Annotated in this window: 62 protein-coding genes, 2 tRNA genes and 3 pseudogenes; 43 read left to right on the top strand and 24 right to left on the bottom strand. The window is 68.7% G+C overall.

Annotated elements, in window-relative coordinates:
• The 16 genes from QTI33_RS33645 to QTI33_RS33570 all read left to right on the top strand — a co-directional run.
• On the top strand, window positions 1-110 hold a 110-nt coding region (locus QTI33_RS33645; protein WP_495574034.1), incomplete at its 5' end, for an EF-Tu C-terminal domain-related protein.
• A gap of 13 nt (window positions 111-123) precedes the next feature.
• Window positions 124-199: transfer RNA gene (locus QTI33_RS33640), tRNA-Trp, on the top strand.
• Window positions 200-303: 104 nt separating this feature from the next.
• Window positions 304-687, top strand: coding sequence for a preprotein translocase subunit SecE (gene secE, locus QTI33_RS33635; RefSeq protein WP_286510936.1), 384 nt, complete (start codon window positions 304-306; stop codon window positions 685-687).
• Complete coding sequence (gene nusG, locus QTI33_RS33630) at window positions 687-1289, top strand: transcription termination/antitermination protein NusG (RefSeq protein WP_286510935.1); 603 nt, start codon at window positions 687-689, stop codon at window positions 1287-1289. The genes secE and nusG overlap by 1 nt, the downstream gene beginning before the upstream one ends.
• Before the next feature lie 121 nt (window positions 1290-1410).
• Window positions 1411-1842 (top strand): 50S ribosomal protein L11, encoded by a 432-nt coding sequence (gene rplK, locus QTI33_RS33625; RefSeq protein WP_007831051.1) that lies wholly within the window; start codon window positions 1411-1413, stop codon window positions 1840-1842.
• The gene (gene rplA / locus QTI33_RS33620; protein ID WP_286510934.1) at window positions 1843-2541 is read left to right on the top strand and encodes a 50S ribosomal protein L1; all 699 of its coding nucleotides are present in this window, start codon (window positions 1843-1845) and stop codon (window positions 2539-2541) included.
• A 259-nt stretch (window positions 2542-2800) separates the two neighbouring features.
• Window positions 2801-3334, top strand: coding sequence for a 50S ribosomal protein L10 (gene rplJ, locus QTI33_RS33615; protein WP_286510933.1), 534 nt, complete (start codon window positions 2801-2803; stop codon window positions 3332-3334).
• 43 nt (window positions 3335-3377) lie between these two features.
• Window positions 3378-3752 carry a 50S ribosomal protein L7/L12 gene (gene rplL, locus QTI33_RS33610; protein ID WP_286510932.1) on the top strand — a complete coding sequence of 125 codons (375 nt, stop codon included), beginning with the start codon at window positions 3378-3380 and terminating at the stop codon, window positions 3750-3752.
• 251 nt (window positions 3753-4003) lie between these two features.
• The gene (rpoB, locus tag QTI33_RS33605) at window positions 4004-8128 is read left to right on the top strand and encodes a DNA-directed RNA polymerase subunit beta (RefSeq protein WP_286510931.1); all 4125 of its coding nucleotides are present in this window, start codon (window positions 4004-4006) and stop codon (window positions 8126-8128) included.
• 20 nt (window positions 8129-8148) lie between these two features.
• Window positions 8149-12387 carry a DNA-directed RNA polymerase subunit beta' gene (gene rpoC, locus QTI33_RS33600; protein ID WP_286510930.1) on the top strand — a complete coding sequence of 1413 codons (4239 nt, stop codon included), beginning with the start codon at window positions 8149-8151 and terminating at the stop codon, window positions 12385-12387.
• Between the two features lie 90 nt (window positions 12388-12477).
• On the top strand, window positions 12478-13074 hold the full coding sequence (locus tag QTI33_RS33595; RefSeq protein ID WP_286510929.1) for a lema family protein: 597 nt from the start codon (window positions 12478-12480) through the stop codon (window positions 13072-13074).
• Between the two features lie 58 nt (window positions 13075-13132).
• Entirely contained in the window at window positions 13133-14497 is a 1365-nt protein-coding gene (gene rsmB, locus QTI33_RS33590) for a 16S rRNA (cytosine(967)-C(5))-methyltransferase RsmB (RefSeq protein WP_286510928.1), read from the top strand.
• A complete protein-coding gene (locus tag QTI33_RS33585) occupies window positions 14478-15110 on the top strand; it encodes a DUF4390 domain-containing protein (protein WP_444814923.1) in 633 nt (210 codons plus the stop codon). Before rsmB ends, QTI33_RS33585 begins: the two co-directional genes overlap by 20 nt.
• The gene (locus QTI33_RS33580) at window positions 15107-17434 is read left to right on the top strand and encodes a sensor histidine kinase (RefSeq protein ID WP_286510926.1); all 2328 of its coding nucleotides are present in this window, start codon (window positions 15107-15109) and stop codon (window positions 17432-17434) included. The genes QTI33_RS33585 and QTI33_RS33580 overlap by 4 nt, the downstream gene beginning before the upstream one ends.
• 77 nt (window positions 17435-17511) lie before the next feature.
• Window positions 17512-18207, top strand: coding sequence for a response regulator (locus tag QTI33_RS33575; RefSeq protein ID WP_286510924.1), 696 nt, complete (start codon window positions 17512-17514; stop codon window positions 18205-18207).
• An 18-nt stretch (window positions 18208-18225) separates the two neighbouring features.
• Window positions 18226-18301, top strand: a tRNA-Phe gene (locus QTI33_RS33570).
• A 130-nt stretch (window positions 18302-18431) separates the two neighbouring features.
• Here the strand turns inward: QTI33_RS33570 and QTI33_RS35345 are convergent.
• Window positions 18432-18572 (bottom strand): annotated as a pseudogene (locus tag QTI33_RS35345) (hypothetical protein); the annotation flags it as partial.
• Window positions 18573-18664: 92 nt separating this feature from the next.
• On the opposite strand from QTI33_RS35345, the pseudogene QTI33_RS35320 reads away from it, so the two are divergent.
• Window positions 18665-18727, top strand: a pseudogene (locus QTI33_RS35320) (hypothetical protein); the annotation flags it as partial.
• Between the two features lie 139 nt (window positions 18728-18866).
• A pseudogene (locus tag QTI33_RS35315) lies at window positions 18867-18967 on the top strand (hypothetical protein); the annotation flags it as partial.
• A 78-nt stretch (window positions 18968-19045) separates the two neighbouring features.
• Here the strand turns inward: QTI33_RS35315 and QTI33_RS33555 are convergent.
• Complete coding sequence (locus QTI33_RS33555) at window positions 19046-19714, bottom strand: YceH family protein (RefSeq protein WP_286510923.1); 669 nt, start codon at window positions 19712-19714, stop codon at window positions 19046-19048.
• A 63-nt stretch (window positions 19715-19777) separates the two neighbouring features.
• Between QTI33_RS33555 and QTI33_RS33550 the strand changes: the two genes are divergently transcribed.
• Together QTI33_RS33550 and QTI33_RS33545 are read left to right on the top strand one after the other, a co-directional pair.
• Window positions 19778-20239 (top strand): MarR family winged helix-turn-helix transcriptional regulator, encoded by a 462-nt coding sequence (locus tag QTI33_RS33550; RefSeq protein WP_286510941.1) that lies wholly within the window; start codon window positions 19778-19780, stop codon window positions 20237-20239.
• Window positions 20240-20300: 61 nt separating this feature from the next.
• A complete protein-coding gene (locus QTI33_RS33545) occupies window positions 20301-21833 on the top strand; it encodes a DHA2 family efflux MFS transporter permease subunit (protein WP_286510922.1) in 1533 nt (510 codons plus the stop codon).
• A 10-nt stretch (window positions 21834-21843) separates the two neighbouring features.
• Here QTI33_RS33545 and QTI33_RS33540 read toward each other — a convergent pair whose 3' ends face one another.
• Genes QTI33_RS33540 through QTI33_RS33530 form a run of 3 tightly spaced genes read right to left on the bottom strand, consistent with a single transcriptional unit; the run spans window position 21844 to window position 25543 of the window.
• The gene (locus QTI33_RS33540) at window positions 21844-22986 is read right to left on the bottom strand and encodes a phospholipase A (protein WP_286510921.1); all 1143 of its coding nucleotides are present in this window, start codon (window positions 22984-22986) and stop codon (window positions 21844-21846) included.
• Window positions 22983-23447 carry a hypothetical protein gene (locus QTI33_RS33535; RefSeq protein WP_286510920.1) on the bottom strand — a complete coding sequence of 155 codons (465 nt, stop codon included), beginning with the start codon at window positions 23445-23447 and terminating at the stop codon, window positions 22983-22985. Before QTI33_RS33535 ends, QTI33_RS33540 begins: the two co-directional genes overlap by 4 nt.
• Window positions 23444-25543, bottom strand: coding sequence for an ATP-dependent helicase (locus QTI33_RS33530; RefSeq protein ID WP_286510919.1), 2100 nt, complete (start codon window positions 25541-25543; stop codon window positions 23444-23446). The genes QTI33_RS33535 and QTI33_RS33530 overlap by 4 nt, the downstream gene beginning before the upstream one ends.
• Window positions 25544-25637: 94 nt before the next feature.
• On the opposite strand from QTI33_RS33530, the gene QTI33_RS33525 reads away from it, so the two are divergent.
• Window positions 25638-26681, top strand: a complete 1044-nt coding sequence (locus QTI33_RS33525; protein WP_286510940.1) for an AEC family transporter — start codon at window positions 25638-25640, stop codon at window positions 26679-26681.
• Here QTI33_RS33525 and QTI33_RS33520 read toward each other — a convergent pair.
• Window positions 26654-27325, bottom strand: coding sequence for a hypothetical protein (locus tag QTI33_RS33520; RefSeq protein WP_286510918.1), 672 nt, complete (start codon window positions 27323-27325; stop codon window positions 26654-26656). The two genes, QTI33_RS33525 and QTI33_RS33520, sit on opposite strands and share 28 nt — an antisense overlap.
• Before the next feature lie 203 nt (window positions 27326-27528).
• Here QTI33_RS33520 and QTI33_RS33515 point away from each other — a divergent pair, with 203 nt between their 5' ends.
• Window positions 27529-27735 carry a hypothetical protein gene (locus QTI33_RS33515; RefSeq protein WP_286510917.1) on the top strand — a complete coding sequence of 69 codons (207 nt, stop codon included), beginning with the start codon at window positions 27529-27531 and terminating at the stop codon, window positions 27733-27735.
• Between the two features lie 17 nt (window positions 27736-27752).
• Here the strand turns inward: QTI33_RS33515 and priA are convergent, their stop codons facing one another.
• The 5 genes from priA to QTI33_RS33490 all read right to left on the bottom strand — a co-directional run bounded on the left by priA (window position 27753) and on the right by QTI33_RS33490 (window position 35115).
• Window positions 27753-29846, bottom strand: a complete 2094-nt coding sequence (gene priA / locus QTI33_RS33510) for a replication restart helicase PriA (protein ID WP_286510916.1) — start codon at window positions 29844-29846, stop codon at window positions 27753-27755.
• A gap of 371 nt (window positions 29847-30217) precedes the next feature.
• Complete coding sequence (hemE, locus tag QTI33_RS33505; protein WP_286510915.1) at window positions 30218-31321, bottom strand: uroporphyrinogen decarboxylase; 1104 nt, start codon at window positions 31319-31321, stop codon at window positions 30218-30220.
• Between the two features lie 40 nt (window positions 31322-31361).
• The gene (locus QTI33_RS33500) at window positions 31362-32054 is read right to left on the bottom strand and encodes a redoxin domain-containing protein (protein WP_286510914.1); all 693 of its coding nucleotides are present in this window, start codon (window positions 32052-32054) and stop codon (window positions 31362-31364) included.
• A gap of 91 nt (window positions 32055-32145) precedes the next feature.
• Window positions 32146-34329, bottom strand: a complete 2184-nt coding sequence (locus QTI33_RS33495; protein WP_286510913.1) for a protein-disulfide reductase DsbD family protein — start codon at window positions 34327-34329, stop codon at window positions 32146-32148.
• A 39-nt stretch (window positions 34330-34368) separates the two neighbouring features.
• Window positions 34369-35115: an alanyl-tRNA editing protein gene (locus tag QTI33_RS33490; RefSeq protein ID WP_286510912.1), complete on the bottom strand. Its 747-nt coding sequence runs from the start codon at window positions 35113-35115 to the stop codon at window positions 34369-34371.
• A gap of 101 nt (window positions 35116-35216) precedes the next feature.
• On the opposite strand from QTI33_RS33490, the gene QTI33_RS33485 reads away from it, so the two are divergent.
• Window positions 35217-36557, top strand: a complete 1341-nt coding sequence (locus QTI33_RS33485; RefSeq protein WP_286510939.1) for a PQQ-dependent sugar dehydrogenase — start codon at window positions 35217-35219, stop codon at window positions 36555-36557.
• Here QTI33_RS33485 and QTI33_RS33480 read toward each other — a convergent pair whose 3' ends face one another.
• Complete coding sequence (locus tag QTI33_RS33480; protein WP_286510911.1) at window positions 36558-37568, bottom strand: zinc-binding alcohol dehydrogenase family protein; 1011 nt, start codon at window positions 37566-37568, stop codon at window positions 36558-36560.
• Window positions 37569-37653: 85 nt separating this feature from the next.
• On the opposite strand from QTI33_RS33480, the gene QTI33_RS33475 reads away from it, so the two are divergent.
• Both QTI33_RS33475 and QTI33_RS33470 read left to right on the top strand, forming a co-directional pair.
• Complete coding sequence (locus tag QTI33_RS33475) at window positions 37654-38583, top strand: LysR family transcriptional regulator (RefSeq protein WP_286510910.1); 930 nt, start codon at window positions 37654-37656, stop codon at window positions 38581-38583.
• Window positions 38580-39398: a creatininase family protein gene (locus QTI33_RS33470; RefSeq protein ID WP_286510909.1), complete on the top strand. Its 819-nt coding sequence runs from the start codon at window positions 38580-38582 to the stop codon at window positions 39396-39398. Before QTI33_RS33475 ends, QTI33_RS33470 begins: the two co-directional genes overlap by 4 nt.
• Before the next feature lie 10 nt (window positions 39399-39408).
• Here QTI33_RS33470 and QTI33_RS33465 read toward each other — a convergent pair whose 3' ends face one another.
• Complete coding sequence (locus QTI33_RS33465) at window positions 39409-40038, bottom strand: YbhB/YbcL family Raf kinase inhibitor-like protein (protein WP_286510908.1); 630 nt, start codon at window positions 40036-40038, stop codon at window positions 39409-39411.
• A gap of 137 nt (window positions 40039-40175) precedes the next feature.
• Here QTI33_RS33465 and QTI33_RS33460 point away from each other — a divergent pair, with 137 nt between their 5' ends.
• A complete protein-coding gene (locus QTI33_RS33460; protein WP_286510907.1) occupies window positions 40176-40424 on the top strand; it encodes a GlsB/YeaQ/YmgE family stress response membrane protein in 249 nt (82 codons plus the stop codon).
• 64 nt (window positions 40425-40488) lie between these two features.
• The gene (locus tag QTI33_RS33455) at window positions 40489-40785 is read left to right on the top strand and encodes a hypothetical protein (protein WP_286510938.1); all 297 of its coding nucleotides are present in this window, start codon (window positions 40489-40491) and stop codon (window positions 40783-40785) included.
• Window positions 40786-40789: 4 nt separating this feature from the next.
• On the opposite strand, the gene QTI33_RS33450 is transcribed toward QTI33_RS33455, so the two are convergent.
• Entirely contained in the window at window positions 40790-41356 is a 567-nt protein-coding gene (locus QTI33_RS33450; protein ID WP_286510906.1) for a MarR family winged helix-turn-helix transcriptional regulator, read from the bottom strand.
• Between the two features lie 233 nt (window positions 41357-41589).
• Between QTI33_RS33450 and QTI33_RS33445 the strand changes: the two genes are divergently transcribed.
• Genes QTI33_RS33445 through QTI33_RS33425 form a run of 5 tightly spaced genes read left to right on the top strand, consistent with a single transcriptional unit; the run spans window position 41590 to window position 46994 of the window.
• Window positions 41590-42582: a Bug family tripartite tricarboxylate transporter substrate binding protein gene (locus QTI33_RS33445; protein WP_286510905.1), complete on the top strand. Its 993-nt coding sequence runs from the start codon at window positions 41590-41592 to the stop codon at window positions 42580-42582.
• 10 nt (window positions 42583-42592) lie between these two features.
• A complete protein-coding gene (locus QTI33_RS33440; protein WP_286510904.1) occupies window positions 42593-44893 on the top strand; it encodes a xanthine dehydrogenase family protein molybdopterin-binding subunit in 2301 nt (766 codons plus the stop codon).
• Window positions 44886-45764 carry an FAD binding domain-containing protein gene (locus QTI33_RS33435; RefSeq protein ID WP_286510903.1) on the top strand — a complete coding sequence of 293 codons (879 nt, stop codon included), beginning with the start codon at window positions 44886-44888 and terminating at the stop codon, window positions 45762-45764. The genes QTI33_RS33440 and QTI33_RS33435 overlap by 8 nt, the downstream gene beginning before the upstream one ends.
• Window positions 45761-46237: a (2Fe-2S)-binding protein gene (locus tag QTI33_RS33430; RefSeq protein WP_286510902.1), complete on the top strand. Its 477-nt coding sequence runs from the start codon at window positions 45761-45763 to the stop codon at window positions 46235-46237. Before QTI33_RS33435 ends, QTI33_RS33430 begins: the two co-directional genes overlap by 4 nt.
• Complete coding sequence (locus QTI33_RS33425; protein ID WP_286510901.1) at window positions 46227-46994, top strand: SRPBCC family protein; 768 nt, start codon at window positions 46227-46229, stop codon at window positions 46992-46994. The genes QTI33_RS33430 and QTI33_RS33425 overlap by 11 nt, the downstream gene beginning before the upstream one ends.
• 3 nt (window positions 46995-46997) lie before the next feature.
• Here the strand turns inward: QTI33_RS33425 and QTI33_RS33420 are convergent, their stop codons facing one another.
• The gene (locus QTI33_RS33420) at window positions 46998-47672 is read right to left on the bottom strand and encodes a histidine phosphatase family protein (protein ID WP_286510899.1); all 675 of its coding nucleotides are present in this window, start codon (window positions 47670-47672) and stop codon (window positions 46998-47000) included.
• Between the two features lie 299 nt (window positions 47673-47971).
• Between QTI33_RS33420 and QTI33_RS33415 the strand changes: the two genes are divergently transcribed.
• From QTI33_RS33415 to QTI33_RS33370, 10 genes are all read left to right on the top strand, one after another.
• Window positions 47972-50641 (top strand): ESPR-type extended signal peptide-containing protein, encoded by a 2670-nt coding sequence (locus QTI33_RS33415; protein ID WP_286510898.1) that lies wholly within the window; start codon window positions 47972-47974, stop codon window positions 50639-50641.
• A gap of 265 nt (window positions 50642-50906) precedes the next feature.
• Complete coding sequence (locus QTI33_RS33410; protein ID WP_286510897.1) at window positions 50907-51752, top strand: DUF1266 domain-containing protein; 846 nt, start codon at window positions 50907-50909, stop codon at window positions 51750-51752.
• The gene (locus QTI33_RS33405; RefSeq protein WP_286510896.1) at window positions 51749-52549 is read left to right on the top strand and encodes a hypothetical protein; all 801 of its coding nucleotides are present in this window, start codon (window positions 51749-51751) and stop codon (window positions 52547-52549) included. Before QTI33_RS33410 ends, QTI33_RS33405 begins: the two co-directional genes overlap by 4 nt.
• A gap of 119 nt (window positions 52550-52668) precedes the next feature.
• The gene (locus tag QTI33_RS33400; RefSeq protein WP_286510895.1) at window positions 52669-55647 is read left to right on the top strand and encodes an ATP-binding protein; all 2979 of its coding nucleotides are present in this window, start codon (window positions 52669-52671) and stop codon (window positions 55645-55647) included.
• Window positions 55648-56019: 372 nt separating this feature from the next.
• On the top strand, window positions 56020-70338 hold the full coding sequence (locus QTI33_RS33395) for an Ig-like domain-containing protein (RefSeq protein WP_286510894.1): 14319 nt from the start codon (window positions 56020-56022) through the stop codon (window positions 70336-70338).
• Between the two features lie 69 nt (window positions 70339-70407).
• The gene (locus QTI33_RS33390; protein WP_286510893.1) at window positions 70408-71406 is read left to right on the top strand and encodes an OmpA family protein; all 999 of its coding nucleotides are present in this window, start codon (window positions 70408-70410) and stop codon (window positions 71404-71406) included.
• Window positions 71407-71599: 193 nt separating this feature from the next.
• Window positions 71600-73072 carry an ABC transporter transmembrane domain-containing protein gene (locus QTI33_RS33385; RefSeq protein WP_286510892.1) on the top strand — a complete coding sequence of 491 codons (1473 nt, stop codon included), beginning with the start codon at window positions 71600-71602 and terminating at the stop codon, window positions 73070-73072.
• Window positions 73073-73114: 42 nt separating this feature from the next.
• The gene (locus QTI33_RS33380; RefSeq protein ID WP_286510891.1) at window positions 73115-73837 is read left to right on the top strand and encodes an ATP-binding cassette domain-containing protein; all 723 of its coding nucleotides are present in this window, start codon (window positions 73115-73117) and stop codon (window positions 73835-73837) included.
• Window positions 73834-75114 carry an HlyD family type I secretion periplasmic adaptor subunit gene (locus QTI33_RS33375; protein WP_286510888.1) on the top strand — a complete coding sequence of 427 codons (1281 nt, stop codon included), beginning with the start codon at window positions 73834-73836 and terminating at the stop codon, window positions 75112-75114. Before QTI33_RS33380 ends, QTI33_RS33375 begins: the two co-directional genes overlap by 4 nt.
• Window positions 75115-75116: 2 nt before the next feature.
• A complete protein-coding gene (locus tag QTI33_RS33370; protein WP_286510886.1) occupies window positions 75117-76781 on the top strand; it encodes a TolC family protein in 1665 nt (554 codons plus the stop codon).
• On the opposite strand, the gene QTI33_RS33365 is transcribed toward QTI33_RS33370, so the two are convergent.
• Genes QTI33_RS33365 through QTI33_RS33335 form a run of 7 tightly spaced genes read right to left on the bottom strand, consistent with a single transcriptional unit; the run spans window position 76778 to window position 82479 of the window.
• Window positions 76778-77467 carry a VOC family protein gene (locus tag QTI33_RS33365; RefSeq protein ID WP_286510884.1) on the bottom strand — a complete coding sequence of 230 codons (690 nt, stop codon included), beginning with the start codon at window positions 77465-77467 and terminating at the stop codon, window positions 76778-76780. The two genes, QTI33_RS33370 and QTI33_RS33365, sit on opposite strands and share 4 nt — an antisense overlap.
• A 30-nt stretch (window positions 77468-77497) precedes the next feature.
• A complete protein-coding gene (locus QTI33_RS33360; RefSeq protein ID WP_286510883.1) occupies window positions 77498-78403 on the bottom strand; it encodes a PhzF family phenazine biosynthesis protein in 906 nt (301 codons plus the stop codon).
• A gap of 5 nt (window positions 78404-78408) precedes the next feature.
• Window positions 78409-79050 (bottom strand): glutathione S-transferase family protein, encoded by a 642-nt coding sequence (locus QTI33_RS33355; RefSeq protein WP_286510882.1) that lies wholly within the window; start codon window positions 79048-79050, stop codon window positions 78409-78411.
• A 2-nt stretch (window positions 79051-79052) separates the two neighbouring features.
• Entirely contained in the window at window positions 79053-79688 is a 636-nt protein-coding gene (locus tag QTI33_RS33350) for a LysE family translocator (RefSeq protein WP_286510881.1), read from the bottom strand.
• 22 nt (window positions 79689-79710) lie between these two features.
• Window positions 79711-80925 carry an aminotransferase-like domain-containing protein gene (locus QTI33_RS33345; protein WP_286510880.1) on the bottom strand — a complete coding sequence of 405 codons (1215 nt, stop codon included), beginning with the start codon at window positions 80923-80925 and terminating at the stop codon, window positions 79711-79713.
• A 25-nt stretch (window positions 80926-80950) separates the two neighbouring features.
• Entirely contained in the window at window positions 80951-81883 is a 933-nt protein-coding gene (locus QTI33_RS33340; RefSeq protein ID WP_286510879.1) for a DMT family transporter, read from the bottom strand.
• Window positions 81880-82479 (bottom strand): LysE family translocator, encoded by a 600-nt coding sequence (locus QTI33_RS33335; protein WP_286510878.1) that lies wholly within the window; start codon window positions 82477-82479, stop codon window positions 81880-81882. Before QTI33_RS33335 ends, QTI33_RS33340 begins: the two co-directional genes overlap by 4 nt.
• 102 nt (window positions 82480-82581) lie before the next feature.
• On the opposite strand from QTI33_RS33335, the gene QTI33_RS33330 reads away from it, so the two are divergent.
• The gene (locus QTI33_RS33330; RefSeq protein WP_286510877.1) at window positions 82582-84015 is read left to right on the top strand and encodes an aminotransferase-like domain-containing protein; all 1434 of its coding nucleotides are present in this window, start codon (window positions 82582-82584) and stop codon (window positions 84013-84015) included.
• Window positions 84016-84037: 22 nt separating this feature from the next.
• On the opposite strand, the gene QTI33_RS33325 is transcribed toward QTI33_RS33330, so the two are convergent.
• Window positions 84038-85774, bottom strand: a complete 1737-nt coding sequence (locus QTI33_RS33325) for a phospholipase D family protein (protein WP_286510876.1) — start codon at window positions 85772-85774, stop codon at window positions 84038-84040.
• A 74-nt stretch (window positions 85775-85848) separates the two neighbouring features.
• Window positions 85849-87756, bottom strand: a complete 1908-nt coding sequence (locus tag QTI33_RS33320; RefSeq protein ID WP_286510875.1) for an ATP-binding cassette domain-containing protein — start codon at window positions 87754-87756, stop codon at window positions 85849-85851.
• Window positions 87757-88030: the final 274 nt, after the last annotated feature.

Raw genomic sequence — 88030 nt, 5'->3', positions numbered from 1 at the left:
CGGTCAAGCTGATCAACCCGATCGCGATGGAAGAAGGCCTGCGCTTCGCCATCCGTGAAGGCGGCCGCACCGTGGGCTCGGGCGTCGTGGCGAAGATCCTCGACATCTGATCAGGGATTCCACAGGGGTATAGCTCAATTGGCAGAGCGTCGGTCTCCAAAACCGAAGGTTGTAGGTTCGATTCCTACTGCCCCTGCCACCTAGGTGGCCCGCAAAACAAGCCCGTCACGTCCTGACGGGCTTCGGCGTCTGAGACGACGCATTGAATTTGAAGGCCGCAAGGCCGCAGGAACATAGCCCAAGATGGCCACTTCTCAAATCGAAACCGTGAGCACCAATGCGGACAAGGCCAAGCTGGCCGCGGCCGTCGTGCTGGCGGTGGGCGCCATCGTGGCGTTCTATCTGCTCGCGCGCCAGGGCGCCGTGGTGCAGTGGGTCGCTTTGCTGGTGGGCCTGGCTGCTGCCGTGGGCGCTTTCGGAAGCTCCGAGAGCGGCCGCCAGCTGTGGGCCTTCGGCCGCGACTCGTGGCGCGAGGTCAAGAAGGTCGTCTGGCCGACCCGCAAGGAAACGATCCAGATGACGGCTTACGTGTTCGCCTTCGTGGCGATCATGTCCATCTTCCTTTGGCTCACCGACAAGACGCTCGAATGGGTGTTTTTCGACCTCATTCTGGGCTGGAGAAAATAATGACTGACGAAGCCGTCGAAGCAGAAGCCACGCCGGAAATCAATCCGCTGCTGGCGCCCGCCGCCCACCCGGACCTGCGCTGGTACGTGGTGCACGCCTATTCCGGCATGGAAAAGGCGGTCGAACGCAACATCCTCGAGCGCATCAACCGCGCCGGCATGCAGAGCAAGTTCGGCCGCATCCTGGTCCCGACCGAAGAAGTGGTCGAGATCAAGAACGGCCAGAAGCGCACCACCGAGCGCCGCTTCTTCCCGGGCTACGTGCTGGTCGAGATGATCATGGACGACGAGAGCTGGCACCTGGTGAAGCACACCAACAAGGTGACCGGTTTCGTCGGTGGCGCCAAGAACCGCCCGGCACCGATTTCCCAGAAGGAAGTCGAGGACATCGTCGGCCAGATGCAGCAGGGCACCGAAAAGCCCCGCCACAAGGTCGAGTTCATCGTCGGCGAGTTCGTGCGCGTCAAGGAAGGCCCGTTCACGGACTTCAACGGCACGGTCGAGGAAGTCAACTACGAGAAGAGCAAGGTGCGCGTGTCGGTCATGATCTTCGGCCGTGCGACGCCTGTGGAGCTCGAATTCGCCCAGGTCGAGAAGACCTGACGCCCGTTTTTTGGGTCTTGCGCTTTTTCGACTCGGCGCAGGGTCTTGATTCCAGAGTCGTTTAACCCCCGGGGAGCCGCGGCCGACAAGCCCAGGCGTCATCACCCGCAAGGAGAAAAGCATGGCGAAAAAAATCGTCGGCTTCATCAAGCTGCAAGTCCCAGCTGGTAAAGCCAATCCCTCACCGCCGATCGGTCCCGCACTGGGCCAGCGCGGTTTGAACATCATGGAATTCTGCAAGGCGTTCAACGCGCAGACCCAAGGCGTCGAGCCGGGCCTGCCGCTGCCGGTGGTCATCACCGCGTTCGCCGACAAGAGCTTCACCTTCATCATCAAGACGCCGCCGGCGATCACCTTGATCAAGAAGGCCATCAAGCTCGAGAAGGGTTCCGCACGTCCGCACACGGACAAGGTCGGCAAGATCACTCGCGCACAGCTCGAGGAGATCGCCAAGGCCAAGATGAAGGACCTGACGGCCGCCGATCTGGACGCCGCGGTTCGTACCATCGCCGGCTCGGCCCGCTCGATGGGCGTGAATGTGGAGGGCGTGTAAATGGCCAAGATCACCAAGAAGCAAAAGACCCTCGTGGGCAAGGTCGACAGCAACAAGCTGTACCCGCTGGCCGATGCGATCGTGCTCGTGAAGGACGCCGCCACCGCCAAGTTCGATGAGTCCATCGACGTCGCGGTGCAGCTCGGCATCGACGCCAAGAAGTCGGACCAGGTCGTTCGCGGCGCCGTCGTGCTGCCCAACGGCACCGGCAAGACCAAGCGCGTGGCCGTGTTCGCCCAGGGCGCCAAGGCTGAAGAAGCCAAGGCCGCCGGCGCCGACATCGTCGGCATGGACGACCTGGCTGCGATGGTGAAGGCTGGCGACATGCCCTTCGACGTCGTGATCGCCGCGCCGGACGCGATGCGCGTGGTCGGTACGCTGGGCCAGATCCTCGGCCCGCGCGGCCTGATGCCGAACCCGAAGGTCGGCACCGTGACGCCCGACGTCGCGACCGCCGTCAAGAACGCCAAGGCTGGCCAGGTCCAGTTCCGCGTCGACAAGGCCGGCATCGTGCACGGCACGATCGGCCGCCGTTCGTTCGACAACGACAAGCTGCAGGGCAACCTCGCCGCGCTGATCGACGCCCTGGTCAAGGCCAAGCCGGCGACCAGCAAGGGTGTCTACCTGCGCAAGGTGGCCGTGTCGTCGACGATGGGCCTGGGTGTCCGCGTGGACACGCAAACCATCGCCGCGAGCTGAAGGCGTTGATGAGATTTGCCTCGCCCGTCGAAAGGTGAGGCGGATGTGGTGGGTCGGGGCAGCTTTCCAGCTTGCCTCGGGCCATCCAAGACCGCTGGTGTGCAGGTCGCCTGCACTTAATCGCCCGGCCTTTGCCGGGCAGCCAGCGCAGATGGCGACCCCACTGCAAGGAATTTGTGTTTTTGTTCCGAACAGTTGGTCGCTGCATGAAGCGCGATCCGAGGCTCCCGCCGAGGATCGCATTGAAAAGGAGTAGACCTTGAGTCTGAATCGCAGTGAGAAAGAAGCGGTCATCAGTGATGTGACCAGCCTCGCCGCAAAAGCTCAAACGCTCGTGATGGCGGAATACCGTGGCATCACGGTGGCCGATATGACCAAACTGCGTACCGAAGCACGCAGCAAGGGTGTGACCCTCAGCGTGTTGAAGAACACGCTGGCACGCCGTGCTGTGGCTGGTAGCCCGTTTGAGATCATCGGCGACCAGATGACCGGTCCGCTGATCTACGGCTTCTCCGAAGACGCTGTGGCCGCCGCGAAGGTGGTGGCCGATTTCGCGAAGACCAACGACAAGTTGGTGATTCGCGGCGGCGCCTTCGGTGGCAAGGCCCTGGACGTCGACGGCGTGAAGCAACTGGCCAACATCCCTTCCAAGGAAGTGCTGCTGGCGCAATTGCTGGGCTTGATGCAATCCCCGATCTCTCGTACCGCCCGCGTGCTCGCGGCGCTGGCCGAGAAGCGCGGTGGTGGCGAAGCACAGGCGGAAGCTCCCGCCGCAGAAGCGCAGGCCGCCTGAGCCTTGCGTTTGAAACATTCAACCCAATTGTTAGGAAACAAAAATGGCATTCGATAAAGACGCATTTCTGACCGCGCTCGACAGCATGACGGTCCTGGAACTCAACGACCTGGTCAAGGCCATCGAAGAGAAGTTCGGCGTGAGCGCCGCAGCGATGTCGGCTCCGGCCGCCGGTGGTGGCGCAGCCGCCGCTGTCGTCGAAGAGCAAACCGAGTTCAACGTCATGCTGATGGAAGCTGGCGCGAACAAGGTGTCGGCGATCAAGGCCGTGCGCGAAATCACCGGCCTGGGCCTCAAGGAAGCCAAGGACCTGGTGGAAGCCGCTCCCAAGGCCGTCAAGGAAGGCCTGTCGAAGGCTGACGCCGAAGCCGCCAAGAAGAAGCTGGAAGAAGCTGGCGCCAAGGTGGAACTGAAGTAATTCAGTCTCCCTGAAGGGCTGGAGGTGCCGCGAGGTGCCTCCAGCCTTTGCCGCTTTCAGAGCGCACCCAAAAGCCCCCGCGACAGCGCGGTTTTTTGAGTGTCTTCTGACCCCGACTGCAGAAGACCCCCTTGGTTCGGGCGATGTGCAACGCATCGCCGTCCGCCAGGGCTGGTAGTGGCCAGCCGCCAAGGAGAGTGGTGCCCAGGCACCTCACCACGTCGCTGAAGATCTCAAGCTCCGGAGCTCTCATGGCCCAAACGTCCACGTACAGTTACACCGAACGCAAGCGCATCCGAAAGAATTTCGGTAACCGCGACAGCGTCGTCGAAATCCCCTACCTGCTGCAGATGCAGAAAGACGCGTACACCGCGTTCCTGCAAGCCGGCATCGCGCCCCAGAAACGGACCGTGGAAGGTCTGCAGGCTGCCTTCGACGCAGCGTTCCCGATCGTCTCGCACAACGGTTTCGTCGAGATGAAGTTTCTCGAGTACAACCTCGCGAAGCCCGCTTTCGACGTCCGCGAATGCCAGACCCGTGGCCTGACCTTCGCCTCGGCCGTGCGTGCCAAGGTCCAGCTGATCATCTATGACCGCGAGTCGTCGACCTCGCAGTCGAAGGTGGTCAAGGAAGTCAAGGAGCAAGAGGTCTACATGGGCGAAGTGCCGCTCATGACCGACAAGGGCTCGTTCATCATCAACGGCACCGAGCGCGTCATCGTGTCGCAGCTGCACCGTTCGCCCGGCGTGTTCTTCGAGCACGACAAGGGCAAGACCCACAGCTCGGGCAAGCTCTTGTTCTCGGCCCGTGTGATTCCTTACCGCGGCTCGTGGCTCGACTTCGAGTTCGACCCGAAGGACATGCTGTACTTCCGCGTCGACCGTCGCCGCAAGATGCCGGTCACGATCCTGCTGAAGGCCATCGGCCTGAACCCGGAATCGATCCTGGCGAACTTCTTCGTCAACGACAACTTCCGCCTGATGGACAGCGGCGCGCAGATGGAGTTCGTCTCCGAGCGCCTGCGCGGTGAAGTCGCCCGCTTCGACATCACCGACAAGGCCGGCAAGGTCGTGGTCGCCAAGGACAAGCGCGTCACCGCCCGCCACACGCGCGAGCTCGAGCAGTCCGAAACCACGCACATCAGCGTGCCGGAAGACTTCCTGGTCGGCCGCGTCGTGGCCCGCAACATCGTCGACCCGGACACCGGCGAGATCCTGGCCAAGGCCAACGACGAGCTGACCGAAGCGCTGCTGAAGAAGCTGCGCACGGCCGGCGTGCAGGACGTGCAGGCGATTTACACCAACGAACTCGACCAGGGCGCGTACATCTCGCAGACCCTGCGCATCGACGAAACTGTGGACGAGTTCGCGGCCCGCGTCGCCATTTACCGCATGATGCGCCCCGGCGAGCCGCCGACGGAAGACGCGGTGCAGGCCCTGTTCCAGCGCCTGTTCTACAACCCCGATACGTACGACCTGTCGCGCGTCGGCCGCATGAAGTTCAACGCCAAGGTCGGCCGCGACGAGTCGACCGGCCCGATGGTGCTGACCAACGAGGACATCCTGGCCGTGGTCAAGATCCTGGTCGACCTGCGCAACGGCCGCGGCGAAGTCGACGACATCGACCACCTGGGCAACCGCCGCGTGCGTTGCGTCGGCGAACTGGCCGAGAACCAGTACCGCACCGGCCTGGCCCGCATCGAGAAGGCCGTGAAGGAACGTCTGGGTCAAGCGGAACAAGAGCCGCTGATGCCGCACGACCTGATCAACAGCAAGCCGATCTCGGCCGCGCTGAAGGAATTCTTCGGCGCCTCGCAGCTGTCGCAGTTCATGGACCAGACCAACCCGCTGTCCGAGATCACGCACAAGCGTCGCGTCTCGGCCCTGGGCCCGGGCGGTCTGACCCGCGAACGCGCCGGCTTCGAAGTGCGCGACGTGCACGTCACCCACTACGGCCGCGTGTGCCCGATCGAAACGCCTGAAGGCCCGAACATCGGCCTGATCAACTCGCTGGCCCTGTACGCCCGCCTGAACGAATACGGCTTCATCGAGACGCCGTACCGCCGCGTGGTCGACAGCAAGGTCACGATGGACATCGACTACCTGTCGGCCATCGAGGAAGGCAAGTACGTCATCGCCCAGGCCAATGCGGCCCTGGACAAGGACGGCCGCCTGACCGGCGACCTGGTGTCGGCGCGTGAAACCGGCGAATCGATCCTGGTGAGCGCCGAGCGCGTGCAGTACATGGACGTGTCGCCGGCGCAGATCGTGTCGGTGGCCGCCTCGCTCGTGCCTTTCCTGGAGCACGACGATGCGAACCGCGCATTGATGGGCGCCAACATGCAGCGCCAGGCCGTGCCTGTGCTGCGCCCTGAAAAGCCGTTCGTCGGTACCGGCATCGAGCGCGTCTCCGCGGTCGACTCGGGCACCGTGGTCACGGCCACCCGCGGCGGTATCGTCGACTATGTCGATGCGACCCGCATCGTGGTTCGCGTCAACGACGCCGAAGCCACCGCAGGTGAAGTCGGCGTCGACATCTACAACCTGATCAAGTACCAGCGTTCGAACCAGAACACGAACATCCATCAGCGTCCGATCGTCAAGCGCGGCGACAAGATCGCCAAGGGCGACGTCGTGGCCGACGGTGCGTCGACCGACCTGGGCGAGCTCGCGCTCGGCCAGAACATGCTGATCGGCTTCATGCCCTGGAACGGCTACAACTTCGAAGACTCGATCCTGATCTCCGAACGCGTGGTGGCCGAAGACCGCTACACCTCGATCCACATCGAGGAACTGGTGGTGATGGCCCGCGACACCAAGCTGGGCGCCGAGGAAATCACGCGCGACATCCCGAACCTGGCCGAGCAGCAGCTCAACCGCCTGGACGAATCCGGGATCATCTACGTCGGCGCCGAAGTGCAGCCGGGCGACACGCTGGTGGGCAAGGTCACGCCGAAGGGCGAGACCACGCTGACGCCTGAAGAGAAGCTGCTGCGCGCGATCTTCGGCGAGAAGGCTTCCGACGTGAAGGACACATCGCTGCGCGTCGACCAGGGCTCGCAAGGCACGGTCATCGACGTCCAGGTGTTCACCCGCGAAGGCATCACGCGCGACAAGCGCGCCCAGCAGATCATCGACGACGAGCTCAAGCGCTTCCGCCTCGACCTGAACGACCAGCTGCGCATCGTCGAGGCCGACGCCTTCGACCGGATCGAGAAGCTCTTGACCGGCCGTGTCGCCAACGGCGGCCCGAACAAGCTGGCCAAGGGCACCAAGCTCGACAAGGCCTATCTGACGTCGATCGAGAAGTTCCACTGGTTCGACATCCGCCCGGCGGAAGACGAAGTGGCGACCCAGCTCGAATCGATCAAGAACTCGCTCGAGCAGACCCGCCACAGCTTCGACCTCGCGTTCGAAGAAAAGCGCAAGAAGCTCACGCAAGGCGACGAGCTGCCCGCGGGCGTGCTGAAGATGGTCAAGGTCTACCTGGCCGTCAAGCGCCGCCTGCAGCCCGGCGACAAGATGGCCGGCCGCCACGGCAACAAGGGTGTGGTGTCGAAGATCGTTCCGGTCGAAGACATGCCCCACATGGCCGACGGCACGCCGTGCGACATCTGCCTGAACCCGCTGGGCGTGCCCTCGCGGATGAACGTCGGGCAGGTGCTCGAAGTGCATCTGGGCTGGGCCGGCAAGGGCATCGGCCAGCGCATCGGCGACCTGCTGCAGCAAGAGGCCAAGGTGGCCGAGCTGCGCAAGTTCCTGGAAGAGATGTACAACGGCTCGGGCCGCAAGGAAGACCTCGGCAAGCTGAGCGACTCCGACGTGCTCGAGATGGCGGCCAACCTGTCGAGCGGCGCGACCTTCGCGACCCCGGTGTTCGACGGCGCCTCGGAAGAAGAAATCCGCGGCATGCTGAAGCTCGCCTACCCGGACGAGATCGCCAAGCTCAAGGGCCTGACCGACACCCGTACCCAGGCCTACCTGTACGACGGTCGCACCGGCGACCAGTTCGAGCGTCCGGTCACCGTCGGCTACATGCACTTCTTGAAGCTGCACCATCTGGTGGACGACAAGATGCACGCCCGCTCGACCGGCCCGTACTCGCTGGTCACGCAGCAACCGCTGGGCGGCAAGGCCCAGTTCGGTGGCCAGCGCTTCGGTGAAATGGAAGTGTGGGCACTGGAAGCCTACGGCGCCGCCTACGTGCTGCAGGAAATGCTCACGGTGAAGTCCGACGACGTGGTGGGCCGTACCAAGGTCTACGAGAGCATCGTCAAGGGCGAACACTCGATCGAAGCCGGCATGCCGGAATCGTTCAATGTGCTGGTCAAGGAAATTCGTTCCTTGGGCCTGGACATCGAACTCGAACGCTCATAAGCCAACAAGGAAAGAGTCACATGAAGTCATTACTCGACCTGTTCAAGCAATTCACGCCGGACGAGCATTTCGATGCCATCCGCATCGGCATGGCATCGCCCGAGAAGATCCGTTCGTGGTCCTTCGGCGAGGTGAAGAAGCCCGAGACCATCAACTACCGCACGTTCAAGCCCGAGCGCGACGGTCTCTTCTGCGCCAAGATCTTCGGCCCCATCAAGGACTACGAGTGCCTGTGCGGCAAGTACAAGCGCCTGAAGCACCGCGGCGTGATCTGCGAGAAGTGCGGCGTCGAAGTCACGCAGACCAAGGTGCGTCGCGAGCGCATGGGTCACATCGACCTGGCCGCGCCCTGCGCCCACATCTGGTTCCTGAAGTCGCTGCCGTCGCGCCTGGGCCTGGTGCTCGACATGACGCTGCGCGACATCGAACGCGTGCTGTACTTCGAAGCCTACGTGATCACCGACCCCGGCATGACCCCGCTGAAGAAGTTCGGCATCATGTCCGAGGACGACTACGACGCGAAGCGCAAGGAATACGGCGATGAGTTCGTCGCCAAGATGGGCGCCGAAGGCATCAAGGACCTGCTCGAAGGCATCGAGATCGACAGCGAGATCGAGAAGCTGCGCGGCGACCTGACCGGCTCCGAAGTCAAGGTCAAGAAGAACTCCAAGCGCCTCAAGGTGCTGGAAGCCTTCCGCAAGTCGGGCATCAAGCCCAACTGGATGGTGCTCGAAGTGCTGCCCGTGCTGCCGCCGGACCTGCGTCCGCTGGTGCCGCTGGACGGCGGCCGCTTCGCGACCTCCGACCTGAACGACCTGTACCGCCGCGTCATCAACCGCAACTCGCGCCTGCGCCGCCTGCTCGAACTGAAGGCGCCGGAAATCATCGCGCGCAACGAGAAGCGGATGCTGCAAGAGGCGGTCGACTCGCTGCTGGACAACGGCCGTCGCGGCAAGGCCATGACGGGCGCCAACAAGCGCGCGCTGAAGTCGCTGGCCGACATGATCAAGGGCAAGAGCGGCCGCTTCCGCCAGAATCTGCTGGGCAAGCGCGTCGACTACTCGGGCCGTTCGGTCATCGTGGTGGGCCCGACGCTCAAGCTGCACCAGTGCGGCCTGCCGAAGCTGATGGCGCTCGAGCTCTTCAAGCCCTTCATCTTCTCGCGCCTCGAAGCCATGGGCATCGCGACCACCATCAAGGCGGCCAAGAAGGAAGTGGAATCCGGCACGCCGGTGGTCTGGGACATCCTTGAAGAAGTGATCAAGGAACACCCGGTGATGCTGAACCGTGCGCCGACGCTGCACCGTCTGGGCATCCAGGCCTTCGAGCCGATCCTGATCGAAGGCAAGGCGATCCAGCTGCACCCGCTCGTTTGCGCGGCCTTCAACGCCGACTTCGACGGCGACCAGATGGCCGTCCACGTGCCGCTGTCGGTGGAAGCGCAGATGGAAGCCCGCACCCTGATGCTGGCCTCCAACAACGTGCTGTTCCCGGCTTCGGGCGAACCGTCGATCGTTCCTTCGCAGGACGTGGTGCTGGGTCTGTACTACACGACCCGCGACCGCATCAACGCCAAGGGCGAAGGCCTGGTCTTCTCCGACATCGGCGAAGTCCAGCGCGCGCTCGACGCCAACGTGGTCGAGCTCACCGCCAAGGTCGCGGTCCGCATCACCGAGTACACCAAGGACAAGGAAACGGGCGAGTTCGTGCCGTCGACCTCGCTGGTGGACACGACCGTGGGCCGTGCGCTGCTGTCCGAGATCCTGCCCAAGGGCCTGCCGTTCTCGAACATCAACAAGGCGCTGAAGAAGAAGGAGATCTCCAAGCTCATCAACGTCTCGTTCCGCAAGTGCGGCCTGAAGGAAACCGTCGTCTTCGCCGACAAGCTGCTGCAGAACGGCTTCCGGCTGGCGACCAAGGCCGGCATCTCGATCGCGATCGACGACATGCTGGTGCCGGCTGAAAAGCACGGCATCATCGACCGCTCGGCCAAGGAAGTGAAGGAGATCGAGCAGCAGTACGTCTCCGGTCTCGTGACCTCCGGCGAACGCTACAACAAGGTGGTCGACATCTGGGGCAAGGCCGGCGACGAAGTGTCGAAGGTCATGATGGCCAAGCTGTCGAAGCAGACCGTCACCGACCGCCACGGCAAGGAAGTCGAGCAGGAGTCCTTCAACTCGATCTACATGATGGCCGACTCGGGCGCTCGCGGTTCCGCCGCGCAGATCCGCCAGGTGGCCGGCATGCGGGGCCTGATGGCCAAGCCGGACGGCTCGATCATCGAGACGCCCATCACGGCGAACTTCCGCGAAGGCCTGAACGTGCTGGAGTACTTCATCTCCACCCACGGTGCCCGAAAGGGTCTGGCCGACACGGCGCTGAAGACCGCGAACTCGGGTTACCTGACGCGCCGCCTGGTCGACGTGACGCAGGACCTGGTCGTGATCGAGCAGGATTGCGGCACCCACGAAGGTGCCGTGATGCGCGCGATCGTCGAAGGCGGTGAAGTCATCGAATCGCTGCGCGACCGCATCCTGGGCCGCACCGCGGCCGAGGACGTGCTGCATCCGGAAACGCGTGCGGTGCTGGCCAACGCCGGCGACATGCTCGACGAAGACCTGATCGAAGCCCTCGAAGCCGACGGCGTCGACGAAGTCAAGGTGCGGACCGCGCTGACCTGCGCGACGCGCTTCGGCATCTGCGCCAAGTGCTACGGCCGCGACCTCGGCCGCGGCGGCCTGGTGAACAACGGCGAAGCGGTCGGCGTGATTGCCGCCCAGTCGATCGGCGAACCCGGCACGCAGCTGACGATGCGGACCTTCCACATCGGTGGTGCGGCGTCGCGTGCGGCGGTCGCGTCCAGCGTCGAAGCCAAGTCGAACGGCTCGATCGGCTTCAACGCCACGATGCGCTACGTGACCAACAGCAAGGGCGAGCTGGTCGTGATTTCGCGTTCGGGCGAGATCGTCATCCATGACGAGCACGGCCGCGAGCGCGAGCGCCACAAGGTGCCGTACGGTGCGATCCTGGCGGTCAAGGCCGACCAGACCATCAAGGCCGGCCACGTGCTCGCCAACTGGGACCCGCTGACCCGCCCGATCATCACGGAATTCGCCGGCCAGACGAAGTTCGAGAACGTCGAGGAAGGCCTCACGGTCGCCAAGCAGGTGGACGAAGTCACCGGCCTGTCGACCCTGGTCGTGATCGACCCGAAGCGCCGCGGCGCTGCCAAGGTCGTGCGTCCGCAAGTGAAGCTGATCGACGCCTCGGGCGCCGAGGTCAAGATCCCCGGCACCGACCACTCGGTGACGATCGGCTTCCCGATCGGTGCGCTGGTCCAGGTGCGCGACGGCCAGGACGTGGGCCCCGGCGAAGTGCTGGCGCGGATTCCGGTCGAAGGCCAGAAGACCCGCGACATCACCGGCGGTCTGCCGCGCGTGGCCGAGCTGTTCGAAGCCCGTTCGCCGAAGGACAAGGGCATGCTGGCCGAGATGACCGGTACCGTGTCGTTCGGCAAGGAGACCAAGGGCAAGATCCGCCTGCAGATCACCGACCCCGAAGGCACGGTCTGGGAAGACCTCGTGCCGAAGGAAAAGAACATCCTGGTGCACGAAGGCCAGGTGGTGAACAAGGGCGAAAGCGTGGTCGACGGCCCGGCGGACCCGCAGGACATCCTGCGCCTGCTGGGTTCGGAAGAACTGGCGCGCTACATCGTGGACGAAGTGCAGGACGTGTACCGCTTGCAAGGCGTGAAGATCAACGACAAGCACATCGAGGTGATCGTTCGCCAGATGCTGCGCCGGGTCGTGGTCGAGAACGTCGGCGACACCAACTACATCGCCGGTGAACAGGTCGAACGCAGCGAGATGCTCAACACCAACGACGCCCTGCGCGCCGCTGGCAAGATCCCCGCGACGTACACCAACCTGCTGCTGGGTATCACGAAGGCATCGCTGTCGACCGACAGCTTCATCAGCGCCGCATCGTTCCAGGAAACGACGCGCGTGCTGACCGAAGCCGCGATCATGGGCAAGCGCGACGAGCTGCGCGGCCTGAAGGAAAACGTCATCGTCGGCCGCCTGATCCCCGCGGGCACCGGCATGGCGTACCACCAGGCACGCAAGGTCAAGGACGCGATGGACGAGGCCGAGCGCCGCGCGATCGCCGAGTCGGAAGCGGCCGAACTGGCCGGTGTCGGCAGCACGGCCGAAGAGGCGACGACCACGGTCGATGCCAGCGAAGGCACCGCGGCCGAATAACTGGTTAGCATCTCCGGCCATGACCGGAATCCGAAGCCCCCTTTCCGCCCGCGGATCGGGGGCTTTTTCTTTTGCACGGGCGGCGGCGCCATGAACGGCATGCCGGAATCCCTGCCGTTCTGGATCGGCGGCGCGCTGGCGCTGTTCTGGTTCGTCGGCGCCTACAACCGGCTGATGCGGCTGCGCTCGGCCGCCTTGCAGGCCTATGCGACGCTCGACGCCGCGCTGGTGCGCCAGCTCGAGTTCGTGCAGGCGCGGGCGGCCGAAGCCGATGCGGCCGAGGCGGCAGCGGCGGAGCCGCCCTCCGGCGCATCGCTGCAGGCGGCCTCGGGCCAGCTCGCCACCTTGCTGGCCGCCACCCGCCTGCGGGCGCTCGACCCGGCCGGCATCGCCGCGTTGGGCACCGCCCTGCACGTGCTGCTGGCGGCCTGGCAGCGCCTGCATCCGGAGGCGGTCGTCAGCTTCGAGGCCGACGGCACGCTGTCGCGTCCCGCGCCGCTGAACGGCAAGGACGAACTGCTGCCTGACAGCGCACCGATCGCCTGGCCCGAGCCTTCCGCCGCGGCGGAAATCGCCCGCGGCCAGTTCAACCTCGCGGTGGCGCAGTACAACGCGGCGATCGGCCAGTTTCCGGCGCTCATCGTGGCCTGGATCATGCAGCTGCGGCCTGCGGCCCCGCTGCGCTGAGCCGCCCGGCGAGCGACGCCGCCCTCCTTGTCCCCAGCGCCCTTACCATCGACCCAAGTTGCCAGATCATCCAGACCCCCTTTCCGAATCGCCACAGGCTTCACCGCCGCTGTGGCGCCAGTTGCAGTTGACCGCCGCGGCGCTTGCCTCGATCCGCGGCGGCGTGTCGGGCTCGGTCGCCTTCGAGGCCGTCGAGCCGGCCCTGCGGCCGGGCGTCCAGGCGCTGGGCTTCCAGGTGCTGCGCTGGCTCGGCCGGGCCGAGGCGCTGCGGCGCCAGCTGGCCAAGCGGACCCCGCCGCCGGCGGCCGACGCCCTGCTGTGCACGGCGCTGGCCCTGGCCTGGGATGGCGAGCGTTCGCCCTACGAGCCCTTCACCCTGGTCGACCAGGCGGTCGAGGCGGCCAAGCGCAATCCGGGCACCCGGGCGCAGGCCAGCTTCATCAACGCCTGCCTGCGGCGCTTCCTGCGCGAGCGCGACGAGCTGGTGGCGATCACCGAGCGCGAACCGGTCGCGCAGTGGAACCACCCGCGCTGGTGGATCGAGCGCCTCAAGCGCCAGCATCCGCGTGACTGGCAGCGGGTGCTGGCCGCCGACAACACCCAGGCGCCGATGACCTTGCGCGTCAACCTGCGCAAGACCAGCGTCGCCGCCTTCCGCCAGGGCCTGGCCGCCGCGCAGCTGCCGGCGGTGCCGGTCGGCGCCAGCGGGCTGCAGCTCGCGCGGGCCCGGCCGGTGGCCCAGATTCCCGGCTTCGCCGAAGGCGAATGCTCGGTGCAGGATGCGGCGGCCCAGCTCGCCGCCCCCTTGCTGCTGTCCGGCCTCGACCGCCGCCGCGAGGCGCCGCTGCGGGTGCTGGACGCCTGCGCGGCGCCGGGCGGCAAGACCGCCCACCTGCTCGAGGCGGCCGGCCCTGCGGCCATCGAGGTGACGGCGCTGGAGGTCGATCCGACCCGCGCCCGGCGCATCGACGAGACCCTGGCGCGGCTCGGCCTCGGCGCCAAGGTCGTGGTCGCCGACGCTTCGCGGCCGGCCGACTGGTGGGACGGCCAGCCCTTCGACGCGATCCTGCTCGACGCCCCATGCACCGCTTCGGGCATCGTCCGCCGCCACCCTGACGTGCGCTGGCTCAGGCGCGAAAGCGACATCGAGCAGCTGGCGCTCCAGCAGGCGATGCTGCTGGCCGGCCTGTGGCCGCTGGTCCGGCCGGGCGGGCGCCTGCTCTATTGCACCTGCTCGGTGTTTTTCGAGGAAGGTGCGCACCAGATCGAGGCGTTCCTTGCACACAACACCGATGCCCGTTTGCTGCCTTCGCCGGGCCATTTGCTACCCCAAAGCGGCGGGAATGCGCGTGGCGTCCCGGACAATGCCTTGGGTGACCACGACGGTTTCTTCTACGCGCTGCTTGAAAAGCTGCCCCGCTGACAGGCGCTGGCCGGTGCGGCTGGCTGTGCTCCTGATCCTCGTCGTTGCCTGGTGGGCGGGGCTGACGGGCACGGCGCGGGCCGATTCGCGCAACACGGCGATCACGCAGCTGCGGCTGGAGCAGGCCGACGACGGCGTCTACCTCACGGCCCAGGTGCAGTTCGACCTGGCGCCGGTGGTCGAGGAGGTGCTCGAGAAGGGCATCGCGATCTATTTCGTGGCCGAAGCGGAGCTGTACCGGGAACGTTGGTACTGGACCGATCTCAAAGTGGCCCAGGCGGCGCGCTACATGCGGCTGGCCTACCAGCCCCTGACCCGCCGATGGCGCCTCAACGTGTCCCCCGTCCCCATCACCAATTCCGGCTTCGGCGTCTCGCTGAACCAGAACTTCGACACCCTGGCCGATGCGCTCGAGGTCATCAGCCGGGTCGGCCGGCTGCGGCTCGGCGATCTGGCCGAGATCGGTGACGACCCCTCCCATGCCGTGAGCTTCCGCTTCCGGCTCGACACCTCCCAGCTGCCGCGGCCGTTCCAGATCGGCGCGGTCGGCCAGAACGACTGGAACATCTCGGTCGAGAAGAACGCCCGGCTGCCGCTGGAGAAGTCGAAGTGAGCACCGACCCGCGGGTCGCGCCGCGGGCGTCGCCGGCGGCGCGGCGCTCCCGTGCCATCCGCTGGGCCATCGGGGTGGTGGCTGCGCTGGTCACGGCGATCGGCCTGGTGCTGATGTTCCTGCTGGCGCAGGCCACCAACAACCGCGCCCTCTACGAGCGCAACTACACCCGCCTGTTCGGCATCAACGTGGTGGTGGCGGCGGTGCTGGTCATCGTCATCGGCTGGGTCGCGTTCCGGCTGCTGCGGCGGCTGCGGCAGGGCAAGTTCGGCAGCCGGCTGCTGATCAACCTGGCCATGATCTTCGCGCTGGTCGGCGTGGTGCCGGGCCTGCTGGTGTACGTGGTCTCCTACCAGTTCGTGGCCCGCTCGATCGAGAGCTGGTTCGACGTCAAGGTCGAGGGCGCGCTCGATGCCGGCCTGAACCTCGGCCGCGCCACCCTCGATTCGCTGTCCGAAGACCTCGCCAGCAAGGCGCGCACCGCCAGCAGCCAACTGGCCAACGTGCCGGACACCCGCGCCGGGCTGGTGCTCGAGCGCATCCGCGACCAGCTGGGTGCCACCGACGTCATCCTCTGGACCGGCAGCGGCCAACTGGTGGCCAGCGCCGGCGCCTCGCGCTTCCAGCTGAGCCCCGAGCGGCCGACCCCGCAGCAGCTGCGCCAGGTCCGCGGCGATCGTGCCATCGCCCACATCGAGGGTCTGGACGAGACGCCGATGCCCGGTGCGCCGGCACCGGTCGCCAGCGTCAGGGCGCTGGCGCTGGTGCAGAGCCAGGGCTTCGAGTTCAACACCGAGCCACGCTTCCTGCAGGTCACCCAGCCGCTGCCGCCAGCGGTCGTGAGCAATGCCCTGGCGGTGCAGGAGGCCAACCGCGAATACCAGGAGCGGGCGCTGGCACGCGAGGGCCTGCGCCGGATGTACATCGGCACGCTGACCCTGACCTTGTTCCTGGCGGTCTTCGGCGCCGTGCTGCTGGCCGTGCTGTTCGGCACCCAGCTGGCCCGGCCGCTGCTGGTGCTGGCCGATGGCGTGCGCCAGGTGGCCGGCGGCGACCTGCGGCCCACAGCGGTGCTCCAGGGCCGCGACGAGCTCGGCGGCCTCACGCGCTCCTTCGCCGTCATGACGCAGCAGCTGGCCGATGCCCGCAGCGTGGTCGAGAAGACCATGGGCGAGCTCGATGCCGCCCGCTCCAACCTGCAGACCATCCTGGACAACCTGACCTCCGGCGTGATCGTGCTCGACGCCCGCGGCTTCATCCGCTCGACCAACCCGGGCGCGACCCGGGTGCTGCGGGCGCCGCTGGCGGCCTTCGAAGGCCAGCAGCTGGCCGAGGTCCCGGGCCTGGCGGAATTCGCGCAGAACGTGCAGCAGCAGTTCGACGACTTCGAGGTCGAGCGGCTGCAGCACGGCCTCGACCACTGGCAGCACGCCTTCGAACTGCACGCCGGCGGCGATGCCATGGGGCAGGACATGATCAACATCGTGGCCCGCGGCGCCGAGCTGCCGGGCGCCGAGCGGCTGCTGGTGTTCGACGACATCTCCGAGATCGTCTCGGCCCAGCGCGCGCAGGCCTGGGGCGAAGTGGCGCGGCGGCTGGCGCACGAGATCAAGAACCCGCTGACGCCGATCCAGCTGTCGGCCGAGCGGCTCGAGATGAAGCTCTCGGGCAAGGTCGCCCAGCCCGAGCAGGCGATCCTCACCAAGTCGGTCAAGACCATCGTCGACCAGGTCGATGCCATGAAACGGCTGGTCAATGAGTTCCGCGACTATGCGCGCTTGCCTGCGGCCGATCTCCGGCCGGTCGACCTGAATGCGCTGGTTCTGGACGTGCTCCATCTCTATCCACCGGAGAATGCGACGGTGGCGCTGCGCCCCGAGCTCGACGAGCGCTGCCCGCCGATCCGGGCCGACGAACAGCAGATCCGGCAGGTGATTCACAACCTGTTGCAAAACGCCCAGGACGCGGCCGAGGCGAACGCCGGGCGGACCGGGCAGGCCGCCGAGGTCGTGATCCGCACCCGGCTCGGCGAATCCGGCCAGAGGGTGCGCCTCACGGTGCAGGACAGCGGTGCCGGATTTGCCGAGCACATCCTCAAGCGGGCCTTCGAGCCCTACGTCACGACCAAGGCCAAGGGCACGGGGCTGGGCCTGGCGGTGGTCAAGAAGATCGCCGACGAGCACGGCGCCCGGGTCGAACTTTCGAACCGCATGGTCGAGGGGGCTGTGGCGGGTGCGCAAGTCTCGTTATCATTCGCGCTTGCAGCACAGCCGCAGGGAGCGGTCGCTCACACCCAAGATTCGAAGTCATCCACCCTCCTCTGAGCGCCGACGGCGCGGGGCGGCATGGACCGGCAAACGAACCGATTACTCTAATTACAACGCGCACAACTCAAGCACACATGGCAAACATCCTCGTGGTCGACGACGAGCTGGGCATCCGGGACCTGCTCTTCGAAATTCTCAATGACGAAGGCCATAACGTGGAGCTCGCCGAGAACGCGGCCGAAGCGCGCGCCGCGCGACAGCGGGCCCGTCCCGACCTGGTCCTGCTCGACATCTGGATGCCGGACACCGACGGCGTGACCTTGCTCAAGGAGTGGTCGGCGGCCGGCCTGCTGAGCATGCCGGTGGTCATGATGAGCGGCCATGCGACGATCGACACCGCGGTCGATGCGACGCGCATCGGGGCCTTTGCTTTCCTCGAGAAGCCGATCACCCTGCAGAAGCTGCTGAAGGCGGTGGAGCAGGGCCTGGCGCGCGAAAGCGCCCGCCGCGCCGCGGCCAGCGTGGTGCCGCCCGCGAGCAGCTTCGCCGCCGTCGTCACGACGGTGGGCGACAGCGCGCTGGTGCCGGCCGCACCGGCGCTGCCGGTCGCCGACCTGGGCCCGCAGTCGACCCAGAGCTTCGACCTCGACCGCCCGCTGCGCGACGCGCGCGACGGCTTCGAGAAGGCGTACTTCGAATTCCACCTCGCGATGGAGAACGGCTCGATGACCCGGGTGGCCGAGAAGACCGGGCTCGAGCGCACCCATCTGTACAGAAAACTGAAGCAACTTGGCGTCGATCTTTCACGAGGCCGCAGAAGCGCTGTATAATCGCGGGCTGCACACCAAGGCCCGGTAGCTCAGTTGGTAGAGCAGCGGATTGAAAATCCGCGTGTCGGTGGTTCGATTCCGCCCCAGGCCACCAGATTCCACAAGGCGCTACAACTTTCAAGGTTGTAGCGCCTTTGTCGTTTGCAGGTACTCGTCCTTGCGAAATGCGGGCACTGCACGACGCTCACCCAGTCATACCGGGGCGCCGGCTCCAGACCCTCTGGTCGCACGGAGGAGAAGGTCTTTCCGTGCGCGTCGGTGTTGCCGATGCGGAACTGAAAGAAGGCCCACTGCAGCAAGGTGCGGCGCGCGACCGCCTTGGTGACGGTCAGGTCTGTGAGTTCAGAGAGGATTTCGAAGCGCACTCCTTCGCGCACATCGCGAACATCGCCGCCGCGCCGAAGTCGTGCTCGTGCAGGCGGCGCGCCTGCCGATCGTCTTCAGGCACATCGCGGCGATGCCCGACGTGCACGTCGGCACCGGCGCCACTGTGGCCTCGGTGATCACGACCCTGCGCGCCATCATCCCGGCCGCGGTGGACGTGGACATCGGCTGCGGCATGATCGCCTGCAAGACCAAGCAGCACCTGGGCACGCTGGGCACCGGCAACCACTTCATCGAGGTCTGCCGCGACGAAACGGGCTTCGTGTGGCGAGGCGGTGAACTGCCACCACAACTACGTGCAGAAGGAACACCACTTCGGCCAGGACGTCTACGTCACGCGCAAGGTTTCGACAGCTGCTCGCACGGCGCCGGCCGCGTGATGAGCCGTGGCGAGGCCAAGCGCCGCTTCACGCTGGCCGACCACCGCGCCGCGACCGAAGGCGCTCGGCCCTTGTCAGTCGTCGATCCCGAGCTCCGAGCAGATCCGCGCGACCAGCGCCTTCAGGCCCGCGACCTCGCCCTCCAGCCGCGCCACGTTGGCCTTGAGCGCCGCCACCTCGCCGAGCGAGACATCGGTGCTGCCACCCGCGACCGCCGCCGGGCTCGCCGCATCCTCCGCCGGCGCCCCGCTCAGCAGGTGCGCCCAGCGGCTCTCGCGCGCCCCGGGCAGCCGCGCCAGCTTCACGACCAGCGCACCGGCCGGCCGTTCCGCCATCTCGTCGAGGAAGCCTTCCACCGCCGAGATGTCGGCGAAGTTGTGCATCCGGTCGCAGGCAATGCGCAGCTCGCCCGCGGTCTGCGGTCCGCGCAGCATCAGCACGGTCAGCAGGATGATCGACTGCGACGGGATGCGCAGCACGCCGTCGATGTTGTGGGCATAGCGGAAGGTCCGCCCGCCGCTGCTCTCCGACACCAGGCTGTAGCCGCGCAGGCTGTCCAGCGCTGCCGTGGCCTCGGCGTCCGTCACCTCCAGGATCGGATTGCGGCTGGTCTTCTGGTTGCAGCCCGCGACCAGCGCGTTGAGCGTCAGCGGATAGCTGTCGGGCACGGTGCGCTGCTTCTCGGCCAGCACGCCGAGGACGCGGGTTTCGAGCAGCGAGAGGGTGGGCAGGGAGGAGGTCATGGCCGGATTGTCGCCCTGGACAGGCTGCACGAAGTACTAAGCCTATTTATAATAAGCCCGCTTATGAAAAGAGACTTCAGCCAACGCTTCGGCTTCCTGGTGAACGACGTCGCCAAGCTCTACGGCGAGCATTTCGACCGGCTGGCGCGCGAACGCATCGGCCTGTCGCGGGCCCAGTGCCGGGTGCTCGGCGCGCTGGCGATGCATGGCGACGAGGCGCCGATGTCGCAGGCCGAGCTGGCGCAGCGGCTGGACCTCAGCGCCATGGCGGTCGGCAGCCTGTGCGACCGGCTCGAGGCGGCCGGCTGGATCCACCGCCAGGACAGCCCGAGCGATCGCCGGGTGCGCCTGGTGCGCGCGGCCGCCAGTGCGGAGCAGGCGCTCGACACCGCGCTCGGCCTCAGCGACGGCCTGCAGGCGCGCGCGCTGGCGCAGTTCACCCCGGCCGAGCGGGCACAGCTGGTCGCCCTGCTCGCCAAGGCCCGCGCGGGCCTGATGTCGCTGCAAGCCGAGGCCGTGCGATGAGCACCCGCCCGGCCGTTCCGAAGGGGGCTCGCACTGCAGTGCGCAGCACGGAGGGTGCCGTATGAGCGCCGCCGCCCCCCACGCCGCCGTCCCCCATCGCGGGCTGATCACGGTGTCGATCATGCTCGCCACCATCATGCAGGCGCTGGACACCACCATCGCCAACGTCGCGCTGCCCCACATGCAGGGCAGCCTGCAGGCCTCGCAGGACCAGATCACCTGGGTGCTGACCTCCTACATCGTGGCCTCGGCGATCGCCCTGCCGCTGACCGGCTGGCTGTGCGGCCACTGGGGCCGGCGCAAGGTCTTCATGGTGTCGGTCGTCGGCTTCACCATCGCCTCGGCGCTCTGCGGGCTGGCGAACTCGCTGGTCGAGATCGTCGCTGCCCGGCTGCTGCAGGGCGTGTTCGGTGCCGCGCTGGTGCCGCTGTCGCAGGCCGTGCTGCTCGACATCAATCCGCGCGAGAAGGTCGGCCAGGCGATGGCGATCTGGGGCGCCGGGATCATGGTCGGCCCGATCCTCGGGCCGCTGCTGGGCGGCTGGCTGACCGAGAACTTCGACTGGCGCTGGGTCTTCTTCATCAACCTGCCGGTGGGCATCTTCGCGCTCTGGGGCATCCTGCGCTTCCTGCCCGAGAGCCGGCCGCAGGGCGAGCGGCTCGACATCTTCGGCTTCGTCACGCTGAGCCTCGCCATCGGCATGCTGCAGCTGTTCCTCGACCGCGGCGAGCAGCTCGACTGGTTCGATTCGTGGGAGATCCGGCTGGAGGCCGCGGCGGCGCTGATCGCCTTCGCCTTCTTCGTGGTCCACACCTGGACCGTGCAGGGCGTGTCCTTCTTCAACCGCGACCTGCTCAAGGACCGCAACTTCGTCACCGGCCTGCTGTTCGCCTTCATCGTCGGCATGATCCTCTACGGCACGATGGCGCTGCTGCCGAGCTTCCTGCAGGGCCTGATGGGCTACCCGGTGGTCTACACCGGCGCCGTGACCGCGCCGCGCGGCATCGGCACCATGATCGCCATGATCGTGGTCGGCCGGCTGGTGCAGCGGGTCGACGTCCGCGCCATCATGGCCGTGGGCTTCGGCCTGACCGCGTTCTCGCTCTGGCAGATGACGCGCCTGACGCTCGAGATGGACAGCTCGCTGATCATCGTGTCGGGCTTCATCCAGGGCCTGGGCATCGGCTTCACCTTCGTGCCGCTGTCGACCGCCGCCTTCGCGACCCTGGCGCCGCGGCTGCGCAACCAGGGCACGCCGATCTTCAGCCTGTTGCGCAACATCGGCAGCAGCGTCGGCATCTCGATCGTGCAGGCCCTGCTGACCGAGAACTCGGGCCGGGCCCATGCGGCGCTTGCCGCCACGGTGGCGCCGGGCAACCACGGCCTGGCCGGCCTGCCCCAGATGTTGAACCCGGCCAACCCGGCCGGCCTTGCGATGCTCAATGGCGAGGTCACGCGCCAGGGCGTGCTGATCGGCTACCTGTCCGACTTCGGCATCATGATGGCGGTGACGCTGGCCGCGATCCCGCTGCTGCTGCTGATCCGCAGCCCCGGCCGCGCCGCCTCAGCGCAGGCGGGCGAGGTGCCGCACTGATCGAAGGCGCTCAGAAGTCGACCAATGCCAGCCCGATGGTGAACACCGTGCGCTTGCGGTTGTAGTCGACCAGGGTGTCGCCGTAGCCGTAGAAGAGCTGGGTCTGCAGGCGCAGGTTGCTCTTCACCGGATCACCGATGACCTTCAGCCATTCGAGCCGCACCGCGCCCTTGCCGCCGTGCGCCCAGGCCACGACCTGGTTCATGCGGTCGATCTGCCAGGTGGCCCGGATGTCGGCGTGGCCCAGGTACTTGGTGATGTCGGGGTTGTCGTCGTTGGCGGCGTTCTCGGAGACGCGCGACCAGACCCGTCCGGTGATCGTGAACTGGTCGCCGAGCTCGACGCCGCCCATCAGGTAGACCCGGTTCCAGCTGCGCGAGTAGGGCAGGTCCTGGCCGTTCGACTGGTGGACCAGCCCCAGGCCGCCGTAGCGCAACCGCCAGCCGCCCGGCAGCTTGAAGTCGAGCGGGTAGCTGTAGATGATTTCGGGCTCGTGGTCGGTGGTGCGGAACGGCCGCGACAGGTCTTCGTTGAACACCTGCCAGGTCGAGAACTGCGAGTAGGCAAACCAGAGGCCGTCCTTCTTGACCGGGTCGTCGCCGGTGAGCAGCCCCTGCGCGAGCTTGGTGCGCAGCGACAGGCCGATGCGCATGTCCTGCGCCTGGTAGGGCCGGTCGACGCCGGTGTGGTTGGGGGCCGGCGAGGTCGCCGTCTCGGGCTCCCGGGCGGCCACGCCGAGGCCGACGCTGAGCGGCCGGTAGCCGCGGAAGCCCAGCGTGCCGCAGCTGCTGCCGGCCTCGAGCTCCCAGAAGCGCGACAGCAGCGAGTATTGGCGGTCGCGGCAGCCGTCCTGGGTGGCGATCGTGACCACGCGCGTGGCCGGCACCGTGGCGTCCACCGGCGGCATCGTCTCGACCAGCACCGACGGCGCCGCCGGCACCGCGGCCGCGGGCAGGGTCTGCTGCTGGGCCCAGCGGTCGAAGCAGGCGAGCCGCGCCTCGTTGTTGCCGTTGCCCGCGAGGCGCTGGCACTGCTGCCACGTCAGTTCGGATTCGGCCAGGGGACTCGGCGGCTTGTCCACGGCCTGGGCCAGGGCGGTGGTGGCGCCGAGGCCGGTGAAAAGAGCGGTGAATAGAAGGTTGCGTTGATTCATCGATCAGTTGCCGAATTGCCAATCTTGTTCAGGACGAACGGATGCGTGCGGTCGTTCGCGGCGTCGCGCCAGACGCCCTTGAATGCCCGGCCGCACGACCCCGGCTCCAGCGCGCCCAGCCAGACGCCGCTGATGGCCTGGCCGTCCAGCGATTCGTCGAGGCTCAGCATGCCGTCGTCGTCGATGTCGCCTGCCAGCTGGGACACCGTGGCGCGCGCGCCGCCGCCGTCCCGCGTGATTGTGCCGCGCACCCCGGCGTAGTCGGGATGTTGGTCGAGCTTGACTTTTGCCACGCCCTGGGTGCCGTCGATGCGCGCTTCCCAGTCGCCGAACAGCGCCCGGAGCGGCAGCTCGGCGCCGCTGGCGGGGCAGGCCGCCGGTCCGCCTTGCGCCGCGGCGCCGGCGGCGAAGGCGATGCAGGCTGCGGCCGCCAGCCAGGCCCGGCGCGACAACCCCTTCATGGCGCCGAAGCGGCCGCGGCGGCGGCGGCCGCGTTGTCCTGCACCTTGCGCGCGAACTCGGCGCGCAGCGCCTTGAGCTTCTCGCGCGGGTCTTCCTTGGCGGTCTTCTTGTCGAGCGCCATCTCGGCGATGAAGCGGCTGGGCTGGGCGGCGACCATCTCGCGGCCCTTCTTGCGCCGCTTGGTCCAGCTCACGGCCAAGCTGCGCTGGGCCCGCGTGATGCCCACGTACATCAGCCGGCGCTCTTCCTGCAGCCGGGTCAGCGTGTCGTCGCTGATCTTTTCCTGGCGGCCGCCGTCGTCGTCGAGCTTGAAGGGCAGCAGGCCCTCGGTCACGCCGACCAGCATCACGTGCGGCCATTCGAGGCCCTTGGAGGCGTGCAGCGTCGACAGCGTGACCACGTTCTGGTCCTGCTCGCGCTCGCTGATGGTCGACAACAGCGAGATCGTCTGCGCCACTTCGAGCAGGCTCTTGCGCTCGCTCTCGACCGTGGCGCCGGAGGCGTCGTCGATGGTGCCGCCGCAGCGCTGCGACATCCAGTCGCAGAACTCCATCACGTTGGTCCAGCGGCTGGCCGCGGCCTGCTCGCTGTCCTCGCCGTCGTAGAGGTGCTTCTCGTAGTCGATCTCCTTGAGCCACTCGGCCAGGAAGGCGCGCGCGTCCTCGGCGCCCATGGTGCGGCGGGCCTTGTACTCGAGGTCGTTGATGTAGCGGCCGAACTCGTGCAGGCCCTCTTGGGCGCGCTTGGGCATCACGCTCGGCAGCGAGGGGCTGAACAGGGCCTCGAACAGGCTCAGCTTGTACTGGCTCGCGAAGGTGCCGAGCGCCGCCAGCGTGGTGTGGCCGATGCCGCGCTTGGGCGTGGTCACGGCGCGCAGGAAGGCCGGGTCGTCGTCGTTGTTGACCCACAGGCGGAACCAGCCGCACAGGTCCTTGATCTCGGCCCGGTCGAAGAAGCTCTGGCCGCCCGAGACCTTGTAGGGGATCTGCGCCTTGCGCAGCGCCTGCTCGAACACCCGGGCCTGGTGGTTGGCGCGGTAGAGGATCGCGAAGTCGCGGAACTCCTTGTGCTGCGGGCCTTGCGCCGTGGCGTCGCCGGCGCGCAGGCTCTGGATCCGCGCCACGGTGCGCTCGGCCTCGTGGGCTTCGCTGTCGGCATCGACGATGCGCACCGGCTCGCCCTCGCCGAGTTCGCTGAACAGCGTCTTCGGGAACAGCTTGGGGTTCGGGCCGATCACGTTGTTGGCGGCGCGCAGGATGGCGCTGGTGCTGCGGTAGTTCTGCTCCAGCTTGATGACCTTGAGGGTCGGGTAGTCGACCGGCAGCTTCTTGAGGTTGTCGAGCGTGGCGCCGCGCCAGCCGTAGATCGATTGGTCGTCGTCGCCCACCGCGGTGAAGCGGCCGCGCTCGCCGACCAGCGCCTTCAGCACCTCGTACTGGGTGGCGTTGGTGTCCTGGTATTCGTCGACCAGCACGTGGCCGAGCGCCGCCTGCCACTTGGCACGCACTTCCTGGTGCTGCTGCAGCAGCTTCAGCGGCATGCCGATCAGGTCGTCGAAGTCGACGCTCTGGTAGGCGGCCAGCCGTTCTTCGTAGCGCGCCATGATGCGCGCCGTGATGCGCTCGTTGTCGTCGGCCGCCTGGGCTTCGGCCTGGGCCGCGTTCAGGCCCATGTTCTTCCACTTGCTGATGGTCCACTGCCAGATGCGCGCGGTGGCGGCATCGGTGGTGCCGCCGGCATCCTTGAGGATCTTGGTGACGTCGTCGCTGTCGAGGATGCTGAAGGCCGGCTTCAGGCCCAGCACCGCGCCGTCCTCGCGCATCATGCGCACGCCCAAGGCGTGGAAGGTGCAGACCACCACCTTCTTCGCATCGCGCCCGATCAGCCCCTTGGCGCGCTCGCGCATCTCGGCGGCCGCCTTGTTGGTGAAGGTGATGGCGGCGATCCGCTGCGGTTCGAGGCCGGCCTGGATCAGGCGGGCGATCTTGTGCGTGATCACGCGGGTCTTGCCCGAGCCCGCGCCCGCAAGGACCAGGCAGGGGCCGTGCATGTAGTTGACGGCTTCTTGTTGCGCGAGATTGAGACCGGAAGACATGGGGAGTTCGGAGGCGGGAATCGGGAATGATACGGGCGCCTCCTTGCCGCCCTGGCCGCCGGACTGTGGTAGGCGCGCCGTGGACAATCGCCGCGTGCTGCAGATCTTCCTGGTCACCGTTCCCTTCTTCGCCCTGATCGCCGCCGGCTATGCCGCGGCCCGCGGCGGCCTGCTGCCGCTGGCGGCGATTCCGGGGCTGAACGCCTTCGTGCTCTATTTCGCGCTGCCCTGCATGCTCTTTCGCTTCGGCGCAAGGGCGCCGATCGGCCAGTTGCTGGACGGCGGCGTCGCCCTGGTCTGGTGCCTCAGCGCGCTGGCCGTGGTCGGCGCCACGGTCGCGCTGAGCCGCCGCCGGCGCATCGGCTGGAACGACGCCGCCTTCGGGGCCCTGGTGGCCGCCTTTCCGAACACCGGCTTCATGGGCGTGCCGCTGCTGGTGGCGATCCTGGGCGCTCAGGCGGCCTCGACCACGATCATCACCATGGCCTTCGACATGGTCGTCACCTCGTCGCTGTGCATCGCGCTGTCGCGGCTCGACGGCGCCGACGGGCATGGCGCCGCCAAAGCCCTGCGGCAGGCGCTGCGCGGCATCCTGCGCAACCCGATGCCCTGGTCGATCCTGCTGGGCGTGCTGGCCTCGGCGACCCGGTTCTCGCTGCCGGGCCCGATCGAGCGCACGGTCGCGATGCTGGCCGAGGCGGCCTCGCCGGTGGCCCTGTTCACGATCGGCGCGGTGCTGGCCCGCTCGGCGGTGCTGGCGCGCGAGCACCGCGCCAGCGCGGCGGTCGCGCAGGCCCTGGGCAGCGCCGCCCGCCGCTCGCCGCCGCCGGCCCCGGCGGCGCTGGCGGACCTGCTGCCGGTGGTCGCGATCAAGCTGCTGGCGCATCCGCTGCTGGTCTGGGCCCTGGCGCATGGCGCGCGGGCGCTCGGCGTGCCGCTCGGCAATCCGGCACTGGTCGCGATGGTGCTGGCCGCCGCGCTGCCCAGCGCCAGCAACGTCTCGATGCTGGCCGAGCGCTTCGGCGCCGACGACGGGCGGATCGCCCGCATCATCCTGTGGACCACCGTGGCCGCCTTTTTCAGCTTTCCACTGGCGGCCGGCTGGCTGGGTCAGGGCGTGAGCACGCCGAGCTTGTAGGGATCGGCGTCGGGCAGCAGCTCGCAGCGCGAGAGGTCGCGCCCCTGCGTGCCGTCGCAATAGAAGGTGTTGCGGACCCGCCCGAACAGCGTCGGCGAGGAGGTGAACAGCACGCCCTGGTTGGGCTGCCACCGGTCCTTCGCGCCATCCTCGGGCGCGATCGGCGGCGCGGCCGCCGCGTCGGTCGGGCTGCCGCCGGCTGGCGTCGTGAATTCGGCCAGCGTGTGCTGGGCCTCGTCGCCGCGCCAGCGGGTGACGAGTTCGGCGGGCTGCGGCCGTCCGACCACCGGGATCAGCAGCGCATGGACCTGAAAGCCGTGGCCGAAGCGGTGTTCCTTGCCGGCCAGGAAGGCATAGGCGCAGGCCGCCTGGCACTGGCCCTTGACCTCGGTGTTGACGCCTGCCGCATGGATCGCGCGGGCGTAGTCGCCCGCCACTTCGGCCGAGCCGCCCAAGGCGTTCTCGAACACCACGGTGCGCACCTGACCGCCGGCCAGATGGGTTTCGAAATCCTTCACCGCGCTGCCGTCGAGCGTCCCGCTGACCAGCAGGCGGGTGCCTTCGAGCTCCAGATCCGCCGCTGGCGCACCGGCGGTCAGGCCAGCCAGTACAAGGCCCCACAAAGTCCCTGATAGCGTCTTCACGAAGTGACCCTTTCGCAAGACCCCGCAGTAGGTCCCGCTGCGACCATAGCTTGGACAGCGCGTCGGCGCTTCGTCAACTGATGTTGCAGAGTATTTCCTACAACGGGGCTTCGCAGAAGCAGATAGTGTGAAGTATTCCGTTTGATTAATGCTTAGGTATTCGTGAGCGCTGCTACAGTGGGCGCTTGGATCGGGAGAGTGGCATGACGACTTGGACGCGCGGGGTGCTGTGGTTGGTGTGGCTGGCCGCTGTGGGCTGGCTTTGGTTCGGCGGTTCTCTGGGAACCGGTGCCGCCTTGGCGGCGGCCTTGCTGAGCCTGCTGCTTTTCGCCCTGCCGGGCACGGTCAGACGCCGCCGCTCCGGTCTTCAGTACGTGGAAATGGGCAAGGAGCCGGTCGGTTTGCTCTGATCCGTCCCGCAAAGGTCTCAGATGGCCTGCGGATCCACGTCGACCAGCCAGCGGATCACGCCCTTCCCCTCGGGTTGCCGGCGCAGCTCGTGCAGCAGCGGCTGCCACCCGGCCAGCAGCTTCTGCAAGGCGGCGCGCGAGCCGCTCTCTATCAGCATCTGCGCCCGCTCCACGTTCGCCACCCGCTGGATCGTCAACGGCACCGCCGGATAGCGCGTGACCCGGTCGGCACCGGGCAGGGCGTCGGCGGCGTTGCTGGCGGCGTTCAGGAAGGCCTGCGCGGCTTCCTGGGTGCGGGCGTCGGCCCGCAGCAGCGCCTGGAAGGCGAAGGGCGGCATGCCGGCGGCCACGCGCTCCGCCAGTTCGCCTTGGGCGAAGGCCGCATAGTCGTGGCGACGCAGCGCCGAGAACAAGGGATGCTGCGGATGGTGGGTCTGGATCCACATCTCGGCGCTGCTTTGCTGCGCCGTCAGATAGGCGGCATCGCGCCCGGCCCGGCCGGCCGACTGCATCAGCAGGCCGAACAGCCGCTCGGGAGCCCGGAAATCGCTGGAGAACAGCGCGCCATCCGGATTGATCGCCGACACCAGCGTGATGCGGCGGAAATCGTGGCCCTTGGCGATCATCTGCGTGCCCACCAGCACGTCGACCTCGCCGGCATGCACCGCGGCCAGCTGCGATTCGAGCGCCCCCTGCTTGCGCGTGCTGTCGGCATCGATGCGCGCGATGCGCACCGCGCTGCCGTCGGGGCGCCGGACCGGCGCGAACAGCTCGCCGAGATGCTCTTCAAGCCGTTCGGTGCCTCGGCCGACCGGGGCGATGTCGGGGTTGCCGCAGGCCGGGCAGGCGCGCGGCACACGCTCTGTGAAGCCGCAGTGGTGGCAGCGCAGCGTGCGGTCGATCTTGTGGAAGACGCGGAAGGCACTGCAGTGCGGGCATTCGCTCTTCCAGCCGCAGTCGCCGCAGGCCAGCACCGGCGCGTAGCCGCGACGGTTCAGGAACACCATGCTCTGTTCGCCGCGCGCGATGCGCTGGCCGATGGCGTCGAGCAGCGCGCCCGACAGCACGGTCTTCGGCGGCTGCAGGTTCATGTCGACCAGCCGGACCGCGGGCAGCGCGCCGGCGCCGACGCGCGACGGCATCGCCAGCCGCCGGTAGCTGCCGCCGGTATCCTCGCCCTCGGCCGGCCGGCTGCGGTGCCAGCTTTCGAGCGAGGGCGTGGCCGAGCCGAGGATCACCTTGGCGCCTTCGCGGCGGCCGCGCCACACCGCCAGGTCGCGGGCCGAGTAGCGGGCCCCTTCCTGTTGCTTGTAGCTGGGGTCGTGCTCCTCGTCGACCACGATCAGGCGCAGCGCCGGCATCGAGGCGAACACCGCCATCCGCGTGCCGAGCACGATGCGCGCCGCGCCGCCGTGCGCCGCCAGCCAGCTCGCCAGCCGCTGGGGGTTGGTCATTCCGCTGTGCAGGGACACCACCGCGTCGGCGCCGAAGCGGGCCTTGAAGCGGGCCTCGAGCTGCGGCGTCAGGTTGATCTCCGGCACCATGACCAGCGCCTGCGCCGCCGGCTCGCGCGCCAGCAGCGTCGCCACGCTGCGCAGGTAGACCTCGGTCTTGCCGCTGCCGGTGCTGCCGTACAGCAGGAACGGGCCGGGCTCAACCTCGAAGCGGGCCAGCGCCTCGGCCTGCTCGGCCGTCAGCGCCACCTCGGGCGGCGCCGCTGCGCCGCCGCCCGCAGCCGGGGCCTGGCGCTTGAGCCGCCGCGCCAGCTGGACCGCGCTCAGGTCGCGCAGCTGCGGTGGCAGGGCGGCCAGCGCGATTTCGCCCAGGGAGCGCTGGTAGTAGCGGGCGGCGAAGGCGACCAGGTCGCGCCAGCCGTCGCCGAGCGGCGGCAGCGCGTCGAGCACGCCGGCGACCGGCTTGAGTTCGATCGCCGCGTCCGGGTCCTCGTCGGCGCTGCGCGCGGCCCAAGCCACCCCCAGCACCTCGCGGCGGCCCAGTGGCACGCGCACCAGTGCCCCCGGCGCCACAGCCACGGGGCTTGTGTAGCTAAGTACATCCCCTAGTGCACTGTGCGCCGGAGTTTGTACGGCGACGTCGATGCACCAATTCAAGGCAGCTTCCGGCTTCGCACGTTTGTTAAAGCGGAATTGAGCAAAACAGCATAAGTCGTTGATTTTCCAGTGCTTTGCGGGACATCCAGAGTTTCTGTGGATAACTTTGTTGATATCAGGCCTCGACACGGCGCGAACCCTTGAAAATCAAGGCTCCGGCTGGAATGCCCGCAAAAAAAGCAAAGTTCAAAACCTATATGAATCAATGACTTAGCTTCGCTATCGCTTTAGGAGCAGGCCAGATCGCGACTCGGATGATTTTGCGCACCGCAACAGCTGTTTTGTGCATAAGTCAGTCCCTCCTTACGCTTTTGGCGCTTGACAAACGCCAGACAGCCGTTCTCAGGTACTTACAAGTCATAACAAAACGCTCAGGCTCGCAGCATCCGTGACTGCGCATGCACCGCTTCCACCAGGGCCGCCACATGCTCGGGCGGCGTGAACTGGCTGATCCCGTGGCCGAGGTTGAACACGTGGGTCGCGCCGGTGCTGTCGGGGTCGGTGTGCGGGCGGCCGAAGCTGTTCAGCACCTTGGCCACTTCTTCCTCGATCCGGCGCGGCGGCGCGAACAGCACGTTGGGGTCGATGTTGCCCTGCAGGGCCTTGCCGCGGGGCCCTTCGCCGACCCGCGCGCGGGCCTGCCCGAGATTCACGGTCCAGTCCAGGCCCAGCACCTCGCAGTCGAGCGGCTGCATGTCCTCGAGCCAGAGCCCGCCGCCCTTGGTGAACACGATCCGCGGCACCGGCTGGCCGTCGGCGCCGTCGCGCCGCAGCTGTGACAGCACGCGCTGCGTGTAGGCCAGGCTGAAGGCCTGGAAGGCGCCGTCGGCCAGCACGCCGCCCCAGCTGTCGAACACCATCACGGCCTGGGCGCCGGCGTCGATCTGGGCATTCAGGTAGGCGGCCACGGCATCGGCATTGACCGAGAGCAGCTGGTGCATCAGGTCGGGGCGGCTGTAGAGCAGCGACTTGACCTGCCGGTAGTCGCTCGACCCCGCGCCTTCGACCATGTAGCAGGCCAGTGTCCATGGGCTGCCCGAGAAACCGATCAGCGGCACCCGGCCGTCGAGCGCGCGGCGGATCGAGGCGACGGCGTCGAAGACGTAGCGCAGCTTGTCCATGTCGGGCACGGCCAGGGCGTCGATGCCGGCCTCGTCGCGCACCGGCCGCGCGAAGCGCGGGCCTTCGCCGGCCTCGAACGAGAGGCCCAGCCCCATCGCGTCGGGTACCGTCAGGATGTCGGAGAACAGGATCGCGGCATCGAGCGGAAAGCGCTCCAGCGGCTGCAGCGTGACTTCGGTCGCGTGGTCGACGTTGGTGGCCAGGCCCATGAAGCTGCCGGCCTTGGCCCGGGTCGCCAGGTACTCGGGCAGGTAGCGGCCGGCCTGGCGCATCAACCAGACGGGCGTGTGGTCGGTGGCCTGGCGCCAGCAGGCGCGCAGGAAGGTGTCGTTCTTCAGGGGGGCGAAAGGCATCCCCCGATTGTCGCAGGGCCCTGCCCGGCGCCCGCGGGGCTCAGGTCTTGTACTTGATCGAGCAGCCGTAGGGTCGGGTCGCCGCGGCGCTGATCGCCTTGCCGCCGAACGCCTCGCCCAAGGCCTGGTTGACGTAGTTGGTGGCGCTCTTGATGTCCTCGGCGCGGGCCGAGGCCACGCTGTCGATGCCCCCGGCATAGACCAGGGTGCCCTTGGGGTCGACGATGAAGATGTGGGGCGTGGTGCGCGCGCCGTAGGTGCGGCCGATGACGCCGTCCTCGTCCATGAGCAGCGCGGTGGGGGCGCCCGATTGCGCCTTCATCCAGGCCGCCAGCGCCTCCGGCTTCAGGTAGTCGCCGTGGCCGCGCTCGGTCGAGTTGATGGACAGCCAGACCACGCCCTTGGCGATGGCGGCCTTCTGGGTGGCGGGCATGTTGCCGCTGCCGTAGTGCTTGCCGACGAAGGGGCAGCCCGGGTTGGTCCATTCGAGGACCACGAACTTGCCGGCGAAATCCGACAGGCGGTGCGGGGTGCCGGCCGTGTCGACGGCGACGAAATCGGGTGCCGGCTGGCCGACCGCGGGCGCCGCGGCGGCCTGGGCGTTGAGCATGAAGGTGGCGCCCAGCGCCACCGCGGCCGTCATGATGGCGCGCCGCGAAGCCCGGCTGAGGGCCGCGCGGGCATCGCGCGCGGCACGGTAGGAACGAGAGCCGGAGGTGGACGATGTGGACATGTCGGCTGGGACTCCTGAATAAATACTCAATGACCGCGACAGCTTAGAACGGATTCTTCATGTCCATGTGACAACCCGTTAGAGCCCGGGGTCAAAGCCGGGCCAGTGCTTCGCGCAGTTCATTCTTGCCCAGGATCTCGGTCAGCACCATGGGCGGTTGGCCGGGGGCCTGCAACACGTAGACCGGCACGCCGCTGCGGCCCAGGGCCGTCAGCGCCTCGGTGATGGCCGGATCGCGCCGGGTCCAGTCGGCGCGCAGCAGCGCCACCCGGCGGGCATCGAAGTCGGCCAGCACCTCGGCGTCGGCCAGCGTGCTGCGCTTGTTGTACTGGCAGGTCACGCACCAGGCGGCCGTGAAGTCGATGAACACCGGCTGCCCGGCCGCCGTCAGGGCGCTGGCGCGCTCGGCCGACCAGGGCTGCCAGCGCTGGCCCGCCGCGGCCGTCGCCGCCGGTTCGACCGGCCGCACGACATGGCCGCCGATGGCGCCGGCCAGCACCGCCGTGAGGGCGACCGTCAGGCTGGCCAGCACCAGGCGGGTGCGGCCGCGCAGGGTCAGGCTCCAGGCGATGGCCGCCAGGCCCACCAGCAGGCCCAGCAGGGCGCCGGCGCCATCGATGCCGCTCTGCTGCCCCAGCACCCAGACCAGCCAGGCGACCGTGGCGAACATCGGGAACGCGAGCAGGCGGCGCAGCGTGTTCATCCACGCGCCCGGCCTGGGCAGCAGCCGGGCCACGGCGGGCACGAAGCCGGCCGCCAGGTAGGGCAGCGCCAGGCCGAGGCCGAGCACCGCGAACATCAGCAGCGCCTGGCCGGCGGGCAGGGCGATCGCGAAACCCAGCGAGGCGCCCATGAAGGGCGCGGTGCAGGGCGATGCGACCACCACTGCCAGCACGCCCGACAGGAAGTCGTTGGCCACCGGATGGCGGGCCTGCACCGCCCCGAGCGATGCCGGCGCCATGCGGCCGAACTCGAACAGGCCGGCCAGGTTGAGCCCGATCAGCGTGAACAGCGCGGCCAGGGCCGCCACCACCGCGGGCGACTGCAGCTGGAAGCCCCAGCCGAGCTGGGCGCCGGCGGCCCGCAGCGCCAGCATCGCGCCGCCCAGGGCCAGGAAGGACAGGACCACGCCGCCGGTGTAGGCCAGGGCCGCCAGCCGGTGGGCGCGGCGGTCGTCGGCATGGCGCGTGAAACCCAGCACCTTGATCGCCAGCACCGGAAAGACGCAGGGCATCAGGTTCAGCAGCAGGCCGCCGATCAGCGCGCCGAGCAGGGCGGCGGCGAAGCCGGCCGAGGGCGCTGCCGGCCGCGGCGCGGCATTGGCCTCGAGCGCGGCCTTCAGCGCCGGCGACACCTGGGCCGGCGCCGCGACGGCCGGCCAGCTGCCGGCCACCGGCGCCTCGGCGCGCCAGGCGGGCGGCTGGCCGGGCTGGCGATCGGCTTCGGCGAGGGCCACCACCACCGGCATGACGCTGGGGCTGGCGCTGCGCTGGTCGGCCAGCGGGATCGTGGCGGTCCAGGCATCGCCCTGCCAGGCCTGGGTCCAGTCCTGTCCCAGCACGGCGCCGGTGCGGATCACCTCGGGGGTTTCGGGGAAGAACTCCAGGGACTTGCCCTGGGCGGCGGCGGGCAGGCCGTCGAGACGCACCTGCAGCTGGTTGCCGTCGATGGTGATCCGGCCCGGCGGCGCCAGCGCGGCGGGCTGGGCGGCCAGCGCGGCGTCGAAATCCGCCTTGTGCAGTGCCGTCGAGCCCTGCAGCGGCAGCTTGAGCAGGAACTCGCCGTCTTCGGGAATGCATTCCTTGCTGCACACCAGCCAGGAGGCCTTGAGCCGCACCTCCATCTCGGCCGCGCCGGTGAGCGCCGCTGGCGGCCTGAAGTCGGCGCCGACGGTCAGCGGCACCGGCAGCAGCACCGTGTTCTCGTAGCCGTAGTTGGCCAGGTTGCCGATCGGGATCTTGCGCGGCACGGGCCAGGCGATGTCGCCGCTGGAAATGCCCGCCGGCAGCGACCATGCCAGTTCGGTCGGCAGGCCGGAGTCGCCCGCGTTCTTCCAGTAGGTGTGCCAGCCGGGCTGGTGCGCGATCTGCAGCCCGACCCAGAGCGGCGCGCCGGGCGACACGCCGTCGGGGGCGTGGGCGACGAGTTCGGCCCGCACGTGCGGGGTGGTGACCACCGGGCCGGTCCTGGCGGACAGCTGGGCCCAGGCCGGCAGGCAGGCCGCGAGGCTGGCGCAGAGGAAGGCCGCGAGGCGGAATCGGGAAAGGAGGGACATGCCGTCAGTCGGAGCGGGCCCGCGTGGCGAAGTTCCGGCTCATCCGCCCCATCCCAGCACCACGCGCCGGCTGTTGGCGCTCTTCTTCTCGATCTTGGTGACCACCACGGCACCGATCTCGCCGGTGTTCGCCACGTGGGTGCCGCCGCAGGGCTGGAAATCGATGGCCTGGTCGTCGCTGCCGATGCGGATCGTGCGGACCGTGCCGGTGCCGCGCGGCGGCTGCACGCTCATGCTCTTGACCAGGGCCGGGTTGGCGTCCAGCTCGGCGTCGCTGATGGCGCCGACCACCAGCGGATGGGCCGCCGCCACCAGCCGCGCCAGGCCGGCCGTCAGGGCTTCCTTGTCGAGCGGGTCGGTCATGTGGAAATCGAGCCGCGCGTAGTCGGGCGTGATCGAGCAGCCGTTGACCGGCTGCGGCACCAGGTGGCACAGCAGGTGGGTGGCGGTGTGGAAGCGCATCAGCTTGTGACGGCGCTCCCAGTCGATCGCGGCCGTGACCCGCACGCCGGGCTGCAGCGCGGCGACCAGGGCCTCCTGGCCCGCGGCCGGGACGTGGACGATGCGGTCGGTGGGCTTGCCTTCGGCATCTTTGGCCTTGCGGGTGTCGGCGATCGCGATCTGGCGGCCGTCGGCCAGCAGCAGCCGGCCGCTGTCGCCGGCCTGGCCGCCGCCCAGCGGATAGAACACGGTGCGGTCGAGCACGATGCCGCCTTCGTCGGCGGCGACCACGAGGGCCTCGCAGTCGCGCAGGTAGGCATCGCAGCGGAACAGGTCTTCGGTCATGGCCCGATGGTAGCGGCGCGGCCGCGGGGCACCCGGACCACGCCCGAAAGCGCCCACAGCCGACAACGGCGGCGATGCGCGGCGGGCAGGATGGCGCCATGATGCCAACCCACTTCGTGCGCCGCTCGCTGCTCCCGGCCGCGGCGGCCCTCCTGCTGGCCGCCTGCGGCGACGCCGCCAAGCTGGCGCCGGAAGCCGAGACCGGACCGACGCCGAGTCTGCCGGCTCCGCGCCAGGCCTTGCTGCCGACCGTCAAGGTCGCGCCCGTCGTGGGCTGGACCGACACCGCGGCCCCGACCGCGCCCGACGGCTTCGCGGTGACGGCGCTGGCCCGCGGCCTGGACCATCCGCGCACCGTCTACACGCTGCCCAACGGCGACGTGCTGGTGGTCGAGAGCAACAAGCCGCCGAAGCCCGAAGGCAGCCACGACGGCGGCAGCGGGCCGGTCGCGCGGACCAAGCAGTGGGTCACGGGCCTGTTCATGAAGCGCGCCGGCGCCGGCGTGCCGAGCGCCAACCGCATCACCTTGCTGCGCGACGCCGACCACGATGGCGTCGCCGAACTGAAGCAGGTGTTCATGCAGAACCTCAACTCGCCCTTCGGCGTGGTCCTGGTCGGCAAGGAACTGTTCATCGCCAATGCCGACGCGCTGGTCAAGGTGCCGTATGAAGACGGGCAGACCCAGATCAGCGCGGCGCCGGTCAAGGTGACCGACCTGCCCGCCGGCATCAATCACCACTGGACCAAGCACGTGGTCGCCAACCGAGAGGGCAGCAAGCTCTACGTCACGGTCGGCTCCAACAGCAACGTGGGCGAAAACGGCATGGCGGCCGAGGAGGGGCGCGCCGCCGTCTGGGAGGTCGACCTGAAGAGCGGCGAGAAGCGGCTGTTCGCCAGCGGCCTGCGCAACCCCACGGCGCTCGCCTGGGAGCCCGACACCCAGGTGCTGTGGGCGGTGGTCAACGAACGCGACGAGCTCGGCAGCGACCTCGTGCCCGATTACCTGACCTCGGTCAAGGACGGTGCCTTCTACGGCTGGCCGTGGAGCTTCTACGGCGCCTATGTCGACGCCCGCGTGAACCCGCAGCGGCCCGACCGGGTCGCCACCGCGGTGGCGCCCGACTACGCGCTCGGCTCGCACCGGGCACCGCTCGGCATCGCCTTCTCGCGCCCCGGGGCCATGCCGGCGGAGTTCGCCAACGGCGCCTTCATCGGCGAGCACGGCTCCTGGAACCGCCAGCCGCTGGCCGGCTACAAGGTGGTCTTCGTGCCCTTCATCGGCGGCCGGCCCAGCGGCCCGCCGGTCGATTTCCTGACCGGCTTCCTGACCGCCGACGACAAGGCCCAGGGCCGCCCGGTCGGCGTGGCCTTCGACAACAGCGGTGCGCTGCTGGTGGCCGACGACGTCGGCAACGCAGTCTGGCGGGTCAGGAAGAAATAGCTAGAAACCCGCCAGCACCACCTTCCCCTGCGCCTTCCCGCTCTCGATCAGCGCGTGGGCCCGGCGCAGGTTGGCGGCGTTGATGGTGCCGAAGCTGGCGTTGGCCGTGGTGCGGATGCGGCCGGCATCGACCAGCTGCGCCACCTCGGCCAGCAGTTCGCCCTGGCGCGCCATGTCGGCGGTCTCGAAGCGCGATCGGGTGAACATCATTTCCCAGTGCAGCGAGATGCACTTGGTCTTGAGGGCCATGGCGTCGAGCACCGGCAGGTCGTCGATCACCGCCATCCGGCCCTGCGGCTGCAGGCTTTCGATGATCTGCGCGTAGTGCTGGCCGGTCTGCGTCAGGCTGGCCACCATCTCGACCTCGCCGATGCCGGCCGCCTTCAGTTCGCCGGCCAGCGGCTTCGAATGGTCGATCACGGCGTGGGCGCCGAGTTCGAGGCACCAGGCGCGGGTTTCGGGACGCGAGGCGGTGGCGATCACGCGCAGCTGCGTCAGCTGGCGCGCCAGCTGGATCAGGATCGAGCCGACGCCGCCGGCGCCGCCGACGATCAACAGGGTCTGGCCGGCGCCGCCGCCCTGCGGGACGCCCAGGCGGTCGAACAGCAGTTCATAGGCCGTGAGGGTGGTCAGCGGCAGCGCCGCCGCCTGGGCGTCGTCGAGGCTGCGCGGCGCCAGCGCCGTGATGCGCTCGTCGACCGTGTGCAGTTCGCTGTTGGCGCCGGGGCGCACGATCGAGCCGGCGTAGTAGACGCGGTCGCCGGGCTTGAACTGCGTGACGGCGCCGCCCACCGCCTCGACCGTGCCGACGGCGTCCCAGCCCAGCACCTTGGCCTGGCCGGCGTCGGGGGCGGCATTGCGGCGCACCTTGGTGTCGACCGGATTGACCGAGATCGCGCGCACCCGCACCAGCAGGTCGCGCTCGCCCGGCCTCGGGGCCGGCAGCTCGAGGTCCTCGAGCGCGGCGGGGTTGTCGATGGGGAGGGACTGGCGGTAGCCGACGGCTTTCATGAGGTTTCCTTGATCGTTGCGACAAGCGCAATGTAGAGTGGCAATCAGAAATTGATAAGAGGCCTAAGGAAAGCTTCACTTTCAAATGAAAATTGAAAATATCGCCGACCTGCAGGTGCTGGTCCACACGGCCCGCGGCGGCACCCTCACGGCGGCCGCCGCGGCGCTCGGCATCACGCCGGCGGCGGCCAGCGCGACGCTCAAGCGGCTCGAGTCGCAGCTCGGCGCGCGCCTGTTCGAGCGCTCGACCCGGGCCATGCGGCTGACGCCCCAAGGCCAGACCCTGCTCGACTACGCGGTGCGCGCCTTCGAGCTGCTGGCCGAGGGCGAATCGCTGGTGCAGGCCGATCGCGGCGCGCTGGTCGGCACGGTGCGGCTGGCGGCGCCGTCGGACCTGACCCGGGTCACCTTGCTGCCCTGGTTCGACGACTTCCTCGCGCTGCACCCGGGCCTGCAACTCGCGCTGTCGGTCGGCGACCGCCCGCTCGACGTCATGCGCGACGAGGTCGACCTCGCCTTGCGCTACGGGCCCTTGGCCGACTCGCGGCTGGTGGCGCGGCGGCTCGCCGACTCGCGGCCGGCGCTGTGCGCCTCGCCCGACTACCTGCGCCGCCATCCGGCGCCGCAGACGCCGCAAGACCTGCTGCAGCACAACTGCCTCACCTTCCACCGCGGCGGCCGGCGCCAGCGGCTGTGGCGCTTCGGCCGCCATGGCCACTGGACCGAGGTCCGGGTCGACGGCGACCGGGTGGTCGACGATGCTTCGCTGGCGCGCGAATGGGCCCTGGCCGGGCACGGCATCACCCTGAAGTCCGCGCTCGACCTGCAGCGCGACGTCGCCTCGGGCGCCCTGGTGCATCTGCTGCCCGACTGGGACACCGAGCCCTATCCGCTGCATGCGCTGCTGCCGAGCGGCCGCTTCGTGCCGGCACGGGTGCGGGCGCTGGTGGACTTCCTGGCGCTCAGGTTCGCGGCGCTCCAGGCGCAGGAAACTGGCCCTAAGATCGCCGCATGACAGCCCCTGCCAGCCGCTTCTGGTCCCAGCTCACGACGCGCGATTTCGCCGCCCTCGATCCCGCCGCGACGGTCGCGGTGCTGCCGCTGGGCGCCACCGAGCAGCACGGCCCGCACCTGCCGCTGGGCGTCGATTCGGCGCTGGTCGACGGCATCGTCGCCGCCACGCTGCCGCTGCTGCCGGCCGAGCTGCCGGTGCTGTTCCTGCCGACCCAGCAGATCGGCCTGAGCCCCGAGCACGCGCGCTTCCCCGGCACGCTGACCCTGTCCTCCACCACCTTGATCCAGCTCTGGAGCGAGATCGGCGCCGGCGTCGCCCGGGCCGGGCTGCGCAAGCTGGTGCTCTTCAACGCCCACGGCGGGCATTCGGGCGCCATGGACATCGTGGCGCGCGAGCTGCGGGCGGCCCACGGGCTGATCGTCTACAGCAGCAGCTGGTTCAACCTGCCGCTGGGCGACGCCGGGGCACAGTTCAGCGCCGACGAGCACCGCTTCGGCGTCCATGCCGGCGAGATGGAGACCTCGATGATGCTGGCGCTGGCACCCGGCCAGGTCGCCATGGGCGCGGCGCGCGACTTCGGCTCGACCTCGCGCCAGCGCGCCGCCGACTACCCGATCCTCGGCAACGGCCGCAGCGCGAAGCTGGGCTGGGCGATGGAGGACTACAACCCCGCGGGCGCGGCCGGCAACGCCGCCGCCGCGAGTGCCGACAAGGGCCGGGCGCTGGTCGCCGCCAGCGCCACCCAGCTGGCGGCGCTGCTGGGCGAGGTCTCGCGGCTGCCGCTGGCGACGGCCTATACGCAGCCGCTGCCCTGAACGGGGCCGGTCAGCCGGCGACCAGCGGACCCGCGGGCATGGAGTCCGGCAGCTTGATCGACCCGTCGGGCCGTTCGCAGGTGCCGATCAGCAGGCCGCTGGCGATGGCATGCGCGCGCAGCGCGTCGAACACCTCGTCGCGCCCCGGATGGGGCGAGAACGACGGCGCCGTGCCGAGCGCGAAGACCTGGAAGGCGTAGCGGTGCAGACCATGGCCGGGCGGCGGATCGGGCGGCAGCCAGGCCGCCTGGAGGTAGGAGTTCAGGCCGGCGTGGCTGCCGTCGCCCTCATGGTCGACGCTCGGCAGGGCGCCTTCGTGCAGGCTGCCGTCGGCGGGGGGCAGGTCGACCACCAGGGCATGCACCAGCGGATGCGGCGTCGGCGAATCGGCGTCTTCCACCACCAGCACCAGCGCGGCCGCGTCGCCCGGCACGCCGACCCATTCGAGCGGCGGCGAGCGGCCGGCGCCGTCGGCCGTGTAGCGCTCCGGCAGCGGCGCATGGTCGACGAAGGCCAGGCTGGTGACCCGGATCGAGGCCATGCCGGCGCGCAGGCCGATGGTGTTGAAGGCGATTTCGTCCAGGCCGGCGCGCACGCCGTGCAGGGCGTGGCCGATCAGGTCGGGGAGCTTTTCGAGCATTCGCAAGTTATATAGCAGCGCCGCCGGTTGGACGCGGGCGCTGGACGACAGGCGCTGTCGGCCGCGGCCCGCTATCATCGATTCGGGCGCCGCCGGCCCTGGCCGCGGCGCCCGCCTCCACCACTCCAAGGACCCGTATGAGCATCGTCTGGACCATTCTGATCGGCTTCGTCGCGGGCCTGGTGGCGCGCGCGATCAAACCCGGCGACGACTCGGCCGGCTTCATCATCACCACCCTGATCGGCATCGCCGGCTCGCTGATCGCGACCTACCTCGGCCAGGCCATGGGCTGGTACACGGCGGGCCAGGGCGCGGGCTTCATCGCCTCGGTGGTCGGGGCGATCGTGCTGTTGTTCCTGTACGGACTTGTCAAGCGCAAGACCTGAACCCGCGCCGGGTCCGGCGAAGCCGGCCCGCAAGGCGCGCAGCCGCCATCACCACCACGTCTATGTGGTCGAGCTCGACGACCGGGTCTGGAACGTGGCGCGTTTCCGGCGCGCCAATCCCGACTACCGGCTGGGCATGCCCTTCGTCTATGTCGGCATGACCGGGCTGGACCCGGACGTGCGCTTCGACAAGCACAAGGCCGGCATCCAGGCCAACGGCTTCGTGCGCGACCACGGCCTGCGCCTGCTGCCGGCGCTGTACGCGATGTACAACCCGATGCCGTATGAAGCGGCGCGCGAGATGGAAGTCGAGCTCGGCATCGCGCTGCGCGCGGCCGGGTACGGCGTCTGGCAGGCCTGACCGCTCACTTCGGGTCGCGGCCTTCCGCGGCGGCCTCGCCGATGCGGCGCAGGGTCTTGAGGGCGCGGTAGAGCACCACCCGGTCGTCCGCGCTCAGCTGGCGGATCACGGCCGCCTGCCGCTGGCGCGCCAGCGGAATGATCTGCTCGTAGAGCGCCTGGCCGAGCGGGCTGATCCGGCAGGTCTGCCACTTGCGCGCGCCCAGCTGCTCGGCGTGCAGCGACAGCAATCCCCGGCTCTCGAGCAGTCGCAGCGTGCGGCTCACCTGCGCCTTGTCGGCCGCCGAGCGCGCCACCAGCTCCATGAAAGGCAGCTGCCGCGCCTCGGCCAGCACCGACAGCATGCGCCACTCCGACACCGTCAGGCCGGCCTGCTCGGCGTAGGGCACGGTGATGGCGCGGCGCAGCGCGTTGCTGGCGTGGCTCATCATGGTGGTCAGGAAATCGTCGATCGCCAGGCTGGCGCCGCCTTCCTCCAGACCGGCCCAGGGCGACGCGTCCGGCCTGCATCCGCCCTCGGCAGCCGGTCGTGGCAGGGGCGCTTCTTGTTCTTCGGTGGGGTGCATGGTCATGGCGGGCGCGCGCGCTCGCGGCAGGGGCAATGGGCGAATCGTCTCATTGAACGCCGGAAAAGACCCGTTCAGCGCATCGTGGTTGATTTGTCAATACGCTATTGTGCCTAGTTGATCCATCAACCAAAAAAGAGAAAAATGCGAGGGTGCGTTTCTCTAATGGGAGAGTGATCCATATGTGAAACAAACAGATGGATCCCCCTGCCGTCCCCATGTCTTGCTGGAGCCCCTCGATGAAATCCGCCCGCCGACTCTTCGTCACCGCCGCCATCGCAGGCGCGCTCACCGCCACGCTGGGAGCCGCGCAAGCCCAGACCGCCGCTGCCTACCCGAGCAAGCCGATCACCGTCGTGGTGTCCTACCCGCCGGGCGGCGACACCGACGCCATCGCGCGGCTGTTCGCCGACAAGCTGTCGCAGCGCCTGAAGCAGCCGGTGGTCATCGACAACAAGCCCGGCGCCGGCGGCGCGCTCGGCAACAACTTCGTCGGCCGGGCGCCGGCGGACGGCTACACGCTGCTGTTCACGCCGAACCCGTTCACCACCGCGCCGCTGGTCATGAAGCTGTCGCCGAGCGCGGGCTACGACGTGCTGCATGGCTTCGAGCCGATCATCAAGACGGCGGTCCAGCCGCTGGTGCTGGTTGCCAACCCGGCGGCCGGCGTCAAGTCGGTGCCCGACATGATCAAGAGCGTGAAGGCCGGCAAGCCGCTGAGCTACGCCAGCCCCGGCGCCGGCTCGCCGATGCACATCCTCGGCGAGTGGCTGAACCGCGAGGCCGGGGTCAAGATCACCCACGTGCCCTACCGCGGCGTCGGCCCCTCGGTGACCGACGTGGTCGCCGGCCATGTCGACACCGCCTGGGTCACCTTCGGCCCGGTCACGCAATACATCCAGCAGGGCCGGCTGGTGCCGCTGGCGATCGGCGACGCCCAGCGCTCGAAACTGGCGCCCAACGTGCCGACCGTGGCCGAGGCCGGCTACAAGGACGTGGTGGTCGGCGCCTGGAACGGCTTCTTCGCCCCCAAGGGCACCCCGGCCGACGTGGTGAAGCTGCTCAACACCCAGTTCAACGAGATCCTGAAGTCGCCCGAAGTGGTCGAGAAGCTCGCCACCTTCGGCGCCCTGCCCGTGGGCGGCGCGCCCGAGCTGCTGGGCAAGACCAACGCCTCCGACTACGAGGTGATGGGCAAGGTGATCCGCGACCTGGGCGTGTCGGCCGACTAGCAGCTGCGCCATGACATCGGGAAAGAACCAGTCCACCCTGGGGCAGGACGTGCCGCAGGTCACTGCGCGCGCCAAGGTGCTGGGGCGCGCCCAGTACGCGGGCGACCTCAAGGTCGCCGGCATGCTGCACGGCGCCGTGCTGCGCAGCCCCTATCCCCATGCGCGCATCGTCGCGATCGACACTGCGGCAGCCCTGGCGCTGCCGGGCGTCAAGGCGGTGCTGACCGGCACCGACGCGCCGCGCGCGATGTGGGGCGTGCATCACAAGGAGCGCCGCATCCTGGCCGAGGGCGTGGTCCGATTCGCCGGCGAGGAAGTGGCCGCGGTGGCCGCGGTCAGCGAAGAGGTCGCGCGCGATGCGCTCGACCACATCCAGGTCGAGTACGAGGAACTGCCCGCGATCCTGACGCCCGACGAAGCGCTCGACGAGGAAGCTCCCGGCGTCCACCCGGGGCGCAACAACGTCTCGCACGAGATCCGCTTCGAGCGCGGCAACGCCGACGCCGGCTTCGCATCGGCGGACCTGGTGCACGAGGCCACCTACACCACGCATGCGCAGTACCCCGGCTACCTGGAACCGATGGCCACGGTCGCGGCGCTCGAACCCGACGGCCGGCTGGTGGTCTGGACCTCGACGCAGTCGGTGACGCAGGCGCGGCTGCGGCTGGCGGCGGCGCTGGAGATGCCGATCTCGCGCATCCGGGTGCACCAGGCGACCACCGGTGGCGGCTTCGGCGGCAAGCTGGTCGAAGACGCCAACAGCCTGATCGCCGGCCTGCTCGCGCTCAAGACGGGCCGGCCGGTCCGGCTGGTCAACAACCGGCTCGAGGATTTCCTGGCCGCGGCCTCGAGCGTGCCCGAGCGCATCACGCTCAAGCTCGGCATGACGCGCGCCGGCCTGATCGTCGCGAAAGAGGTGCGCATCGTGGCCGACTGCGGCGCCTACAGCGGCCTCGCGGCCGAGGTGATGCACGTGAGCGCGATGCGCAGCGACAACATGCACCGCAATCCCAACGTGCGCTCGCACGCCACCTTGGTCTACACCCACACGCCGCCGCACGGCGCCTTTCGCGGCTTCGGCGGCTCGCAGATGCTGTTCGCGCTCAACAGCCACATCCACACCATGGCCGAGCAACTCGGCCTCGATCCGGTCGCGATCCACAAGCTCAATGCGATAGGCGCCGGCGAGACCTCGATCCACGGCTGGCAGATCGGCAGCACGGGCCTCAAGGAATGCATCGACCAGGCGATCGACGCCATCGGCTGGCAAGCCAAGCGCGCCGCGCCGAAGGGCACAGGCGCCCGCCGCCGCGGCGTGGGCATGGCGGCCGCGATGCACGTCAGCGGCAACCGCACGATCGGCAACTGGGACGGCTCGACGGTGGTGGTCAAGGTCAACGAGGACGGCCGGGTCTTCATCCACAGCGGCGAGGCCGACATGGGGCAGGGCGCGATGACCATGCTGAGCCAGGTCGTGGCCCATGAGCTCGATATTCCGCTGGCGCACACCCACGTGGTGCCGCCCGACACCGACACGTCTCCGATCGCGATCGGCTCGCTGGCCTCGCGCGTGACCATTGCCGGCGGCAACGCGGCCATCGTGGCCGCGCGCATGGCACGCGACAAGCTGACGGCGCTGGCCGCGACCCGCCTCGAGGTGCCGGTCGAAGCGCTCGAATGCGTCGACGGCGTGGTGCGCGTGGCCGCCGCGCCGGAGCGGCGTTGCACGCTGGCCGAACTGGCCCGCCTGCACGTCTGGCGCCACGGCGGCGAGGGCCTGCAGGTCAGCGGCAGCTGGGACGCCCGCACCCAGATGCACGACGACCAGGTCTACGGCAACATCGCGCCGGCCTATTCCTTCGCCGCCCAGGCGGTCGAGGTCGAGGTCGACACGGAGACCGGCCAAGTGACGCTGGTCGACAGCTTCGTCTCGGACGACTGCGGCAAGGCGCTGAACCCGATGGCGATCCACGGCCAGACCAACGGCGCCACCGTGCAGGCGATCGGCTGGGCGCTCTACGAGCAGCTGCAGCTGGAAGACGGCCGCATGGCCAACGGCAACTTCGCCGACTACACGATGGCCACCAGCGACGCGGTGCCGATGCTGCGCGGCGGCATCGTCGAGTCGAACGATCCGAACGGCCCCTACGGCGCCAAGGGCGCCAGCGAGACCGCCATCCTGCCCGGCGCGCCGGCGATCGCCAACGCGGTCTACGACGCCATCGGCGTGCGCATCCGCGACCTGCCGATCACGCCCGAGAAAGTGCTGGCGGGCCTGCGCGAACTGCAGCAAGGAGCGCCTGATGCGTGATTTCGATTTCCTGCAGCCGACCTCGATCGACGAAGCCAGCCGCATGCTGGCCGACCTGGGCGACGACTGCCGCGTGATGGCCGGCGGCAGCGCCCTGATGCTGGCGATGCGCCAGCGCATGCTGACGCCGACCCACATCGTCTCGATCGCGCGGCTGGACGCGCTGCGTGGCATCTCCTTCGATGCGCGCGAGGGCCTGCGCATCGGCGCGCTGTCGCGCCACTGCGACGTGGCGCGCTCGCCGCTGGTGCAGCGGCACTACCCGATGCTGGCCGCGATGGCGGCGCAGGTGGCGAATCCGCAGGTGCGCCACCAGGGCACGATCGGCGGCAACCTCTGCTATGCCGACCCGGCCACCGATCCGCCCGGCTGCCTGATGGCGCTCGACGCCCGGGTCACGCTGGCCAGTTCGCGCGGCGAGCGCGTGCTCGGCATGGAGGAATTCCTGGTCGACTACTACGTCACGGCCATCGAGCCCGACGAGGTGGTGCTCGACATCCGCGTGCCGCCGCCCGCGGCCGACGCCGCCGGCCGTTACACGCGCTTTCGGCGCACCGCGGCCGAGCACCGGCCGCTGGTCAACGTCGCGCTGGCGGTGCGCCGCAGCGGCGCCCACTGCCACGAGGCCCGGCTGGTGGTCGGCGCCTCGACCCCGATTCCGGCCCGCGTCGCGCGCGCCGAGGCCTTCCTGGCCGGCAAGGCCGTGACCGCCGAGGTGGCGGCCGAGGCGGCCGAGATCGCGAGCACCGACATCTTCGCGGTCTCGGATTCGCGCGGCAGCGAGGACTACCGCCGCGACATGGTGCGGGTGGTGGCCCGGCGCACCATCGCCCAGCTGTTCGACCTGGCCATCGATGGAGACACGCCATGAGCAAACATCGGATCGCCGTGACCGTCAACGGCGAAGCGCAGACGATGGAGGTGCCGGCGCGGCGCATGCTGTCGGATTTCCTGCGCGACGACCTGCACCTGACCGGCACCAAGCGCGGCTGCGAGACGGGCACCTGCGGCGCCTGCTCGGTGATCGTCGACGGCGAGGTGGTCAAGTCCTGCCTGTCGCTGGCGGTGCAGGCCGACGGCTGCCGCATCACGACGGTCGAGGGCCTTGGCGACGGCGATGCGCTGCATCCGCTGCAGCAGAGCTTCATGCAATGCGGCGGCCTGCAATGCGGCTACTGCACCCCCGGTTTCCTGATGGCGTCGTGCGCGCTGCTGGCCCGGAACCCTGACCCGACGGTGGACGACGTGCGCCATGGCCTCAGCGGCAACCTGTGCCGCTGCACCGGCTACACGCAGATCGTCGAATCCGTCATCAACGCTGCGGAGAAGATGCGTGGAAATTGAAAAGACGATGACGGTCGCCGCGCCCGCGGCCCAGGTCTGGCAGATGCTGCTCGACCCCAACGTGATGGGCAGTTGCGTGCCCGGCATGAAGTCGATCGAGGTGGTCAGCGAGGTCGAGTACATCGCCCAGATCCACGTCAAGATCTCTTTCATCAGCGCCAAGTTCAAGCTGCGCACGACCATCGTCGAGCAGCGGGCGCCGCACTACCTGCGCTGCGAAGGCACCGGCGAGGACGCCTCGGTCGCCAGCTCGCTGAAGCAGCAGAGCGAGCTCTTCCTGGCCGAGCTGCCGGACGGCCGCACCGAGCTGCGCATGAAGGTCAAGGTCGACGTGCTCGGGCGGCTTGGCACCTTCGGCCTCAGCGTCATGAAGACCAAGGCCGACCGGATGTGGGAAGAGTTCGGCCAGAACCTGGTGGCGCGGCTGGAAGGTGGTCCTGCGCTGGCCGCCGCGCCCGCGAGGGCCCCGGTGGCGGGGATACCGGCTGCGGCGCCGGCCCGCGTGGCGGTGGCTGCACAGCCCGTCGCGGCCGTCGCGGCGCCGGCCGCGGCGTCCGTTGCACTGCCGCCCGCAGCCGTTTCGACGGCCCCCGCGGCAGCGGGCCGTGGCTGGTGGTCGCGGCTGGTCCACGGCAGCGCGGCGGACGGCCGTCACATCCGCATCGAACTGCAGCGCGGCGACACCTTGCTCAAGGTCGACTGGCCGGTCGAAGCCGCAGCCGAGTGCTCGGCCTGGCTGCGCGACGTGACGAAGTAGCGCTCAGGAATAGGTGACCCAGCCGTCATAGGCCGGGGCGTCGAGGTGCGGCAGCGTGTTGTAGGTCAGCAGCATGTGGCGCTTCGGCGTGAACGCGAACTCGGTCACCGCGGTGTTGCGGATGCGCAGGTTCAGCTCGACCGTGGTCTCGGGGCTGGTGCCCAGCACATGGCCCACGGCGGTGCTGATCGGGCCGCCGCTCGACACCACCAGCACCTTGGTGCCGTGGTGCTTGTCGCGCACGTGGTCGAGCGCGGTCGTCACGCCGGCCAGGAAATCGACATAGCTGGGCATGCCCACCGGCTCGGTGCGGCCCTGCATCCAGGCGCCCAGCCCGTCGCGCAGCAGGCGGAAATGGTGGCGATACAGCTCCGGCGAGTCGGGCTTCTCGAGCTTGCCGGGATGGACCGTCGCAATGATCGCCTCGCTGTCGTATTCGTTGAGCCCGGGCCAGGGCAGCACGTCCTCGGGCCCGATCCCCAGGCCTTCGGCAATGCCCTCCCAGGTCTGGCGATGGCGCTTCAGCGTGCCGGTGATCACGGCATCGAAGCGCATGCCGCGCTCGCGCCAGTATTCGCCCAGCCGCACCGATTGCCTTCGGCCCAGGTCGCTGAGTTGGTCGTAGTCGGCGGCGCCGAAGCTGGCCTGCCCGTGGCGCACGAGGTAGAGGGTTCCCATGGAGGGGATTCTGCCAACGGCGGGCCTCCGACGCGGTCGCGGCGGCGACCCCGGCTGCGCGTACGCGCCACAACCTTCTCGCTGATCGTTGCGTGACTTTGTTCACGACACGGCACAAAGACCGCCTTTTCGACGATGTCCGCGCGCCTGTTTGAGACGGTTCTCATTTTTTGAAGCAATTGAAATTAATAGCATTTGTCTATCCCGTTGAACACCCTCCGAGTTGATCGGCCAAGCTCCCAAAAGCGGCTTCCGAAAAGGCTCAGTTCGACGATTTCATTCGGCTATCTGGAAATTCAATGAACAAGTCACATCGCAGCCTCTGGAACGAATCGCTCGGCGCCTGGGTCGCTGCCTCGGAACTCACCCGCGCCCGCGGCAAGCGCAGCAGCGCACGGGTCATCGCCGCCGTCATCGTCGCTGCGGCGGCATCGGGCGGGCTGTCCGGTTTGGCGTCGGCGGCAGTGATCGGCGCGCCGGTCCAGGCGCAGGATGGCACCTACTCGTCGGGCGCGGCGTCGGCGACCGGCGGGGACTCGACCGCGGTGGGCGCCGGCTCCAAGGCGTCGGCACAGGGCACGACGGCGGTGGGCGCGGCGTCGCAAGCCATCGGTGGCAACGCGACCGCGGTCGGCATCGAGTCGGAGGCGTCGGGCAACCAGTCGCTGGCATTGGGATACAAGGCAAAGAGCGCCGGGCTTTCGTCCACGGCCATCGGCGCCTCGGCCGCCGCAGAGGGCATCCAGTCGATCGCCATGGGCGCTTCGGCGACGGTCGCCGCGGGCGCCACCAATGGGCTGGCCTTTGGCACGCTGGCCAATGCTGGCGCCGTCGATGCGGTCGCGCTGGGTCAGCGCGCAGCTGCCACGGCGGTGAATTCGGTGGCGCTGGGCGCCCGCTCGACCACGACGGCCAATCTGGGCGCGGCGGCCTACAACGCCGGTTCGTCGGCCTTGTCGGGCACGGCGTCGGCAGCGAATGGCGAAGTGTCCATCGGCGCGGCCGGCAGCGAGCGCCGCCTCACGAACCTGGCCGCCGGCGCGGCCCTCACCGACGCGGTGAACGTCAGCCAGCTGCAGTCGGAAGCCATCAAGTCGAACACCACCGGCGCCAGCGCTGCCGCGGCACTCGGCGGTGGCGCGACGTACAACGCCACCACCGGCGCGATCAGCGCGCCGAGCTACACGGTTGGCGGCACCACGTACACCAACGTGGGCAGCGCGATCACCAACATCGACGGCCGCGTGGCGGCCCATACGGGCGACATCGCCGACTTGAAGATCTCCAACGGCCTGGTGCAGCAGGACGCTGCGACCCGCGCCATCACGGTGGCCAAGGGCACCGACGGCACGTCGGTGGACTTCACCGGCACGGCCGGCGCCCGCACGCTGACCGGCGTGGCCGCCGGTGCGGTCGACGCCAGCAGCCTGGACGCCATCAACGGCAGCCAGCTGCATGGCGTGAGCACCTCCGTGGCTTCCGCTCTGGGCGGCGGCTCGGTGGTCAGTCCCGATGGCACGGTCTCGGCACCGAGCTATGCGGTGGGCGGCACGACGGTCAACAACGTGGGTGACGCCGTCACCAACATCGATGGCCGCGTCACCACCAACGCGACCAACATCGCGCAGAACACGTCCGACATCGCGAACCTGGCCAACAACGTCACCAACGGGACGGTCGGCCTGGTGCAGCAGGCTTCGGCGGGCGCCAACCTCACGGTGGGCAAGGCCACGGACGGCGCAGCAGTGGACTTCGCGGACAAGAACGGCAACGCCCGCACGCTGAAGAACGTCGCCGCGGGTGCGGTCGACGCCGGCAGCCTGGACGCCATCAACGGCAGCCAGCTGCATGGCGTGAGCACCTCGGTGGCTTCCGCCCTGGGCGGCGGTTCGGTGGTCAACGCCAATGGCACGGTGTCGGCGCCGAGCTACAACGTGGGCGGCACCACGGTCCACAACGTGGGTGACGCCGTCACCAACCTGGACGGCCGCGTCGCCACCCACACGCAGCAGATCGCCGAGCTCAACGACAGCCTGGGCAGCGGCTCGGAAGGCCTGGTGCGGCAGGACGCGACGACCCGCGCCATCACGGTGGCCAAGGGCGCCGACGGCACCTCGGTGGACTTCACCGGCACCGCCGGCGCCCGCACGCTGACCGGCGTTGCCACCGGTGCGGTCAACGCCAGCAGCCTGGACGCCACCAACGGCAGCCAGCTGCATGGCGTGAGCAGTTCGGTCGCGCAGGCCCTGGGCGGTGGCTCGACGGTCGACGCCAATGGCAAGGTCACGGCGCCGACCTACACCGTCAACAATGCCAGCTACAGCAACGTCAACGACGCGCTGCAGGGCTTGGCTGGCAATGTCAAGGACGCAGGCTCGCGACTGACGGTGGTCGAGAAGGTCACCAGCACCGGGCAGGCCAACGGGCACGTGGCGACCTCCGGCGACGCCGACCAGGCGGCAGCGGCCACCGGCAGCCAGACCGTGGCCATCGGCGCCGGCGCCACGGCCTCGGCTGGCAACAGCGTGGCGCTCGGCGCCGGCTCGGTGGCCAACCGCGACAACACGGTCTCGGTGGGCTCGGCAGGCAACGAGCGCGCGATCGCCAACGTGGCCGATGGCGTGGTGCAGACCGATGCGGTCAACAAACGCCAGCTCGACACGGTGGCGGACAGCGCCAGGGCCTATACCGATCAGCGCCTGAACCAGGTGCAGTCGGAGGTCGAGAGCGTCAAGCGCGACGCCAACGCCGCGGCGGCCGCGTCGATGGCGGTGGCCGCCCTGCCGCAATCGGTGATCCCGGGCCGCGGCATGGCTTCCGCCGCGCTCAGCAACATGGGCGGCGAATCGGCGGTCGCGGTGGGTATGTCCAAGGTGGCCGAGAACGGCCGCTGGGTCACCAAGCTGGCCGGCACGGTCAACACGCGCGGCAATGCCGGCGTCAGCGCCGGCATCGGCTTCCACTGGTAAGCCAGCCGCCTGTATGAAGGGAGAAAGGGTCGCGGGCGCCGCGGCCCTTCTGCTTGTTCGCGCCGTTCACAGATCGCAGCGCGCAGCTGTAGTGCTTAAGTGGCGCTTTCGTTGCGTTCTTTCAGACGGATCCGATAGAGCCGTCGCGGCGCCGTTCATACGATCGAACGTCGTCACTGCGGCGTCAGACGACGCTCGAAACCTGCGGTGGCCTTCATCCATGAGAAATCGCACCTGCGCTTCGCGCGTGTGCCAGGGAAACACCATGACAGCTTTCGTTCCCGCCGCCTTGATTTGCGCGCTCCTTGTCTGGGCCGTCTTGCGCTGGCGCCTGGGTCCCTCGCTCGACCAGTGGTCTCTCGCCATCGCCTTCAGGCCGACCGAATCGATGTCGCCCGAGCAGTTGTTCGGCTGCCTGCTCAGCGGCAACTTCGCGCTGCTGATGCGCGACAACTTCAATCAACTCGCGAGTGCCCTGTCCCCGCGGCGCATCCACCGCGTGCTGCACGAGCATTGGGCGATCGATTCCCAGGAAAGCTGCCTGCGCGTGATCCACTCCCGCCTCGACGGGCTGGGCCGCATGACGCCGGCCGAAAAGCGCGCGATCGCCGCCTGGCTGCTGCGCGAGCAGGTCGATTCCGACGAATACGCGGCGCTCGAGGACAGCTGCCTGTACATGGTACGGTGCGCCCGCATCGCGCGGGTCGACGAACTCCGCCACGATCGCCTCAGCGTCATGGCCTGGGACATCCAGCAGCTCGCCTATCTGGTCCGGCTCGCCTGCGCGGTGGGCTACCTCTCGAAGCCCCGTTCCCAGGAACTCCTGCAGCTGCTGGCGGGCCGCGCCCGCACCCTCTGCGCCTCCTGGAAGGACTACTCCCTGGCCGCCCTGGTCGGTCTCGGCCTGCGCGGCTCCCTCGAGGTATTCGACCATGCCGAGTGGGCCCGGTTCGCCCGCAGCCACCTGGTGTTCCTGAATCCGCGCCGCTCGCCGACCCGCAGCGCCTCGCATTGGCACGACGGGTCCGCCCCTGCGGCCCCCGTTCGCCACGGGGCCGGCAGCTTCGACGCCTGGGCGCCCGTCCCGGCCGGCCGGGCCGTCGCATCATGAGCCGCACCGCCGCCCGGCGCGCCGGGGTGCTGGCGTACTCGCCCCGTTCGCGCGAACTCATCCGCCGCGTGCTGCGCGCACTGGGTCACTCCCCGCTCGTCTTCACGAACCTCGACGAGTTCCTGGCGCTGGGGCCGGGGGCGGCCACCCTCGACCTGCTGCTGCTGGGCGATGTGCCCGATACCGACAGCCAGGGCCGGGACGTGGCCGCCTGCGCGCGCGACCTGACCGGATCCGCCGTTCCGGTGCTCCGCGTGCCCATGCAACAGCAGGGGCGCTCGGTCCGCCAGCGCGGCATGGTGGGCGACAGGGTCCCGGCCTCGCCGCGCTACTTCAGCGACCTCTATCGCGTGATCCTCTCGTTTCTCGATTCGCTCGGATTCGACAGCACGCCGCGGCTGCTCGTGTGGGAGCGCTACGCATTCCATCCGACCGAAAGAATCGTCGCCTTCAACGACGAGGAACTGAAGCTCGATGCCGTCGACTTCGACATCGCGCTCGAACTGTTCTACAGCGCCGGCCGCCCCGTCGCCGCGAGCTGGCTCACGCGCATGCTGCCGGCCGGCGAGCATGGCGCCAACTGGCATCGCATCGACAACCTGGCCTGCACCATCGACGAGCTGCGCGTCGCGCTCGCGCTCGACGGTGCGAACGGCTGGACCCTGGAAGCCTTGCCGGACGCCACCTACCGGCTCGCGAACAGGGCGCGGCAGGGGGGGCAGCCGTCCTTCGCGCGCACACCGCTGGCCGCCGCTCCGAAACGCCGCGGCGAGGTGCCGGTCGCCGACCTGGGCTGAGTATCAAGGCCCCATGCCAAGCCCCGCCCGGCGGGCGCCGTCCGTGTCGCCGACTGGCGCGTTCTGCGCCGATCAACTAGTCTCCGCCCGAGCGGTCTTCAGACCGATGCGGGGTCTCCATGATCAAAGCAGGTGTGCTGTGGCGGACGGTCGACTCGGGCACTGTCACGATGGTGCTGGCTTGCGTGCTCGGCATCGCCAGCTATTTCTTCGGCCAGCCGATGGCCATTGAGCTGCATTGGTTCTCGATGGCGCTGATATCGCTCAGCATCGTCGCGCTGGTGCTCATGCAGTACCTGCGCACCCGCGCCCGGCAGCGCCTCGACGACCAGATCCATGCCATCCTCGATGCGGTGCCGCACGTCCTGTTCTTCAAGGACACGGCCTTGCGCTACCAGGTCTTGAACACCGAGTTCGAGCGTGCCTTCGGCATGCGCGCGTCGGCAGCCATCGGCAAGAACGATCTGGACCTGTTCGGTGCCGCGCTGCACGACCGCTTCGTCGCGCAGGACCGTGAGCTCATTGCCTCCGGCCAGGCGCGCAGCTTCGACGAGGAGATCGTGGTCGGCGGCGTGCGGCGCAGCTACCTGGCGAGCAAACGCCCGGTCCGCGACCGCCGTGGCAAGCTGTACGGCATCGTCGGCGTGGTGGTCGACGTGACCGAGCAGAAACAGCTGCAGCGCGAACTCGAAGTGGCCCTGGGCCGGTTGAGCATCGCCCTCGACGCCGCGGGCATGGGCACCTGGGAGGTGAACCTGAGCACCGACGAAACCCATGCCGACGCACGGGCGCGCAAGGTTCTCGGCATGAAGGAAGGCGAGAGCGGTCTTTCCGCGGCGTATGCCCGGGTGCATCCCGACGATGCCGCCGAACTCGATCGGCGGATGGCCATTGCGCGACAGTCCGGCGAGGTGATGGCGTACGAGTTCCGCATCGTCGACGACTCGGGCGCGGTGCGCTGGGTCGAGGGCTTCTCCTCGCCGAACCGGGGTCGCGGCGAGCACGATTTCCTGATCGGCATCAACCGCGACATCACCGAGCGGCGCCTCGGCGAGCTGGCCTTGAGCGACGCCAAGCGCCAGGCCGAGCAGTCGCAAGCCAATCTGGCGCTGGCCCTGACGGTCGGCGGCCTCGGCGTCTGGCGCTCGGTCACCCGCGCCCACAAGGATTCCGCCGCCGCCGACCTGGCCCTGGGCGATACGGTCATCACGGCCGACCCCAAGATCCGGGAGATCGTCCGCCGGCCCGGCGAAGTCGACATCTGCTACCGCGACCTGCTCAGGATGCTGCCTCCCGAGGACCGCTACCGGGCCGGACGCGGCCTGCGCAAGGCCTACCGGCGAGGCCATGGGGCCTACCGCGACCAGATCCGGCTCAGCGGCCGCGACGGCGAGCTGCGCACGCTCGACGTGCGCGGCAGCGTGACGACCAGCGTCGAGGCCGGCGCCGAGCCGGCGTGGGTCACCTTCACCGGCATCGTCAAGGACATCACGCGCGAAGAAGCGCTCAAGGCCGACCTGACCGCCAAGGCCGAGGAGGCGCGCGCGGCGCTCGACGCCAAGCGGCAGTTCCTGGCGATGATGAGCCACGAGGTGCGCACCCCGCTCACCGGCGTGCTGGGGACCATCGACCTCGTGATCGACACGCCGCTCACGGACGAGCAGCGCGCGATGCTGATGCGCAGCCGGGAGGCCTCGGTCGCCTTGCTGACGATCATCAACGACATCCTCGACTTCTCCAAGATCGAGGCCCGCAAGCTCGAACTCGAGCACCGGCCCCTGTCGTTGCACGGGCTGGTCGAGGACATCTGCCTCACGCTGGCCCCGGACGCGCAGCGCAAGGCGATCGGCCTGACGTTCGACATCGACCCGCGGATTCCCCCGTTCATCGTCGGCGATGCCGTGCGCCTGCGGCAGATCCTGACCAACCTGATCGGCAACGCGCTCAAGTTCACCAAGGACGGCGGCGTCGCGGTGGCGGTGCGCCGGCCGTCCGAGGCCACGCTCGAGCTCTCGGTCGAGGACACCGGCATCGGCATCGACCCGGCCGCCATCGAGTCGCTGTTCGAGCCCTTCCGGCAGGCCGACATCGCCACCACGCGCCGCTACGGCGGCACCGGCCTCGGGCTGACCATCGTGCGGCAGCTGGTCGACCTGATGGGCGGCAGCGTCCGCTGCGAGAGCCAACTGAACCAGGGCAGCCGCTTCATCGTCACGCTGCCGCTGCGGGCTTGGACCTCGGGCGCCGATGCGGCGCCGACCTTGCGTCCGGGCGGGCGTGCGGCCCCGGGCGGCGGGGCGGTCACGCCGATCGGCCAGGGCCGCAGGCTGCTGTTCGCCGAGGACCACGAGCTCAACCGCGAGGTCATCACGATGCAGCTCGCCAAGCTTGGCTTCACCTGCGATTGCGCCGAGGATGGCGAGCAGGCCTGGGAACGCCTGACGACGCCCGGTGCCGACTACGCGCTGCTGCTGACCGACTGCCACATGCCGCGCCTCGACGGCTACGACCTGGCCCGCCGGGTGCGCGCGCGCGAAGCCGAGCTCGGCCTCGCGCGCCTGCCGATCGTGGCCCTGACCGCCAACGCCCTGCAGGGCGAAGCCGAGCGCTGCCGGGCGCTGGGCATGGACGGCTACCTGTCCAAGCCGCTGCAGCTGCTCGACCTTCGCGATGCGCTGGCGGAGGTGCTGGATCGGCCGGCCGCGCCGGCCGGCGAGCCGGCGGTCGATGCGCCCGCGCCGGCCGTGGCCTATCCGGCGCTGGCCGCACTGTGCGGCGGCGATCTCGGCGACGTCGCCCAGCTGCTGGGCATCTTCATCACCGCCACCCGGCAGGATCTCGAGGCCTTCGACGCCGCCGTCGAAGCCGGCGACCACGTTCGGCTGCGCCAGCTGGCCCACCGGCTGTGCTCGGCCTGCCATCAGCTGGACGAAGCCAAGGCGGTCCGCGCGCTGCGGGCCGTCGAAGGCCTGGCGCTGGCCGAAGGCGCAGGGCTCGATGCAGACGCCACGGCGCTCTGTGCCATGGCGCGCGGCGAACTGGTGGCGGCGCTGGCGCGCGCCGAGGCCTTCGCCCGCGCACACGCGATTCCCGCCTGAGCGCTGTCTGGGGCTGCGGGTCGGCGCGTTCGCGCTCGCCTTTTTCGTGATCTGCGGCACGGTATTCGAGGGAATCAGCGCTTTCGGTCGTTTTTCGGAACTTTCATCTCCGCCTCGCGCCCCTTTCCCATTCTGTATTCACGCCCCCTTCAATAGAGTCCGCCATTCAAGCTGGTAGAGGTGGGCCGTCGACGCGAATCGGCGCCCCCGGGCAGTGCATCACCACGTCGCCATCGAGGCCCATCACCGAAGGTCGGGACGCTCGGGTGGCAAAGGGTTGATCGCAAACGCGAAGCGCTTTGCGATGAGTCTCATTGAGTCGCGCACTGCCATTGCGGGCCTGATTGGCCTGCAATTCGACTCGCAACTTTATTGGTTCGGTTTTTTATTCTTTTAACAGGGCTGGGGCATTCAGTGGCTAAAAAAAAGACGGCAGTAGTCATCAACAAGAACGGCAAGAAGGCGGGCGACCCGATCGCCCTGGACGGCGCGACGCCGCTCAAGATCAAGGCCTTGCCGAATGTCAAATACCTGTTGAAGGGCGATGGCGACGTCGGACCTGAAAACGCCACCTTGACGCGCGTCGGCAACGACCTCCATGTCACGCTCGAGGGCGAGGCCAGCCCGGCCCTCGTGCTGGAGGGCTTCTACGCCCTGGCCGAGCCTTCGGGCATCTACGGCGTGGCCGAGGACGGCCAGCTCTACGCCTACGGCCGCACCGATGGCGGCGACATCTTCTCGCTGGCCGACGGCCAGATGGCGCCGATCGCGCTGGCCGGCGACCCGGTGCCCCCGGGGCCGGTGGGCGAGGACGACCGCTTCGCGTTCTGGCCGCTGCTGCTGGGTGGCGCGGCGCTCGCCGGCCTGGTGGCCGCGGCGAGCGGTGGCGGTTCGGATGGCGTCGAACCCGTCGTCGTCAAGCCGCCGGAGCCGTCGCAGAAGCCGACGACCAGCGGGATCGACAGGGTGAACGACAACCATGGTGATATCCAGGGTCCGATCGCCAATGGTGGTGTGACTGACGACGAAAGTCCCGAATTCACTGGCAGGGGCGAGTCCGGCAACACCATCACCATCACCGACAAGGACGGGTCCGTCATCGGGACGACCACCGTCAAGCCGGATGGCAGTTGGAGCGTCACGCCTGACAAGCCGCTCACGGAAGGGTCGCATTCGGTCACCGTCACCGAGACCGACAAGAACGGCAACACCAGCGATCCGTCCGATCCCTTCGTCTTTGCAGTCGATACCGAGCCTCCAGCCAAGCCGGTCCTGGGTGAGGTGATCGACAGCGTCGATCCCGTCACCGGCACCATCCCTCCAGGCGGAGAGACCAACGACCGTCAGCCCGAGTTCACCGGCAAAGGCGAGCCGGGCTCGGTCATCACCGTGACCGACGGCGGCGAGCTGCTGGGAACGGCCGAGGTCGACGAGGACGGCAAGTGGAGCTTCACGCCCAAGGATCCGCTGGAGGAAGGTCCGCACTCGGTCGTCGTCACGGAGACCGACAAGGCTGGCAACAAGAGCGAGCCGTCGGACCCATTCGTCTTCGAAGTCGACATCCAGAAACCGGGCAAGCCAGTTCTGGGTGAGGTGATCGACAGCGTCGATCCCGTCACCGGCATCATCCCTTCGGGTGGAGAGACCAACGACCGCCAGCCCGAGTTCACCGGCAAAGGCGAGCCGGGCTCGGTCATCACCGTCATCGACGGCGGCGAACTGCTGGGAACGGCCGAGGTCGACGAGGACGGCAAGTGGAGCTTCACGCCCAAGGATCCGCTGGACGAAGGACCGCACTCGGTCGTCGTCACGGAGACCGACAAGGCGGGCAACGAGAGCGCTCCGTCGGATCCTTTCGTGTTCAAGGTGGACGTCTCGGCGCCAATCGCCAACCTCGGAGGCGCCACTGACAGCGAGGGGGCGATCACCGGCCCTATCGCCAACGGCGGCCTGACCGACGACGCCCATCCCGAGTTCTTCGGCAAGGGTGAGCCGGGCAATGTCATCACCATCACCAACAAGACGAAGGATGGCACTGCGGTCATCGGTTCGACCACCGTCGATCCGCAAGGCAACTGGACCTTCACGCCGAAGGAGCGCTTGCCCGAAGGGTTGAATTCGATCACTGTGGTCGAGACCGACAAGGCTGGCAACGAGAGCAAGCCGACACCGCCGCTCTCATTCGAAATCGACACGGACTTGCCCCATGTCGGAAAGGGCCTCGAATCGGTCATCGACAACGTGGGCGACATCATCGGCCCGATCAAGAACGGTGGCGTGACCGACGATACCCAGCCCGAGTTCATCGGCACCGGCGAGCCCGGTTCGGTCATCACCGTCATCGACAATGGGAAGGGGATCGGTTCGGCCCTCGTCGACCCGAACGGCAACTGGAGCTTCACGCCGGACGACAAGTCGCCGCTGGGGGAGGGCGCGCACAAGATCACCATCACGGAGACCGACAAGGCCGGCAATACGAGCGAGCCTTCGGATCCCTTCGACTTCAGCGTCGACCTGACCCCGCCCGACCACAGCAAGCTGAAGATCACCGGCGTCGAAGACAACATCGAACCCGTCACCGGCAACGTGGCATCGGGCGGAACCACCGATGACAGCCATCCGCTGGTCAAGGGCACGGGCACCGCGGGCGACACGATCATCGTGTCGGTCACCGATGTCAACGGCACGCGCGAACTGGGCCGCGCGTTGGTCAACGACGATGGCAGCTGGTCGCTGCAGGTGAGCGGCCAAGCCCTGGCGTCGGGCAACAACACCTTCACGGCCATCGAGAGGGACCCGGCGGGCAACAAGACCCCGCCGAGCGATCCCTACACCGTGACCGTCGACATCGCCGGCCCGAACGCGCCGGTGATCGAGAACGTGCGGGACGACGTGGGCGAGGGCCACTTCCTCCAGAAGGGCGAGGTCACCAACGACGACACGCCGACCATCATCGGCACCGCCGAGCCCAAGAGCCTGGTCAAGATCTACGACGGCAGCGAGCTGCTGGGCAGCGTGCAGGCCGACGACAACGGCAAGTGGGAATTCACGGCCGAACTGAAGGATGGCCCCCACAGCATCACGGCCACCGCGACCGACGCCGCCGGCCAGGTCAGCGCACCGACCGGCCCTTGGGGCTTTTCGGTCGACACCCAGGCCCCGGCCGCAGTGGACGACCTCAAGGTGATCGACGACGCCGGCGACCAGACGGGCGACCTCAAGAACGGCGACACCACCGACGACAGCACGCCGACCTTCAAGGGCACGGCAGAACCCGGCGGCGTTGTCACCATCTACGACGGCAAGACAGAACTGGGCAGTGTCAAGGCCGACGACGAGGGCCAGTGGGCATTCACGCCGAAGGAGGAACTCGACGACGGCCCGCACAGCTTCACGACGGTCGTCACCGACCCCGCGGGCAACAAGAGCGAGCCGAGCCCTGAACTGAAAGTCACCGTCGACACCTCCAAGGTCGTGGTGTCGATCACCGTCGTTGTGGACAACGTGGGCCCCAACGCCGGCGAGGCCATCGACCGCGGCGGCGTCACCGACGACCCGCGCCCGGTTATCGTCGGCAAGGGCAAGCCCGGCAGCATCGTCACGGTGTACGACGGCACGGAGGTGCTCGGTTCCGCCACGGTCAACAGCCGTGGCGAGTGGAGCGTCACGCCCGACAAGGCGCTGGGCAACGGCCAGCACGGCATCACCGCCGTCGCGAAGGACGGGGCGGGCAACCTGAGCGCACCCACCGAGGAATTCCAATTCCGCGTCGACACCGAGGCGCCGTCGGCGCCGGTGATCGGCTCGGCGCTCGATGACGTCGGTCCCAAGCAGGATCCGCTGAAGAGCGGCGACACCACCGATGACCCCTCGCCGACGCTGAAGGGCACGGCCGAGCCGGGCAGCATCGTCACCGTGTATGACAAGGGCGAGGTGCTGGGTTCGGTGCAGACCAGTCCGGATGGCAGCTGGATCTTCACGCCGACCACGCGGCTTCCTGAAGGCGAGCATGTCTTCACGACCACGGCCACCGACGAGGCGGGCAACGTCAGCGGCCCGTCCGAAGAGTTCAAGGTCATCACCGACTACACGCCGCCGGACGCCAGCAAGCTGGCCATCACCGGCGTGGATGACAACATCGGCGGTGTGACGGGCAACGTCGCCGCCGGCGCGACCACCGACGACAGCCAGCCGCTCATCTCGGGCACGGGCACGGCGGGCGACGTCGTGGTCGTTTCGGTAACGAACGGCCGCGGCACCTCTGTACTGGGCAGTGCGACCGTGGACGCCAACGGCAAGTGGACCCTGCAGGTGGGAGATCCGCTGCCTTCCGGCTCCAACGTCTTCACGGCGGTCGAGTTCGACCTAGCGGGCAACCGGACCGATCCGAGCGCCGGCTACCAGATCGTGGTGGACATCACGCAGCCTGACGTGCCGGTGATCGTGAACGTGCGCGACGACGAAGGCCCGGTGCACGACCTGCAGAAGGGCGAGGTGACCAACGACAACACGCCGACCATCATCGGTACGTCGAAGCCCCTGCACGTCATCCATATCTTTGACGGCAAGACGGAACTGGGCAGCGTCACGGCCGACGCGAACGGCGATTGGGTGTTCACGACCCAGCCGCTCGGCGACGGCCCGCACGACATCACGGCCACGGCGACCAACCCGGTCGGCCAGACCAGCCTGCCGACGGGCGTGTGGAACTTCTCGGTCGACACCAAGGCCCCGGCCTCGGTGGACGATCTGCGGGTCATCGACGACGAGGGTGACCTCAAGGTCGACCTCAAGGATGGCGACACCACCGACGACGCAACGCCGACCTTCAAGGGCACGGCTGAGCCGGGCAGTGTCGTGACCGTCTATGACGGTGAGACCGAACTGGGTAGCGCCAAGGTCGACGACAAGGGCGAGTGGGAATTCACGCCGTCGAAGGGACTCGAGGACGGCCCGCACAACTTCACCACGGTGGTCACCGACCCGGCAGGCAACGAGAGCGCGCCGAGCCCCGAGGTCCATGTGGTGCTCGATACCGCCAAGCTGCCGGTGTCCATCGGCGCGCTGGTGGACAACTTCGGCGACATCCAGGGCAACGTCAAGCCCAATGGCGTGACTGACGACGTGCGCCCCGAAATCCAGGGCAAGGGCAAGCCGGGCAGCACCATCGAGGTGTTCGACGGTGCCGAGCGGCTCGGTACCACCCAGGTGAATCCGGATGGCACCTGGCGCTTCACGCCCGACACGGATCTGGTTCCGGACGGCCACAGCATCACGGTGAAGCAGACCGACGCCTCGGGCAACGTGAGCCAGGCGGGTCCGTTCAACTTCAGCATCGACACCGAAGCGCCTGCGGCGCCGACTATCGATTCGGTGACGGACGACGTCAACGAGCCCGGACCGGATGGCACCCGCGTGCTGACCAATGGCGGATCCAGCAACGACCCGACACCCACCCTCAAGGGCAAGGCCGAGCCAGGCAGCCTCGTGACGGTGTACGACAAGGGCGAGCCGCTGGGCTCGGTGCAGGCCGGCGAGAACGGCGACTGGAGCTTCACGCCGACCACGCCGCTGCCCGAGGGTGAGGATGTCTTCACGGCGAAGGCGACCGATGAGGCGGGCAACGTCAGCGGCAAGTCCGATGAGTTCAAGGTCGTCACCGACTACTCGGCGCCTGGGGCGCCGGTGATTGTTGGTGTTGAAGACGACGTAGCGCCGCTCGAAGGCCCGGTGGTCGACGGTGGTTCGACGAACGACAACAGTCCGACGATCAGCGGCACGGGCGGTGTCGTGGGCGAGAAGGTTGTGATTTACGACAACGGGGTGAAGATCGGCGAGGCGGAAGTGAAGCCGGGCGGGTCGTGGAGCTTCACGCCGGGTCCGAACGCGCAGGGCTGGCCCGAGAAGCTGGACGACAAGGCGCACAAGATCGAGGCGACGAACGCCGACGCGGCGGGCAACGAGAGCGCGAAGTCGAACCCGTTCGAGTTCACGGTGGACACGAAGGCGCCGGAGCAGGCGACGACGATCGAGGGCGTGTACGACGACGTGGCTGCGGACGGCAGCGTGCTGGCGGTGGCCGAGAAGATCGGCAGCGGCGGGTATACGAACGACGAGACGCCGCAGTTGCGCGGCACGCTGAGCGACGTGCTGGGCGCGGGCGAGAAGGTGGTGATCCTGCGCGACGGCAAGGAAATTGGCACGGCCACGGTCGACGGCACGGGCAAGGGCTGGACCTTCGACGACGGCGGCCTGAAAGACGGCGATACCTACATCTACACGGCCCGGGTGGAAGACGCGGCGGGCAACCGTGGCGGGATCTCCGAGAACTACATCGTGCGTGTGGACACCTCTGTGCCGACGCAAAAGCCCACGATCGATGGCGCGTACGACGACGTGGCGGCGGACGGTAGCCTGCTGGCGGTGGCCGAGAAGGTCGACAACGGCGGCGCCACGAACGACACGCAACCCGAGCTGCGCGGCTCGCTGCAAAGCGGTCTGGCGGGCAACGAGAAGGTTGCGGTGTACCGCCTGGAGGCGGGTGGTGCCAAGTCGGTGTTCGTGGGCTATGCGAACGTGAGCGGCACGAGCTGGACGCTGGTGGACGAGAAGGGTGGCGTGAAGAACGCCACGGACTACACCTACACGGCACGGGTGGAAGACGCGGCGGGCAACGAGGGCCCGTACTCGGACGACTACAAGATCACGATAAAGTGGGACGGACCGGACACGGAAGCGAAGATCACGGGTGTGAACGACGACGAGGCGCCGGTGACGGGTCCGGTGGCGAACGACGGTTGGACCAACGACGAGACGCCGCAACTGGTGGGCACGCTGGACAAGGTGCTGGCAGCGGGCGAGAAGGTGGTGATCCTGCGCGACGGCAAGGAGATCGGCACGGCCACGGTCGACGGCACGGGCAAGGGCTGGACCTTCGACGACAGCGACCTGAAAGACGGCCAGAGCTACGTCTACAAGGCCGTGGTCAAGGATGCGGCGGGCAACGCGGGAGCGGACTCGAACACGTGGACGATCAACGTGGACCTCACGCCGCCGTCGCAGGAGGTGGTGCTGACGCAGATCGTGGACAACCAGGGCGACAAGCAGGACCCGATCAAGAGCGGCGGCAGCGCCGTCAACACGATCGACGACGACACGCCGCGGCTGGAAGGCACGATCTCCAAGCCGCTGAGCGGCACCGAGGAAGTTCACGTCTTCCGCAACGGCGTGTACGTTGGCAAGCCGGCGACGATCGGCGCGGACGGCCTGAGCTGGTCGTACCAGGACGCGGGCCTGTCCAACAAGGGCAGCTACGACTACGAGGCGCGCGTGGTGGATGCCGCGGGCAATGCGAGCGATCCGTCCAACAGCCTGGGCTTTAGGCTGGACATCGACATCCTCCCGGTGGGCGTGAGCATCCTGCAAGTGATCGACGACGTGGTGCCGGGTGTGGAAGCGGTGCTGAGCGGCGGCACGACCAACGACGACACGCCGCTGCTGAAGGGGGCGGTGACGGTGGCGCTGGGCGCGGGCGACGTGGTGGAGATCTACCGCGACGACGTGAAGATCGGCACGGCCACGGTGACGGGCACGACCTGGGAATACCAGGACAGCGGCCTGAAGGACGAGCGCGCGTGCAAGTACGAGGCGCGTGTGGTGAACGTGGCGGGCAACAACGTCGGCGAGAGCAATCCGTTCGTACTGAACTTCGACAAGACGCCGCCGCCGGCGACGGCGCCGATCGAGAGCTACCGCGACGACTTCGCGCCGCAGACGGGAGACTTCCTGTCGGGCAGCACGACCAACGACCAGACGCCGCTGCTCGCGGGCAGGGTGGTGGGCGTGCTGGGTGCGGGCGAAGTGGTGGTGGTGTACCGCGACGGCAAGGCGCTGGGCAACGCGACGGTGACGGGCGCGACCTGGACGTACCAGGACGGCGGTCTGGAAGACGGCAAGACCTACGAGTACACGACGCGGGTGGAAGACGCGGGCGGCAACCAGGGTGAGATCTCCAATCCGTTCACGCTGACGGTGGATACGACCGTGCCTGGAGCGCCGGTGATAGGCGGAGTTGAGGACAACATTGCGCCGATCGAAGGTCCGGTGGTCAACGGTGGTTCGACGAACGACAACCGTCCGACGATCAGCGGCACGGGCGGGACCGCGGGCGAGAAGGTGTATGTGTACGACAACGGGGTGAAGATCGGCGAAGCCGATGTGCAGCCGGACGGGTCGTGGAGCTTCACGCCTGGGCCGAACACGCAGGGCTGGCCAGAAAAGCTGGACGACAAGGCGCACAAGATCGAGGCGACGAACGTCGACGCGGCGGGCAACGAGAGCGTGAAGTCGAACCCGTTCGAGTTCACGGTGGACACGAAGGCGCCGACGCAATCGGCGACGATCGATGGGGCGTACGACGATGTTGCGATGGACGGCAGCGCGCTGGCGGTGGCCGAGAAGATCGGCAACGGCGGCTACACGAACGACCCGACGCCGCAGCTGAAAGGCCGCCTGGAAGGCGATGCGCTGGGCGCAGGCGAGAAGGTGGTGATCCTGCGCGATGGCGATGTGATTGGCACGGCCACGGTAGCGGCCAATGGCAAGGACTGGACCTTCGACGACGGCGGTCTGATCGACGGCAATGCCTACATCTACGAAGCGCGAGTGGAAGATGCGGCGGGCAACCGTGGCGGCATGTCGGAGAAATTCGTTCTCAACATGGACACCTCTGTGCCGACGCAGAAGCCCACGATCGACAGTGTGTGGGATAACGTTGCGGAGGACGGCGGCGTGCTGGCGGTGGCCGAGAAGATCGGCAACGGCGGTTACACCAACGACTCGCAGCCTGAACTGCGCGGCACGCTGCAAAGCGGCTTGGCGGGCAACGAGAAGGTGGCGGTGTACCGCCTCGAAGAGGGGGGCACCCAGCCAGAGTTCGTGGGCTATGCGAACGTGAACGGCACGAGCTGGACGCTCGTGGACCAGCATGGGGGGATGAGCAACCACAAGAGCTACACCTACACGGCCCGCGTGGAAGACGCGGCGCACAACGTGGGCCCCGACTCGGATGGCTACGGCATCAAGCTGGAGTTGGATGGATCGGACACCCGTGTGTTCATCACGGCGGTCAAGGACGACGAATTGCCTGGCACGGCCGACGTGCCCAACAACGGCTGGACCAACGACACCACGCCGCGACTGGTGGGCAACCTGTCGGCTGCGCTGGCAGCGGGCGAGAAGGTTGTGATCCTGCGCGATGGCGTGGAAATCGGCACGGCCACGGTTGACGGCACGAGTTGGGCCTTCGACGACAGCGGCCTGGAGAACGCCCATGACTACACCTACAAGGCAGTGGTCAAGGATGGGGCGGGCAACCCGGGTGTTGACTCGAACAGTTGGACGATCAGGCTGGACACCGATGTGCCGCAGCAAGAGGTGGTCCTGACGCAGATCGTGGACAACAAGGGTGACAGCCAGGTTCCGGTGACGAGCGGCAGCAGTGCCACCAACACCATCGACGACGACACGCCGCGCCTGGAAGGCACGATCTCGTTGGCGCTCAGTGGCACGGAGGAAGTGCGCATCTTCCGCAATGGGGCGGACATCGGCAAGGCGACGATGAACGCCGACGGCAAGAGCTGGTGGTACCAGGATGCCGGGCTGGGCAACCTGGAGACCTACGACTACGTGGCGTACGTGGTGGATGCCGCGAGCAATGCGAGCGAGCCGTCCAACAGCCTGGGCTTCAAGCTGGACATCAATGTCATTCCGCAAGGGGTGCAGATCCTGCAGGTGCTGGACAACGAGGAGCCGGTGACGGGTTCTGTGTTGAACGACGGCACGACCAACGACGACACGCCGCTGTTGAAGGGGTCGGTGTCGATGGCGCTGGGCGCGGGCGAGGTGGTGGAGATCTACCGCGATAGCGTGAAAATTGGCACGGCCACCGTGACGGGCACGACCTGGGAATATCAGGACAGCGGCCTGTCGGTTGAGCGCGCGTACAACTACGAGGCGCGGGTGGTGAACGCGGCCGGCAACATCACCGGCAAGAGTGATCCGTTCGTGATCAACTTCGACAAGTCGCCGCCGCCGGCGACGGCGGAGATCACTGGTTACCACGACGACTTTGCGCCGCAGACGGGCGACTTCCTGTCGGGCAGCCAGACCAACGACACGACGCCGCTGCTCAAGGGCACGGTGGTGGGTGTGCTGAGTGTTGGTGAGGTGGTGGTGGTGTACCGCGACGGTGTGAAGCTCGGCAACGCCGTGGTGGCCGGTTCAGGCTGGACGTACCAGGACCGCGATCTGGAAGACGGCAAGACCTACGAGTACACGGCGCGCGTGGAAGACGCGGGCGGCAACCAGGGCAAGGTCTCCGACCCGTTCACGCTCACGGTGGATACGACCGTGCCTGGGGCTCCGGTGATTGGAGGCGTTGAAGACGATGTAGCGCCGATCACGGGTCCGGTGGCCGTTGGTGGTTCGACGAACGACAACCGTCCGACGATCAGCGGCACGGGCGGTGTCGTGGGCGAGAAGGTTGTGATTTACGACAACGGGGTGAAGATCGGCGAGGCGGAAGTGCAGCCGGACGGGTCGTGGAGCTTCACGCCTGGGCCGAACACGCAGGGCTGGCCAGAAAAGCTGGACGACAAGGCGCACAAGATCGAGGCGACGAACGTCGACGCGGCGGGCAACGAGAGCGCGAAGTCAAACCTGTTCGAGTTCACGGTGGACACGAGGGCGCCGGAGCAGGCGACGACGATCGAGGGCGTGTACGACGACGTGGCTGCGGACGGCAGCGCGCTGGCGGTGGCCGAGAAGATCGGCAGCGGCGGGTATACGAACGACGAGACGCCGCAGTTGCGCGGCACGCTGAGCGACGTGCTGGGCGCGGGCGAGAAGGTGGTGATCCTGCGCGACGGCAAGGAAATTGGCACGGCCACGGTCAACGGCACGGGCTGGACCTTCGACGACAGCGGCCTGGCCGACGGCAAGACCTACATCTACGAAGCGCGGGTGGAAGACGCGGCGGGCAACCAGGGTGGGGTGTCGCAGGACTACACCGTCCGTGTGGACATGTCTGCGCCGACGCAAAAGCCCGCGATCGACAGCGTGTGGGATGACGTGAACCCGGCGACGGGCGTGGTTGCGAATGATGGAACGACCAACGACACGCAGCCCGAACTGCGCGGTTCGCTGCAAGGCGGCCTTGCGGGCAACGAGAAGGTGGCGGTGTACCGTCTGGAGGCAGGCGGAGCCGAGGTGTTCGTGGGCTATGCGAACGTGAGCGGCACGAGCTGGACGCTGGTGGACGAAAAGGGTGGCGTGAAGAACGACACGGCCTACACCTACACGGCACGCGTCGAAGACGCGGCGGGCAACGTGGGTCCGGTCTCGGACGGCTACAAGATCACGATGCTGTGGGAAGGGCCGGACACGTGGGCGACGATCACGGCTGTGAACGACGACCAGGCGCCGGTGACGGGTCCGGTGGCGAACGACGGCTGGACCAACGACAAGACGCCGCAACTGGTGGGCACGCTGAACGACAAGCTGGCAGCGGGCGAGAAGGTCGTGATCCTGCGCGACGGCGTGGAGATCGGCACGGCCACGATCGACGGCACGGGCCAGGGCTGGACGTACGACGACGGCGGCCTGGACGACGGCCAGAGCTACGTCTACAAGGCCGTGGTCAAGGACGCGGCGGGCAATGCGGGCTCGGACTCGAACACGTGGACGCTCCACGTGGACCTCACGCCGCCGCCGCAGGACGTGGTGCTGACGCAGATCGTGGACAACAAGGGCGACAAGCAGGTTCCGATCAAGAGCGGAGGCAGTGCCGACCCGGCCAACGTCATCGACGACGACACGCCGCGCCTGGAAGGCACGATCTCCAAGGCGCTGAGCGGCACCGAGGAAGTTCACGTCTTCCGCAACGGTGTGGACATCGGTAAGGCGACGACCGGCGCCGACGGTCTGAGCTGGTCGTACGACGACGCCAGCCTGTCGAACGGAGGAAAGTACGACTACGTGGCGCGCGTGGTGGATGCCGCGGGCAACGCGAGCGATCCGTCCAACGGCCTGGGCTTCACGCTGAACACCGACAACATCGTGGTGGGCGTGAGCATCCAACAGGTGATCGACGACAAGGCGCCGGGGCTGGAGGCGGTGCTGAGTGGCGGCACGACCAACGACGACACGCCGCTGCTGAAGGGGTCGGTGACGGTGGCGCTGGGCGCGGGCGAAGTGGTGGAGATCTACCGCGACGGCGTGAAGCTGGGCAACGCGACGCTCACGGGCACGACCTGGGAGTACCAGGACAGCGGCCTGGCGGCCGAGCGCGCGTACAGCTACGAGGCGCGTGTGGTGAACGTGGCGGGCAACAACGTTGGCACGAGCAACGAGTTCGTACTCAACTTCGACAACACGCCGCCGCCGGCGACGGCGCCGATCACGAGCTACTACGACAACTTCGATCCGCTGCAGGGTGACTTCCTGTCCGGCAGCACGACCAACGACACGACGCCGCTGCTGAAGGGCGCGGTGGTGGGTGCGCTGGCTGCGGGCGAAGTGGTGGTGGTGTACCGCGACGGTGTGAAGCTGGGCAACGCCGTGGTGACTGGTTCGGGCTGGACGTACCAGGACAGCGGTCTGGTCGACGGCCATGCCTACAGCTACACGACGCGCGTGGAAGACGCGGGCGGCAACCAGGGCAAGGCCTCCGATCCGTTCACGCTGACGGTGGATACGACGGCGCCGCCACAGACGGTCTCGATTACCGGTTACCTCGATGACCAGGGGGTGAATACGGGCGACTTCGACTTCACGAGCCATCCGGTGACCGACGACAAGACCCCGTTGATCAAGGGCTCGCTCAGCGCAGGCCTGAACGCCGGCGAGCGCGTGGTGATCTACCGCGATGGCGTGGAGATCGACAGTGCCACCGTGACCGGCACCGACTGGACCTACCAGGACAAGGATCTCGACCAGGGCACCGGCAGCCACGTCTACACCGCCAAGGTCGTGGACCTGGCCGGCAACCCGGGCGCCGTGTCCAACGAGGCGACCCTGCGTTTCGAGGACCTGCTCGACCTGCGCGCCGACGACACCGTGGTGCACGAGGCGGCGCTGCCCGGCGGCACCGGCGAGGACTGGCTGCTGGACGACGGCAGCGCCACCAGCGACCTCACGGCCAGCGGCGTCTTCAGCCTCGGCTCGAGCCTGGCCAGCCTGTCGATCACCCTGGGCGGCCAGGACGCCGGCCTCGCGCTGGCGGACCTGAACAGCCTGGTCGGCAGCAAGACCGTGACGGTCGGTGGCGACACCCTGGTCATCACCAACCTGGGCGATGGCCAGTACAGCTACGCCTACACGCTGGGTGCGCCGAAGGCGCACAACACCAGCGGCGGCAACGTGGGCGAGACGAAGTCGAACGATTTCGTGATCACGGTCACCGACAACAACGGCAAGACCCTATCGAAGACCGGCGGCATCACCGTGGTCAACGACGAGGTGCGCGGCGACGACAAGGCCTTCGTCATCGAGATGCCGGACAGCGCCTCGGGCGTGGCGATCACGCTGGTGATCGACGCCTCGGGCAGCATGCTTATAGCGGACGGCGGTACCGATCCCGAGGGTAAGCCGCTCAACCGCTGGCAGCAGGCCAAGTTGTCGCTGGTGCGCCTGCTCGACGAGTACCAGAAAGCCTATCCGGCGGAGACCGAGTACGAGATCAACATCGTCTTGTTCGACGACATCCTCGACTATTCGGGCACCTTCGCCACGATCGCCGAAGCCCGTGCCTTCGTGGCCAGCGCCGAGATGCGGGGCGGCGGCACCTACTACTCGGCCGGGCTGGGCGAGGCCCAGCAGTTGGTGCAGCAGTCGATGGACAACCATCCGGGATGGGACCAGAAGGTCTACTTCGTGACCGACGGCGTGCCGCAGGACGCCGGCGTGCCACAGGCCTGGAAGGACTTCGTCAGCGGTGCCAACCAGGACCTGATCGACGTCTACGGCGTGGCCCTGGGCGACCTGGTCGCCACCCCGGAGGCCGAGGCCAAGATCAAGGCCGCGCTGGTCGAGGGCGACGTCAACGACAAGTTCATCCCGGTCAAGGACCCGGAGGACCTGGCCGACGCGCTGCTCGACACCCTGCCGAGGGTCGAGGGCAACCTGTTCGACTCCATCGACCTGCGCGGCGACGCCCAGAGCGTGGCGCTGGGCGGCGACGGCGGTTTCGAGCTGTCGAAGGTCAAGATCGGCGACACCGTACACGTCTTCGGCGACCAGGACGTCATCACGGTGAACGTGAAGACCGGCTTGACGATGCAGATCGAAAAGAACGGCCACTACACGGTCGTGACCTCGCTGTCGCACCCGGACTTCACCGTCGACATGACCTTCGACGTCAAGGATGCGGACGGCGACACGGCCACCGTGACCGAGCAGATCCGGTTCTTCGGCATCACGGGCGGACGGACAGCCCTGGCCTTGGAGGCCTCCGACACCGACTGGAGCGGGCTGTTGATGGACGGTGGGCCGATGCAGATCGACCTGTCGGCCCTGGGCCTGAAGGCGGCCGACGCGCCCGTCGCTGCCACGACCTCCCCGGCCTCCACGAACCTGGCCGCAACGAGCGAGCTGCTGGTCGACGACAGGGCCCAGCACCACAGCATCCTGTAAACGCCCCAAGCAAGGCGCGGCGGCCCCTCGGCCGCCGCGCTGCGCGCCGAACATCTTCTCGAGAGTCTCATGCAAACAAAAACCTCTTCTTCCCTGGCCCCCGCCCGGCGCTTGCAAGCCGGCAGCGGCTTCCTGGCGTGCGCGCTGTCGGCCCTGTGCCTCGCGACCGCCGCGCCTGCGGCTGTGGCCCAGCAGGGCGCCGTCCGCAACGAGGCGCGCCCCGCCCCGCAGGCCGCAGCGCAAGGGCCGGCCTACCGTCCCGTGCCCGGGGTGGCCGACGACCAGGCGCAGATCGTCTACTTCAGGAGCGCGCCCGCCGCGGCGGGCGCCGTCGATGGCGAGGCCGCGCACGTGTATGTCGACGGTGAGTTCCACACCGCGCTCCAGCCGCATTCGTTCACCCGCTTCTGCGTGCCCAACGGCAGCCATGCGATCGAGGCCTACATCGGCGACGCGCCGAAGTTCGAAGGCAAGCTCGCTCCGCGCACGCGCGTCGCGCTCGAAGGCGGAAAGACCTACTTCGTCGGCGTGTCAGAGAACCGCAGCGGCGATCCGCTGCCGGTGCTCCGCCCCGCCGCCGAGAAGCAGCTCGAAGGCGCCCTGGAGCAGGTGCACTTCGTTCCTCGCGCCAGCACCGTGGTGCCCTGCCGCGAGGTGGCCCAGGTGGCGGCACCCGAGAAGATCCGCTACACGCTCAATGCCGACGTGCTGTTCGTGTTCGCGAAGAGCGACCATGCCTCGATCACGCCGCGCGGCCGTGAGGAGTTGCGCAAGGTCGCCGACGAGATCCGTCAGCACTCGCCGAGCACCGTGACCCGCATCAGCGTGCGCGGCCATGCCGACCCGATCGGCTCGGTGCGGTTCAACAAGCTGCTGTCCGAGCAACGTGCCCGTACGGTGGCCCGCGTGCTGACCGAGGAAGGCATCGCGGGAGAGCGCCTGAGCTTCGAGGGCCTTGGCAGCTCGGAGCCGGTGGTGTCTTGCCCGAGCTCGGGATCGAAGCAGGCGAGCGTGGCCTGCAATGCGCCCAATCGCCGCGTGGAGATTCTCGGAGAAGGGGTGAAGTAGCCGCAGGCCGAGCGCTTTGCAGCATCCGCGCGGTCGAGCGATCGCGCGGCATGGCGTTGACGTCGGTGTCCTCCGCGGACACGGTCAACGCCCTTTTGGTTTCCGAGCGTCGCGACAGCGCTCGCCGGCAAGACACCGGATACGGGGACACGGCACATCGCTGCCCCCGCATGCTTTCAACAAGGACATATTTATGGCGGCAGTGATGGCGCAGGACGAGGCGATCGCGCAAGCGCAGCCTGCGATCGAGGTGGATGAAGAGCAGGACACGCTGCTGGGGGCGGTGCATTGGCTGTGCGCGCACTATGGCCAGAGCCTCAGCGAGGCGGCGCTGCAATCGGGCCTGCCGCGCGAGGCGCGACTGACGCCAACGGTGGCGGTGCGCATGCTCGAGCAGGCCGGCATCGACGCCGGCTGGGTGGAGCGCGATGTGGGCAGCCTGCTCTCCTACCTGTTCCCGGTGGTGGCGTTGCGCAAGGACGGCAAGGCCTGCGTGCTGACCGCGCGCCACGGCAGCGGCAAGGCCGCCACCTACGACATCCTGTTCCCGGAAGCGGGGGGTGTCAGCGTCACCGTGAACGAAAACGACGTCAACGAGTTCTACGGCGGCCACGCGCTGCTGGCCAAGCCGCAGCCGCGGCTGGACGACCGCGCCGGACCGGAGGCCGAGACGGCGCCGGGGCATTGGCTGTTCTCGACCTTGTGGCGCTACCGGCGCTACTACTACAGCGCCGCGCTGGCGGCCCTGCTGATCAACATCCTGACCTTGGCCAGCACCTTCTTCACGATGAACGTGTACGACCGCGTGGTGCCCAACCCGGCCTACGTCACGCTCTGGTCGCTCGCCATCGGCGTGCTGTGCGCGATCGTGTTCGAGTTCAGCGCGCGCCACGTGCGCTCGCACCTGGTCGACGTGGCCGGCAAGAAGGCCGACCTGATCCTGGGCTCCATGTTGTTTCGCAAGCTGCTGGCCACGCGCATGGAGCACAAGCCGGCCTCCTCGGGCTCGTCGGCCAACCAGTTGCGCGAGTTCGAGTCGGTGCGCGACTTCGTGACCTCGGCCACCATCTCGACCTTGTCCGACCTGCCGTTCTGCCTGCTGTTCGTGGGCATCATCGCGCTGATCGGCGGGCCCCTGGCCCTGGTGCCGCTGGCCTCGATCCCGGTCATCATCCTGCTCAGCGTGGCCATCCAGTGGCCCCTGGCCCGCGTGATGCAGGAGAACCTGCGCGAGGGCTCGCTGAAGCAGGGCCTGCTGATCGAGTCGATCGAGGGCATGGAGTCGCTCAAGGCCGTGCGCGGCGAGGGCGTCATGCAGCAGAAGTGGGAAAACTTCAGCGCCTTGGCCGCCACCAGCTCGATGAAGTCGCGCGCGCTGTCCAGCCTGGCGGTGAACACGGTGACCTTCATCCAGCAGATCCAGACCGTGATCCTCGTGACCTGGGGCGTCTACCTGATCCACGAAGGCACGCTGAGCATGGGCGCGCTGTTCGGCACCGTCATCCTGGCCGGGCGCTCGACCGCGCCGCTGGCCGCGGTGGTCGGCCTGGCGGTGCGCTTCCAGCAGGCCAAGACGGCGCTGACCTCGCTCAACCAGGTGATGGCCCGGCCCTCCGACCGGGCGCCCGACCGCCGCTACCTCGCCAAGCCCGACTTCGCGGGCTAGATCACGCTCAAGCGCATCAACTTCGCCTACCCGGCGCCGCCGATGCAGCCGTCGCCGCCGGTGCTGCAGGGCGTCAGCCTCGATATCCGGCCGGGCGAGCGCGTCGGCGTGCTCGGCAACATCGGCAGCGGCAAGTCGACCCTGCTGCGCATCATGGCGGCCCTCTACCAGCCCACCGGCGGCCAGGTGCTGATGGACGGTGTCGACGTCGGCCAGATCGACCCGGCCGACGTGCGCGCGGCGGTGGGCATGCTGAGCCAGGAGCCGCGCCTGTTCCACGGCACCCTTCGCGACAACGTGACCATCGGCGATCCGGGCGCGAGCACGGCGGACTTCCTGCAGGTGGCGCGCCTGACCGGCCTCGACGCCATCGCGGCACGCCATCCGCGCGGCTACGACATGCCCATCGGCGAAGGCGGACAGGGCCTGTCGGGCGGCCAGCGCCAGCTGGTGGCGCTGGCCCGCTGCCTGCTGCTGCGCCCGCGCATCCTGCTGATGGACGAGCCCACCAGCTCGATGGACCTGCAGACCGAGCACTACTTCCTGCGCCGCATGGCGGCGGCCACCCAGGGCCAGACCGTGGTCGTGGCCACGCACCGGCTGTCGGTGCTCGACCTGGTCGACCGCATCGTCGTCATGGATGCCGATGGCAAGGTCTTCCTGGACGGGCCGAAGGCGGTGGTGCTGGAACGCCTGCGCACCAGCGGGAACGCTGCCAACAACAGCGCGGCCAACAACGGCCGAGCACAAGGAAGCCAGGCATGAACGAAGCCAACACGGTCGCCCTCGCGACCCCCACGCCGCCGGCCACCCCGGCGGCCCGCGGCCCCAGCGGCCGGGCCCGCGCCGAGGACCTCGCCTTCGTGCAGGACCTGCGCGAAGCGATGCTGGTCCAGAAGACGCCCGGCAGCCTGCTGGTGCTGTACCTGATCGCGACCATCCTCGTGGTGACCGTGGTCTGGGCGCATCTCGCGCGCGTCGAAGAGATCACGCACGGCGAAGGCCGGGTGATCCCGGCCAGCCGCGAGCAGATCATCCAGAGCCTGGAGGGCGGCATCCTGGAAACCATGAACGTCGCGGAAGGCGACATCGTCGAGAAGGGCCAGGTCCTGCTCGAGATCGATCCGACCCGCGCCGGCGCGTCCTACCGCGAGGGGCTGTCGAAGGTGCTGGCCCTCAAGGCCTCGATCGCCCGGCTGCGCGCCGAGGCCTACCAGACGCCGCTGGACTTCCCGGCCGACGTGAAGGCGGTGCCCTCGATCGTGCGTGACGAGACCCAGGCCTTCAACGCCCGGCGCCAGACCTTGAACGAGAGCGTCCAGGCCTTGCAGCGCAGCCTGCAATTGGCCGAAAAGGAAATCTCGCTGTCCGAGCCGCTGTCCGCCCGTGGGCTGATGTCGGAAGTGGAAATCCTGCGCATGAAGCGCCAGGCCAACGACTTCCGCCTGCAGATCGCCGAGCGCCAGAACAAGTTCAGGGCCGACGCCAACGCGGAGCTGACGCGCTACGAGGGCGAGCTCGCGCAGTCGAAGGAGAACGTCGGTGCCCGCGAGGACGTGATGAACCGCACCACGGTCAGGGCCCCGGTTCGAGGCACGGTGAAGAACATCCGCGTGACCACCATCGGCGGCGTGATCCAGCAAGGCGCGGACATCATGGAGATCGTGCCGCTGGAGGACCAGTTGTTGGTCGAAGCCAAGATCAAGCCCTCGGACGTGGCCTTCGTGCGCCCGGGGCTGCCGGCGACCGTGAAGATCTCGGCCTACGACTACGCGATCTACGGTGGCCTCAAGGGCACGGTCGAGCACCTGAGCCCGGACACGCTGAAGGACGACGAGAAGGCCCGCGCGGGCCGGGCCGACGCAACCTACTACCGGCTGCTGGTGCGCACCGACCGCGCAGCGTTGTCTGCCGGCGGCAAGGAGTTCCCGATCATCCCGGGGATGACGGCCACGGCGGAAATCCGCACGGGCGAGAAGACGATCCTGAGCTACCTGCTGAAGCCGGTGCTGAAGGCGCGTGAAGCCTTCCGGGAGCGTTGAGCGTGAGGAATTCCGAACTCAGGAAGCGCTCGCCGGGCGCGCCGACCGTGGGGCACCGACTGGCGCGCGCCATGGTGTTGCTGCCCTTGTCGCTGGGCGCACAGGCCATGGCCCAGGACGCCAACCCGGAGCCGCCGCGGGTGCTCGAGTGGGGCCGCTTTGCCGATGACGGCCCGGCGGCCGTTGCCAAGCCGGTGGTGCCAGCGCCGGTGATCCGGGCCGCGCCGGTGGCACCCGTGGCGCCAACGCCTGCGCCGCCGCCTGACAGCGCGTCAGCAGCTGCACCGGCGACCCCTCCGCCGCCGCCCTTGGCGAAGGCGGAACCGACCCCGCCGGCACCCGAGAAACTGTGGACCGACGGCGCACCCGCCCCGGTCGGCGCTGCACAAGACATGCCGGCCACGGCCGCCGCCCCGGCCCCTGCGCCCATCGCCGCCGGCAGCCCGGCGCCGGGCGACGATCGGGCGCACGAGTTCCTCGAGCGCATGGTCGCCAAGGCCCTGGCGGCCAGCCCCGACGTGCGCGAGGCCACCGCCAAGTGGGAGGCCTCCCGCTTCGACATCGACGAGGCCAAGGGCCAGCGCTGGCCGCAGCTGCAGGTCGGGGTGGCGTCGCCTTCGGCGACCTTCGGCAGCGGCACCAACGACACCTCCCGCGACGCCTACGGCAACGTGCAGCTGACGACGCCGGTGTACGACTGGGGGCGCATCAGCCGCACCGTCGAGAGCCGCACCGAGACCGCCAGCGCGGCGCGCGAACAGATGCTGCAGGTGCGCCAGCAGGTGGCCTACGACACCGTCAATTCGCTGATCGAGCTGCGCCGCAACCAGCAAGCGATGGTGCTCAGCGATGCGTACGTCGCCCGCATGACCGAACTGGTCGAGATGCTGGCCGAGATCGTCAAGAGCGACCGAGGCCGCGACAGCGAACTGGTTCAGGCGCGCGGGCGCCGCCTGCAGGCCCTGGCGACCCGCGACCTGGTGGCGGCGAGGATGCGCGAGGTCGAGATCAACCTGGCCAAGCTGGTCGGCGAAGAGGTCAGGCTGCCGCCGCAGCTGGCATGGCACACGCCGGTGGTTGACGTCCAGGAGGCGTTGCTCGCGGCGCCCGAGCATCCCGCACTGCGCCAGGCGCGCGCCGAGGCCAAGGCGGCGAACCTGTATGCGAAATCGGTACATGCGGCGCGCTACCCGCAGCTCAACTGGGTGGTGTCGAAGTCCACGCAGCAGGACATCTACGGCAACACCCAGCCATGGTCGACCGGGCTGTCGGTGCAGTGGAACGCCTTCCAGGGCGGTTCGGCGGCCGCGGCCGAGCGGGCCGCCTTCGGCCGCGCACAGGCCGGCGAAGAGAAGGCGATGGCCGCCACGCGCGACCTCGAGTACCGGCTGCGGACCTCGGCCCAACAGCGCGACGCCGCGCTGAGCCGGGCCGAGGAGTACACGCCATTGATCAAGGACTCCGACCGCGTGCGCAAGATCTTCTACGAGCAGTGGTACCACCTCGGACGGCGCACCCTGCTGGACGTGCTGATCGCCGAGAACGACCACTACAACAACCAGATCGCGCAGGTGAACAGCCGGTACGACGGGGAGGGGGCGGATCTGCGGATTCGGGCGGACGCAGCGATCCTGCTGCCCTGGCTAGGGGCGGGAGAGGGCGGCTAGACCCCGCCGGAGCGCAGCGTCACCGGCCCTCGCGGCGTATCGAAAGTCGCCCGCAGGTCCGGTGGCCCCGTTGTCAGCGCCACCTCTGACAACCCGATCGTCCCCAACGCCGCCCCCAGGTCCCCCGCCCGCGGATGCGACAACTCCAGCGCCCGCAGCACGACGCCGGAGTCGCCCATGCTGTCGGTCGGATGCACGGGCCCCCATTCGATCAGCGTCGGCAGCGCGCCGTAGAAAAGCCGCTGGCCGTCGTCGCGCACCGTGATCCGCCAGGCGAGGCGGCCGGCCGGCGTGTCGCGTGAGGCCTCGATGACGTGGCCACGGTCGATGCGCAGCGCGGCCAGCCGATGCACGGCCGCCTCGATGTCCGGCACTTCGGCCACGAAGTGCACCAGCCGCGGGCCGTGGCGCGCCAGCGCGGCCTGCAGGGCGCCGTCGTCGAGGTCGAACCAGCGGTGGCGGGCGCCGCCGGCGCGCGTCGGCTTGGCCCGCGGATCGATCGCGATGATCTCGAAGTAGGCGCGCGGGAAGGCGGCCGATCCGATCTTCAGCAATCGGTTGTGCGTGCCCATCAGCGGATGGATGCCGCCGGGGCCGGGCACCACGCCGAAGGTCGCTTCGCACCAGCGCACCCCCTCGTCGAGGCTGCGGGCCGCCAGCACGAGGTGGTCGATGCGCGTCGGCATGGTGCGGGCCGTTTCAGCGCGGCGTGGTCGTCAGAGCATCACGGTGCCGTCGACGCAGGTCACCGAGTCGCCGCCGACCCACACCTGGCCGTCGGCGTCGCGCTGGATGTGCACGCGGCCGGCGCGCCCCAGCGTCTGGCCTTGCGCCGCGACATAGCGTTCGGGCAGGTAGCCGTCGGCGATCAGCCACTGCGCCAGGCTGGCGTTGAAGCTGCCCGTGACCGGGTCTTCCTCGATGCCGACCGGTGCCGCGAAGGCGCGCACCTCGATGTCGGCCGAAGCTTCTTCGGTGCGCGCGAAGGCCCGCGCCTCGCGGTTCGAGCGCGCGATCAGCACCGGCGAGGCGGCCGACGACGGCAGGCCCGCGACACCGACCTTCTGGCCCAGCTCGCGCAGCGCGCGGTGGTCGGGCTTGAGCGTGAGCACGGTGTCGGCATCGGCCAGCAGCAGCCCCAGCCAGGCGGGCCCGTTGTCGAGCAGCTGGGCGGTGACGATCTGTTGCGCCTTCAGCCCCAGCGCGGCTGCGACCTTGGCCAGCAGGGTCGGGCTCGGCGCGATGCGCCGCACCGGCGGCGCGGCGAAGGCCAGGCGCTCGCCCTCGCGCCGGATCGGCACCAGCCCCACCGTGCTTTGCTGCACGATGTGGCCGGCCGCCTTCGGCTTGCCGCCGGCCTGCAGCCAGGCATGGCAGCTGCCGAGCGTCGGATGGCCCGCGAAGGGCAGTTCGCCGCCCGGCGTGAAGATGCGTACCCGGTAGTCGGCCGTCGGCTCGGTCGGCGGCAGCACGAAGGTGGTCTCCGACAGGTTGGTCCAGGCGGCGAAGCGCTGCATCGCGGCGTCGTCGATGCCGCTGCCGTCGAGAACGACCGCGAGCGGATTGCCGAAATAAGGCGTCGACGTGAAGACGTCGACCTGCTTGAAGGGGCGGGAGATCATGGGAGTCATTCGAGGGCGAGATCGAGCACGCCGCGGGCGCCGGCGCGGGTGCGCAGGTCGGCGAACCAGCGCTCGACATGGGGCCAGGCGGGCCGCGTGTATTCGGTCTGGGGCAGCCCGAACCAGCGGTGCGCCTCGCAGCCGACAGGGATGTCGGCCATCGTGAAGCTGTCGCCGCACATGAACGGGCGATCGGCGAGATGGGCGTCGAGCAGCGCGAACAGCGGCTCGGTGGCATGCACCGAATAGGCGATCGCCTCGGGCTGCCGCTGCTCGGGCGGCGTGCGGATCCATTGCCTGAAGGCGCCGCCGCTGACCGGGTTCAGGGTGGTCTGCTGCCAGTCCATCCAGCGCTCGGCATCGAAGCGGGCGGCCAGCGGCTCCGGGTAGAGCTTGCCGGGCGAGTGCTTGGCGCACAGGTAGCGCACGATCACGTTCGACTCCCACAGCGTGACCCGGTCGGCGCCCTCGCCGTCGTCGATGGTCGGCACCATGGCGTTCGGGTTGAGCTGCAGGTATTCGGGCGTCTGCACCACGCCGAAGCGGCCGCCCGCCTCGGTGCGCTGGAAGTCGAGGCCGAGTTCCTGGGCGCACCAGACCACCTTGCGCACGTTGATGGAGCTGATGCGCCCCCAGATGTTGAGCATTGTCAGATTCCCTTCGATGGGCGTTCGAGCAGAAGAAGGCGCAGCGCCAGCCCCGCCATCATCGCAGCCAGCAGTCCTCGCTGGAAGCCGGCGGCGCCGCGTTTTTGCAGCCAGCGGCCGACCTGCCCGCTGCAGGCGCCGAGCACGGTGTTGAAGAGCAGGCCGGCCAGCGACAGGGTGATGCCCAGCAGCACCAGCTGCATCGGCACGCTGCCGCGCGCGGGATCGACGAACTGCGGCAGGAACACCATGAAGAACAGCAGCGCCTTCGGATTCACCAGGTTGTTGAGCCAGGCGCTGCGCACCACGCGCGCGAAGCTGGCGGCGTCGGTCTGCGCCTTCGGGGGCACGCTGCCGGCACGCAGCGCCTGCCAGGCCAGCCACAGCAGGTAGAGCGCGCCGGCGTAGCGCAGCAGGTCGAAGGCGGGCGGCCAGGCCGCCACCAGCGCCGTGACGCCGGTCGCCGCCGACACGGTGTGCACGAGGTCCGCCGCGGCGATGCCGAGTCCGGCCGCGAGGCCGGCGCGCGGCCCCATCGAGACGCCGTGCGAGAGCACGAAGGCCATGTTGGGCCCGGGCGAGACGAACAGCGCCAGCACCGCGAGCAGAAACAGCAGGTAGCTGCCGGCGTCGATCATCGCGGCGGGCTGCGGGGCGGTATCAGGCGGGGCTGGCGGCCAGCTGCCGCTGCACCTCGGCCGCCAGATGGTGGGCCAGCTGTTCGCGCACGACCTCGGCCAGGGCCGCGATCGCGGTGTCGATCTCGTCGACGCTGGCGGTCACGAAGGACAGGCGCAAGGTGCGCGGATCGCCCTGGCCGGCATAGAAGGGCGCCCCCGGCACGAAGGCCACGCCGCGCTCCACCGCCTTGGGCAGCAGGGCGACCGTGTCGATGCCCTCGGGCAGGCGCACCCACAGGAACATGCCGCCGGCCGGCTTGTCGAACTCGACCGACAGGCCTTTCATCTCGCGCTGCAGCGCCGCCACCATGGCGTCGCACTGGCGCTTGTAGAGCGCGCGGATGGTCGGCACGTGGCGCGACAGGAAGCCGTCCTTCATGACCTCATGGACCATGCGCTGGTTGAAGCTCGGCGAATGCAGGTCGGCCGCCTGCTTGGCCTGCAGCAGCTTGGGGAAGATCGCCTTGGGCGCCACCATGAAGCCCAGGCGCAGGCCGGGTGCCAGCACCTTCGAGAACGAGCCCAGGTAGATGCAGCCTTCCGGGTTGCGGGCCGTGAGCGGCAGTGCCGGCGCCTGGTCGAACCAGAGCTCGCCGTAGGGGTTGTCCTCGACGATCGGCAGGCCGGCCTTGGCGGCCGCCGCCGACACCGCGGCGCGGCGCTCCTCGGTCATGGTGCGGCCGGTCGGGTTCTGGAAGTTGGGCAGCAGGTAGATGAAGCGCGCGTCCTGCGCCTTGCCGACCATGTCGTCGACCACCACGCCCTCGCTGTCGCTGGCGACGCTGACCGGCTCCGGCTCCATCGGCGAGAAGGCCTGCAGCGCGCCGAGGTAGGTCGGCGTCTCGACCAGCACCCGGCTGCCCGGGTCGAGCAGCACCTTGGCGACCAGGTCCAGGCCCTGCTGCGAGCCGGTGGTGATCAGCACCTGGGCCGGGTCCACCGGCCATGGCAGCATCGCGGCCACGGCTTCGCGCAGCGGGCTGTAGCCTTCGCTCGCGCCGTACTGCAGCGCGGCCTGGCCGTCCTTGTGCAGCACTTCGGCGCAGGCTTCGGCGAAGGCGTTGATCGGGAAGGCCTTGGGCGAGGGCAGGCCGCCGGCCAGGCTGATGATGCCGGGGCGTTCGGTGACCTTGAGGATTTCACGCAGCACCGAAGGATTCATCTTTTCGGCGCGGGCGGCGAGTTTCCAGTTCATGTGGTTTCCTTTGCAGTGCGAGAGACTAACGGGAGGCCGCGGCGGCGACCAGCGGGGCGCGCGGCTGGGACAGCTTCTTGCCTGCGACCACGGTGGCCACCACGGCCGCGGCGAAGGCGAGGGTGACGACATCGAGCGGCTCGCCGAGTAGCGGCACGGCCGCCAGGATCGAGAGAAAGGGCTGCAGCAACTGGGTCTGGCTGACACGCAGGGCGCCGCCCATGGCCAGGCCGCGGTACCAGGCGAAGAAGCCCATCCACATCGAGAACACGCCGACGTAGACGAAGCCGACCCAGGCCGACGGCGCCACCGGCTGTTCGGGCCACAGCAGCAGGGTGCCGGGCAAGGTCACAGGGAGCGCCATCACGCAGACCCAGCAGATCACGCGCTCGGCGCCGAGCGCCGGCGTCACCTGGGCGCCGTAGATGTAGCCCAGCGATGCCGCGACGACCGCGCCCACCAGCAGCACGTCGGCCCACTCGAAGCCGAAGCCGCCGCCGTGCGACTGGGCCCGCAGCAGCGAGAACGCAACCACCAGCCCGCTGCCGGCGATGGCGCAGAGCCAGAAGCCCAGGCGCGCGCGCTGGTGCAGCACCCAGGCGGCGCAGGCCGCGGTCACGAGCGGCAGCAGGGCGGTGATCACCGCGGCGTGGCTGGCACTGACCACGCGCAGCGCATAGGCCAGCAGCAGCGGGTAGCCGACCGCATTGCCGAGCACCGCCATGGCCAGCGGCTTCCAGTGCACGCGCTGCGGTCGCGGCGAGCGGGTGGCGAGCAGGAACAGCACCGACAGCACGCCGGCCAGTGCCGCCCGCCCGAGCGTCACGAACCAGGGAGACAGCTGCGGGGCGGCCTGCGTCCCGGTCGCCAGCCGGGTCATCGGCAGCGTCACGGCGAAGAAGACCACGCCCAGCACGCCCAGCCACATGCCGAGGGTTTCGTCCTTGATCTTTTTCATGCGCCCGCCATCCACCAGGCCGTGAGCGCCAACAGGGCCGCCATGGCGCGGTTGAACCACAGCAGGCGCTGTCCCTGGGCCAGCCAATGGCGCAGCACGGCACCGGCCAGCGCATAGAGGAAGTTGCTGGTGAAGGCATAGACCAGCATCACCGGGGCCACGATCGCGTAGCGCTGCAGGGCATCGGGCTGGCCGGCGATGAAGTTGGCGACCAGCGTCAGCGCCAGCAGCCAGGCCTTGATGTTGAGGAACTGGAGCATCACCCCCTGCTTGAAGCCGACCCGCAACTGCGCGCCGTCGGCCTGCCCGAGGGTGCGGCTGCCGCTGAGCTTCCAGGCCAGCCAGAGCAGGTAGGCGATGCCGAAGGCCTTGATGGCCCAGCGCAGCGAAGGCGCCGCGACCACCAGGGCGCCGATGCCGGCCGCACACATGGCGAGCAGCAGGCTCCAGCCGACCGGCACGGCCCAGACGAAGCGCATGGCGCGCGGCAGGCCGCCGTTGGCAGCCAGCGCGGTCGACAGCGTGGTGTTGGGCCCCGGCGAGAAACTCATCGCCGTGGCCAACACCAGCAGCGCAGTGAATTCTTGCCAGTTCATGGGACACACTTTAAACTCATGACCATTACAGTACCGATACAGATAAACAAACATGAGATCTGTCTGTATCGGTCGGTTCATTGACACAGAGCAAGACCCGTCATGCTGACACGAACTTCCGCCCAGTCGCTGACCGGGCAGCTCGCCGACCGGTTTTCCGAGCGCATCCGCAACCGCCTGCTGCCGCCCGGCGCGCGGCTTCCCTCGGTGCGGGAGTGTGCGCGCCAGCAGGGCGTGAGCCCGCACACCGTGGTGGCCGCCTACGATCAGTTGCTGGCCCAGGGCCTGGTCGAGGCGCGTCGCCAGCGCGGCTTCTACGTGCGCGATTCGGGCGCGGCCGCGGGGGCGCCGCTCGACCCCGCCGGCGCCGCTGGCCCGGCGCCGGCCCAGCCGCCGGCGCCCCTGGTGGCGGCCGACGCCAGCGCGCTCATCCGCGGCATGTTCCATCGGCCGAGCGACAAGCCGCAGCCCGGCATGGGCGTCTTTCCGCCCGACTGGCTCGAATCGACCTTCATGCCGGCGGCGGTGCGCCGCGTGACTAGCGGCAAGGCGCTGCAGGAGCTGTCGCTGCAGTATGGCGAGCCGGCGGGCGACGGCAGCCTGCGGCGCAGCCTGTCGACCCGGCTGGCCGCCATCAGCGTGCCGGCCGCGCCCGAGCAGATCGTGACCACCATCGGCGCCACCCATGCGCTCGACATCGTGAGCCGCACCCTGCTGCGGCCCGGTGATCCGGTGATGGTCGAGGAGCCGGGCTGGGCGCTCGAGTTCGCGCGCCTCGAGGCGCTGGGCATGCGCATCCTGCCGGTGCCGCGCAAGGCCGACGGCCCCGACCTGGAGGTGATGGAGCGCTACTGCACCGCCGGCGACACCCACAAGCCGAAGCTGTTCGTCAGCGTGAGCGTGCTGCACAACCCGACCGGCTACAGCCTGACGCCGGGCAGCGCGCACCGCGTGCTGCAGCTCGCCAACCGGCACGACTTCCACATCGTCGAGGACGACACCTACAGCCACCTGGCGCCCGAGCACGCGACCCGGCTCTGCGCGATGGACGGCCTGCAGCGCACCATCTACGTCGGCGGCTTCGCCAAGATCCTGGCCCCCAACTGGCGCATCGGCTTCATGGCCGCCTCGCCGGTGCTGATCGGCCGCCTGCTCGAGACCAAGCTGCTCGCCACCCTGACCTCGCCCGCGCTGTTCGAGCGGGCGCTGGCCTGGTGCATCGATCAGGGCCAGCTGCGCCGGCATGCCGAGCGGGTGCGCGTCAGGCTGGACGCCGCCCGCGGCCGCACGGTCAAGCTGGCGCTGGCGGCCGGCTGCACGCTGGCCTCGGAGCCGGCCGGCCTGTTCGGCTGGGTCGACACCGGTGTCGACACCGACGCGCTGACCCAGCGCATGCTCGACGAGGGCTACCTGCTGGCGCCGGGCTCGCTGTTCCATGCCCGGCGGCCGCCGACCACGCTGATGCGGATCAACTTCGCCACCGCGCAAGACGCGACCTTCTGGAAGGTGTTCGCCAGGATCCGCGACCAGATCTGAGCGGCCGGACCGGCGCTCGCACTCAGAGCAGGGCGTCGGGCGCGAGGGGGCCGAAGAGCTTGACCAGCGCCCGCAGGCCGGCGCTGGTGTCGGGCTCGCTGGTGGCGTTTTCGAGGCCACTGCCTTCGGGCGCCTGCCAGATCAGGCGGCCATCGCTGCGCACCACGTGCCAGGCGCCTTCGCGCATCGCCTGCTCGATCTTCTGGCCGGCCGCGCGCGACAGCGCATCGCTGCGCACCAGCACCGCGATCTCGGTGTTCTGGTGCTGCGAGCGCAGGTCCAGGTTCATCGATCCGACCACCAGCAGCCGGCCATCGATCACCAGCACCTTCGAATGGAGCATCGAGCGCGACGCGCCCGGCGCGCTGCCCGTGCCGCTGCCTGAACCGAAGGCGCTGCCGAGCCCGGCCTGCTCGCTGCGCAGTTCGTAGAGCTCCACGCCCATCGCGAGCAGTTCGTCGCGGTGCCGCGCGTAGCCCACGTGGGCCACGGGCGCATCGTTCGACGCCAGCGAATTGGTCAGCACGCGGATGCGCACCCCGCGAGACCGCGCCGTGGCGAAGGCCTGCTTCATGTCGGCCCCGGGCACGAAATAGGGCGAGATGACCAGCAGGTCGCTGCGGGCCTGGCTGATCAGCTGCAGCAGTCCGTCGACCACCGTCTCGCCATCGGCCGCGGCGTCGGCGGCGGCAGCGAGCGAACTGTCGCTTTTCGGGGCGGAGGTCGGCGGACGCCGGCCCGGCTGCGCCACCGTGAGTCCGGGCGCCTTGCCGGCATCGGAGGACTGGGCGCCGTCCGGCGGGATCTTGCCGGGCTTGTCGGCCAGCACGAGCGCCGGGGCCCAGACGAAATCGGCGCTGCGAAGGTCCATCGGCTGTTCGTCCCATACCTGGGTGCGGACCTCGGAGGCTGGAGCGCCCGGTGCACCCCCCGCCGGCGATGCGTCACCGGCCTGGCGTTCGCGCTCGGCCTTGGCGTCGGCGCGCGCCTGCTCGCGGATCTGGTCCAGTTCCTTGGCTGTCACCAGCGACTGCACCGGGTAGGCACGCTCGTTGTTCCAGTAGGCGTCGAAGCTGCGCGACAGGTCCCGCACCAGCGGCCCCGCCACCAGCACGTCGAGATCGATGAAGTTGCCCTTGCGGTCCTTGCCGAAGTAGGCGTCGCCGAGGTTGCGGCCGCCGGCCACCGCCAGCACGTTGTCGGCGATGAACAGCTTGTTGTGCATGCGCTGCTGGATCCGCGCGGCATCGTCGATCGAGCCGAACAGCCGGCCCAGCGTCGAGGCGCGGGCGCCCGCCAGCGGATTGAACATCCGCATCTCGACGTTCGGCACCAGCGCCATCCGCATCACGACCGCGTCCCGGCCGGTGCTGTGCAGGTCGTCGAGCAGGATCCGCACCCGCACGCCGCGCTCGGCGGCTTCGCGCACCGCCTTCAGCAGCCGGGCCGTGCTGGCATCGGCGTGGATCGCGTAGTACTGCAGGTCCAGCGTCTTGCGCGCGCCCTCGACCAGCGCCAGGCGGCTGCCGTAGGCGGCCTGCGGCCCGTCGAGCAGCACGAAGCCGGACTCGTGGCGGGTGCCGGCGGCGCCCCGCCGCTGCTGCACCAGGTCGCCGAGCGGGGTCGAAGCGGGAGCGGCGAGCGCGGTCGAGACCGGCCGGTCGACGTTCTTGGGCAGTTCCGCGCAACCCACGAAGCCCAGGGTGAAGACGAGCGCGAGGCAGGCGGCGGGTCGCCGGAGGGCGGTTCGAAGGGACATGCGGCGTGCAGGGAGCCAGGAGATCGCTATATATAGAGCGATGCCGTTGGGCCCCGCGTCGGACAAAGCCTCCGCTAGCTTGCAGACCCGAGCGCTTCCCAGCGCTCCAGCGCGGCCATCAGCTCCTCGTCGATCCGCGCGTGGCGCTCGCCGAGCTCGGCCGCGCGCGAGGCATCGGTGGCGTAGATCGCGCCGCCGTCGAGCGCCAGGACCTCGCTGATCCGCTTCTGCTCCTCCTCCAGCTCGGCGATCCGGGCCGGCAGGGTTTCGAGTTCGCGCTGTTCCTTGTAGCTGAGCTTCTTGCGGGCGGCGGCGGCGGGCTTGGCGGCGGCCGCGGGAGACGGCGCAGTGGCCGGGACGGCGGCCGCCGCCGGCGGTGGTGCCGCCGCGGCGCGCTGCTGCGCGATCTCGCGGGCGCGCTTGGACTGCGTCAGCCAGTCCTGCACGCTGCCCTCGTACTCGCGCCAGCGGCCGTCGCCCTCAAAGGCGATGGTGCTGGTCACCACGTTGTCGAGGAAGGTCCGGTCATGGCTCACCAGGAACACGGTGCCGTCGTAGTTCTGCAGCAGGTCCTCGAGCAGCTCCAGCGTGTCGATGTCGAGGTCGTTGGTCGGCTCGTCGAGCACGAGCACGTTGGCCGGCCGCGCGAACAGGCGGGCCAGCAGCAGCCGGTTGCGCTCGCCGCCGCTCAGCGAGCGCACCGGCGAATGGGCGCGCGCCGGCGAGAACAGGAAGTCCGCCAGATAGCTCTTGACGTGCTTGCGCTGGTTGCCGATCTCGATCCATTCGCTGCCCGGGCTGATGAAGTCCTCCAGCGTGGCATCCAGGTTCAGCGCATTGCGCATCTGGTCGAAGTAGGCCACCTGCAGGTTGGCGCCGCGGCGGATCTTGCCGGCATCGGGCTCGAGTTCGCCGAGGATCAGCTTCAGCAGCGTGGTCTTGCCGGCGCCGTTGGGGCCGATCAGGCCGACCTTGTCGCCGCGCAGGATGGTGCCGGTGAAGCCGCGGATCACGGTCTTGTCGCCGAAGGACTTCGACGCCTCGGTCAGTTCCGCCACGATCTTGCCGCTGGCCTGGCCCGAGGCCACGTCCATGTTCACGCTGCCCTGCACCTCGCGCCGCGACTGACGGTTGGCGCGCAGCTCCTGCAGCCGGCTGATGCGGCTCTGGCTGCGCGTGCGGCGCGCCTCGACGCCCTTGCGGATCCAGATCTCCTCTTGCGCCAGCAGCTTGTCGGCCTTGGCGTTGATCACGGCTTCCTGGGCGAGCTGCTCTTCCTTCTGCAAGAGGTACTGCTCGAAATTGCCTGGATAGGAGCCCAGCTTGCCGCGGTCGAGCTCGACGATGCGGGTGGCGACCCGGTTCAGGAAGCTGCGGTCGTGGGTGATGGTGACCACGCTGCCCTTGAAGTCGATCAGCAGTTGCTCCAGCCACTCGATCGAATCGAGGTCCAGGTGGTTGGTGGGCTCGTCGAGCAGCAGCACGTCGGGGGCCGCCACCAGCGCCTGCGCCAGGGCGACCCGCTTGCGGGTGCCGCCCGAGAGCGAGCCGACGCGGGCGGCGCCGTCGAGATGCAGCCGATGCAGCGTCTCCTCCACGCGCTGCTCCCAGTTCCAGGCATCGAAGGCCTCGATCTGGGATTGCAGGGCGTCCAGGTCCAGCCCGGGCGCGCCCGACAGGTACTGGTCGCGGATCGCGATCACTTCGCCCAGGCCTGCGCTGGCGGCCGTGAAGACGTCCGCGTCCATGTCCAGCACGGGCTCCTGGGCGACATAGGTCACGCGCACGTTCTGTTGTATCTGGAGCGTGCCGTCGTCGGGCTTCTCGAGGCCGGCAAGTATCTTGAGCAGCGAGGACTTGCCGGCGCCGTTGCGCCCAATGAGGCCGATGCGCTCCGCTTCGATGAGTGAGAAGTCCGCATGGTCGAGCAGCGGGACGTGGCCGAACGCGAGTTGCGCGTCGAGGAGTGTGATGAGTGCCATGTGGGAGCGATTATCGGAGCGAAGCGCGGGATGGCCTTCGAAAATGGCATATACTCGTGGGCTCGGCTCAAGACGCGTTGGCAACTTCGCAGCAAGGCCGGGGCGTCGGGCCGGAAGGCAAGACAAAAAAGGCCCTTCGGTCTTGATCTGGTTCTAAAAACTATGTCATAATCGAAGGCTCCGCTCAAAACGACGGTGACGAAGCAGCTTCCGGGTTGCGAGTTGTTCGAAGTGAGCGGCGGGAAAGAAAAAGCCTCTCGAGGTTGACGAAGTT

This window comes from Variovorax davisae (assembly GCF_030316845.1).
Taxonomy (GTDB): Bacteria; Pseudomonadota; Gammaproteobacteria; order Burkholderiales; family Burkholderiaceae_C; genus Variovorax; species Variovorax davisae.
The sequence above is the reverse complement of the archived record's forward strand: the minus strand, read 5'-3'. Positions and strand labels throughout refer to the sequence as shown.

Bases quoted from the DNA above. Each gene is read 5' to 3' on its own strand.
- QTI33_RS33430 (WP_286510902.1), top strand. From the start codon at position 45,761: ATGAGCAAACATCGGATCGCCGTGACCGTCAACGGCGAAGCGCAGACG.
- QTI33_RS33540 (WP_286510921.1), bottom strand. From the start codon at position 22,986: ATGAATCAACGCAACCTTCTATTCACCGCTCTTTTCACCGGCCTCGGC.
- QTI33_RS33410 (WP_286510897.1), top strand. From the start codon at position 50,907: ATGACAGCTTTCGTTCCCGCCGCCTTGATTTGCGCGCTCCTTGTCTGG.
- QTI33_RS33390 (WP_286510893.1), top strand. From the start codon at position 70,408: ATGCAAACAAAAACCTCTTCTTCCCTGGCCCCCGCCCGGCGCTTGCAA.
- QTI33_RS33335 (WP_286510878.1), bottom strand. From the start codon at position 82,479: ATGAACTGGCAAGAATTCACTGCGCTGCTGGTGTTGGCCACGGCGATG.
- QTI33_RS33555 (WP_286510923.1), bottom strand. From the start codon at position 19,714: ATGACCTCCTCCCTGCCCACCCTCTCGCTGCTCGAAACCCGCGTCCTC.
- QTI33_RS33445 (WP_286510905.1), top strand. From the start codon at position 41,590: ATGAAATCCGCCCGCCGACTCTTCGTCACCGCCGCCATCGCAGGCGCG.
- QTI33_RS33405 (WP_286510896.1), top strand. From the start codon at position 51,749: ATGAGCCGCACCGCCGCCCGGCGCGCCGGGGTGCTGGCGTACTCGCCC.
- QTI33_RS33345 (WP_286510880.1), bottom strand. From the start codon at position 80,925: ATGAACTGGAAACTCGCCGCCCGCGCCGAAAAGATGAATCCTTCGGTG.
- QTI33_RS33500 (WP_286510914.1), bottom strand. From the start codon at position 32,054: ATGTCCACATCGTCCACCTCCGGCTCTCGTTCCTACCGTGCCGCGCGC.
- QTI33_RS33375 (WP_286510888.1), top strand. From the start codon at position 73,834: ATGAACGAAGCCAACACGGTCGCCCTCGCGACCCCCACGCCGCCGGCC.
- nusG (WP_286510935.1), top strand. From the start codon at position 687: ATGACTGACGAAGCCGTCGAAGCAGAAGCCACGCCGGAAATCAATCCG.
- QTI33_RS33530 (WP_286510919.1), bottom strand. From the start codon at position 25,543: ATGTCTTCCGGTCTCAATCTCGCGCAACAAGAAGCCGTCAACTACATG.
- QTI33_RS33475 (WP_286510910.1), top strand. From the start codon at position 37,654: ATGAAAATTGAAAATATCGCCGACCTGCAGGTGCTGGTCCACACGGCC.
- QTI33_RS33355 (WP_286510882.1), bottom strand. From the start codon at position 79,050: ATGCTCAACATCTGGGGGCGCATCAGCTCCATCAACGTGCGCAAGGTG.
- QTI33_RS33380 (WP_286510891.1), top strand. From the start codon at position 73,115: ATGCAGCCGTCGCCGCCGGTGCTGCAGGGCGTCAGCCTCGATATCCGG.
- QTI33_RS33320 (WP_286510875.1), bottom strand. From the start codon at position 87,756: ATGGCACTCATCACACTCCTCGACGCGCAACTCGCGTTCGGCCACGTC.
- QTI33_RS33365 (WP_286510884.1), bottom strand. From the start codon at position 77,467: ATGCCGACGCGCATCGACCACCTCGTGCTGGCGGCCCGCAGCCTCGAC.
- QTI33_RS33420 (WP_286510899.1), bottom strand. From the start codon at position 47,672: ATGGGAACCCTCTACCTCGTGCGCCACGGGCAGGCCAGCTTCGGCGCC.
- QTI33_RS33360 (WP_286510883.1), bottom strand. From the start codon at position 78,403: ATGATCTCCCGCCCCTTCAAGCAGGTCGACGTCTTCACGTCGACGCCT.
- hemE (WP_286510915.1), bottom strand. From the start codon at position 31,321: ATGCCTTTCGCCCCCCTGAAGAACGACACCTTCCTGCGCGCCTGCTGG.
- rplL (WP_286510932.1), top strand. From the start codon at position 3,378: ATGGCATTCGATAAAGACGCATTTCTGACCGCGCTCGACAGCATGACG.
- QTI33_RS33450 (WP_286510906.1), bottom strand. From the start codon at position 41,356: ATGACCATGCACCCCACCGAAGAACAAGAAGCGCCCCTGCCACGACCG.
- QTI33_RS33575 (WP_286510924.1), top strand. From the start codon at position 17,512: ATGGCAAACATCCTCGTGGTCGACGACGAGCTGGGCATCCGGGACCTG.
- QTI33_RS33400 (WP_286510895.1), top strand. From the start codon at position 52,669: ATGATCAAAGCAGGTGTGCTGTGGCGGACGGTCGACTCGGGCACTGTC.
- QTI33_RS33460 (WP_286510907.1), top strand. From the start codon at position 40,176: ATGAGCATCGTCTGGACCATTCTGATCGGCTTCGTCGCGGGCCTGGTG.
- QTI33_RS33385 (WP_286510892.1), top strand. From the start codon at position 71,600: ATGGCGGCAGTGATGGCGCAGGACGAGGCGATCGCGCAAGCGCAGCCT.
- QTI33_RS33485 (WP_286510939.1), top strand. From the start codon at position 35,217: ATGCCAACCCACTTCGTGCGCCGCTCGCTGCTCCCGGCCGCGGCGGCC.
- QTI33_RS33440 (WP_286510904.1), top strand. From the start codon at position 42,593: ATGACATCGGGAAAGAACCAGTCCACCCTGGGGCAGGACGTGCCGCAG.
- rpoB (WP_286510931.1), top strand. From the start codon at position 4,004: ATGGCCCAAACGTCCACGTACAGTTACACCGAACGCAAGCGCATCCGA.
- QTI33_RS33595 (WP_286510929.1), top strand. From the start codon at position 12,478: ATGAACGGCATGCCGGAATCCCTGCCGTTCTGGATCGGCGGCGCGCTG.
- QTI33_RS33350 (WP_286510881.1), bottom strand. From the start codon at position 79,688: ATGATCGACGCCGGCAGCTACCTGCTGTTTCTGCTCGCGGTGCTGGCG.
- rplK (WP_007831051.1), top strand. From the start codon at position 1,411: ATGGCGAAAAAAATCGTCGGCTTCATCAAGCTGCAAGTCCCAGCTGGT.
- QTI33_RS33495 (WP_286510913.1), bottom strand. From the start codon at position 34,329: ATGTCCCTCCTTTCCCGATTCCGCCTCGCGGCCTTCCTCTGCGCCAGC.
- secE (WP_286510936.1), top strand. From the start codon at position 304: ATGGCCACTTCTCAAATCGAAACCGTGAGCACCAATGCGGACAAGGCC.
- QTI33_RS33480 (WP_286510911.1), bottom strand. From the start codon at position 37,568: ATGAAAGCCGTCGGCTACCGCCAGTCCCTCCCCATCGACAACCCCGCC.
- QTI33_RS33490 (WP_286510912.1), bottom strand. From the start codon at position 35,115: ATGACCGAAGACCTGTTCCGCTGCGATGCCTACCTGCGCGACTGCGAG.
- QTI33_RS33535 (WP_286510920.1), bottom strand. From the start codon at position 23,447: ATGAAGGGGTTGTCGCGCCGGGCCTGGCTGGCGGCCGCAGCCTGCATC.
- QTI33_RS33340 (WP_286510879.1), bottom strand. From the start codon at position 81,883: ATGAAAAAGATCAAGGACGAAACCCTCGGCATGTGGCTGGGCGTGCTG.
- QTI33_RS33515 (WP_286510917.1), top strand. From the start codon at position 27,529: ATGACGACTTGGACGCGCGGGGTGCTGTGGTTGGTGTGGCTGGCCGCT.
- QTI33_RS33550 (WP_286510941.1), top strand. From the start codon at position 19,778: ATGAAAAGAGACTTCAGCCAACGCTTCGGCTTCCTGGTGAACGACGTC.
- QTI33_RS33470 (WP_286510909.1), top strand. From the start codon at position 38,580: ATGACAGCCCCTGCCAGCCGCTTCTGGTCCCAGCTCACGACGCGCGAT.
- rplA (WP_286510934.1), top strand. From the start codon at position 1,843: ATGGCCAAGATCACCAAGAAGCAAAAGACCCTCGTGGGCAAGGTCGAC.
- QTI33_RS33545 (WP_286510922.1), top strand. From the start codon at position 20,301: ATGAGCGCCGCCGCCCCCCACGCCGCCGTCCCCCATCGCGGGCTGATC.
- rpoC (WP_286510930.1), top strand. From the start codon at position 8,149: ATGAAGTCATTACTCGACCTGTTCAAGCAATTCACGCCGGACGAGCAT.
- QTI33_RS33330 (WP_286510877.1), top strand. From the start codon at position 82,582: ATGCTGACACGAACTTCCGCCCAGTCGCTGACCGGGCAGCTCGCCGAC.
- QTI33_RS33325 (WP_286510876.1), bottom strand. From the start codon at position 85,774: ATGTCCCTTCGAACCGCCCTCCGGCGACCCGCCGCCTGCCTCGCGCTC.
- QTI33_RS33465 (WP_286510908.1), bottom strand. From the start codon at position 40,038: ATGCTCGAAAAGCTCCCCGACCTGATCGGCCACGCCCTGCACGGCGTG.
- QTI33_RS33435 (WP_286510903.1), top strand. From the start codon at position 44,886: ATGCGTGATTTCGATTTCCTGCAGCCGACCTCGATCGACGAAGCCAGC.
- QTI33_RS33415 (WP_286510898.1), top strand. From the start codon at position 47,972: ATGAACAAGTCACATCGCAGCCTCTGGAACGAATCGCTCGGCGCCTGG.